Below are 115343 nucleotides of genomic sequence, written 5' to 3'. Positions count from 1 at the left end.
ATGGCACATTTGTTGGATGATGGTACTCTAAAAACTACATTGACTACCACGCTTTACGGATTTACTGTTGAAAATTTAAAGGCAGCACATGAAATGCAAGAGTCAGGTAAAACCATTGGTAAAACCGTTATTTTATTTTAAAGGGTTAGATTTATGACCATTAAGGAAAAATTACAAAGTTTAGGGATTGTAGTTCCCAAAATGGCACCCAAAGGGGTGGGAAATTATGTTTCTTGGACAGTTTCCAATAATATTCTTTATACTTCCGGTCAGTTGCCCTGGAAAAACGGGGAATTCGGCGTTTTGGCGTACACAGGAAGGGTAGGGAGCGATCTAAATATAAAGGAAGGCTATGAATGTGCACGTATTTGCGCCATTAATGCCATTTCCCAATTGATAGATGCCGTTAGGGATCTGGAAAGGGTAAAGAAAATTATTCGTTTGGATTGCCATATACAGGCTGCCGAGGGGTTCAAGGACCATTCGGATGTTTTGGATGGCGCTTCGGATGTAATGAATCAGGTGTTTGGGGAAAGGGGAATCCACACCCGGTCGGCAATCGGTATTTATCAAGCACCATTGAATGTTCCGGTTATAGTCTATCTAATTGCCGAAATAGATTAATTGTAGTTTTGGAATAAGGCGCACTTTTTTTTAAACTATTGGCCGCAATACAATGGGCTAAAACATTATAAATCAACCTTTTTACCTGTTTTTACTGCCTTGTAAATGGCGTCTATAATCTTTAAATCTTTAAGCCCTTCTTCCCCGTCTACAGGGACAATGGGTTGAACCCCTTCAAAAATAAGTTGCGCCATACCGTCCATTTGCAAGGTTTGATGGGTTATATGTGGTTGTGTTAATTCGCCTTTGTGCGTTTTGCCTTCAATTGGGCCATATCCTGTTGATGGCTTCATTTCTACAAAACCTTTCTCCCCGCTTAGGAAAAATCGGTCCAAATGTCGCATGGCATAGGTAGATAGGCATGAAGCTACCGCACCACTTGGAAATCCCATTTGAAATTGTATGGTTTCATCTACTCCTTCCTTAAATTTAACGGGATCGGTCTTGGTTTCTTGGGCCGTTACCCAAATTGGTTCCTCACCGAGCATATAGCGGGCACCGTTAATAGAATAAATACCAATATCCATCATGGCCCCTCCACCTGCAAGTTCTTTGTTTAATCGCCATTGGGTAGGATCGCCTATGACAAATCCGGATAATCCCTGAAAGAACTTAAGTTCCCCGAACTCCCCATTCTTGCGCATCTTTATGACTTCCACTGTTTTAGGCTCAAAATGCATGCGATACCCTACCAATAATTTTACATTTGCCGCTTTACAGGCATCTACCATTTCCTGGCCTTCTTTGGCATTTATGCCCATAGGCTTCTCGCAAATGACATGCTTGCCTGCCTTGGCAACCCTAATGACTTGGTCTTTATGCAGTCCGTTTGGGGTTATGACATACACGGCATCTATGTCCGGATTATTTTTGATTGCATCAAAATTGGAGTAGTTGTAACAATTTTTTTCGGGAATGCCATACTTGGCTCGCCAATCTACCACTTTGGAAGGGGTTCCACTAATGAGTCCAACCAATTTTGCCCTCTTACAGGATTCCATGGCTTTGGCAACTCTTGTGCCATAGCTTCCCAGCCCCATAATGGCAACCCTTAAAACTGGTCCTTCGTAAGGCTCAATGGAGGCAGCAAACAGCTGTGCTGGACTGTATAAAATTGGTAAACTTATTGCTGAAATACTCAATTTTTCCAAAAAATCTCTTCTTGAACCCATAGTAGTCATATTTGTTTGTTCTAAAAATAGTAAAAACGAACTTACCTAGCCAACAGTTGGTTATATGTTTTAATATATTGAATGGGCTAGCTGAATATTACATCAAAAAAAAATAGGTATTGGTATATGTAATGGGTTAGAAAGCATATCCTATAAAAACCCTTATCTTTGGCGGCTTTAAAATAAAGCATGCCAAACCCAATTAAATTATCCCTGGTAAATCCCCAAAGGTTTCCTTTTTTCTATGGTTATGTAGTACTTATTATTGGGAGTATTGGCATCTTGGCAAGTATTCCTGGCCAAACCATTGGCGTATCCGTTTTTACGGACCCGGTCAAGGATGCCCTGGGGTTAACAAGAAATCAGTTTAGTAATGCCTATATGATAGGTACCTTGTTGAGTTCTGCCTTGGTGGCAAGGGCGGGCGTTTGGTTCGATGCTTATGGTGCCCGATATGTGGCATTCTTTGCTACCCTTCTTTTGGGGGCGTCCTTGTTGGTGTTTTCTGTTTCCGTTGAAATTAGTGAAACCATCAAAAGGGCTTTTAATATCCAGTCCTGGTCGGTTCCGTTTCTTTTAATTACCCTGTTGTTTTTTTTGATAAGGTTCAGTGGTCAGGGGGTGTTGACCATGGCCTCAAGGAACATGATCATGATGTGGTTTAAGAAAAACAGGGGTAAAATCAATTCAATAAGCAGTATAACGGTCTCTCTGGGCTTTTCAAGTGCCCCTATACTGTTGAATAGGCTTATAGACGACCATGGATGGGCAATGAGTTGGCAGATCATGGCCCTGAGTCTTTTTATTTTTTGCATTTGTATTTTGCAGTTATATAGAAATAGGCCGGAGGATTTTGATTTGCTGCCGGATGGTGGTGAAAAGAAGGAATTTGACCAGGAAGCTGAGGAAATTGAGACCGACTTTACTCTAAAAGAAGCTAAAAAAACCCGGGCCTTTTGGATGTTCGGATTGGTTCTGGCCTTCAACAGTTTTTATGTTACAGGATTTACATTTCATATTGTATCCATATTTGGTAGTCAGGACTACACGAAGTCCGAAGCCATTGCTGTTTTTTTACCAATGTCCGTAATAGCGATTTTCGTTTCTACTTTATGCAACATTTTAAGTGATTATATTAACCATAAAATATATTTGTTTGTAATGTTGATGGCCGGAGTCTTGGCTTCGTTGGGATTATTAATGCTATCCCAGCCAATTGGGGTTTATTTATTGGTAGGCGGCCTGGGTACTATGGGAGGTTTATTTGCGGTCATTAACGCAGTAACCTGGCCAAGTTTCTTTGGAAGAAAACACTTGGGTTCCATCAGTGGAAAGGTGATGAGCTTTTTGGTCATAGGTAGTGCCATAGCGCCAAGCTTATTCAGTTACTGCTTTACCGGCTTGGGTTCTTACCGTTATATGGGGTATGTTACGCTGGTCTTTTTATTGTTTTTGATCATTGGTTCACTTAAGGTGAAGAATCCGCAATAAAAAAATGTACACCTTAAGTTATGGGAGTACAGTTGGTGCTAGGTTTATGCCGTACAGGCATTTCGCGTTAAAAGCCTATATTCTCCGTTGTTCTTGAACTCGCAAATGGAGGTGCCTACATACTTTTTAAAAGTTTTTGACAGATGGCTAACGTCCGTAAATCCCAATTCCTGGGCAATTTCGGTGAGTGTAAAATCGGAATTCAATAAGCGGATTTCCACTAATTTCAACTTAGCCTTAATGATGTATTCCCGAAGGGGCATATTCACTTGTTTTTTAAAATATTCACTTACATAGGTGGTAGACATCATAAAGACATCTGCCAAGTTTTCTACTTTTAACAGCTCTGTTTTGTCAATATTCTCGTTAATATAGGTGAGCATCTTCGAGATTCTATCATCTGCATTGTGTTGTGGTCCCTCAAAATAGTTGGTTTTTTTGATATTCCTGATCAGTATCTCCAAGATACTGGTCATTAAGCTTGTAATGAGGTTTACGGACTCCTGGCCATAATTCCTGGATTCCTGCAAAATCATGGCAATTAGACTTTCTATATGGCGTTTATCCAAATCGTTCCTAATGATATCTCCTGGTAACTGATTATAGTTGGATAGTATATAGGAAGCTTCCCTGAACCATTCATTTCTATCAATGGACATGCCCTTGGTATTTTTGAAAAAAGAATCCGAGAACTTTAAAAAGACAAATTTGGTTGGTTTTTCTATGGTAAACGAATGGCATTTTAATGGGGGCAGCAAAAATATGCTGCCCTTGCTATAGTTGTATTCGTTGTAGTTTATACACTGTATTCCTTCTCCTTCCCTTATTAAGACCAATTCAAAAAAATTGTTTTTAACTGGTCGTTGTTTCCATTCCGTTAATTCAATTTCTTGTATTTCAAAAGGTTTATAGGTTTGTAATACTTGCATTTTCAACTGTTTTAGGGTCAAAATTAAATAAAATAAGCATAAGGAATCATTTTTAGGCACCATTAACCTTTAAAAGTACATAAATACCCACTTGTTTTACCAAAAATAACAGAATGAGGGCAGGTAACTTTGTCCCATAATTTAATCGGAAACAAAAATTAAAAAAATGAATACACCAAACATTTCAAAAAAGGAGATCATAAACGCCTTTCAATTTAGACATGCAACCAAAGAATTTGATGCTAGCAAGAAAGTATCCGATAGTGATATGGATTTTATTTTGGAAACGGCTCATTTATCCCCTAGCTCTTTCGGTTTTGAACCCTGGCATTTTATTGTAGTACAGGATAAAGAGTTGAGGGAAGCTCTAAAGCCAGTGGCTTGGGGAGCACCTGTAAAGTTGGATACTGCCAGTCACTTTGTATTGGGTTTGAGCATGAAGGCACCCATGACCAAATGGGATTCGGATTACATTATGTCCATGATGAAGGATGTAAAACAATTGCCTGAAGATGTAATAGAAATGTATTCTAAATTTTATAGGGAGTTCCAGGAACGCGATTTTAATTTGGACAATGATAAAAAGTTGTTCGATTGGGCCTCTAAGCAGACCTATATTGCCTTGGGAAATATGATGACCTCAGCGGCATTGATCGGTATAGACAGTTGTCCTATTGAAGGCTTTCATCAGGAAAAGTCGGAGGCATTATTACAAGAAAAATTTGGTGTGGACACCACTAAATATGGGTTGTCGTATATGGCGGCATTTGGTTATAGGAAAAAAGAACCAGAGTTTGCCAAGTCCAGAAGAAATAAGGAGGATATAGTTACTTGGTTCTAGGTGCAAGGAGTTGAATATAAAAATAATAAGTCAGGGAAACCTGATCGTTAAATAAAGCCATTAATATGAAATTCATTATTTCGCTTGTACTGGTAAGTACACTAGTTTTTTTGGGGAGTGCACAAGAAACTCCAAAAACGGATGCTGCTAAATCCACTAACGAAGTAGTAACAGCAGACAATGTAGAATGGGGTTGGTTAAATCCGTCACGGGGCGATAAAAGTCCGGCTGCAGGAAAACTTTGGGGGGACCGGACCAAAAATGGGCCAGCTGGTTTTTTGGTAAAATTTAAAAAGGGATTTTCGTCGCCACCACACATCCATAACATAACATATCGTGGTGTGGTAATAGAAGGTTTGTTGCACAATGATGATGAAAAAGCAAAAGAACAATGGTTACCAGCGGGATCCTTCTGGGTGCAACCAGCAGGCGAAGCACACATTACAGCAGCAACAGGTGAAGCTAATTTGGCTTACATAGAAATTCAAGAAGGTCCGTATTTGGTAAAATCAACAACTGAAGCCTTTGATAATGGTGAGCGTCCTTTAAATGTTGATAAATCGAACTTGGTTTGGTTAAATGCATCTGATATTACCTGGATAAAAGATAATAGTGGTGTGCAAACTGCTTTTTTATGGGGAAGTCATAAGGAGGACGAATTGAATGCTTCGCTCATAAAATTTCCGGCCGGATTTAAAGGTGAAATTATTAATAATAGTCCAAATCTAAGAGCAGTGATCATTCAAGGTAGCATAACACACCAAACTGCTAAAGATGATAAGGTTGATGTTCTAGATGCTGGATCCTATTTTGGTGCTGCGGAAAATTCAACTCATAAAATTTCTTCAGAAATAGAAAGTATTGTTTACGTCAGAACAAATGGAAAATTTGAAGTTGCCTCTAGTACGCCTATAGAATAAGATTGTTCAGCTTAGAGCAAATACTTTGGAGTGTTTCATTATGTCAACAAAAAATGCGGACAATGGTGTATGCTGGCATTTGGCTAAAGCTTGCCCTGTGCTAATTGACTTATTGGAAATTGCTCTTGATTCACTTAAGCAGAAGGGGCATTGGTTGATTTTTTAATATTCAAGCTCTTTCAATTCACACCTTTGCAGTATTAATATTTAGATTCTGAGCATAGGAAGGTAAAGTAGCACCAGCTTTCTACAGGAGTAATTAGCTTTTTAAATAAAGAGGGACTTTGCAGACAAAATAATTTAAGATGAGAGAATTCGAACCCATTAACAATGCATACAATAGTGTATTCAAAGCTGATGAACTGAGCATTGGAATAGTAGTGCCTATAGAGAACTACGACCAGGGGCTTCTGCCTTCCATGGAGCATCACTTGGAGCGTGTAGAGCTTATTGAAGCCTTAGGGTTTAAATCTTTGTGGATCAGGGATGTACCTTTTAACGTACCTTCCTTTGGCGATGCGGGTCAGATGTACGATCCCTTTACCTATTTGGGATTTTTGGCGGCCAAGACTACAAAAATAGCATTGGGTGTTTCCAGTATCGCTTTGCCCTTGCACCATCCGGTGCATGTAGCAAAATCCGCTGCCACCATAGATCAATTATCAGGCGGGAGGTTGCTTTTAGGGGTGGCTTCCGGTGATCGATTTGACGAATATCCCGCCATGGGTATCGATTATGATATTCGCGGTGAGTTATTTCGCGAAGCCTTCCAATACATTCGTAAGTCACAGCAGAGTTTTCCTCAATTGGAAACAAAAAACTTTGGCGAATTAAAAGGGCATATAGATATACTTCCAAAAGCCAAAAGCCATAAAATTCCCATGTTGATGACCGGTTTTAGTCAGCAAACCTTGGAGTGGAATGCAGAACAGGCGGATGGGTGGATGTACTATCCCAGGGATCCCAGACAACAGAAATACAGAATTGAGGAATGGCGGGCATTGGTCTCCGAGTCAAGTGAATTTGACAAACCTTTTATGCAACCTTTATATGTGGATCTTCAGGAAGACGATAATTTTAGGCCACAACCCATTCATTTGGGTTTTAGGACGGGTGTTAATTATTTGAATACCTATTTACATCATTTAAAAACTATTGGCGTAAACCATGTAAGTATCAATTTAAGGTTCAATTCAAATGATATGGAAGGTACCTTGGAGCGACTGGCAGAAAAAGTATTGCCAGAATTTCAATCGAATAAAAAAGAAATAACGTTCTCATGAAAAAAACCATTCTGATCACGGGAAGTACCGACGGCATAGGGAAACTGGCCGCAATACAATTGGCCAAGGAAGGTCACGAAATATATCTACATGGAAGAAATTCCGCAAAACTTCTAAGTGTTATTTCGGAAATCAAAACCATATCTAAAAATGAAAAAATAAAAGGGTTTGTGGCCGATTTTTCAGATCTGGGGGAGGTGTTAAAAATGGCCGAACAAATAAAAAACGAGGTCCCTAAAATTGATATCCTCCTTAATAATGCAGGAATTCTTAAAAGCAAGAACTCCGTTAATGGGGACGGATTGGATATCCGAATTGTAGTTAATTATCTTGCCCCTTATGTATTGACCAATGCCTTACTTCCATCATTAAAAAAATCGAAAACCTCACGTATTATTAATTTAAGTTCTGCTGCGCAAGATACTGTATTGAAGGGAGTTATGACGGGAGAAGTTCGGTTGTCCGCGAATGCAGCCTATGCTCAAAGCAAATTGGCATTGACCATGTGGAGTTTTGACCTAGCCGCCAAAGAACAGGATCTTACTGTAATTGCTGTGAACCCCGGTTCCTTGTTAAACACTAAAATGGCCAACGAAGCCTATGGACAGCATTGGGCCCCAGCTGAAAAAGGGGCAAACCTATTAGTGGACTTGTCCATTTCAGAAATGTATAAAAACGATTCGGGAAAATATTTTAATAACGATATGGGAGAGGATCGAGGAGTATTTGCCCCAGCCCATACCGATGCTTATGACCAAGAAAAGATAAGGCAACTTATAAGGCTTACCAATGAAGTTTTGGGCCATCCACTCTCCTGAACAATTATCCGCTTATTTTAATTTGAGGTCCAATGCCCAGCTATTATCTTCAATATAATTCATCAGTACTGCAAAAAAGACTACATGGAAAAGTTGTGACGGTAATATTGCCCAGTTTTCTATTAAAGTGGTTCCAAAGATCAACATGAGCATGATCAGCGCCCCCAAAAGAATCGCTTGCCTGGTAAATAGGCCTATAAGCAATAGAAGCCCTACACAAAGTTCAAGTACGGGAAGTGCATAACTAAAGGGCACAACAATGATTTCCGGTAACATGGAGCCCTCAAAACTTTTGACCATCCATTTACTAAAACCCGATAGTTTGGGCAAACGTACCAATCCGTGCCCAAACATGCTTAATCCTATCGCCAGGCGCAACATTAAATAACTAATATTGTTCATTACTTTTTTGTAGCAAATATATAAAAATGTGGGAGGGTGTATTTATATAGTTGACTTCCAAAACACAGTTACCCCTATTATAGCTGATATATAAAATTGGTTTTTCTTATCTTTATAAAAGTACGGCAGGATAATTTTTACACAATACGCTGTGATTTCCAATTTATTCAGGGGACCTATTATTGCTAAATATCCTGAAAAGGCAAGAACTTTATAGTCAAGTTCAATTAAACAATTACACTATTGAAGGCTATATCTTAGGTTGATGCGGGTTCTCTTGGTCATTAATGATGTGTGGAATATGATAGGGAAACTATCAGAATCCAGGAACGGTATGAAAATTGCACAGCTACTTGGAAAGGCCTTAAGCCTCGGTAATACTTCACAAATGTATTTCTGGAAGAGCTAATTTGGACAGCTTCAACGTATATAGAGGTATAGCGGTAATATTAAAAGCTAAGGTGGCAATCGCCAATATAATAATGAAGCTGTAGGACAGATTCATAGAATAAAATAGTTAAACCCCCGAAGGAAAAGCATATGAAGGATTTCGAGCCCATTAACAAAGCATACAATAGTGTATTCCGACCCGATGAACTGAGCATTGGAATTTCAATGCCAATAGAGAACTACGATCAAGGCTTAATGCCTACCATGGAGCATCATTTGGAACGTGTGGAATTATTGGAAGAATTGGGCTTCAAGGCCCTTTGGATTCGTGACGTACCCTTTAATGTACCCTCTTTTGGCGATTCGGGCCAGATGTACGATCCCTTTACTTATTTAGGATTTTTGGCAGCTAAAACCAAAAAAATTGCACTGGGTGTTTCCAGTATCGCGCTGCCATTGCATCACCCAGTTCATGTGGTAAAATCCGCTGCCACCATAGATCAATTGTCAGGCGGGAGGTTGCTTTTAGGAGTGGCTTCAGGCGATAGATCCGACGAATATCCCGCAATGGGAATCGAATATGAGAACCGTGGGGAATTGTTTCGGGAGGCCTTTAAATACATTCGTAAGTCACAGCAGAGTTACCCTAAATTGGAAACCAAAAATTATGGCGTTTTAAAAGGAGATATAGATATACTTCCAAAAGCCAAAAACCATAAAATTCCCTTATTGATGACCGGCTTTAGTCAGCAGTCCTTGGAGTGGAATGCCAAAAACGCCAATGGATGGATGTATTACCCCAGAGACCCTAGACAACAAAAATACAGAATTGAGGAGTGGCGGGCATTGGTTGCTGAAACATGTATATTTGACAAGCCTTTTATGCAACCTATGTATGTAGATCTTCAAGAAGACGATGATTTTAGGCCAGAACCCATTCATTTGGGCTTTAGGACGGGTGCTAATTATTTGAACACCTATTTACATCATTTAAAAACTATTGGTGTAAACCATGTTAGTATAAATCTAAGGTTCAATTCCAATGATATGGAACGCACCTTGGAGCGACTGGCAGAAAAAGTATTGCCAGAATTTCAAAAGAATAAAAAGTCGGCAAAAATATAATGGGCAAAGCTACAATTAGGAGAGTATAGTCTAATTATAGATGCAACCACCGCTTTGGCAAGTGCTTTGATTAGGGAATCCGGGAAAAAGGCAGAATCACTAATAAATTAATTTCTGGATATGGGGAAGGCGCCCTTAAGACTCTTTTATAAATAGTACCGCAATGTATCACTTTTCTGGAGATCCATTAATTTACTCACCAAATAATTATCCCTATTTACTTAAAAGAATACGGCATTCGCTGATTTTACTAAATTCATTTACTTCCTATTAACATCTTTGTAAGGTAATAATAGTCCTAAAGTATACAATGATGAGAAAATTAAGCTTATTGTTTTTATTGATGACGCAATTATTTGTGGTGCTTTCCTGCTCCAACGATGCCGCGGTAAGTACGTCGGTAGATGAGGGGGAAGTGGTAATAGAAAGTGGAACCTATGTAGAGACCTATTCCGATACCGATTTTGAAGCCGTGGACTGGACCGATGACACACATAGCAAATCCGCAGATCCAAATTTTGATGAAGTTTTTGAGGATGAAGCTGTAAAACGATTGGATATTGTAATCACCGAAGAGCGTTGGCAGAGTATGCTGGATGATATGACTTCACTTTATGGAGCTTTTGGTGGAAGTGGAGGACCTGGTGGAGGTGGATTGGCAGAGGTAGATGAAGACCCTATTTTTGTCCCTGGTGATGTTATGTACAATGGCAAGGAATGGTATAGGGTAGGTGTGCGTTTTAAAGGCAATTCCAGTTTACAGTCGAGCTGGAGCAGTGGTATCCTAAAATTATCCTTCAAGCTTGATTTTGATGAATTTGAAGATCAATATCCCCAAATAGACAATCAACGATTTTATGGTTTTAAGAAATTGAGTTTGAAAAATAACTACAATGACAAATCCATGTTAAGGGAAAAGGTGGCTACCGATATTTTCAGGGATGCCGGTATAGCAAGTTCACACGCCGCGTTTTATACCGTTTATGTGGATCATGGCGATGGACCACAATATTTTGGAGTGTATACTTTGGTTGAAGAAGTTGATGACACGGTAATAGATACCCAGTTTTCGGATAATGATGGTAATTTATACAAACCTGATGGCACCGGTGCCAGTTTTGCAGAGGGCACATTCACCGAAGATGTATTTGTAAAGAAGACCAATGAGGATGAGGCCGATTTTAGCGATATACAAAGTGTCTTTACGGCTTTGCATGCAACAAACAGAACAACGGATCCCGAAACTTGGCGTGCCAATTTGGAAAGTGTTTTTGACACTGATACCTTTTTGAAATATTTGGCTGTTAATACCGTAATTCAAAATTGGGATACTTATGGCAGAATGACCCATAATTATTATCTGTACAATAATCCGGATACGGAAAAATTATCATGGATACCATGGGATAATAATGAGGCTTTGCAAAATGGTAATAGGGAAGGGTCATTGGCTTTGGATTTTTCAGATCTAAATCATACCCAATGGCCATTAATAGGATATTTGTATGAGGATGCCACCTATAGGGCACAGTATGATGCCTATGTACTGGAAGTGGTAGATAATGCCTTTAATGTGAGTACTATGCAATCCAAATATGCAGTCTATTCGGCATTGGTAGAACCGTATGCCAACCTTGAAGTTTCCGGGTTTTCATTTCTAAGTTCAAGTGCCGATTTTCAGGCTGCCATAAGTCAATTAAATAGTCACGTTAGCGCTCGTGCTACAGCAGTAAATAATTATTTGAACGATTAGTTTTTATGTTGATGAACCGTCAGGTTGATTAATTTTGTTGTTCCCCCGATGAAGATTCGGCTACTTGTAAAGGTAGCCGGATTTTTTTGATATTACGGACATCTATAGGTAGCCGGCTGTACAAACCCAAAATTTTGTAAATTCGTTCTACGCTATATGACAAGGGATATTATAGATATAAACGACTTTATTATTTTGGTAGAAGAAGCCAAAGTAAATGAGGCTACCATAGATTCATGCTCCTTTGAAGAGCCTTTGATCGCGGTTGCTTTTTATGGTTCAGGAAATGTTGATTTAAAGGTAAAATATGGGGACAAACAAAAAGACTTCAATTATACCAAGGGATTGGCACTTTCATTTTATGCGGATGATAAGGTAGAATTTATACATACGGTCTCCTCCTCCAAGCCATTGGAATGCTTGGTAATTGCCACTTCCATAAAAGTACTGGATAAACTTCCCAATCAAGAAGGTGAATTATTCGGAGAAATGTTGGCACAGTTGGTGAACCCTTCGGATCATTATGTGGAAGGACCACATTTTATCATGACTCCGGAAATGCAAGCCATTGTTGATAGTTTATTTAATATTCAATACGAGGGAAAAACCAAAATGATGTTTTTCCGAAGTCAGATAACAGCGCTGCTTTCCCATTTTTTTGGCCAATTGGCCAGCTTAAAAACAGAAAAAATAAACGTCCAGGAACGAGGCCAACTCAATGAGGCCAAAGATATTTTATTGAAGAATATTGATAACCCTCCTTCCCTTAACGAGCTTTCCAGGCAAATAGGGTTAAATACCTTTAAATTAAAAAAAGACTTTAAGGCATATTTTGGCGTTCCCGTGTTCAAATACCTTCAAAACGAACGATTGACCTTGGCCCATAAGTTGATCAGAAATCGGGATGCTTCGGTACAGGAAGCTGCCTGGCATGTAGGCTATGATAGTCTAAGTTCATTTTCCAACGCCTTTGAGAAAAAATTTGGCTATAGACCTAGTCAGATCAAGTAAATTCCTTTTCGAACAAATCTTACTCCATTTGGGACAAGCCGTCCTAAGCGCACTCCAATAATTTTGGCATGTAACTTTAAAAAATAAAAGTCATGAAAATTAAACGCGCACTGCTTATTGGAATAGTCATTTGGATTATTGCCATTCTTTTTTATTCAGTTTCTTATAGTATACCCATCATGGAAAATATGGAGACTCAGGCAAATCTTGTATTGTTTGTTGTGGTGATACCTTTGGTCTGGTTCGGATGTACTTTTTACTACAAAAAGGACCTTCAAACCCACGGATATCTGGTGGGGCAAACCATGTTGTTGACTGCTGTTATATTGGACGCTTTAATCACGGTCCCCTTCTTCGTAATCCCAAAAGGAGGTAGTCATTTTAGCTTTTTTACCTCCTTGGGATTCTGGATCATAGCGGCTGAGTTTTTATTGGTATCCGTGTTGTACTGGTATTCCCGTGTTTACCCAAAAACTAAACTTCTAAAGAATTAAGGCCATGGATATCACACTTGAAACTATATTGATCAGCGTATTGATAATATTGACCGGTCTATCGGCGGGACTATGCTTCACTTGGACCAATGCCATTACCCCCGGAATTGGAAGGTTGGATGACCAGGGTTATTTGATGTCCTTTCAACAAATGAACCGAACCATAATAAATCCCCTGTTCTTTGTGGTGTTCTTTGGTCCTTCCATACTCGGGTTTATCTGTTTGTATTGGTTCAAAGGAAGTCCGGCTACACTTATGTGGCTATTGGCTTCGGCCACGGCTACCTACTTCTTTGGAGTTGTGCTAGTCACCATTTTCGGGAACGTTCCTTTAAATGAGATGCTGGATAAAGTTAATTTGAATACGGCAAGCGGGAACGAATTGGGACAATTGAGGGAAAGCTTCGAACTAAAATGGAATCGTTTGCACCTTATTAGGACCATCACCTCGGTTATTTCCTTTCTCTTACTGCTAATAGGGTTAATACAAGCCACAAAGAACAATATTTAATAGTCTTCATAATTCTTAAAAATAAATTTAAATAACAATAAAAATGGAAAACAAGAATAATATTTTAGTCATCGGCGGTACTGGTAAGACGGGCCGCAAAGTAGTAGATAGATTAATTAAGGCTGGCCATAAGGTGAGGATAGGTTCCAGATCGGCTTCCCCGGCCTTTGATTGGGAACAACCAGAAACCTGGTCGGAGAGCCTACTAGGGATGGACAAAGTCTATATCACCTTTCAACCAGACCTAGCGGTTCCGGGAGCTTTGGAGGCAATAGAGGAATTGATCAGAAAAGCCAAACAATCGGGCGTGAAAAAGATAGTGCTCTTATCTGGAAAAGGAGAGCGCGAAGCTGAACTCTGTGAACAAGTGGTGATTCACTCTGGTCTGGACTATACCATTGTTAGGGCTAGCTGGTTTAATCAAAATTTTAGTGAAAGCTTCTTCTTGGAACCTATTTTGGAGGGCTTTGTAGCCTTGCCACAGGCAGATGTTAAAGTTCCCTACGTAGATACGGATGATATTGCCGATGTGGCCGTAGCCGCCTTGTTGAACGAAAAGCACAATGGACAGATTTACCAACTTACGGGTCCAAGACAACTTACCTTTAAAGAAGTGATCCGGGAAATTGCGGAAGCCACTGGAAGGGAAATTGCATTTACGCCAATAGCCCTTTCGGCCTATACCCAAGTAATGAAGCAACAGGGAGTCCCTGCCGATTTTGTTTGGCTGATAGAGTACTTGTTTACGGAGGTTCTTGGCAACCCGGACAATGCGGAGATTACACATGATATCGAGAAAGTATTGGGAAGAAAGCCAAAGGATTTCTCGGAATATGTAAAGGAAACTACAGATACAGGAATTTGGAATCCACCTTCTTTACAAAATACAGTAAGTGATAACGGGAAAGAATTATTAAAACCTTAAACGTATGCCACATTTTATAATAGATTGTTCGGAAAACATTGTTTCATTAAAATCACCTCAGGAGATTATGCAAAATGTATATGATGCCGCCGAGTCTACCGAACTTTTTGATCCTGGGGATATAAAGGTGAGAATCAATCCATTTAAATATTACAATATTGGGAACTCTAAGAATGATTTTGTTCACATTTTTGCCAATATTATGGAAGGAAGGACGGTAGAACAAAAGGCTATGTTATCAAAAGCAGTGGTAACCAAATTAAAGCAAGTGTTTCCGGAAGTCCCGATTATATCCATAAACATTCGGGATTTTGAAGAGGCAACTTATTTTAATAAATCGATGATTAAAAAAGATGACTAAAAGATGACCAAAGAAGAGAAATTAAAAATATTGGACATTAGTTGGGCGTTGCATAGTCAAGTTGAAAAGAGTTATTTGAATAATCCCGCGAATAAAGGTGATACGGAGTGGTTGGATAAACAGCGTATGCTTTTGGCCGATATGGCGTTGCATTTATTGCAGACATCCATCAAACCAGGTGAAATTAAATTAGAAAGATTTCGGGATAATTTAAATGCTATACTCACTATAGCCGACCAGTTTTTACCTAAGGCTGATCTCAAAAAGGCAACCGAAAAATTGTACGAAAACTTATAAGCACATGAAAAGATCAATAATAACCTTCAGTGTTCTACTTTATGCTATTGTGGTTCCTTTTTTGGAAATCAATGAAACCCATGTTTTCAATCCCAATTGGACTCCCCATGTTAGAATACATGAGGTATGGCAATTAATTACAAATTCTGGTATAGGGGCGCTTTGTCTATGGTTGGTTTGGGTTAAAAAGGAAACCAAGATCAGTGGTATTTTAAGTTTATTGGTAACAGGGGGCTTCTTATTGGCTTATGGCTTAAAGAATGCTTATGGTGGTTCCATGAAATATTTGGATGGAAGTGAAAAAACATTATTGGGAGTTAATATTGGTGTTTTAGGATTTGGGATGGCCTTTATATTGGTTTTGTACATATTAATGGTTGAAAGGTTAAAAGGAACAGTTAATAGAACTAAAAATGAAATTTAGAAAAGCAACAATAGATGATGTTCTAGCAATTGTAGAAATGATTGCAGATGATGAGTTGGGAAAAACTAGGGAGGATTTCAAAATACCCCTCCCTGAGGAGTATTATGAGGCTTTTGAGAATATAACCAACGATAACAACCAGGAACTTATAGTTGTGGAAAATGAAGTGGGCGAGGTGGTAGGCACCTTGCAATTATCCTTTATCCAATACCTCACCTATCGCGGAGGAGTAAGAGCCCAGATTGAAGCGGTAAGAATTAGGAAGGATCATAGGGGAACGGGTATGGGAACCAAAATGTTTGAATGGGCCATAAGTAGGGCAAAAGAAAGAAAGGCCCATGTGTTGCAGTTGACCACGGACAAGAAAAGGCCCAAGGCAATAGCCTTTTATACAAAACTTGGGTTTAAGGACAGCCATGAGGGGATGAAGATGCATTTCAATCATTAGAACTTAACAATTACTGTCGGGGCCAAATAAGCGGTGCATATTTTATTTGTGCTACAAAGTATTATAATACCTTGAAATTAATAAACCGTTCATGGCCAAGAACTCTCTACAGAAATGCAATAACATGCTTTCCGTGGCTATTTCAGAAAGCAAAGGGGTGGTCAAAATCCTTATAACCATTAATCTTTTGGTGCACTAACTAGCAGCGGTCAGTGAAAACAACAAAAACATCCATGGCTTTACAGCCGGTAATACCCGACATTTACTGGTAGTCCTTTTATTTTAATCTGTTAAATTCTAATATTCATAGATAGAAATCCAGTCATTGTCTATTTGCTTTCATAGTTCTATTAGGTACCTATACCTTTGGCTTATGAATACGTTTCAAAGTTTACGTATTAATAACGATCAGAACCTAAAATCTTAAAGATTATGAAAGCATTTATTAGAATATACAGTTTATCAGTTTTACTTGCTATTGCCTTTGTAACACAAGCTTCCGGGCAATCCGTTGGGAACTCAAATTCCAAATCCAATAGGGATACCAAGACAAGCACGGTAAAGAAAACGGTCTACAATAGAGTACCAAGCACAAAGGTTACCTATAAAACTCCAGTGCGAAAAGTAGTCTCAGTGCGTTCAGTACCCGATAGAAAAGTTATTAAGTACAAGGGGCAGGATTATTATTATGCCAACAACAAGTATTATACACAATCCAGGGGGAGGTATATCGTAATTGCCCCTAAAATAGGATTCAGATTAAGTAGCTTGCCCTCAGATTATAAGCGGGTCACTTATAATAATTACAACTATTATAATGCCCAAGGGGTATTTTATGTTCAAATAAATAATGAATATGAAGTGGTAGAGCCCGAAATAGGTACTATAGTGTATGAGCTACCGGACGATTATGAAAAAGTAGCTATAGATGGAATGGAATATTACGAATATGCCAGCATCCTTTACGAGAAAGTACAGATAAATGGCAGCAGGGCTTACGAAGTAGTAGGCTTTATAGAAATGGAATAAAGAAGGTTAGATTGGTTGATTAGTGGGAAGGAGGGTAATTATTTATTTAATTATCCTCCTTTTTTTTTGCGTAGTATAGGGTAGTCTATGTGTAGGGACTTCATTGATCTTCTATCTAATAATTCCAAAGGCAGATACCGCATTTAAAGGGAAAGGGCGTTTTTTCTGTATAGTTTGCTGAATCACCCTGACCTTAACTTTATTAAACACCTACTTCAGATAAAGACCTTTTCAATTTGGACTGAACCTGACATGTTATCACCACAATATTTATTGCTATCTATGAACTAAATCCCATAGTTAAATAATAAGAAAAACATATCTTAGAGCGAATAAAACAATTCTGCTATGAAATTCCTATGTTATTTCTCTTTGATTTTCTGTTTATTTTTTTCCTGTAAAAATGAGTCTTCCAATAAGAATAATGTTGAACCCGATAATAAGACCGTTGTTTTTGACGGAATTACAGATTCCATTAGGCCCGGGGACGATTTCTTTAATCATGTTAATAAAAAATGGTTCGATAAAGCCATAATCGCAGAAGATCAGGTAGGGGTAGGGTCCTATCGGTTTTTAAATATTCCTCAGCAGGAATTGCTAAAAAATATATTACAGGAAGTATCCCAGCAAGAACATCCCAAAGGGAGTATAGAACAAAAGGTAGGCGATTTTTATGCCTCGGGGATAGATACCCTAAGTATTGATGAAAGAGGAATTACACCCATACAACCTATCTTGGATGAAATTGAGGCGATTAGTGATATTTCCGGCATAATGGATTTTGTGGCCACCCAGATCAAGAATGGGGATTATTCCATGGTTGCTCCCTATATTTCCCCAGATCAGAAAAATAGTTCCCTAAATATTATGCATGTTGCCCAGACAGGGTTGGGCATGCCCGATCGCGATTATTATTTTCAGGAAGATGCTTCTGTGAAAAAGGTTCAAGAGGCTTACCAAACATATCTGACCTCGCTGTTCGAGTTGGTAGGGGATAAGGATGCCAAAGCTCAGGCAGCTATTGTATACGAAATTGAAAAACAATTGGCGCAAGTCCATAAAACGCGTATAGAACGAAGGGTCATAAAAGAAAACTATCACAAAATGGCCGTTTCCGAACTTGAGAAAAAACATTCCAACTTGGGTTGGAGGGCACTATTAAAAAATCTAGGAGCGGAGGTCGATTCTTTGGAGGTTTCACAACCCAATTATTATGACACTTTAAACAAGTTGCTGACCAAGGTGCCTTTAGCCCAGTGGAAATGGTACCTGAAAGCACACTCCATGGATTCTTATGCCAATATTTTAAGCAAACCCTTTAGGGATATTGCTTTTGAATATAGTAAAGTTTTAACCGGTCAGGCGCAACAACAACCACGGGCCAAGCAGATGGTACGCCGCGTAGATGAACAAATAGGCTTTGCCTTGGGACAATTATATGTTAAGCGCTATTTTAAGGAAGATGCCAAAAAGCGGGCACTGGATCTTGTTAATAATTTTCAGAAAGTATTGGAGAAACGTATCGAGAATCTGGATTGGATGGGCGACAGCACCAAGTTGAAGGCCAAGGAAAAACTATATGCCATTAACAAAAAAATAGGTTATCCAGATGTATGGAGAACTTACAATGTGGAAATAGATCGGGATAAATTCTTTGAAAACGTGGTGAACCTGCAAAAAGATGAATATCTGTACGAACTTAAGCAACTAAATAAGGCGCCCAATCGGGACGAGTGGCATACTACCCCTTCTACTGTAACGGCTTATTACAATCCTGCGTTGAACGAAATTGTGTTTCCCGCTGGTATATTACAAGCTCCATATTTTGATCTTTATGCGGATGATGCCGTGAATTATGGAGGAATTGGAATGGTGATAGGTCACGAGTTTACACATGCCTTTGATGACCAAGGGGCACAATATGACAAAAACGGAAACGTTGCCAATTGGTGGACAGAGGACGATTATACCCAGTTCAAGGCAAAAACGCAAAAAATTATAGACCAATATTCTGCCTTTACGGTTTTGGATAGTATCCATTTAAAGGGTGCCTTGACGGTTGGGGAAAACACGGCAGATAACGCTGGAATTGCCATTGCCTATGATGCGTTTAAACTAACAGAACAGGGGCAGGATTCTACCAAAATAGGAGGCTATACCCCAGACCAGCGGTTTTTTCTCTCCGTAGCCAATATTTGGCGTGTAAAAATGCGGGAGGAATTCCTGCGCAACTATGTAATGACCGATCCGCATTCGCCCCCTATTTGGCGAGTAAATGGTCCCTTAATGAACTTTACCCCATTTTACAACGCTTTTGATGTTAAACCGGGGGATCGAAATTTCAAACCAGAAGAGGAAAGAATTAAGATATGGTAAGTGCTTAGAATTGAGGTTAATACCAACGCGGTCCGGAGTACGGATATACCATAAATTTAAAGTATGTTGATGTAAGTTTTGTATATTTAATACTCAACAATTTATCCTTCTAAATCAAAAACATCATGAGCACGAAAACTATTAAGGCCGACTCTATAAAGTCGGCCTTAAATTCTTAGAAGCGATATATAATTTTATAAATACGCTTTCAATATTTGGTTTCTGGATTTGTTCTGAAGGATCCGAAGTGCCTTTGCCCGGATTTGTCGTACACGTTCCCGAGTGATGTCGAATAGCTCACCAATTTGGCTGAGGCTCATCGGGTTTCGTTCCCCAATACCATAATTGAGCCGTATAATTTCACTTTCCCTACTGGGAAGTGTTTTTAATACCATTTCAATATCCATTCTAAGGGAGTCTTTCATCATTTGGGTATCTGGACTATTGGATTCCTTCGATTTTATAACATTGTATAAATTGGAAGATTCTCCTTCCTCAAAAGGAGCGTCCATGGACAAATGTTTTCCTGAATTTTTGATGGCCAATTTCACCTGCGCGGGGCTCATATCCAATTCCCTGGCAATCTCTACGGCGCTTGGGGGGCGTTGAAAGGTCTGTTCCAAGGCAGAATATACCTTATTAATTTTACTAATTTCTCCGATTTTGTTCAGGGGCAAACGTACCATACGGGAATGTTCGGACATTGCCTGCAAGATAGATTGCCTGATCCACCATACCGCATAGGAAATAAACTTAAATCCTCTGGTCTCGTCAAAACGTTGGGCCGCTTTGACCAAGCCAATATTTCCTTCGTTGATGAGGTCGGAAAGCCGTAAGCCTTTACCTTGATATTGTTTTGCGGCAGAAACCACAAAACGTAAATTGGCATTTACTAACTTATTGAGTGCAATTTGATCTCCTTCACGAATTCTTTTTGCCAGTTCTGCCTCTTCATCTGGGGTAATCAATTCAATTTTTGATATTTCTTGAAAGTACTTTTCTAATGATCTGGTGTCTCTGTTCGTAATTTGTTTAGTGATCTTAAGTTGCCTCATATATTTGTTTAAATTATTAGTTATGTCTTATAATTTAACAATATTTTACGTAATTCCTAATTATTTTTAATTTATTTTAAATTATTTTCATAAAAATATATAAATCATAAGATTTAATTCAATCTCATTTCGAATGATACTTGCCTTAAGATTTGTTTTTGGTCAATTATAGAAGATCAAAATAAAATCTACAGGAAATAAAGCCACTTTCGCACTATACTAATCCCTATTCACAGAAAGTACAAAAATCACCTTGTGTTATTCATTAGGTTTGTTCCAAATACTAATAATTTGAAGTTCAAAACAATGAAGTTTATTTTAAATAGAATAAGACTATCGCTTGGTGTACTAGCCTTGTTTGTCTTTGTAAAGAGTAACGCTCAACCCCTTCAGGAAAATATCGCAGACCAGATAGAATATAATAGTAATACGGATGCCGAGAACATTTACGTGCAACTCAGTACGGCCGATCAACCCACTATGCTTTCTATGTTGAACCCTGGCTTCTATGTTTATTTTGATATAAAGGGAAAGAAAAAAAAGAAGGTTTCCGTTCAATATCCTTTAGGTATGGAACCTCCACAAAGATCTCAAGGAAGAAATGACAGAGGTGGAGGTGACAGCGGGGAAAAAGAAGACGCTGATCGTAAGGGGCCGGATATTTTGGTCATGTTGGATGCCATGCCCCAAAAAGCTAATTATATCAATAATGATTATGAGGAGGAATTTCATTTAGATCTTAATAAATTGGGTATCTCCATTAGTTACAACTATGATGAAGGAAGCAATTTATTGTACTATAATCTTAAGATGCCCAAACAGAATATAGCTAAAGGCGATATTGATTTCTCAAAATTATCCATTGGTGTGGTAACCCCAAAAGTGGAAAAGGCTACTGAAGATAAAGGTTCAAATATCAGTTTTGGCGGAGGAGGCCAAGGCGGTGGTCCCAGAGGAGGAGGCCAAGGTGGTGGTGGTTCTAGGGGAGGTGGTCAAGGTGGTGGTCAAGGTAGAGATAGACCGCAGCAGGATCAAAGACCTGAAGAAGTGACGATCGACTTTTGGTTTAAGGCAAATATGACTGAATAGTTTTTTTGTTACGAATCCATAGGAATATTCAAATGTGATGGATGAACAAACCCCGCTTTTAAGCGGGGTTTTGGTATTGTAAATATTATACTTTTAAATAGAGACCTACCTATATTATCGCCGCCAGCCTACTGGCTTGATCTATGGCGCGTTTGGCATCCAATTCGGCAGCCACATCTGCCCCACCAACTACATGTACTTTTATACCTTTTGCTTCCAAAGGTTCCAATAATTCCTTAAATGGCAATTGACCTGCACAAATGATAACGTTATCTACTGCCAACACTTTTTGCGCTCCATTTTGAATATAATGCAAGCCTTCATCATCAATTTTGCTGTACTGCACCTGGTTGATAAATTGAACTTTTTTATTTTTTAAGCTAGTTCTATGTATCCAACCGGTGGTTTTTCCAAGGCCGCCACCAAATTTTCCTTTGCTGCGTTTCAACATAAAAATTTCCCTGGGTGAGGGTTGCACTTTGGCCTGCACTCCTTCAATTCCACTGCGGGCCTTCATAGTCTTGTCAATGCCCCATTCCTTTAACCAAGCCTCAATATTTAAAGCGGTGCTTTCACCCTCGTGAGCCAAATATTCGGATACATCAAATCCAATTCCACCCGCACCAATAACCGCTACCCGTTTGCCAACAGGCTTTTTTAATTTTAAAACATCTATATAGCTCAACACTTTGGGGTGATCAATCCCTTCAATTTTTGGAGTTCTTGGTACAATTCCGGTGGCTAAAATAACTTCATCAAAATGCCCATTTATTAAAACTTCGGCGTTTACACGTGTATTTAATTGCACGGTTACCATATGTAATTCCAATTGCTTATTAAAATACCGAATGGTTTCGTAGAATTCTTCCTTTCCTGGGATTTTTTTGGCCATGTTGAATTGTCCGCCAATTTCCTTGTCGGCATCAAATAGGGTCACCTCATGTCCACGTTGTGCTGCAATGGTTGCTGAAGCCAATCCGGCAGGACCGGCACCTACCACAGCTATTTTTTTCTTTTCTTCTGTAGGAAGATAATTAAGTTCGGTTTCATGACATGCTCTCGGATTTACCAAACAACTGGCTACTTTACGGGCAAAAACGTGGTCTAAACAAGCCTGATTACAACCAATGCAGGTGTTTATTTCATCGGCCCTATCATTTTGGGCCTTATTGACCCATTCAGGATCCGCTAAAAATGGCCTAGCCATCGAAATCATATCTGCATGACCTTCTGCCAGCACTTTTTCCGCGGTTTCCGGCATATTTATCCTATTGGAAGTAATCAAAGGAATGGAAAGTTCTTCTTTCATTTTTTTGGTTACCCAGGTAAAGGCAGCGCGCGGTACCGATGTGGCAATGGTGGGAATTCGCGCTTCGTGCCAACCAATCCCTGTATTGATAATCGTAGCACCGGCCTTTTCAATTTCCTTGCCCAAGGCTACTACTTCTTGCCAACTACTTCCTTTTTCCACCAAATCCAACATGGATAAACGATAGATGATGATAAACTCCATTCCCACAGCTTCACGCGTCTGTTTTACTATTTCTATGGGCAAACGCATTCGGTTTTCATAGCTTCCACCATAATCGTCTGTACGCTTGTTTGTTTTTTCTGCAATAAATTGGTTGATTAAATAGCCTTCAGACCCCATAATTTCCACTCCATCATAGCCTGCCTTTTTTGCTAGTTGGGCCGAATTCACAAAATCGCGGATCGTACGTTTTATACCGGACGACTTCAGTTTAAATGGTTTAAAGGGAGTAATGGGCGACTTTATGGCAGAAGGGGCCACTGCAAACGGGTGATAGCCGTAACGCCCGGAGTGTAAAATTTGCATACATATTTTACCGTCCTCCTTATGTACGGCCTCTGTAATCACCTTATGGTGTTTAGAGTGCTTATTGCTGCTCATGCGGGCCGAAAATGGAGCCGTCCAACCTTGTACGTTCGGGGAAATTCCACCGGAAACAATTAGTCCAACACCTCCTTTTGCCCGTTCGGCATAATAGGCTGCTATTTTTTCCAGGCCATTTTTTTGCTCTTCCAAGCCTGTATGCATGGAACCCATTAGAATGCGGTTTTTAAGGGTTGTAAATCCTAAATCCAAAGGTTCGAAAATATGTTTATACTTGGTCATTTTCTTATGATTTTTACTATGCATGCATAATAACTGACAAGGTAAGAATTTTTTGGGTTGAACTCAAATAAAACGGTAGGGTAGAGGTCCCGGGGGCATTTTACCCTTATCGATAGAAACCAACATTTTGTCCAATATCCCCCAAAAATGTTTTTTACGATTAAACCAATTTTGAAAATTTGGGTCAAAGGAGTGAAAGTATACTTTAAAGTTTAACCTTTTAAATTTTTAAACTATGAAAACAAATAGCAAAATATATTTCGTCCTGTCCTTTTTACTTATAGGTGGTATATATGTAGGTACGGCCCAAACCAGGACACGAACTACTACGACAACCAAAACGACCAGAACGGTAACTAAAAAAACACCTAATAGGGTGTCGAGTAAAAGAGTGGTTTACAGAACCCCGACCAGGAAGGTTGTTTCTGTAAGAACAGTACCCAATAGAAAGGTGGTGAAGTACCAAGGACAAAATTACTACTATTCCAATAATAGGTTTTACACCTATTCCAGAGGCCGTTATATTGTAATTGCTCCTAAAATAGGATTTAGAATAAATACCTTGCCAGCGAACTATCGCAGAATTCATTTTAATAACCATATCTACTTTGCGGTAGGCGGCACTTTTTATACCCAGATAGGGAATGAATATGAAGTGGTTGAACCAGAAATTGGGACTATAGTCTATGAACTTCCCGAAGATTATGAAAAAGTAACCATAGACGGACAGACCTATTATGAGTACGGCAATATTCTGTATGAAAAAGTACAGGTAGATGGCACAAGGGCCTATGAAGTTGTTGGTATTATAGATCTGGAATAGTTAGCAGAAATAGCAGTCTTTTAAAAAAGCGTTTATCAAAACATTGGTAAACGCTTTATTGGTTTTGTAAGGGCCGGGGATTATAAAGAGGTATACTGGCCAAATCTATTGAATACATAGAATTTTAGCCTGTATTCCAATAGGTCTTTAATCCCGAAGCCAAAATTACAGGTCCTTAAAAGTATAGTCTCTGGAGGTAATTTTACCGAATAAACATATATAATCAACCGTATACCTATATATTTTATTGGAGTTGCTTTGTTGATCATTTTAAGACTTCACTGACATCTCCATAAAATTTCGTAAGATATTTTATAAATGTTAAAATCCTAATAGGGTAAAATACTATAGGTATTCATCAAGAATAGTGATACTACTTCGTTGACATACATTTATTTTTATCGATTCTACAACTGATATAAATTATGAAAAAATTATTCTTAGGTTTTTGTTTATTAGTGGGGTTGGCTACCAAGGCACAAACGTATGTCGATCAGCCGTTTCTTCAGGATAGTGCTGAAAAGTTTTCTTTGGAAGAAGGGGAGGGGAATGCCGCTTTACTTCAAATTGCCAGTGATCGTAATAAGGTCATTAAAGTGCTTAGCAGCCTGGGCCTGATGCTCCCTCATGAAAAAAGTATCCGTCAAGATGTTCAATACCGGCCTTTGATCGATATGAACATTCTTGCAATGACCGAGTACCAAGGTCAGTTTGTTTATTTAACGGACAAGGCAGTTTTAAGCAACGCATGGGCAGGGAAGTTATACATTAAACATAATCTAAAAGCTCCCATGGCCATGGGCATGGGTCCCGATTTTTTGACTTTAATAGCAGGAGAAGGCGATTTTGTTGTTTTTAAAAACGATCTGGAAGTTTGGAGGTCTTCTATAGACAACCCTAAACCTATATCCGTTCAATATGACTCTAATTCCGGTCAGTTTTTACTATTAACCGCAGATGGTCTCTACCAAATAGATAGTAGTTCAAAGTCTTCCAAAAAGGTGTTCAACGGGACTAATTTAACGGCCTTCACTTTCCATGATGACAGTATTGTTTTGGGGACCTCCAATGGCATACAGATTTTGGATCGCAAAACATTTGTCCCAAATAAACTGGACCAAAAACTGCCTTGGACAGAAATTACCACTGTAAAAAATATTCGTGGAAGCCTATGGTTCGGATCCGCCAAAGGGGCCTTTAAACTACGTGAAGATGGCAAATACGATTATTACGCCTCCAAACGATGGTTGGTAGACGATCAGGTGGTGGATTTGGCTGAAGGTCCAGACGGAATTGTGCTGGTCCTGACTCAAAAAGGGATGAGTAAAATTAACTTCGCACCCATGACACTGGCACAAAAAGCGGAGTATTTTCAAGAAATTCAACGTTTACGTCATATTCGCTACGGTTTTACCACCGATCTGTCTATGAGAACACCCGGCGATCTATCTACGGGCTATTTTCACGATACGGATAATGACGGACTATGGACTTCGATGTACTTGGCAGGGGAGTTGTTCAGGTATGCGGTAACCAAGTCTGAGGATGCCAAGCAAAATGCCTATGAAGCCTTTGAAGCCATGGAAAGATTGACGGCACTTCCCGATTTAAAAGGGTTCCCAGCAAGGTCTTTTGAGAGGGATGGATACGAAGTGGGACTTCACGCCAATGGATTTTCCGAGGAGTGGAGACAGCAATGGGAGAAAGAAAATGGAAGGATATGGCAATTGTCGGATGACGAACTTTGGAGATGGAAGTCCACTACTAGTAGCGATGAATCTTGTGGACATTTTTTCGTGTACGCACTTTTTGCTGAACTTGCTCCGGATAAGGAATGGCGGGATAGGGCCATACATCAAATAAAAATTGAGATGGACCATATTATGGATAACGATTGGTACTTAATGGATTGGAATGGAAAGCCTACCGCTTGGGGTAAATGGAATCCAGAATATGTAAATAGCTTCCCTATCAATGTAGGGGATCGTAGATTAAATTCTACGCTTATTCTGTCTTTCCTACAAACGGCCTATCATTTTACACAGGATAAAAAATATAAGAAGGGAGCCGAAAAGCTAATAAAAAAATATGGCTACGATGAGAATGCCAACAGACCGGCTACGGTGATCGGTTTTGTAGAAGGAGAGGATTTAAGTAATAAATGGAACCATTCCGATGACGAAATGTATTTTCTGACCATTCCCGGATTTGTCAATTATTCCTTTTCGGATGAGCAGAAGGAAGCACATTTTAATGCAGTAAAAAGCCATTGGGAAGTGGAACGCTCTGAAAAAAATCCGCTATGGAATTATCTTTTTGCACTTACTGGAGGAAAAAATATAGATAGTGAGGAATCTGCCTGGTGGTTGCGAGAGTTTCCAATGGACCTGATCGATTGGAAAATTGATAATGACCACCGTAAGGACCTGACGAAAATTGCGCCCAATTTCCGAAGCCAGACCTATACCGAGGTGTTGCCAGGAGACGAGCGCACACTTCATTTGCACAATGGCGCGTATAGGAACAACGGCGGAAGTGATGGTAAACGGGAATATGCCCCCTATATCTATTTGTTGCCCTATTGGGCTGGCAGGTATGTGGATGCCATTAGTGCACCGCAGGCGGAATAAGAAAGGAAATAATAACAAATAAGCCAAGCACAAGGATTTTGTTCCTATGGTGCTTGGCTTAGTATTGTGGTGTTTCCACAGTAGGCTTGTTTCTTAATTGTTATTCAACAACCGGCCATACCTTTCGGATAAACCTCCGTGTTGGTATCATTAAGAAGTCAGTGATTTTTTAGGATAAGTGTATTTTGGGACTGTATGCTGTTTTGTCCTTCATCATTGGAACCATGATCTCTATAGATCGCTGTCATCACTAGAATACCTTTTTCGTTGTCTGTTGCGGTTTCCTTAGTTTTTATGGCCCCTTTAACGCCAGCCAAATAATCGTTATTAGGGTCTGAATTATTTTCCAAAATCCAGAGTACCAATTCCTGGACCTGCCCGGCCAAGAAATCGGGATGGGGAGGCATTTTCTCATCACCCCAAACAGTGCTGCTGCCCGTCATTATTTTACTGGCGAGCAATTCTATGGTCTTCGGGTCCCTATCGTATTTGGCAGCAATACTTTCAAAGGATGGCCCAATTAATTTCCCTTTGGCCTTGTGGCAATTGAAACAAGTTGAACTGCCCATCTGGATCAATGGCTCATAATTGGTGTTGGACCTGCCCTTTAAATAGGGCTTAAGCTCTGAGGAATCCTTCAAATACCTTACTATTAAAAGTACTTCGTTGGGGTTAATTTCATCGTATTCGGAATTTCCGTCTTCAAAATCCATAACCTGTATTTCATAAGGTAATATGGAATTCCATTTAAAAGTATGATTGGGAAGGGGAGCGGTTATTGTAATTTCTGGAGGTCGATTTTCTTGAATTTGAGGATGCGAAAGGCTAAAGAGAAAATAAAAGCAAGCCATCAATAGACTTCCGATGAATAAAATAAGTCGCATTCTGAGCAGGTTTAAAGTTGGTGAATGGTTTCTGCCACGCGGTTGGCCGATCTGGTCGCTGCTTCTGTGCCCCAATTAAGGTTATCCGCATAAGCCCCGGCAAAATGGATACGTCCTTCAGATGCCATAATATGTGGCCAAAACTTATTAAGTTCTCCAATAGGAAAGGCGGTTCTTTCACAGTTTGGCGAATATTTTTGTTTTGTCCAATCCCGTCCCACCGCCAACTCTATGGTATCCCCTTTTCCAGGATAAACTTCACGAAAGGCTGCCAATGCACGTTGGGGAGAAACTCCTCCTGGTCCTGTGCCCAACACAATAACCCTATGGGTATCCACTTCTTCTGCAGATTGCCACACTTCCCATAGATCCGGATGGTCCAAACTCATATTGATATCCTCAAAACCGTCATCCTCCCAAAACTTGGAGCTAGCCTGAAAAACAAACCGCTGATAAGAATCATAGGTGATGTTTTCGTTGATATATTGCTTTTTCTCCGATAGTGCAGGGGTAATGGGTATCTTTTTAAGGGTTGGGGGCGGGATACAATTCACAAAATAATCCCCGCTAATTTCTTTCATTTCTTTTTGCCGTTCATAAGTAACGCTTACTCCTTTTTCGCCGTTGGTTATGGAGGTAATGGGGCAATTAAGCCACACTCTGGAGCCCAATCTTTTGGCAAAGGCATTCGGTAGCATTTGGTTTCCCCCCTTTAATCTATAAACTTCTGTGGGATAGGTGGCCACACCCCGAATTTTCAGGATTGCGGCATACCACAATTCATAAAGCGCAGAAGAGTTATTTCCACCTAAAAAGGCCAATGCTGCAGGGGAAGCTCCTTCCTTTTTGTAAATATCGGACATGGGTACCTTGTCCAATGCATCGTAACCAACTTGAAAAGGTTGGTATTCATCTTTAAAGACATCCAAGTATGGCTTGGTATAAAGTGACTTCAAATCGGACCACGGATGCGTAGATAAATAGGCGATTTCCCTTTTGTTAAATCCAAAATCTTTCAAAACCTCTTGGTCTTGGAGCATTTTTTCGGTGTAGAACTTCCCATTGATCCTTCGTTTTATATTCTTTCTCCTGGGGTAGGGAAGTGCCGTAATGTCGAATTCCTTCAGGTATTCCCAATATCTTTCATAACCAGGTTTTACAATGTGCTCCTGACCAAAATCCCCATAAAGTCCGTCCGACAATTCATCACGTGTGGTGTATACATGCCCGCCGTGTCTACCGGATGCCTCCAGTACAACAACTTCATGTCCCTTTTTCATAAGTTCGTAAGCGCAGCACAAACCACCAATACCTGCACCCCCGACAATTATTTTTTTAGAGGCGGTAGAGGGTTTTGGCCATTCGGACCCTAACTTTTCGCTCACATTATTGGCAGTTAATGAATTAATAGGTAGAACTGTGGCGCCAACTCCTGCTGTAACCACATTTTTCATAAAGGTGCGTCTTTTTATATGGCTCATACAATTAGGGTTCAGATGATTATATTGGTAGTATTGAAGATACGAACTTTTTTTAAGGTTTAAGTATCCGTTTCTTCCCGCAGTCATAAGCGGTAGTCTCCAAGACCGGAACATTGGAAACCATAAGTACGTTAAATATTAAATGCCATTCGCCCCGTACAACAAAAAGAGGATACTATTTCGCTGATAAAAACTATCCATTTACTGAAACTTCGGTATCATTCGCTGATAATCCACATTCCCATTTAAACTTCAGGTATAGGGTGGTATCTAATGTTTAAACACAACTAAATACTAGTTGTGCTTTCTAAAACAATGATAACATCTAAAAACAGTAAGAAATGAGAAGATCAGGATTTAAAATGAGGTTTATACCACTTTGTATTGCGGCACTTGCCCTAACCGCTTGCAGTAGTGATGATACGGAAGCCGTAAATCTCACAGAGGAAACCAGCGACACCGAAACTACAGAAGATGATAGTAGTGGTATTGATTTGGATTCTTATATTTTGGCCGTGGCTCCTGATGATGGGGTGTTTTTAATAGACCACGATGGGGATACCCTCTTCGAATGGGATATGGATGGAGATAATTTGGGAAACGATGCAAAATTATATAGCGATGGCAGTTTGGTGACAACCATAAAGGTCAATAATCCGTCTATTAACTTTGGTGGTTATGGCGGTCAGTTCAGAAAGATCAATGCGGACCAGACTTTAGCGTGGGAGGTAAGCTACTCCAGTTCCACCTATATAGCGCACCATGACGTTAACTACCTATCCAATGGAAATATTATTTTTCCGGTCTGGGAAGAAGTAAGTTCCAGTGAAGCTGCTGATATGGGTTTTTCTGGCAATTTTGATATCTATCCAGATGCCATCATAGAAATGAATCCGCTTACCCAAGAGGTGGTATGGGAATGGCATACCAAAGATCATATTGTACAGGATTATGACAGTAGCAAAGCAAACTACGGCGTAGTGGCGGATAATCCGAATAAAATTGATATCAACTACAACAACGATCAGACCGATGGTGATATCACCCACTTTAACGGCATCACCTTGGATGAAACCAATGATCTAATATACGTTACGGTAAATTTTTATAGTGAAGTCTGGGTCATAGACCACAGTACCACTTCCCAGGAAGCGGCAACAAGCGCGGGTGGTAATTACGGCTTGGGCGGGGATTTGGTCTATCGTTTTGGAAACCCCTTGGCTTATGACAACGTAGGTGAAGTAACCTTGAACAGGGTGCATTTTCCCAATCTTTTTGACGGAAACAAAATGTTGGTATTTGCCAATAATAAGTACGATGGGCAATCTGCGGTTGTGGAGTATGAATTAAACCCTCCTTACTTATTGGTTGCCGGGCAGGATAATGAGCCGTCAATTACTTGGGAATTTACGGATTCCGATTTGTACAGCAACGGCTTGGGTAGCGGTGTTCGTATGAGCAATGGCAATACCCTTATTTCCGAAGGCACAGGGACCCTATGGGAGGTAAGTGCTAGCGGGGAGGTGCTTTGGCAAAACAACGATTATAACAGGCCGTGGCGGGCTTATGCTTTCCCTGTGGATGATCCGGCCATTACGGCATTGGGCCTTTAATTAACAAGAAATAGTTTTTCATTTGGTTGATGTTTGTAAAAGCTCTGGCTGCAAGGTTGGAGCTTTTATTGTATAAGTTCATACCAAAACTTCTCCCAAAGAGATGTTCAATTCCCCTTAGAAAGAAGATTAAAAGTTTATTTGTAAATGGCTTTATGCAGGGGAGCGCGTAGATATATTAAAACCATGATCAATTTATGGATGACCTAAAATCCTTAGGCGAATAACCAACCTTTTGTTTGAACAATCGGCTAAAGTGTTGGGGATATTTAAACCCCAATTCATAGGCAATTTCACTTACAGATTTGCTCGGATCAAAAACTTTTTCCTTAGCTATATTTATGAGTTTTCCTTGTATATATTCTTGGGCCGATTTTCCCGTTTCTTTTTTTACAAGATCTCCGAAGTAGTTAGGTGATAGATTTAATTGTTCTGCGAAATAACCTACCGAAGGTAATCCGTAGGTTTTGGGTTTTTCCGATGAAAAATAGTCAACCAACAGTGTATCAAATTTTTGCAAAGCACTCTGATTTACCACTTCACGGGTCAGAAACTGTCGGTCATAAAATCTAAGGCAATAATCCAAGAACAGTTCTATATTGGCAACAATCAATTTTTTGCTGTGTTTGTCCATATTTTGCTCCAGTTCAAACTGGATTTTGTCCAGCAAACTCAAAATAATTTTTCGTTCTTTGGAAGAAAGGTGTAGAGCTTCATGGCTGGAATAAGTAAAGAAGTTGTACTCAACTACCTTTTTGGCCACGGCGGTACCCAATAGTAAGTCAGGGTGAAAAAGCAGGGCATAGCCCTTGGGAACAAAATTAGGGTCATAACCGCCCAATTCAATCGTTTGGTTGGGGGCCATGAAAACTAGGGTTCCTTCGTCATAGTCATAGGATTTACCACCGTATTTAATCTTACACCCCACGGCATCTTTTAAAAAGATGGCATAGCAACCAAAGTGAAAGGCATCATAAGAGGTATTGGGGTATTCATTTTCATTCACTTTGTCAAAATCTACAATACCTACCAACGGATGCAATACTTCGCAATTGCGCAGCTTAAAATAGTTTGCCACCGTTTTAATTTCTAAAATATTCTTCACTACTTATTGTATTTATTATAAAGTTAACCATTTGATATTCAGGAAATCAAAACCTAAGGTGAAATCTGTAATAATGGTATGAACATCCGTAACTTAGGTACAGCGTTCTGACTTTCTTCAATTAATTTTGATTCGACGGAAATCCATGATTTAGAAAGAAGGATTGAATAATACAATGTAAGAACACTTTAGAGAATATATAATATGAAAAAAATAAGGACGATCAATTTGATTTTGGCATTAGTGGCAATCAACTTTTTAAATGCCCAAGAATCTGTTTTTGCGAAAGGAAACCTCGCACCCAACGTACACCATAAAGGAGATGTATGGCTAAGTCATGTTACCCAAGCCGATGGAACTTTTGGCTATCATGTAGCACAGGCAGTATCTGCCCCGGGGGCATTTCTTAATTGGCATGTACACCCCGATGGGCAACAATTATTGATTACCAACGGCATTGGTTATTATCAAGAAAAAGGAAAAGAGGTGCAGGTAATTCATGCGGGCGACGTAGTAAAATGTCTTCCCAACGTGGAGCATTGGCATGGCGCAACTCCCAATAGTCCTGTTACCTATTTGGCCATAAGTGGAAAAACACCTACCGTATGGACGAACGAGTTAACACAGGCTGAATATGATGCCATAAAAGCGCCAAATTCAGTAAACGAAGAGCTCTTAAAACTGTCAAAGGATAAATGGCAATGGATGGCCGATAAGGACACGGAAAAACTGGGTCAGCTTTTTCATAAAGACGCCCAGTATGTGCATATGGGAGGTTCATGGGGCACGGAACGGGAACTGGACATTATTAAGAGCGGTGGCATATGGTACAAGAAAGCTACGGTACACGAAGCTTCGGTAGAAGTGTTGGGTGATACCGCCGTTTTGCTCAGCAACATTACACTATTGGCCGAAGTAGGTGGTAAGGAGGTGAGCAATCCGTTTGTCGTGACCGAAGTGTATAAAAAAATAGGGGGGAGTTGGAAACTGCTAAACCTGTCTTTTGTAAAACAATTGGTTAGGTAATGGGTGCTGAAGGGCATTAGCAGTTAAAAGCTAATGAAGGCCAATGGATAAACCTTACCGTTGATTTTATTTTTTTCTGGCCAAATTTACAAATGCGTCAACTCTTCATTTTGTAAACAATACAAAATTCTCTACCATTTGTACAAATTATCTTACAAGAATGTATTTTGTAAAGTAACTTAAGAGCGATTTATAAAAAGGGTACTCGAGTTGAAATGCACTTCAATTCATCATAAACCCTTTAGCAGCTCCCTCCAAGTCAAAATTTCATAAAATACAATAAAGTTAATCTACTACAACATGGAAAGAGTAAGTGCCAATGGTAAACTTGTGCCATTAGATGGCTCCGCCGTAACCGATCAGTACACAGGCCACTTCTTAAAAGTGAGCTATACCCAACAGATTTCCGGTCATGCTATTTTTAGTAAGGATCGTGCAGATGTAGAACCCGATGGACGTTTCAGATTATATGTGCCCAAGAAAGAATTACTGGCAAACGATTTGGTAACTATAGAGGTGTATGCCCCAGATGGGGAACTTTTAGGAAGGCAGGGGTATACCCATGGAGCCTTAAAAACTGCAGAAATACCCATTGGTGCAGATGATGATAGTCAGACATTGGATATCAAGGTCAACCCTAAAGAAATTACCTTTAATCAGTCATCCCCTGCCGAACAGGCTTCGAAAAAATTGAGCGGACGGGTCATTGATATTTCGGGGGATTCCAAAACTTCTGGACTACAAGTTTTGGTTATGGTCAGCAATGAAGCTGCCGCCACGTTCGATGTGGCCAAGTTTGAGGCCATCTTTACCGCTACTACAGATGCCAAGGGTTATTTTTATGGACAAGTAATTAACAAAAGTGTTCAACAGGCATTTGGTGTAATTGCGGGCAACGAGGGTCATCCAATTAGTATCCCACTGGAAAACAATAAGCTACCCAAAAATATTATACTAGTTGCAGATTTGTCCAGTTTATCGGATGAAGATGGCTGTGGCTGTGGCGAAAAGGTCCCCGTTCTTCCCGATGGGGATGATTTGGTAAACTCCAATGCTTTTTCTCAGGATATTGGCGGTAAATGCGTGGATTTCACCATTCCCAATAGAACCCTTGAAGAGTTCAGCTTCTTCCATACAGTACGTACTACCGAGCCGGAAATTAGGGGCCTTACTATAAATTCGAAACAATCTAGAAACATCAAAAATGAGTTGCTGGATATCTCCGATCATGCCTTTAAGCTTATTGGTAGACTCAATAACTCATTTACCTCACTCTCAATGGTGCCATATACCATCGAAGAAGATTCTGCGGTTGAAAAACGCCAGGAGTCCAATATCAGTTTTGATGATGGAAGCAGTAAGGAAACAGTCACCGCTTTTCCAAATTATCTATTAAAAATCGACACTGGAATCAAATCGAAGTTCGCCATAAAAACCAACGATCTAATAGCCGCAACTAACAAGTTAAGACCATTTGATATTGTTAAACTGGCTTCTGAACAGCTAAAGAAAAAGAAAAAATTATCCGACTTACATCAAAAACTGGCTGCAGCATATTGTGGGAAAACAGGGGTACAAGCTGCAAAAAGCTATTGTGAGGAACTAGCCGCAAAAGGCAGTCTAGATAGGGAGGAGCTTAGATCTACACTTGGACATGTAGAGCAAATAAAATCGCAATTGAATTTGGCTGCCAATGTGAATAAGCTGTACAGCAGCGCGATTCTTGAGCTCGACAAACTTATTGATGGCAATTCCGTGGATAAAAAATTACTTACCTCGGCCATGAAAAAGGTCGAGGCCCTTATACAGGCCATTGACAGTGCTGATTTGAACGGTCAACTTAAGGAAAACATGTTGGGTTATTTGCGTCGGATAATCGTTGAACTTGCTAGGGCCGAAGACGGATCAAATCTTGGATTTGAACCTTGTCCACCTGCTAGCAAACCTGATACTATGGGGATTTTATGCCTTATTCAAAAGTTCAATGATCTTAAGGAGACCTTAAAAAACAAGTCCATTTTTACCTTGGCAGAGATTTTGGAAATACGTGCGTACTATACCATATTTTTGCACAGTATTTCTACCTTCCTCGATTTATTGGATGAGTTCCATACTTTTTATACCTCCAACTTAAGTTTTGCCACCGAACTTGACGATGACTATTTCTTTGAAAATTATGATGAAATAAAAAGCACCCTTACCACTTTAAGACGACAGATCTATAGTGCCATTAGGAGGGTTGAGGAGTTGGAAAGGGCCTATATACAGAATCATCCCGGTAGGGTAGATTTGACCGTGGAGAATAGTATAGATTGGGATGAGACCCCAACCATTTATGAAAATACAACCATTGCCCATGGCCATATCCTACATTTTAAACAAAAATGGAAGGCTGCGGGTTACTCCCTGGGAGATTTGTTGTACAGTCTTCCCCTGGCCCCCTGTCAAGAAAAGCAGATAGCGATTGTAGATTGGGACAGAACGGAAGTTGGCTCTAGAACTGAGGCGCAAACTGTCTCAGAAGAGCTGGAAGCCCAAATATCAAGGGATAGGGATATTACCGAGATAATGAGCTCATCGTTTGGAGAATCCATTACTGCATCTTCAACAAACAAAACGAAATCAACAAGTGCCGGAATTGGAGGTGGAGTAGGCGGTTTTGTTAGTGGCGTGGTCTTCGGGGTCGCCGGTGGCATTTCACACTCAGGAGCCTCCTCAAAATCGACCGCAAATCAAAATTCATCACGCAACCTTTCTGCCAATACCCTGAACAGTCTTCAGGACAACACTTCCCAGTCGGCATCAAGCCTAAGAAGCCAGCGTAGCACGGTAATTCAGACAGTAGGACAAAACGAATCCGTAAATGTTCAGACAGAGGTAATCAAAAACAACAATCACTGCCATGCCGTGACAGTTGAATATTTTGAAGTATTAAAGCACTATGCCATAGAGCAGGAATTGGTAGATGTACAGGAATGTCTTTTTGTACCTATGCCCTTAGGTCATTTCGATTTCAAAAAAGTCCTTCGGTGGAAAAATACCCTAAGCAGGGCGATATATGGTAGAAAATTGCGACGCGGGTTTGATGCTATTGAGCGTATAGAATCAAATTATGCCGACTCGGATTTGCCCATTGGAAGCTATGCGGACGAAATGATTCATGAATTTACAGGACATTTTACCATCTCGTTTGAGTTGGACCGACCTTTTATAAAAGAAATTGACGAGGCTACCAAGACCGAGGAATACGATCTAAATATTCCTTTCCCATGGTTTTTTGGTAAAATGGTATTTCACCTGGAAAGGGAAGTGCCTTTGACCGAGGCGGAAAAAGATGCCATTTTTGAACAACAATACGCCCCGGATATCGTAAGGGGTTTTATAGACACTATGTTGTTTTATGCCGTAGCAGACAATGGAACGGAGCATGAGCTCCCATTTGATGTTACCCTGCTATCCAACTATAGAAAAGGGGTTCCCTTACGCGTTAGTATTAATACGGCCAGTGTGCCAAGCATTACAAGAAGGCAAATTAAGTATCTGCGGTTCAGGGCCAATACCATTGTGAAACCTACCTCTAAGATTATATTGCGCTCTGCCTATTTACAGTATCGCACCAATCATTTGAGCGAATATATTATTCAGAACAATAGAATAAGTAACGACATCATCAACACTTTGACTATAAATTTGGGCGGAATTAGGGTGGTTACCGATGCAGCGCTTATATTCACCCCCATGAACAGTCGGGAAGAACGGAATCCTAGAAAGGAGGATAGGGACGCAGCAAGGGCCCTTGTTTCCTTTTTAAACGAGTATCTGGAAATGTCACATAAAATTATCTGGTCAAGCATCGATTCAAGTAGGCTTTTTGGACTCCTTGATGGCTATATTGCACCACATAGCGGGGGTAGGAGTGTGGCCAGTGTGGTTGAAAACAGGGTAATGGGCATTGTTGGCAACAATTTGGTGTTAAAAGTAATTCCAGGTGAACGATTGGATCCGGTTTTCAAAAACGTTGAGAATTTATTGGAATATTACCAGCCAACCACCAAACCCGACCCATATCGCATTAGTGTACCCACCAAGGGCGTGTATGCAGAATCTGTGATGGGTCAGTGCAACAGCTGTGAAGAGATAGACGAAACTAGGCACTGGCGCTTTTCCGATGAGCCTTGCGGTACTTCGCCAACGGCCATTGAACCAGTATCTACGGCCAGTAGACGCAGTGATCCGGGCGACTTGCAACCTAAGGACTTTCCAAGTAGCATTATCAATATGCAGAATGCCCCTGCTGCTCCAGATCCTACTGGCTTGGCTGCGGCTTATGGGCTACTTGGCAAGGGTGATGCCTTTAGGGACATGACCGGCCTGGCAGGTACCCAAGCCAATGCTTTGGGTGCTTTACAGACGACTTCTAAAAGTGTAACGGATTTGGCGAGTATATCCAAGGACTTTGCGAATTTGGCAGTTATGGCCAATCAAAAAGAAGATGGGGCCAAACAAATTGAGCAGATTAAAAAGTTAAACAAGGATGGTTTTCTATCTAATGATGAAGCCAAGGAAAAGATCAAAAATGTGCTCGATTCCTATACCAGCGCTGCCAAAAATTTGACAAAGAGCAAGCCAAGTGATGATAAATCTGTAGCGAACAAAATAGCAGAAGTAAATACTTCGCAAGGCTCTGGCGGTGGTCGAAAAGATATTGAATACACAAAGGTCAGCTCAGACGGTGAAACGGAAAGCATAAAAGTAAGCAGCCCTACTATGGATACATCCCAACTTTTGGCTCAGGTTCCTATAGGGGGCAATGCTTTTGATCCCTTTGCACCTGGCAACCAGGTTATTGTCAATAAAGCTTTAAAGCAAAAGGCAATTGAATGGGCCCAAGAGCAAGTAAATAGAATTAACATCGGAAGGGCGACCGCAATACTGGAGGGCAGGAATGAATACCTTCTCTGGGCATCAAATCAGGCCGACCCCGATGCCGGCAGGATTGATGAACGCGAAGCGATACCTGGCTCTGGTCATGCTTTGCAAGCAACTTTATTGGACCAACTTAAGGCCTATATTGTGGCCGCGAGGCCAGAACGTAACGACCGTTTTCATGAGGACCGAGCCTTGGCCTACGCTAACGATACCGAAGCATGGAGCGCCTCTTTTATTTCTTATTTGATGAGTGAAGCCGGATTCGATAGGGACAAAGGATTTTACCTGTGGAATGGTCATTCTCGCTACACTACTCAGGCCCTTATAAATAGGTTGAACAGGGATTACGCTAAACCATTTTGGCTCTTCAGGCCTTCCGAGGTTAGTGTTGATGTGGGTGATATCATTGTAAAATCGAGGGCAGGAACCCAGCTGAATTTTGATGAAGATTTCTTTAGGGTAGCTGCTGGTATGCCACGCCTTAAGTTCGAGAATCGAGAATGGTCATTTGGGGGAAGCGAATTTACTTCACATGCAGATATGGTATTAGAACTTACAACAGACGGTGCAGGCAATAGGTTTGCTATGACGATCGGAGGAAACACCGCACACCTCACAGGAGAGGATGACACAGTTGGCAAGCAGAAGTATCTACTTACAGCAGATGGTAAGGTTAACATGGAAGTGTATGATGACCTACACAGTAGGGTGGTGAATGGCACCGACAATGCTGGGGATGAGCATCACTTAAACTCCGTATGGGCAGTAATAAAGATATTGGATGCTCAATGGTTTGAGGACTGGAAACGTCTTTTTGATCGATATATTGATGGTACAACTCCTGGTAATTTTTCTGAAGATTCATTTCTTGAGGTCTTTGGGCAGCCAAATGCTTCAGGGGATTTGGAAATTCCCCCAGCATTATTAACTTTCTTACAAGCTAACAATCGTGGAAATTTAATATTCCCTGAAAGTAATCAGGCTGACTTTGGAGATGTTGACCGTACTGTTTTGTTTAAGCCAATCTTTCAACCCATTCCAAGTAACCTTGCCTAAGTATTCTAAACAAAATCTGAGGTGATTGTCTTTTAATAACTGTGACAAATAGAAATTTAAACGAAGTTGAATGGCAAGGTGACATATAATGGATGGAAATTCTTTATAGCTAACAGCAATTAATTTATGGGCTTCTGTACAGGATGTGGAATAAAAGGAAGACTAAGACAATGAAAATTACCCGGTGGGTAGATGTAGATTATGTAGGCAAATTAGGGAATAGTGCAATTTCTGTGCTATTCCCTAATTTGCTATATAGTATCGAGCATCTGCCCAGCCTATAGACTTTTAAAAAATATATGTTCTCAATATTACATTGGTAATGTTCCATCCATTTGTACGACCAAACGCAGGATCAACATTTATAGAAAGATTGAATGCAGCAGCAAAACAATAAACTCCGGACATTTAAAACCCTAAATTATCATAAAGCTATTCGCATCGCTTTGCTTCAATTTATAATTCCACTATTCCTTTTCGCACATATCAGTGTAGAAGCTCAGGTAAATGATGGACGGTTACCCATCATTATTGATGCCGATACGGCAAATGAGGTAGATGATCTTTATGCCATCGTACGGGCAATTGTAGAGCCCAAGTTCAATATTCTGGGCCTTACTTCGGCCCAGTTTCATACCTCACCATTGGCAACGGATAGCAGTGTTTATGAAAGCCAAAGAATTAATGAAAGCATACTTCAGTTAATGGGGCAGAAGGCCATTCCGCTTCCTTTGGGGAGTAATGTACCCCTAAGGAACATTGCAGAACCGGCCAGTTCTCCTGCTTCACAGTTTATAGTTGAAATGGCGCATAAAATGCGTGTCGGTCGAAAATTGAATGTAGTTGTTTTAGGGCCTTGTACCAATATTGCCAGTGCAATTTTGGAGGATCCGTCCATTATACCAAAATTGAAAGTACACTATCTTGGTTTTTGGCATAATGTGGAAACCAATATGTATGACAAAAAGGAATTCAATTCAGGAAACGACCCTAAAGCGGTAGAGATTCTGCTAAATACCGAAGGTCTTGATCTTACTATAATGACAGCAACTACCAGCCAGCACCTGGTGTTTACAAAAGCGGAAGTAGATGCCAATTTAAAGAATAGGGGAGGTGTCTCCGATTATCTTATAAACCGATGGGAAACCTATGAACGCTGGTGGACCAAGGACGATCCGGAAAAGAAAAGCTGGATTATGTGGGATGTCTCTATCATAGAAGCACTCGCACATCCCGAATTATCCAAAACCGAAACTTTTATGACGCCTAAAGAAAATACGCAACGCCTAATAAATATCCATACCGAAATGGAGGTAGGAAATATGAAAACAGATTTCTGGCAAAGCTTAAAAAAAATATAAAAATACAGTATGTACCTAGACGCTACTACTTCAATTTTGCATGTTGGGAATTGTTTAAGCAATATTGGTTTTTTTGATCCAAAACACGAACAAATTCTCTCCGTTGAAAAGCCCGGTGAGGGCAACATGAACGTTGTCCTTAGAATCCGTACCAATAAGCGTTCCTTTATTGTAAAGCAATCGCGTCCTTTTGTTCAAAAATATCCGCAGATAATGGGGCCCATTGAGCGTATTGACGTAGAGTATCAATTTTACAAAGCAGTTACAAATAAGGCAATTGAATCCCATATTCCTGAAATTCTAACCTATAATGCAGACCATCATTTATTGATATTGGAAGACTTGGGGGATTGTAAGGATATGTCATACCTATATGATGAAAGAAATATCAAAACTTCCCAGCTACATCGGCTTTTGGATATTGCTTCGCAAATCCATAAATCCAAACCTTTGGAATACCCTAAAAATATGGAGTTGCGCTTACTTAATCACCAACACATATTTGTACTGCCATTTTTGGAAGCAAGTGATTTCTCCCTATATACCATTCAGGACGGACTAGAGGAACTAGCGCTTGGGTATAGAACTGATAAAACATTAAAAAAGGAGATTTCCAAGGTGGGACAACAATATCTGTCCCAGGGCAATGTTCTTTTGCACGGTGATTATTATCCTGGGAGTTGGATGACAAAAGGAGACCACATCTATGTAATTGATCCAGAATTCAGCTTTATGGGATTTGCCGAATTCGACATAGGGGTACTGGCGGCACATAGTATTATGATTACGATGGATATGGCTTGTCTCCGAACAATAAAAGTAGGGTATCCTGGTAGGCTGAACGAACAATTACTGGCCCAAGTGGCCGGCATAGAGATAATGCGCCGATTGATAGGTTTGGCCCAACTGCCTTTAAAAAGATCTCTTCAAGAAAAAAAGTTACTCTTGGAGATGGCCAGGGGTTTGATTTTGAATAAGAGCAGTTAAAAATTGGCCATCTTCATTGATTTTTTTCTTTCTAAAAACTTCTTTCAAAAAATAATAGAGCACTTATTGCCTTGCCAAGGGCAGGAAGGAGGGTAATGTATGTGGAATGGTATTTTAGTTAAAAACGCTGAAAAACTAGAAGAGTTGCAGTAATTTTGTGTTGAACATACTTTATATAATTTCAAAAACTTGCTAGAGAAAAGACGTCAGTTGCCCCAGGAACAATTTATGGATACAGATTATTTCGTTTATTGTTTGGAAGGTGTTCCAGACATAGAAACGGACAAGGTTACCGAAACACAGGAAAACCTGGGGCAATTGGCCATGAAGTATGGGGTAGCCAGCATATATAAAACCTGCGACACCATTGAAGGATTGGAAGATAGCCTAAATGCATTGGTTTTGGACGACCATCATTTTAAGGATTATGAAATCATCTATTTGGTCATTTCCGGTGAGGCCAATAGTATTTGCCTAAATGGCTACTACTATAGTTTGCAGGAAATTGCAGAACTATTTGAAGGAAGGTTAAAAGGCAAGATTTTACATTTTTCAAATGCAAAAGTGCTGGATTTGGACGAAGAGGAAGCACAATATTTTTTGGATATCACAGGAGCAAAAGGTGTTTCTGGCTACGGTAAGGAATTTAATGGAATAAGTAGCGCAAATCTTGATAAGGCATTCTTCAACTTATTTAAAGAAGATGATAATATGCTGGATGTGGTAGAAGAGTTGCACCAAAGACATTACAATGCCTGCAAATTGCTAGATTTTAGATTGTATTATTAGTGAAATTCAATTTTGAGAAGTCAGTAAGAAGCACTGAAAATTGAAAGTTGAACTAATCCCGCTTTTTTCAGCGGGATAGTGCGCGGGTAAAGTTGATACCATCTTATTTGATTTTTTTCTTTCTATAAACTTTCATCTTTAAAGCTAAAGGCACTCTTATTATAGGAGCCAAAGCCTGTCCTGAGCTAAGTCGAAGGGATAGGAGGGAAGTGACACCGAACTTGTCGTGAGCTGCATGAATTCCTTTTGCACAAAAAACTAGTTATGTATAAATGCCCGCCATGACCTTCGGGCAGGTACCCCTATTCGGTACGGGCGGGACTGCCTGTTCATCAGACAGGAGTGGAGAGGGTTCTTTGTGTAATTAATTTTAAGGATTTAATTTTATAGATTTGTTTTAGAAAATCAACACTTTGAACAATCAAAAATCAATAGCAGTTTTACCATTTGTTAATATGAGCAATGATATTGACAACGAATATTTCTGTGACGGAATTACTGAAGAAATTATAAACGCACTAACAAAAATTGACAAACTTAAGGTTATTGCCAGAACCTCATCATTTGCCTTTAAGGGAAAAGATATAGATATCAGAAAAATTGGGGGGCAACTAGGGGTAAGTACGATTCTTGAAGGAAGCATTAAGAAATCCCAGGAAAGGGTTAGAATTACGGCCCAATTAATAGATGTTGAAGACGGTACGCACTATTGGTCTAAAAAATTTGATAGGCAATTAAAGGATATTTTTGATTTAGAAGATGAAATTAGTTTAGCAATAGCCGAAGAAGTTCGAAACAATTTTGGACATTTTGAAATTCAAGAGCATTTAATAGAACAGTCAACAAGCAGCGTAGATGCCTATCAAATGTATTTGAAAGGACGTTCTTTTCAATTGAAATGGACACCAGAGGGCCTTAACCAGGCCATACACTACTATAACCAGGCCATTGCATTGGATAAAAATTACGCCAAGGCCTATTATGCCAATTTACAATGCTATGGGTTATCGGCAATGTGGGGTTATATACCTTATGAAGAAGCTATGGAGTCGGCCATCAACAATTTGCTTATGGCAAAAGAATTGGACTCCTCTTTACCGGAATATCCTTTGTCTTATGTAGGAAAGTTTTTTTGGGAAGAATGGGATTTTAAGAATGCCTACATTCATATTAAGAAAGTCTTGGCCATTAACCCCAATCATATTGACGGCTTAGAAGCTTTAACAGAGTTGTTCATAGCGCTTGGTTTTTTTGACATGGCCTTACCATATGCAAACAAACTTTTAGAGGTAGATCCGCTTTCTGCAAACAATCATTACACATTGGCGCATATTCACTATTTTCAAGGCTTATTTGACAAAGCCCTTGAAAATGTCGATTACGCGTTAACACTTAACCCTGAACTAGAATTAGCGCATCATTTAAAATGCTTTTGTTTAATATGGCTGAACAAAAAACAGCAGTTTCAAGAATTTATAAACAACACCTCATTAATAGAAGAGAAAAATTTATTGTTTAGACTTGTTAACGAAAAGCATAGTGACGTTCCCCGTCAAATTATTGAAAAATGGTCTAGGCTCAGTAAAGATAAAACCATGCTGGTACCTTATGACGTGTTTATTTTGGCCAACTCACATCACACGGCGACGGCCTTTTCTCTCTTAAAGGAAATGATCGACCAAAGACGCGGGCAAATCATTAACTATAGGCAAGAACCATTTTTAAAGCCCCTGCATAAAATAAATGGTTTCACGGAGCTGCACCGGTCAAATTTATCGTTTAATGATATCACATCTACCAAGAAAGATGAAGAGAAAGCAACAGCAAATGTTTTGGATAAAGACCAAATAAAGACACTAAAAGGCAAATTACTTTCCTATTTTAAGGAAGAAGAACCTTTTTTAAATCCTCAATTAAACTTAAATGTCGTTGCTCAGGTTTTGGAGCTGAACAACAATAAAATATCATTTCTGATCAATCAGGCGTTTGATGTTAATTTTAATGACTTTGTTAATTCTTATCGCCTCAAACACTTTAAATTGATAGCACTCGATGCTAATAATTCTCACCTTACCATTCTTGGGTTGGCTTATGATAGTGGTTTTAATTCCAAAACCGTATTCAACACCTATTTTAAAAAAATAGAAGGGGTAACCCCTAGGGCTTGGATGAAAGCCAACTCATTGTAAACCTCGCCTATTTCGTTTCAGATTATAATTTAGAACGATTTGCCCAATAATCCGGTGAATCTTTGCTGCATAATTAATAATCAAAAAACGATCATTTAATCTATAAACACATGAAAAAGTTAGCGTCAATAATCACTTTACTTACATTGTCAGTAGTACATATGTATGGGCAAGAAATATCGAAACAAGCATTTGAGATCAAGGTCATTACAAGTGTAGAATCTATCATTCCAAGCGGGCTGGGACGATCGCGTTTAATTTCGTCCAACGACCAAAGGGATTACAAACAATTTACCTCTAGTAGAACAGAAGAAAACAATAGCAGAAACAAATCGAAAAGAAAGGATATTAGACTTAAAAATTTTGAAGAAACCAAATTATTGAACTTTTATAACCTAGGCGGAATCCGGTTTCAAAATATAGCCGCCAATGATGCCTTAATTTCTTCAAAATTAACCGAAATGCTTTCTGAAGGTTGGGACCTTATGTTCATAACCAGTGCCGTAGAAAGCGATGCGGGGAAAAACGATGACAACGGTATTTTTATTACCCGCTATATTCTTAAAAGAAAGTTCAACTAAACTGGCCTAAAATAGTTACCTAAATGAAGCATACCAACATATTATTGGCGGGCGCCACAGGCTATTTGGGCAATTATTTATTAAATGAACTACTAGATAATAAAAATCAGGTAATCGCTATTGTACGTAATCCTGATAAGTGGCAAAATAGTAATGAAGACTATTTGGAGATAAAACAGGCCGAGGTTACAAAGGCTGAAACATTACGAGACATTTGTAAAGGGATAAACACGGTAATATCCACGGTTGGCATTACAAAACAAAAAGATGGCCTAACCTATATGGATGTAGATTATAGGGCCAATATGAATTTGCTCGAAGAAGCTAAAAAAAGTGGTGTAGCACAATTTGTATACGTTTCTGCCATTAATGGCGACAAATATCGGGATTTAAAGATTTTTGAAGCCAAAGAGAAGTTTGTCGCTGCCTTAAAATCTTCAGGGCTCAACTATACCATAGTGCGGCCAAACGGTTTCTTTTCAGATATGGGCCACTTTTTACAAATGGCCAAATCGGGTCGTGTGTTTTTGTTTGGATCTGGCCATCAAAAATTCAACCCTATTCATGGCGCGGACCTTGCAAGGGCCATTGTAGCTACCTTGGATGATGACAATAAGGAATTGACCATTGGAGGCCCGGATGTTATGAGTCTTAATGAAATTGCCAAACTCGCCCTGACCGCTTTGAACAAGCCCATAAAAATCATTCATTTACCCGATTGGTCAAGAAAACTAACCATTCGGTGTTTAAGATCTTTCACAAGTGTTACAACCTATGGCCCTATGGAGTTTTTTCTGACCCTGATGGCGGAAGACAATATTGCATCAACTTATGGACATGAACATTTAAAAGATTTTTACCTAGAAGAGGCCAAAAACCTATAAGAATTTAGAAAGATCAAAATAGCCTGATTCATTCCGCCAGCGCGCCAGCTTTCTTGATTATTGCTTCAGCCACTGGCTAAACCAATAATCCGGCATAAAAATGGAAGGTCTGAAAGACCTTTTGTTTTTTGAGCGTGATGGTTCGTGGGCTAAGTTGTTGTCATCTTCTTTGATTTTTTTCTTTCTAAAAGCTTTCCTTTCAAAAGGTAGTGACGCCCACGAAGGAGGTTCACGAGGTCCTATATAATTAAATAGAAATGACCCGAGTAAACACCTGCCCGACTTTGCCGTTCAGGCGGGCTTATTATGCGAACCGACGGTAGGAGGGAAGCGACACCGAGGAACGAGGTGCATGAATTCCTATAAATAGAAAATAACTAGCCATGAATAAATGTGTGTGGAATGAAAATTTAATTACGTGACTGTTCAAAATTAATATAAGCCCTTGGTTGATTATTTGAATGTTAAAAACTATTTACAGTAGTATTATTTTAATATTCGTTAATGCTCAAACACCTCTATTTTAAATATTTATAATCATTTAATGGCGTTATTATTTTTATTTGCATATTAATTAAAGTGAAGTATTTTTACTTTATGGAGGATAAGTTGCTGTTGCTAAGACAACATTTTGAAGAAATAGTTTCTTTAACTGATGATGAGTGGAAGTTCGTAAAATCACACTTTGAATATAGAAGCTTGAAAAAGCACCAATTTTTAATCCAAGTGGGGCAACCTGTAGATTTTGAATATTGGATTATCAAAGGCTTGGTAAAAGCGTATTCCATAGACCAAAAAGGCAAAGAACATATTCTTCAATTTGCAATGGAAGACTATTGGGTTAGCGACCATTGTGCTTTTCAACATCAAGAACCAGGGACCATTTTTGTTGATTGCCTTGAAGATTCCGAATTTTTCTGTTTGTCATTAGAGAACAGGGAAAAGATTTGCTTTCAAGTACCTGCTGTCGCCAACTTTTTCAGAATTAAATCCAATCACGGCTATATAAATCTACAGCAAAGAATCCTTTCTTTACTTACAATGACCGCAGAAAGTAGGTATGAATACCTTTTAAATAAACTTCCGAAATTAATACAACGCGTTCCTAAAAAATTAATAGCTTCTTATTTAGGCGTATCCAGAGAGACTTTAAGTCGTTTTAACAGCTAAGAGTGACCTAAGTCACTTTTCAAAATTGATATACATCACAAAAAATCCGTGATGTATGTCCTCGCACACCCCTTGGTTTTCATAGAATTTTGTATCGAACAATTAAATACAATGTACTATGAAAACTACAAGAACACTTTTTCTTCTATTTACAGTAATTGCCATTGGTTTTAGCGCCTATGCACAAGAAGGCAAAAGACCATTAATGGGTAACTCTTACGGTATTATTAATATTGATGAATACGTAACGCTACTCCCTAAAAGTCACAACGGAATCATTAAAGACATTAGACTATTAGACCGCGAACACGCAGGTGTAAGAATCTTTAGGTTGTATGATGAAGTACCTATGCATTACCACGCTAAATCTGATGCCTACCTCTACATTTTAAATGGCAAAGCAGAATTTTATGTAGCTGACAAAGGACCTGTTGTTGCAGGGAAAGGTGACCTATTATTCTGGGGTAAAGGCACAGCACACGGAAACGGAAAAATTTTAGAAGGTCCGTTAGACGTACTCGTTTTTGATGCCATTGCCAGAGACCCTAGCGATGTTATCTGGGTAGATCCTTCAACCCAAAAGAAATTTTTAGGCAACTAATCAAATCACATTCAATTTTTAAAAACAACAATGATGAAAACAATATCGATAATAAAAACAGTCTTGTTCGCATTTCTAATGAATTTTACAATGTTAGCACAAGCACAACTAGAAACAATAGCAACATTTCCCGAAGCAAGACCAGGTAATATTACCGTGTCCAATGACGGAAGAATATTTGTAACAATGAGTGCCTTAAGTGCTTCAAAATATATGGTGAAAGAAATTTTACCTAATGGAGAAGCCATTCCGTTTGGCGATAAAGAATGGATAGTAAAACCACAAAACGGAAGCCTAAAAGGTATCAATTCAACTATTGGTATACAAGCTGATGCTAACGGAATACTTTGGGTGTTGGATATGGGTAATGTAAAGCAAAATCAGGCTCCAAAATTGGTTGGTTTTGATTTGGTTACCGGTTACGTAACAAAAGTTTTTCCTATTCCGAATACCGTTCTTTCACCTAAGCCTTTTTTACAGGATTTTGTGATTGATGTTAAAAACAACACTGCTGTAATTGCAGATATGACCGATGCTTTAAATCCGCCAATTGCTCCAGCTTTTGTTGTGATTAATTTAGAAACGGGTTATATAAGACGAGTTTTAGAAGGGGATGCTTCATTATTGGCTGCTGATGAACCGGTGAAAATTCACGGTAGATTAGTTTCTCACAAAAGAAACGATGGTACTACCATTCAACCAAGATACCCTTTAAACCCTATTTCTATTGATGATGAAAACAACTACATCTACTATGGTGCAATGGGAAACACCAAAATATACCGTATACCTTCTGCTGTATTAGCTAATGATAGTAAGCAAGATAGCGACCTTAATAAGTACATCGAGTTTTATGCCAACAAACCAAAATCTGACGGATTTAAAGTGGGTGCAAACGGTAAAGTCTATGTAACCGATGTTGAAAATTCAGCCATTGTAGAAAGTACGCCTGCTGGAATGAAAATCATTGTGCAATCTAAAAATGACTTGTCTTGGCCCGATGGTGTTGCCATACACGGAAACTACTTGTATATCGTAGCAAATCAGCTTCATAACCTTCCCTTATTAAATGAAGGAAAAGATGCTAGCAAGCCTCCTTATTTGGTATTAAAAATAAAAATTGAAGAGTAAATATCTAAAAAAAATGGGCGATGTATGAGCATTATTAAATGTGACATACATCACTTTAAAATGGTGATATACATCCTCGCACACCCCTTGCTTTAATCGGAAATTTGTATCAGAAATTTAAAAACATATAAAAATGAAAACAATAGTAAATACATTAAAAACAATGGCGTTAGCAGCTGCTCTTTTTACTTCTGTAACTACAAACGCACAACAAGTACCAACATCACCTTATGGTGCAGATGACGAAATTGGTGCGTTAAATCTTCTTAATGAAGAAATAGTTTTAGATGCAGTAAAATTGGTAAAAAAAGGAAAAGTATACCGCTTAGGAATGGTGGTAAACGCACAAACTGCAGCTTTCCGTCACAGATACTTTCATATTGAAACTTTACAACCAGAAACTGCTGCTGCAGGTTCTAACAAATTTACATATGTAGATGACCAGTTAATTGGTTGGACAGGTGTTGGGTCTCAAATAAACGGATTGGCACATTACGGTAGAGACAATGTGCACTACAACGGACACAAAGTAGAAGATTTTTTAACAGTTTCTGGTGTAAAAAAATTAGGTCTAGAAAAATTACCGCCAATAGTTACTAGAGGTATTGTATTGGATATGCGCTCTTATTACAATCAGGATATTGTAAAAGAAGGTACTGTTTTTACAGTTGAAGACATTGAAAAAGTAGCCAAAAAACAAGGTATTGAAATTCGTAAAGGAGATGTAGTGCTGTTTTACACAGGATGGACAAAATTAATGGGTAAAGATGATAAACGCTATTTAGCTGGTGGTCCTGGTATTGGTACTGAAGCTGCCCATTATTTAGGTAAAAAAGGAATTGTGGCAGCAGGTGCAGACAACTGGTCTTTTGAAGCGGTACCACACGAAAACAGTTCACTTTCTTTCCCTGTAAATCAAATGATGGCGACTGAATATGGTGTACAAGTATTGGAAAATATCCTGGTAGATGAGTTGGTAGAAGATAAAACATGGGAATTCCTTTTTGTATTAGGTCATCCTTTATATGAAGGCTCTACGCAAGTACAAATAAACCCTGTTGCCATTAAATAACAATAACAAAAAACAATTAGAAATTATGGAAACATCAACAATACATAGAGATACTACGGTAGCCAAAAAGAAGAGTCTACCAGCTGCATTATGGGCATTGACCATTAGTGCTTTTGCCATTGGAACAACGGAATTTGTAATTGTAGGTCTGCTATCTACCGTTGCAAATGACCTAGGCACATCATTAACATCAGCAGGATTATTAGTTAGTCTGTACGCCATTGGTGTGGCAATTGGCGCACCAATATTAACCGCCTTAACTGGTAAAATTCCAAGAAAACAGTTATTAATGGGCATAATGTTACTATTTATAATTGGTAACGGATTAGCAGCAATTTCACCAAGTTTTGAATTATTGCTGTTGTCGAGAGTCGTAACAGGTTTTGCTCACGGTGTATTCTTCTCCATCGGTTCTACTATCGCAGCTAGTTTAGTTCCAAAAGATAAGCGAGCAACTGCCATTTCTATAATGTTTGCCGGTCTTACTGTGGCAATTGTTACTGGTGTGCCTTTAGGTACTTACATAGGTCAAAATTTTGGATGGAGAGCGACATTTATTGGTGTTGCCCTGTTAGGGTTAATAGGCACAATAGCTAGTTTGGCATTGGTACCTAAAAACATAAAACAATCAGCTCCATTACGACTTATAGACCAATTAAAGGTGATTAAGAATCCGTCTATTTTATTGGTGTTGGCCATTACCGCATTTGGTTACGGTGGTACGTTTGTAACTTTTACTTATTTAACACCGCTATTGGAAGAAGTGACTGGTTTTTCTTCAAATATGACCAGTGTATTTCTTTTAATTTATGGTATCGCCATCGCCATAGGAAATATTATTGGTGGTAAAGTATCTAACAACAAACCAGGAAAAGCATTATTGGTAATGTTTGCGTTACAAGCCATTGTGTTGTTTGTTTTATACTTCACGGCTTCTAGTCAGATTTTTGCAATAATAACCTTGTTTTTTATGGGAATACTTGCATTTTCAAACGTACCAGCATTGCAATTATACGTAGTGAAAATGGCGGAAAAGTACTTACCAGGAACCGAAGATGTAGCATCTGCATTAAACATTGCAGCATTTAACGTCGGTATCGCCATTGGTGCTTATGTTGGCGGAATGGTTGTAGAATCGAGCTTAGGTATTGAAGCCACACCTTGGGTAGGTGGTTTACTAGTCATCATAGGATTCTTGTTGACCTTAGTTTTATTCAAAAAAGAAAAAATATAAATAGTATAACTAATGACTACATTAAAATTTAGAAATAACGACGAAATGCCAATTTTAGGCTTAGGAACGTTCCGTTCTGAACCTAATGAAGTGTACAATGCTGTACTTTCCGCTATTAAAATGGGATACAAACATATAGATTGTGCTGCTGCTTACGGAAACGAAAAAGAAGTAGGTAACGCAATTGCCGAAGCGATACATCAAGGTTTGGTTACACGTAACGATTTATGGGTGACTTCAAAACTTTGGAATGCTTCCCACGGAGCGGAAAATGTGATTCCTGCGCTGCATCAAACTTTAGAAGATTTGCAACTAGATTATCTAGACCTGTATCTTATCCACTGGCCAGTAGTTTTAAAAAAAGGAACCGAAATGCCAGAAAAAGCTTCCGATTTTATTACATTATCAGAAGTACCATTAACAAGTACTTGGAAAGGGATGGAAGCTGCTTTGGAACAAGGACTTGCAAAGCATATTGGCGTAAGCAATTTCAATGAAAATCATCTTAAAGCAATAATGGCGACAGCAGTGCATCAACCAGAGATGAATCAGGTTGAAATGCATCCATTTTTACAGCAGGAAGAATTAAAATCATTTTGTCTACAGAACGATATTCTGCTAACCGCTTACGCGCCTTTAGGTTCGCTTGTAGACGAAAATACTAAGCTACGCTTGTTGGAAAATGACACGATAAAAAACATAGCTAACTCAAGAAATATGTCGCCTGCGCAAGTAGCATTGTCGTATACTATTCAACGAGGCGTTGCGGTAATTCCAAAATCTACTAATGAGTCGCGATTACTTCAGAATTTAGAGACTTTAAACCATACGCTTACTAAAGAAGATATGGCGTTGTTGAAGGATTTAGACAAAGGTCACCGCTTTATAGATGGCAAATTTTGGGAAGTTGAAAACGGACCCTACACTGCAGATAACATCTGGAATGCCTAATCCCATAATTCATCAGGTGTCTTAGCGGATGCCTGATGAATTTAAAAACACACACTATGAACCCATTTGATAAATTATACAAGCCAGGTAAAATGACACTTGGCATAGAGTTTCCTCTAGATAATGATTGGTCAACAGAAGGTAACAGCAAACGTTTAGAAGATAATAGACCTTTTGGCGTGCCCGATATTTCTAACCATTTAGCATTGGCACAACAAATTGACGAAGCAGGCTTCGCCGCTTTATGGATGCGGGATGTTCCGGTGTACGACCCTAACTTTGGTGATGGTGCACAATTGTTTGACACCTTACCATACTTGGGCTATTTATCTGCTGCTACCAAAAACATTTTGTTGGGTACGGCTGCAATAGTATTACCCTTACAACAGCCTATAAAATTAGCGAAAGCTGCTGCTACCATAGAAAACTTAAGCAATGGCAGACTCTTGTTGGGCTTAGGTTTAGGAGATAGACCTGTGGAGTTCCCGATATATAATATCGATTATAAAAAAAGACACGAAATCTTTAGAAGCAATCTTGACATTATCAAAGAAGCTTGGAAAACGAATAGCGATTTAAAATCTAAATACGATTTTTTAACCAGCGATATTGAGGTCTATCCTAAACCGAAAAAAGACATACCTCTTGTAGTCGCTGGTCATTCCGGACAAAGTATTAATTGGATTGCCAAAAACGCGCAAGCTTGGTTTAATTACCCACGACCCGTAGCAGAAACTTTAGAAAACAGAAAATATTGGTGTAATGCTTTGTATGTTGAAGACCAAGCGTCAAAACCTTATATTTCTGCCATACATTTAAACTTAGACCCAAATGATAATGCTACTTTTAAACCACAACGTTTTGGTGGTTCAGTAGGTATTAACCATCTCACCGAATATTTAAAAGAATATGAAAATGTGGGTGTAAACCATATGGCGATAAATCTAAGAAAATCTGAAACACCCGTTAAAGAAGCAATTGCTAAAATTAAAGAAGTTGTCTTACCTGAGTTTTAATATGATTTTGAAAACAGCCTAAGTGAATTTTGGTAAACGCAATAAAAAGTAGCGATCCAGCGGATGATTACTTTTTTCGGCGAGATGAAGCGTTGGCCTTGTAGCTAATAGTTATCCTTAAATAACGTAACGGGTGGAGTAGGGGCTTAAGGATTACGCTGGATCCTAAAATTTGGGGACTGAGCCGTATACCCGCTCGTACCGAAACTAGTACCTGCCCGAAAGGCAAGGCGGGCTTTCGGGCAGGTTGTTTCCAATTCCGATAGCGATCGGAACTGTAAGCCTTGAAATCGCAAATACCGTATTAGTCAATGCCAACGCTACAACTGGCCCCAAAATTTTAGAGATACTTAATCTCTAAAATTTGCGTTCTATTTGACATAATGTTAGAGCACTTAAACTAAAGCTTCAACATCTGGGAGTAAGGTAGTGCTAAAAAGTTGCGGTAAGTTGACAATCCTACCGGGCGTAAGCAGGAATCTCCAGAAAAATTTACAGCCGTATCATCACGCAAAAATTCCAAAGATTCTAAATCATTGGACTTTTGTTGGGCACATGTAAGTTATAAATATTAGCTGTATTTAAGAATAGCTCATAATTCGCGTATTTGAAATTTCATGGGCTTTTGTACGGAATATTGAAACTATGCTGGTGGTTCATATTTGTATTATAGCATAGCTATACCGAGACTAAACAATCTTTCCAGTAAAACGGCTTTTACATACGCGATAAAAATTGATGACCCAGTGGGTGATTAATTTTTTCGGCGGGTTGATGGCGTTGGACAAGTAGACAAAAAGTTTAATGGAAACGAACTCTCCAGTAAAACGGCTTTTACATAATGGCTAACGATATAATACGCTATCGCGTAAGTTATATCTGCAATTATGTAAAATGCAAGCATACGCCGTTTTACCCTATAGACATATTTGTTCTATAATGTTCTGCGTTATGTAACTTGAGCTTTGGTTAAAAGCGAAAGTTGTTACTATAGTTTCTTGAAAAAATTTATTCTAAAATGTTTCTTTTACCATGTTAATGGAACACTTTTTATGCGACGACGTAGGAGGGGAGCGTAATGGGTGTGGAATGGGATTATTAAGTAATTATTTCAAATTGGTTTCGTACTTTTAACAACTATATCAATGCAATTTATGGAGTCAACTAAAAAAATAGATAATTTAAAAAACATTTCATTCCAAGAACTTTCTGAACTAACCAAAACAATATTTAAAAGCTTAGGCTATTTTAACTTACAAACAAAAAACGAACGTTGTATAGTCGGAGATATTAAAACTGGAATTACAACATCTAAACATGGATTTATACTCTATTTAGATGCTTTTACAGGTAGTAATGCTGACATGAATACATTTTGCAACCCAATAAATGTAAACGCAGAAAAATATGATTTCCATACTTGCTATTTGATAAGTACAAAAAATATATCAAGTGGTTTTAGAAGAAAAGTAAAACTCAAATATAACCTTGAATTTATTGATAGAGATGACTTAATAAAGTTAGTTGATGAACACTTGCCAAATTTTTGGAATCATCAAGATTTAGAACTTTTAGAATATGAGAAACATTTCTTGAATAATATAGCTAAAGATGGAGAGTTAAAAAGACTAAAAATTTCTGAAAAGACATATGATAAATTATTGAGCATTTTTATCGAGCCAAGAATTTATCAATTAAAAGAAGATAAAGAGTCTTCAAGTCCTGTTTTGGTGAAATTTGATAGTAAAAAAATCCTAAGTATAAAAAAACCTGCTATCATAGCGGGTGACACAGGAGCTGGTAAGTCTACATTTTTAAGAAAAATTGGCGAAACATGTATAAATGAGACTAGTGGCGTTAATAAAAAGAAAATCCCTGTTTTTATATCAACAGTAGATTTAATTGCAAGCAAGTATAATATTGTCAATGCTATTAATAAATGCCTAAATGGTTTTTATGAAGGAAATTTTATCAAAGCCTTAGAAACAAATGATATATTATTGCTTGTTGATTCTATAGATGAGTTTGACAAAAAAGTTCAAAAAAGTATATTAATTGAATTAGAAAGTTTATTCAATGATTATAAAATAAATTATTTCATTGGAACTCGACATATTGATAATGGTTTTAATGAGCATATTAATCAGGAAATGGCCTATTTTAATATGGAAAAATTTAATGACTATCAGATAAAAAACTTTATTTCTAAATTTTTTCCAAATGGTTCTAGAGCAGATAATTTAATAAATGCATTGAAAGAAAATAGAATTCTAGAAAGATTACCAATAACACCTTTATCAATATCGTTAATTTCAATTCTTTTTGAAGAAAAGAATTTTGAAATACCAGCTACTATTTCTGATATATATGACAATTTCAATCAATTACTTCTAGGTAAAACTAATGTAGAAAGTCGTTTCGAATTTATTGATATTAATTTTAAAGAAAGGATATTATCACATTATGCTCTCCATGTAATGACATCTGAAAATAAAGTACCTCTCACAAAAGATGAGTTTATAGTGTTTTTTAATAAATATTTTGAAAATAAAACACAACCATTAGCTGAAGATAAATTGCAAGAATTCCTTCTATTCCTTATTGAAAACACAGGTATTTTGTTTTTGAAGAATGGTAAATATGTTCAATTTAAGCATGATTCTTTTATGGAATATTATTGTGCGATTGAAATATTTAAGCACCAAAGAGATAAAGAAAGTTACTTAGTTGACAATTTTTTTGACCCGAATTGGCAAAATTCAGCCATTTTTTATGCTGGAAAATCTAGAGATATGCCACAGTTTTTAGAGAAAATTACGGATAAAGTCAAAAACGCCAACAATCTGAATAATTATTTTGGTGGTGTAATGGGTATTGGTTATTTACTTCAAGCCCTTTATCAAACTGATAATGTTTTAAGAAAGGATTCTTTATTAACAGCTCTTAATATCAATATTAAAAGCTACGAACTATTGACTAAAATTGCATCTGATGAGCAAATGGTCTCTTTCAAAAACATGAAATTACCATTCATAGCAATGATTAACATGTTTTATTTTTTCGAAAACTTTAATTCAATTACAATTAAAACGCCACTTCAATTGGCATTTGCAGATATTTATAAAGAATATGAAAAGGACGTTACAAATGTAACAAGTGGTTATAAAGCCTTAAAGCTTGCTGTAACTCTTAATTCAACAAGAATTAATTCAGAAGTAGAATTAGAGAAATTAATTTACAATTCGTCCTTTTTGAACAATCAGTTTTTGTTGCTATTAGCTGATATTGGGGTTTCATTGTTTAAAGGAAATAATTATAATGACTTAAAAAAAGAAATAGGTAAAAATATTGATGGTAAAAATGCAGTATCAAAGCTATTACTTGATACACCTGCGAAAAAATTAAGGTTTACAGGGCTTGACCAAATTCGTTCAAGTAGAAAGGTAAATATTTATACTGAAGGCAAATCTGATGTTGAAATAATTGAACACGCATTTATGAAATTGACACAAAATACTGACCCATATTGGTCAATTAAAGCTTGCGGTAATATTACAGGTGGTGCTACAGAACTGCATGGTATGCTGATGAAATGTGTCCCAATGGTTAAAGATGATGAAATTGTAATCGGTATTTTTGATAATGATGCAAAAGGTATACAAGAATTTCAAGGGTTAAATAAGGGTGTTTATAAATTAATAGATGGTTCTAAAAGAGTTAAAAAGCATATAGCTAAAAATATTTATGCCATTAAATTGCCAATACCTCCATTCAGAGAACAATATTTAATTAAAGACCAAGTATTTAATTATTTTAGTATTGAGCATTATTTTGAAGATGATATTTTATTAAAAGAAGGAATGATTAAAGAAACTGTTATTCCAGATATTTTTGAAATACATGACAAGAAGAAAAAGAAATTTTCTGAAGCAATTAGAAAAATAAATAATCCTGAGGTTTTTAAAAATTTCAAGTTTTTGTTTGAACAGATAGATGTCTTAGCAGAAGTCGATAAAGTTGATTACGAGTACTAAACTCGACCTCATAAGATTTTGGGCAAAACAATAGGTAAGGGTAGCGGTGGCCAGAAGAAAATGCGGGCCGGCGATGGGTGAATTTGTGGCTTAACACAAAGAGCCATTGCCCTGGGCTTTGTGTTAGGGCGTGAAACGCCCCGTGGCAGCGCCACAAGACACAAAGAGAGCAGGGAAGCATATTTTCTTCTTGATTTTTTGTTTCTTTTTTATCAAGAAAAAAGATAGAATTAAAAGGTTAAAGGTTCCATTGCTGAATTTATATTTTACATAATATTAAAAGCACTTAAAGTTAAGCTTGAACCTTAGGATAGTGGTAGCAAGTGCTAAGAATTTTGCTCTTAGAGAAAATTTTAGCTGTTGCGGAAGGCTAACCAACAGTTTGTGAAATTTTTCTTTCCAGAATTTCCAATTAAACCAAAGGTCTCACTAGTGCCGAAAAGCTGCGCTTTTTATGGCGTGGGCCAAGCCGCTGAGAATTGAGTAAAAAATAATGCGCCACATGGCGTATTGATTTTTTTAAACAATAAGCGTTGGCGCGCGGCTATTTTGCATAACGGCAAATTATAGATACAAATGACGCGATAAAAGATATTTTAACGGCGAGTTGATGCGTTGGCAAAGTCGCAGACACCACTTAAAAAAGATTAATGACCCTGTTCATAATTCGATTAAATAATAAAATGCTCAGGGATATTTTACATAATGCAATTATAGCTAACATATATAAACGAACATTCTAGTAAAACGGCTTTTACATAATGGCTGACGATATGATTCGCTGACGCGAAGGTCATATCTGCAATTATGTAAAATGCAAGCATACGCCGTTTTACGCTATAGACATATTTGTTCTATAATTTACATTATGTAAAATAGAAATATAATAGAAGTCCCTACTTCCTACAATACCTCTTTAATTTTGTGAGAGAAGATGCACTAGCCGACGATGTCACCAAAGGCAGCATACATTAGTTATGACTTCTTCCTCCCAATCCGCTGTCTTCTAAAAAATTACTCCCGGCTCAAGCCAATCAGCTTGTTCGGGATTAGCGTCAATTATTAAAGCTTTTCCATCCATCCGTCCAAATCCATCCCCATAATTTTACAACTATTATAAATCCCTAAATTGAATTATATGAAAAGAATAATGTATTTATTCGTGGCAGCAACAGCATTTTTTATCACAAGCTGTAGTGATGATGATAGCACGGAACAACCCCCAGGTGTATTTGACGGGGAAAGTAAAACCTATCAGTTGCAATCCAGTTCGGAGGCTGGTGCCTCCGGAACGGCCACTGTTGTTGAAAACGAAGATGGAACAGCAACCGTAAATATTAAGTTATCGGGTACCTCCTCTGGTAGTTTTCCGGCGCATATCCATGCCAACTCCGCCGCCGAAACCGGTGATATTCTAATAGATTTGAATGCCGTAGACGGTGCTACTGGTGAAAGTACCACTATCATTACGGCCAGAAATGATGGTTCTGCCATTACTTTTGAGCAGCTATTGGAACTGGATGCCTATATCAACGTGCACCAGTCTGCCAGTGATCTTGGTACCCTTGTTGCCCAAGGTGACATTGGTATAAATGAACTTACAGCAGATTCTAGGGAATATGAGCTTGGCAGTGCTGCCGATGCCAGTATTAGCGGAACGGCTACCATCTATAAGCGCGTAAGTGGGGCCTCGCTCCTAGAGATCGACTTGGAAGGGACTCCCGAAGATGGGGAGCATCCTGCACACATCCATCTCAATTCTGCAGCAGAAGGTGGTGATATTGCTATTTCCCTAAATGCCGTTGCAGGTGCCAGCGGAAAAAGCTGGACGCATATTGAGGAAGACGACGCCGGTACCGCTATTACGTATGAAGGTCTGTTGGAATTGGACGGCTACATCAATGTACATAAGTCGGCCACCGAATTGGATGTCTTGGTAGCCCAGGGCGATATAGGAATCAATGTATTAACGGGTGAATCCAAAGAATTTGCATTGCACAGTGTTCTGGTACCTACCATAAGCGGTACGGCTACCATTCACAAACGCCTTAGTGGAGCTTCCCTCCTAGAATTGGAACTTGAAGGAACTCCGGCAGATGGGGAGCATCCTGCCCATATTCATGCCAATACCGCTGCTGAAGGTGGTGATATCGCAATTTCTTTAAATGCGGTAGCTGGAGCTAACGGAAAAAGCTGGACACATATTGAGGCCGACGATGCTGGAACAGCGGTTAGCTACGAGGATCTATTGGAATTTGATGGCTACATCAATGTTCATAAGTCCGTCGCAGAACTGGACCTGTTGGTGGCACAGGGTGATATAGGTCAAAACGAACTTACCGGTAATGAGGTTTCCTACGATCTAGCGGCAGTTAGCAATGCAGCCATTTTTGGTACAGCTACCTTTTCGGAGCGCGTAAACAAAGAGACATTGGTGACTCTGGAATTGGTAGGTACTACTGCAGGTGCAATACATCCGGCACATATTCATACTGGAGCTGTGGCAGATGCCCCTGGAGCGGTAATCGTAACTTTGGGCAATGTTATTGGAGATAATGGAGTAAGCGTTACCAACGTTACCCAGGCAAATGCAGGTGGCGCATTGGATTATGATGCCCTCTTGGCTATTGATGGGTACATAAATGTACATCTGAGCGCTGAAGATTTGGACACCTTAGTAGCCCAAGGAAATGTTGGGGCCAATGTAAATTAAGGTATAATAACCACTAAAAACCAAGGCCTTGGATTGTCATGATCCAAGGCTTTTATATTGTAGTAGTACTACATAAAATACGTGTTATTTTACTGTTAATTAGTGGCTTATGTATTTCGGGGATTATATATTGGATGTATAAGTTCTGTCTTAGGCTTTATTATGGGTGCCCTTATTAAAAACAGTATTAAAAATCAAAAAAAAAAGCTCCGGATATAAATGTCCGGAGCTTTTCTTCCTAATTTTCCAATGGTGTTTTCATTTTTAGGTGAATGCAGTTAGTTGTCTAAACAGTCACAGGAATATATAGGAATCTTTTAATACCTCAACATGTTGCTGTATTCTTCAACTGATTTTTGTATTTCTAGATAGGAACGAATTTGGGCCATTGTTTTTTCAAAGAGTTCAATCTTTAAATCCTTTTCCCTCTTTAAAGCTTTGATCAATTCTGCATTCGTATTTTTCAAGCTTCTAAGAGTTTGTCGGAGGGTTTCAGATTTAATAAACAAGGAGTATGTGTTAGGTTCACATACATAAGAGGTCAATTTTTTTTCCAATTGGCACAAATCATTATTGGTACGCTCCAATTTTAGAATACATCCACTGTTGGAAGGCCTGCTAATTAAATTTCTACTAATTTTTGGGGTTGTTTCCATAGTGTAAGCTTTGTTTTTAGGGTTAACGGATTTTTCTTTGGTACACTCTTATATAATTTGATTTTATTGATTTGAAAATAAAAGATACGACAAAATTCTCATTTTCATGTAGGTAAATCCCTCATTAACATTAGTTTAAAGCAATATTAACACCTTCATAGCATCGACGTACGGGATTATTTCTTCGACCAACGGTCCAATTTCTCTGAAATCCTTGCTTTTTACTGGGCTTCTACTCCATGGCAAAGTGTTTCCTGCCCTTCCACTCCCCTCCTGCCCCAAACCATTAATTTAACATTACCCCAATCACCTATTAAGCTATCATGGACTCTTTCCTAAAAGATTTAATCTAGACTGCGGCAAATTGTACTTCCTAGTTACATGTGAAGTTCAAATATAGATGCGCTGGCCGTACCCTGAGCGGAGCCGAAGGGTTGGACAAGCAAAGAAATCGATGATTCACGAAAACCCATCAAAAACTATAAGAACCACTTAAGTAAATTGAAAATAGGCCGTTCCTTTGTTCAGTCCACACGAACAAAGTTTCGATAAATTATTACCACTTTTCTAATGCCGTTGTATTTTCTCCAGGGAGTCCGTTGCCGGGTCTATCTTTAACTAAAACCAACAGTGAAAAATGAATGATAAAAAAGAAACCCCGATGCAATGCATCGGGGTTTCAATATATGATTATAAAGATTAGGGCAACTACCAGCTAATCTCTTCAGATTCTCCATTAGGATAGGTAACGGTACCCGTTTGGTCACAACTACCGGTTCCAAAGTCCAAGGAAGCGGTCATACCATTCACTTCCAACTGCATAACACCAGAAGTAATAAAGGCACATCCCAAGTTAGCGGACAAAGGTTCGGTCACCGTAAATTCATAGGTAATACCATCTACGGTAATGTCCCAATCTCCAGTACAGGTAACATCCGCTCCTTCAGCATTGATCTGATCAAAATGCCAGCTAAGTACTTTATTACCCTTCCAAATTATCGTGTTCCCATTGTCATCCTCAAAAGTGGCATCGGTAACTACAGTAAAGGTTGGACCGTTGGAATCGGAAAAATCAAAAGCGAAACTCTTGGTACCGTTCAGCAAATAGCCGTTGTAGGTGAAGTCGGTAAACGTAACTTCAAAACTACCTTTGCTACCGTCCGTACTACCATTGTTTCCGGTCAAAACGATGGTTCCACTTACCGTTTTACCTTTAATGATACATTGATTGTAGGCTACAGTAATACTTTCTTCGGTAAATGCAAGCGTTGCACACTCGGTATTGGTCTTGTTTGTTTTTCCTTCCTTGTCGTTGATCAGTAATTCTGAAACCAACTCATCCAGTCCGTCCGAAACTGAATTGACCTGCATTTGGGCCTTAACTTGTTCGGGCGTCAGACCTTCATCATTTAAGCTATTTATAGCATCATTGCTACAAGCAGCGATTAATAAAAATCCAAAGCTTAAAATTAAATAATTAAATGTTTTCATTGTTTATGGGGTTTAAAACATATTTAACGCGGCTAAAATAAGCGCTTATATAATATTATGTTTAGAAAAACGCAAATTTTCGACTTACAGTATGTTTTATTAAGAAATATCGTACAATTAAGTTGATTTTTAAGTGGTTAAGCCTTGGTTTTCAGTTTCTTTTACCTAAAAACCATCGTAATTACTCCCTTTGGATAAAGGCATCAATCCAATAGAAAGCTAAAATTGTTGTAGTCGTCCCGTTGATAGGCCATTTTTTGCGTAGTTGGCGAGATGGCGAAATGTGGTGAAAATGTAGTGGTAATCACGGTCTTTCCATCGGGTAGGAATTCCATAATCCGTAGCCATCCTTCTCCCCCATTGCCGTGCCAACCACCGCCCATGGCCTGCGCATTAAAGGTAATCTGGTTCACCTTTTTTCCGGCAGCGTTCTTATCCACCTTAAAAGCCGTATGTGCCTTAAAATTATCAGGGGATCCAATATGGCCCGAAAAGACCAGTTGTACATTCTTGGAAGGAGCCACTAGCTTTTCCCAAATGGCCTTGCCATAGTTGGCATCCTCTATAGGATAGTTTTCTTTTTCCATATGCTTGTTTTGGGCATTTAAATAGGAATGGGTAAGCATTACCACCGTATGATCTTTATAAATTTCTTTGGAAATCTCACTGTTGGCCCATTGTAAAATAGTATCACGTGGTGCGAATTCCAGATTTAGGAACAAAAACTTTCTTTGTTGGGGAGAGATCAATTCATAAGTGGCATTTTCCACCGAAGGCATGCCGTCTATATTTTTTCCGGCGGCCCTTAAGGCCTTTGCATTCAATATGTTTCTATGTATAGGAAAATACTGGCTGTAATTGGATTTTCGGTTTTCAACACTTTTATATCCAAAGTCGTGGTTACCGGCGGCCAAAATATATGGAACCTTCCCATCCAGGCGTTCAAAGGCGTGCGATACTGCTTTCCACTGGTCCCTACTGGGCATATTTCCGTTTATTTTATCCGAAACCAGAAGTTCGTTCTGCTCCACCAAATCTCCCGTACACAGCACCATTTTTATGTTCAGGGCATCTATATTTTCACTGACCCAAGCCGTCATGGTTTCCAAGATGCCCTGGTTTCTTTCAAACTTCACGTAGGTCTGAGTATCCGGAACCAGAATAATGGACCAGGAATCCGGATTGGACAATTTGGGGGCGGCGAAGGCTTCTTGTGCCCTAAGGCTAGTTGTAAGTATGAAAAGTGGTACAAGAAAAAAGCAAAAACGGTATTTAAGGTTCATTTTGGATGAATATAGGTTGCAATGGATAAATTTAACCTTTTTAGCAAAGACAAAAAAGCAAAAAGCCAAAAGCCAAAAGCCACTGCTTTCTTGTCTCCCAGTCCTTAGTTTGGTTTTTGGGATTTTAAGACCGTGAAAGTTGTTATAGGACTGCAAATATGATTAATTTCGTTCCTTACAAAAATTTTACAGATACCCATGCCCGATTTCCAGAACGAATTAATTCCCTATTTAAAAAAGTACTTTGGTTTTGACCGCTTTAGACAACAACAAGAGGCCATAATCACAGCGGTTTTAAATAAGGAGGATTGTTTGGTGATCATGCCCACCGGGGGCGGAAAATCCATTTGTTTCCAATTACCGGCCCTTTTGTTCAAGGGTACTACCCTCGTAATTTCCCCATTAATTGCTTTGATGAAAGATCAGGTAGACGGACTAAACGCCAATGGTATCCCAGCGGCTTTTTTTAATAGTAGTCAGTCTGCCCAGGAGCAACAGGCCATATTGGATAGCACCCATAAAGGGGAATTAAAATTGCTTTATGTGGCACCGGAAAGCTTGCAGGGCCTATCCCCTATTTTAAATGAGGAGTATATTAGCTGTGTGGCCGTGGACGAGGCCCATTGTATCTCTTCCTGGGGGCACGATTTTAGACCATCATATCAACAATTGGGCTTTTTAAAGGCTTCGCTGCCACAGACACCCATTATTGCCTTAACGGCTACCGCGGATAAGGCTACCCGACAGGATATTTTGGCGCAATTGCAGATTCCCAAGGCCAAACAGTTTTTGGCTTCCTTCGATAGAAAGAATATTTCCTTGGAAGTGCGGGCGGCCCATGACCGAGTGTCCCAAATACTTCAATTTATAGAACAAAGGCCCAATGAATCCGGCATTATTTATTGTCTAAGTCGAAAATCCACCGAAACCTTGGTCGAAAAGATCCGCAATAGCGGTTTCAAGGCAGCCGCCTACCATGCGGGACTGGATTTTGATAGCCGCAACAAGGTGCAGGAGGATTTTATTTTTGACAAGACTCAGATTGTCTGCGCCACCATTGCCTTTGGTATGGGAATAGACAAATCCAACGTGCGCTGGGTGATACATTACAATATGCCCAAAAATATTGAGGGCTATTATCAGGAAATAGGTAGGTCCGGAAGGGACGGACTAGCGGCTCATGCCCTTTTGTTCCATAGTTATGCCGATGTAATCCAATTACAACGATTTGCTTCTGGTGCTACCAATGAGGAAGTACAGCTGGCCAAGTTGGAGCGTATGAAGCAGTTTTCGGAAGCCTCCAGCTGTAGACGAAAGATTTTATTGAGTTATTTTGGGGAGTACCTTCAGGCCGACTGTGGCAATTGCGATGTTTGTAAAAATCCACCGCAGTTTTTTGACGGTACGGTAATCGCACAAAAGATATTATCCACCATAGCCAGATTGAAAGAGTCCGAGGCTACGGGAACCGTTATAGACGTATTGCGCGGCGCCCAAAATGCCAACATTTTGGATAAAAATTATCAGCAAATAAAGACCTACGGCATTGGCAAGGATATTTCATGGAACCACTGGCAGCATTATGCCATACAGCTTATAAACCAAGGCCTCTGTGAGATAGCCTTTCATAAGAACAACGTGCTTCGTTTGACCGATTTGGCCAAGGCCGTATTGTTCAACAACACCAAGGTACAACTGAGTCAGCCCTTGTCCAAGGAAGAGCAAATGGCGGTCCGTAAGGAAAGCAAGTCCAAGCCTGTTAACGAAAATTCCCTGTTTGAAAAACTGCGGCAACTACGGTTTCAAATTTCCTTGGAAGAGAATATTCCAGCATACCTTGTTTTCAATGATGCAACCCTTAAGGAAATGGAATCCAAAAAGCCGGTGACCAGTGAAGCGTTCAAAGAGATCAACGGAGTTGGCCAACGGAAATTGGAGGTCTATGGGGAAATGTTCATCAATGAAATAAAGGCCTTTGTTGAAACCATTCCCCTAAAAAAGAAGAAGAAAAAAAGGAAATCGGACACGGCATTGGAAAGTTATGAACTCTTTAAGGAAGGCAAAACCGTTGAGGAAATTGCGGATATCAGGGGCCTAAAACCCAACACCATTTTGGCCCATTTGGAAAAATTGTACCATGACGGGAAGGATATAGACATCTATCAATTGATATCTAAAGAGGATGTAGTCAAAGTTGCCGAGGCCAAGAAAGAACTCCAAGAGCCAGAGGGACTAAAACCTTATTTTGAGCATTTTAAGGAGGAAGTGGAATACAGCACTATCCGATTGGCACTCAGCATTATTGAAAGGGAGAAGATTTTATAAATTGAGTTGAAAGTTTAAGGTTGAAGGTTAGAAGTTCAAAGTTTCAAGTTTCAAAGTTTCAAGTTTAAAGCTAAAAGTCATTTCGATCGAGCAGAGGCGAGGAGAAATCGCACTGGTAACTCTTCTATGTAGTTAAAAGTTGAATGTTGAAAGTTCTAACGGAGATTGAGCGTAGTCGAAATCGAAGTGGACTAAAGAGTTATAAAGTTGAATGTTATAAAGTTGAATGTTGAAAGTACTGTCTTCATTGGTAGTGACGGGCTGTTTGGTATTTTGTATAGAGAACACTCAATGGGATTGAACGTCCCTTATAACAACAACATAAAAAAAACTCCTTCCCCTCAGTAGACTTTAGGGAAGGAGCTATTATTTGGTTACAAACACCATTAAAAACTAACGGATACCTTACCCCTGACAAAAAACGGCGTACCTGGGGTAAAATGGATTTCTTCCACGGCCTCTGTTTCATTGAACAATCTACTGCTGGTAGCAAATTGGGTCTCGTTCCATTCCGTATCAAATAGGTTGTCCACTATGAGTCCAAAACTCCAATTTTTCCAAGAATAATTTATGTTGAAATCGGTTACAAAATAACCCTCGGCAACAATGGAATTGTCCTCATTGGCAGGCCTATCCTTGATAAAGCGATAGTTCACTCCCCCAGAGAAGTTCTTAAGTCCCTTAAAGGTGAGTCCCCCCGAAGAGGTCAGGTCGGGCGCCAAGGGTATATAATCCTCCCCACTAGGGTCTTCCGCGCTTCGGGCATAGGTGTAATTAACATCGCCATAGGCGTACAACCAGTCCGTTAATTGGTATCTAGCACCAAAGTCCACCCCAAAGCGTTTGGTCTTGCCACTGGGTTCCAGAATGCCCGCATCACCCACATATACAAACTCCTGCTCCAAAAAGAGATGCCATAGGGCCATATTTAATACCAAACGGTTTTTTGGCTTGTAGATGGTACCTATATCGGCTCCGAAGGCCAAGGGCAATATTCTTTCCCCATTATTGGCGGTGACCACCCTGGTATCATTGGAATGAAACCCAATTCCGGTTTTGGCATATAACTGTACGTCCTGGGACACTTGGTAAATAGCATTTAGCTTGGGACTGACCACCAATTTGTTTTCACTCTTTTGGTCATAGGCCGTCGTCAATAGATTTTCATAATCGAATTTTAAATAATCCAGGCGAACACCAGGATTAATGTTCCAATTATTGATTTTGTAATTAATATTGAAGAACCCATAGGCGTTCAATTCATCAATATTGCCCAACGCAAGTTGCTCCAAAGTGGTCTTTCTGTTCATGGTATGGGAAAGCTCTACATCGTTTATGTCGTCATATCTAAACCCTATTCCCGTATTGAACCTGAACTGAGAATTATTTTGGTCCAGGTGTATGGTTCTATCATAACTGGTCTCGCCCCCAATCAGGGTTCTATTTTCTTTTTGCTTTATTTGATCTCCATTAATGGGGTCCTCTAGGAAAAATGTAAAATTGGAATACAGTTCAAAATCATATTTGGACATAAATAACTTGGATTTAAGTCGACTATGCTGATCCAATTGTTTGTCATGGTTCACCAATAGGTTGGTACGGCTGGTATTGCCCCCCTCGGTATCATCAATGGCGCCAAACCTGCCAATGCTTCCATTGTCGACTGCCCGTTGGGGAATTTGTCCAGAAGCGTCCCATTTGCTCTGAAAGTGGGAGGCCGTTAAATTCACTTCGTTGCCGGCATCGTCCTTATGATTGTACCGTCCCATAATGTTAATTCTATTAAAATTCTGGGGAGATTCAAAAACTCCGTCGGAAATCAAATATTCTGAGGCTAAATAGGCATTGTCATCATCGCTTTCCAATAGTTTTAGCATCCCCAAGCCCCTTAGGGTATTGTATTTACCGACCTCCATGCTAACCACATTTTTATCCAATGTTTTTTTGGTGGTGAGGTCTACATAGCCAGCGGTATTAAAATTACCTTTATCGGCATAGTAAGGACCCTTTCCAAAATCTATATTGTCTATGGTTTCCGGAATTATAAAATGCATATCGGCATAACCTTGGCCGTGGGCATGGGATACCATGTTTACCGGTAAGCCATCCACATTTATAGCGATATCCGTTCCATGGTCTATATCAAATCCCCTTAGGAAAATTTGTTCGGCTTTACCGCCACCGGCGTGCTGCCCTATAATGAGACCGGGTACTTTTCTCAGGATTTCCTGGGAAGATTTAACGGGATCGGATTTAACGTCCACATTTACAAAACTGCTCATGGCGTTTATATTGGATACCAGTACCACCTGATCCAAGGATACTGCAGCCTCCTCCAGAACAATCTTTAGGGGGATGTCCAACTGACTTTCGGTTATGAGCAGTTCTTTGTTCTTGAATCCTAGACTGTAGAAATAGATACGGTCATTAATGCTAACATTCGCCAAACTAAAAGCTCCCGAATTATTGCTGTAGGTGTAATTACCGGTATTTTTATTGTACACCCCTACTCCACTTAGTGGGGTGTTGTCTTGGTTGGTTATTGTTCCACTTATGGTATGGCCGTGTAAGGCTCCGGAAAGTAATAGAATCAATAAGCCAAGGGTATTTTTAATCATAGTTTTATTTTTTATTCCGAATAGCGCCCTGCTATTCTTGATATATAATTCGGACATAACTATCCCTATAAAACCAATGGTTATGGATGGAATAGGGTTGAATGCCTTTTCTTTAAAGTATCTCGGGATTGGATAATAACAATCTAGAAGCGAACCAATGTATCCAAAATTGGATGTTGGATTCCTTATAAATTATTACGTTCCAAAAATTAACAAGCGGGTTTTGGAGGAGGTACTATGGGGTAATGAATTCCTTTGGAAGTGTTTTCCTGTATTTTGGAAAAATAGGATTTTGTAAATATAGTTATGCCAGGGGAAGTTTTATGATGGGCGACCACTATATGCTTGTCCAATTCCAATGGTACCTTAATATTATCGTTGTCATTATGGGTCGGGGATGTAGCACTGAGTACCATGCTCATAAAATCTATTATCTCATGAGTATGAGGCTCCGCATCATGTGTGTGGGTATGGCCAAGGTGGGCCATTTCGTTCGGTCCAGTATGATTATGGGCTTCTGTGGAATGGGATAATGCCCTGGTATGCGCCTTATCCGCCTGGGCTAGTTGGTTAATATTGTGGGTATGGGAGGTAATGGAGTGATGCGCTGTTCCTTGATCAAGTGCATGGGAAAAGAAATGCAGTATTTCAGTGAACTCCTGCTGCAAAGGGGCCATTAGATAACAGATGCCCATTAGGACAGCTACACTTCTAAACAACCACGGCTTCAAGCCTTTTTCATTTTTCTGGATCACGAATGCCCTTATTTATACTCTACCTACGGAAAAATTTTGCACTGGGTTTGATTTTTGCGGAAAAATATAAAATAGCAGCCTTATAACAGTTAAAATCTCGTGAAACATTCTTTTGATTCTTTATAGGGAGGTTGGTATTGAGTAATTAGAATTGAGTATGGAGTATGGAGAATTGGGAATTGAAAAGTGGGAATACGAAGGTCCATGAGCCTAGGTGATAGACATTTATAAGTGTAGAAAGTTCTAACTACATAGGAATATTTGGCATGGGTTATTTTATTCGATAATTAATTTATTAAACAATAGTTAATATACTTATTTACAGGTTTTTACAACAAAAAATACCGATCATAAATTGTTTGGAAATCCTTTTAGGTATTGTCAGGGGACGTATTATGACTATAGATATCGAATAAAAAATTTAACAATAAAACAACAATTTAATTCCAATGGCGTTCTTAAAAAAAAGTAATTTTATATAACAAAAAAAGTTAGATATGTCATTTTTATCACCACAGATTGAAGCTTTGGCCAAAAGAAAAAAAGAACAGTCCCTTGTTAAAAAACCGGATTCATGCGGTATTTTTCAGGAATATGGGAAACTGGAAAAGATTCAAAAACCACAGGAAAGTAAATAACCTACTTTTCTTGGCATTGCTAATCTTTTGGAAATAAGCTCCTGTCCAATCCAGGTATAAGTTTTAGCGCATTCTTGTAGTATAACTTTTTTAGCACTTCATCCGGCAAGTCCATGCCGTACATGGCCCAAAAGGCGTGATATTTCTTGTGATATGGGAAATATTCATCATCGGATTCCAGCACCCTAAAATAGGTTGGGAATTCTTCCGGTTTCCAACTATCCTTTCCAAACAGGACGCGGTCCTGATATTTTACAAAAAATTTATGGGCATTTTTCGGTTGTCGGCCCAATTCCGCAATAATAGCTCCAATACCAACATACATATTGGGCATTTCGTCCATTAAACGGGCCAAGGTACCCAAATCATTGGCGTACCATCCCATATGGGCATTTATAAAGTTGGTTTTTGGGTGTTTTTTGAACATTCTGTGTTGCTCCCCTATAATCTGTTCCCATGAAGCCGGATCCGTAGCCGAGCGCTTTCTTCTAGGGTGTGTCTTTAATTCCAGCCATCTTTCGTTATCGGAGTTTACCTCATCCCAGAAGGGTTTGGGATCTGCTGAGTGGATTAGGACCGGCACGCCCAATTCCCCACATTTTTCCCAAATGGCACTTAAACGTTCGTCATCTACGGCCAATCGTTTTCCAGAAGCATCTTTATCCCGCAGCCCTAGACTTTTATATACCTTAAGTCCCTTGGCGCCGTTCTTTATATCGGCTTCCAACTGTGCCACGGCCTTCTCGGACCATCCCGGTTTGCCAACCCCGTCAAAATCTACATTCGCAAAGACCGCAAATCTGTTGGGGTAATGATCCTTTATGTTCTCTAGGGATTGTTTTATTCTTTCCCCTGATCCACCACTTAGGTTGACCATGATTGCCAAGTTGAGTTTATCCATATCTGCAATTAGCAGGGAGAGGTCCTGAGTTGGCATTTGGTACTGATGACCATGAACATCTATAAATGGAAATTTGGCCCTATGTATTTCCTTTCCAGGTACTTTCAGGGTTGAAACGGGATTGTATTCTTCGAAGCTCATGTTTTGTGATATCGCTTCATTGGAAAAGGCTATAACTAAAATACAAAGCGGAACTAAATTCTTTAAAATCATTACATCATTAAATTAGATTCTAAATTTATGTTATATAGTGGACAACCTAAAGTTTGAAGCTAAAAAAATATCCAGCACATTAATTGTTTGACTTTAGCTTTACAACTGTTGTTTTATTAGTGAAACTCAATTTTGAGAAGTCAGTAAGACGCACTTAAAATTGCAAGTTGAACTAATCCCGCCGAAAAAGGCGGGATCTAGGTTCAATACCTCGACCTAGGGTCGATTCCTAATTATTGGGTTCAGGGCCTGCCTTTGTCGGCAGACAGGCTTGCCCTGAGGTTTAATACCTTTTATTTTTTGAATTATGTTTGAATCCCCTTTTTAGCGACCTGGAGGAAGGATCGTTTATAGATGTCATTGCGAGCAAGGCTGCCGCTAGGCAGGTGTAGCGTGGCAATCTGTTTGTTAATAGAGAGATTATCTCTTTGCGGATGCCCACTCTTTAAGAAAGAGATTGCTTCTTCTCCTTAGCTCATCGCAATGACGTATTGGAATTAGTTCCACTCATTCAAGATTTTGGATTTGGAACCACTTTTTGTTGTCGCCAGCCGCCACTGCCTACTCTAAAAGCAAGAGATTGCTTCTTCGCCTTAGCACATCGCAATGACGTTTGGGTTTTTGGATTAAATAACTTTGAACTTTAAACATTGAACATTGAACATTGAATCTTGAAACTGCCAACTGTTCAATTTAGTTACCAGTGACTACTGACTACTGATTACTCTTTTTTACCCGTTCATACTCTTCCAAGGTGTCAATGTCCAGCTCTTTTCCGTCAGCGGATATTCCCATAACATCGTTAAGGTTGGTTTTGATAATTTCCCTAGCCCCGTAATCCGAATTCAATTCCAGTAGGGCATTGAAATGTACTTTTCCAAAAATAGCGGGTACTCCTACCCTATTGTTATATTTGGTAGCTACAATGCTGTGTTTGGAATTGGAAAAATTATCTATCAGCCTATTTAAATATTGCATATCCAACAATGGCTGGTCGGCCAACATCACTAAAATACCATTATAGTCTGCGTCCTGTTCCAAAAGATGCTTTGTGCCGTAGGCAATGGAATTTCCCAAGCCCATCTTCCAGTTGGGGTTAAGGATAGATTCCGTACCCAAAAAGTCGGTTACTTTCTTAATTTCTTGATCATAGGCCCCTAATACCGTCAACACCTTGGTGGCCTTTGATTTTTTTGCATTATTTATGGCATTGCCTAAAAAGGTACTGTCTCCCCACGGCAACAATTGTTTTATGGCCTTCATGCGGGAGGAAGTGCCTGCCGCCATGATCAGAATAGCTATATTCAATTTATTGGGCATTAATCGTGAATCCCGGTTTCTTTATTCTTTAGGAGCATAGGTTCCTTTTTTCTAACAACCGATAAAATTTCGGCTACTATGGATATGGCAATCTCCTGCGGGGTCTCGGCACCAATATTGAGTCCCGCCGGTCCGTGGATTCCGTCCAGGAAGTCGTACGAGATCTCCGGGCTTAGTTCCATGAGTTCTCCAAATAGTTTTTCCCTTCTCCTATAAGGGCCTAAAAGTCCTAAGTATATGGGTTTTGAATCCTTTAAGATCAACAAATACTTTAAGTCTTTGGAATAGCTGTGGTTCATTAGAATAATGGCGGTATGTTGATCTACTTCGCCCAACGGAAAGCTCTCTGGTAAAATCCCCAAAAAGTCATGGGCACCGTCAAAGTCCGAAATATTTTTTTCCTCGGATGGGTCGGCTACAATGGTTACTTCCCAACCGGCCATAGCGGCAAAGCTACATAACTGTACTGTATCATGCTCGGCTCCGATGATGAATAGTTTAAAACAGGGTTTCATGTTTTGCTCAAAGGCTTCATGCTCTTCCTGCGCATGGAATCCGGGCAGGAAGGGTAATTCTTCCTGGCCAAATACAACCGTTGAGCCGTAATCGGCATTGGAGCCCTCTTTTTTTTCAAAAAATGACCGAATTTTAAAATGCTTTCTTGTTGCTAATGTTTTTTCAAAGGTTTCCAAGAATTGCTTGTCCGGTCTAAAGGCTTCCAGTAAAATATACAGAATACCCTCGCATCCAAGACGATATCGACCGTCATAGGTCATTATTTTGGATATTTCATCCGCAAAAACGGACTGTGCCTGCCTTACTACCTCCTTTTCAACACATCCGCCACTTACGGCGCCTATCATATGTCCGTCTTCCAATATCAACATTCTTACCCCTGGTCTTCTGTAAGAGGATCCATCCAATGCCACCACAGTAGCTAGAACACATTTTAAGCCCTTAGAAGTGGCCGACTGATATTCTCTAATAATTTTTTTGAGTTCGTGTGTCATAATTATAGTAAATCTCTGGTAGGGACAAAAGGGACCAACTCCCCTACTTCATACGCATCAATTTTGGGTTCGAGGATTATGAATCCATCCGTGTGCACTAAACTGCACAGGTCACCAGATCCATTCTCCTTTACAAGGGAAGCTGCCAAATGTCCTTGCTTAAACCTTATTTTAACCCTTAACAACATAGTCAGATCCCCCTTTACGGCGACTGCTTCTTCTAAAATTACATCAATTTTAGGTATTTGAATGCCTAAGGAACGTCTCAGCCAATCCTTAAAATAAACATTATAATTTGCAAAGGTGGATACCGGGTTGCCCGGAAAGGAAAAAACCACGGTGTTGGTTTCTCTTTGGATTCCGAACCAAAACGGTTTCCCTGGCCGTTGGAATACCCCATGAAAAATCTTTTCCACTCCCAATTCTTCCAAAACCTGTGGAAGAAAATCGAACTTGCCTTTGGACACCCCACCGCTTAAAAGGACGGCGTTATGCTCCTTTAAAGTATTATCAAGTGCTTTTTTAATACTGGCTTTTTCATCTGGTAGATGGAGCTTGGTCGGTACGATACTTGCTTCAGACAGTGCCGCGTAAAGGGTATGAATATTTGATTTTCGTATTTGGTGGGGCAAAGGAATCTCCTCTACCTCTACCAGTTCGTTGCCCGTGGACACAATGGCCACCTTGGGAAGTGAACGTACCTTAATGGAAGCCATGCCCACAGCTGCCAAAACACCTATTTCCGAAGCCGTAATTGTGCTGTATTTTTTTAAAACTAGATCCCCTTTTTGCTGATCACTTCCGCAAATATGAATATCCTGCCCCCTGCTAGGGCTTTTGGTAAGTGTGGCCGATCCGTTTTCAATAACTAGATGTTCGTACATCACCACAGTATCCGCATTGTCGGGAACTACTGCCCCTGTCATTATTTCCACACAATTGGAAGCGTCCATCAATGGTTGGGGAGGCATGCCGGCAGCCAAAACCCCTTCTATTTTAAAGGTAGTAAGGCCTTTTTCAATGGCGTCGTAATTTATGGCAATGCCGTCCTTGGTGGCCCTATTAAAAGGAGGGAAATTTCTATCGGCTACAATATCTTCGGCAAGGATTCTACCCATAGCCGTTTCCAGTGAAACCTGTTCATGGCCAAAGTCCTGATAAAGGTCCAATACTTTTTTATAAGCGTCTTTAAAGGAAATCATGGAACACAAGTTACAATTAAAAGGAGATTTGTTAAAGGGTTATCTTTTGTATTTCTCTCCAAGTTATGGGTTTAATGTTCCTTTCCTTAAGTAATTTGGCCGTATTGGGGTCGGTGAAGAAATCAAAATCCATTTGCCGCCATTGGGAACCAAAATTGGGATGGTCCACACAGACTTGTTTCATTTCCATATTATCAAAGGCAGTGTGAATCAAAATAACATTGAATCCGGCTTTTAGGTTGTTAATTTGTTGGGTGTACAATTCATCCAATCCTATACTTTCCATGGCTTTAAAATTGCCTAGATGTACTGCATTTACTATGTTGTCCCCTTCCTGTAGGGAGTGGGGATTGCCCACCTCCCTTAGCAGTTGATCGCTTAAAAAAATAGGTAGCTGGTATTCCTTGCCCAATTCCCTGTAAACGGATAGTAGTTCCTTGGTGAGGCCCAAGGTGTACATATGGGAGTCCAGGTGGGTGGGGTTTATTCCATATGCCAATGCCCTATCAATTTGGGCCTTTAGCTCCTTTTTAACCTCTTGGGGTTTGGCAAATTTCTTCACCAATTCCCTTTTGGCATGGAAAAAACCCTCCTTATCTACCAAGCTCGGTACCTCGGAATAGGGCAGTACCGGACCAAATTTATACTGTTTCCATTCAGAGGTCAATGTTAAATGTATTCCACAGTCGTACTGCGGGTGGTGTTTGGCGTAATTTGCCATATCCAAAAACCAAGGACAGGGGACCATTATGCTATAGGAATTTACAATACCTGTTTCCAGGGCTTCTATGGTAGCGGCATTTTCTGAACATGAAAGTCCAGCATCATCGGCATGTACCATTAAAAGAATATCGTTCTTGCTGTACCCCAATCGCTCTAGGTCGTAATACTTAGCCATATCGTTATTTGTTGTAGGTATTCCTAATAGAAAAAAATTGGTTTAATTGTGAAGGGCAAGGAATCTATCCACTCCCCCAACTATATTATAAAGTTCCAGCTCAGGGTTTAATTCCTGCAACATTCTTACGGCCATATCACTTCTTTTTCCTGATTGGCAGAGAAGATAAATGGGACTTTGGGAGTCCAGTTCATCTATACGTCCCTTTAATTCATTTAAGGGAATATTAAGACCTTTCACTTGGGGCAAAGAAAAATTTTCAAATTCCTCTGCCGTCCTAACATCGATTATTTGAATATGCTCTTGACTTTTCAATTTTTTTTCAAATTCCTCTATACTGATGTTGTGGCGGATTTCACAAACCTCTGTCCCATAGGATCTTAGTAGCTTTTTTATGGCTGTATTTTTCGGTTGGAGACTGAAATTAATAGTTTGATAAGAATGGTGTAACCCATTGAACAACAATAATTTACCACTCATCACTTCCCCTATTTCTGCAATTGCTTTTACGGCTTCCAATGCCTGAAGATTTCCTATGATACCTGGAATTATCCCCAATACCCCATTTTCGTTGCAATTCGGAATTTCTTCCTGGCTAGGCATGTTGGGAAATAAACATCTATAGGTAGGACCACCTTGATAATTAAACACACTTAGTTGGCCTTCAAAGCCCTGAATGGCACCCGAAACAAATGGTTTTTTTAGGATTACGCAGGCATCGTTGATCAAATATCGCGTTGGGAAATTATCGGATCCATCTATCACTACATCAAACTCAGAAATGATTTCCAAGGCGTTGTGCTGGGTAAGAAAGGTATCAAATGTCTTAAAGTTCGTGCTCGAATTTTGTAGTTTCAATCGTTCCAGTACCACCTCAATTTTCGGTCTTCCAAGATCTTCTTCCGTATACAATACCTGACGTTGAAGGTTGGTTATTTCAATAATATCCTGCTCAACTATACCAATCGTTCCAACTCCCATGGCATTCAGATATAAAAGTGCGGGAATTCCCAATCCCCCTGCACCAACTACTAAAATACTGGCGTCTTTTAGTTTTTGTTGGGCTTTTGGTCCAAAATCCCTTAAAACGGTCTGTCTTTGATATCTATTGAAGTCCATCTGCAAATAACAATTCTATTTTTACGCCGCCATTAATCGTTCAATTATTGTTCATTGGGGGATAACTTTAGCAATACCTTTTCATAATCTTCCTTAAAGTTGGCGTTCCACAATACTTCTTCGTTCTCGGGAAACACCAATTTAATATCCTCATTGATCAAGAATTTCCGTGGACAGGTACCGGGCCCGTTTTCCAGATAATCCAATGATTTTTTTAATCCTGCGGGTTCCCATATGGCACAAAGGGGCTCTGGCAATCCACTTTCCCTAGTGGCAAAGGCAGTGGCCATTTTGCTTGGATTCCGTAGGTTGATCAATTGTTCAAGGGCATCCTCATCCATTAAAGGCAGATCACAGGCCAAAACCAACCAAGCCACGTTTGGATTAAAATTGTGGGCACTTAATAGTCCGTTGTAGGGACCTTTAAATTTGTTTTGATCAACAATAAGATTGTGATTTGCAGAGAATTCCGAAGCCTGTTCTTCCCGGATGCTCATATAGGTGTTGTCGCACACCCTCTGCAGAAGTTGATATAAATATTCGCGTTGTGCAATGCCATGGTATTCTATCAACCCCTTATCGGTTCCCATTCTGGTACTTTTTCCACCGGTAAGTACTAGACCATATATTTTTGTGGAGCTCATTATTTGTAGATATTTTTTATTTTCCACACCAAGAACACGTTTGTTCCTAGTAGTGGATATGGGGAATTATCCTCCTATGGAGGTCATTGAATTTTCAAAGATTCCATCATATTTTTCCTGTTCCTCAAAACCAGTTTTGGATCGGCTGCCAATAGCCTTAAGGATATGCCCTTTAATTTCAGATTCCACATTGTCCCCTCTCATCACTTCCCTTAAATTCATTCTGGGTTTGCCGTACAGGCAGGTTATTACATCGCCCGTGGCCGATATTCTTAGTCGATTACAACTCCCACAGAAAGTTCTGGTAAAGGAGGGTATAAGCCCAAAAGTGCCCCTGTGTCCTTTAATCTTGTAATTAATGGAGGTCGAAGTTTTAGGCGATTCCAGTTTTGTAATTTCTGGATATTCCGATTGAATGTGGTCCAGTATTTTTTTATAGTCCCAAGTAATGGTGTTAAAGGACTTGGAACCACCATTGAATGGCATTTCTTCCAAAAACCGCACCGAAACCGGGTAATGTTTCATCACTTCGAGAATGGGTATTATATCCTGGGTATTCTGATTTTCGAGAGCTATAAAATTGATACGGACGTTGAATCCTTCCGCTATCAAACGGATTAGATTGTTATATACGGTATCATATTGATTGCGTCTCGTTATCCGTTCAAAAGTATTCTTGTCAATGGCATCCAAACTAACATTGATGTTTTTGATACCCAAGGTTTTTAATTCTTGAATATAGGGTCCTATCAAAGTGGCATTGGTGGTAATGGAAATATCGTTCAAACCTTTTAAAGACGACAGTTTGCGCAATAATACCATTAGATCTTTCCTAACAAATGGTTCTCCACCTGTAATTCTTATTTTGTCTATGCCCTGCCCTACCATGATTTCACTTAGTTTACAGAGTTCCTCTATGGTAAAAAGGGAGTCTTTTTCTGCAAAATTTATCCCTTCCGAAGGCATACAATAGTTGCAGCGCAGATTACAACGATCGGTAACCGCCAGGCGCAGATAATTAATTTTCCTATTGTGATTGTCTATCAGCATTTTTCCTCTTTTTTTTCTCACTATGTAAGCTTTGAATGCTCCTACGTTTGCCCATTCCTTTTAGGCAAGCCCTTGAGGTAATTGATTTATCCCCCGCTTACAGGTGGAATTAGTGCAATTTCATCAAAATTATCGATTATGGTGTCATCATTTGCATAAGAATTATTCACAGCGACGGCCAAAGAGGATAATTTTTTCAGTTCAGGGTACATTTTACCCAAGTATTCCTTAAGCTCCTTAACGGTCTTGGATCTTTTCGATCCAAATTCACTGGAGCTGGGCATGGACAAGGTTGAGCTACCTATAATGTCCTTTGTAACACCAAAAAGTAATATCGTCATTCTTATCCAATTATAGGTTTAGTCGGGACTTGCATCAATTCCGGGAATTTTGAAAAGGGCTGTTGGGTAAATCTATTTCCCGTAGCGGCTTTTAAGGCATTGGCCACTGCTGCTCCTGCCGGTGGCAGTGTTGGCTCTCCCAATCCTGTTGGTGCAAGATCATTTTGTATAAGATGGGATTCCACCACTGGAATCTCCCCCATCCTTATCAGTCTGTATTTGTCGTAATTCTGCGATTGGGGTTGTCCCTCCATAAAGGTTAGATCTCCGTACATGGCATGGCCTACCCCATCTATAACTCCACCTTCTATTTGGTTTATGGCACCCAAAGGGTTTACTACAATTCCACAATCTACCACACAGGTAACTTTTTTTACGACTGGTATTCCATGTTCAACCTCAACATCGGCCACTTCCGCAACATGCGAATTGTGGCAATAATAGGCTGCAAAGCCTTGGAATACCCCCTCCGGTTTTTTGCCCCAACCGGATTTGTCCACGGCCACTTTAATAACATTCTGCATGCGTTCTGGGGAATATTGGATACGCTCATCCGTAGTGCCTTTTACCTTTTCCAATAAATCCATACGTAACTTAATGCGATCCACTTCCATGGTCTCTGCCAGTTCATCAAAGAAACTTTGTTCGGCAAAAGCTAAGAAATTGGTATAAGGTGCTCTCCAAGCCCCAGTGGTAATATTGCTTTGATAGTTGGCCACATCCACCTGATAGTTTTCAATGGCCCCGGCCGGGAAGAAATTAGGTATTAATCCATACATGTTTCCACCTATGGCTGCCTCCTTTAAATGGTAAGCGGTTACCTGGCCATCCTTTATGGCCGCCTTAATTCTGTATTTTATTGCTGGGCGATAGGTGCCCGCAGTCATGTCATCTTCACGGGAAAATACCAATTTCACCGGTTTTTTAATAGCATCGGCAATTTCCGCAACTTCATATACAAAATCCCCGTATAATCGCCTTCCAAAACCTCCACCCATACGTGTCATTTCCAAATGAACATCCTTTACATCCCTGCCCAACATACCGGCCACCGCAGTGGCAGCAAATTCGGGTGTCTGCACAGGTCCAACCAAATGTATCTTTTCATCGGTAATGTTGGCGAAAAAATTCATAGGTTCCATGCAGTTGTGTGGCAGGAAGGGAGATTCATAGGTGCGCTCCAATATTTTATCGGCCTGGGAAAATGCTTTATCAATATCCCCATCCTTTCTAAGGGTCTTGAACTCCTTGCCGTCCAACAGACCTAGTAATTGCTTATCCTGAAATTCCGTACTTTCCATTGAGCTGTCATCTACCCAAGTAGCGGTAATGGCTTCTTTTGCTTTCATGGCTTCCCAGGTTGTTTTGGCGATGACCACTACTTTGTCACTTTTGCCCATAGCCACGGTCCAGTTGCCCACGCCTTCCTTGGCAAGTTCCTTGGCCTTCTCCCCTATTCTGATTATATCCAAAACCCCGGGCATGGCCTTGGCTTTGGCATCATCATAGGAATCCAATATTTTTCCAAAGGCGGGAGGGCGCAAAACACTGGCATAAACCATTCCCTCTACCTTATAGTCCAAACCAAAAAGTGGTTTTCCTGTAATTATTTTATCAATATCCACATTGGGGGCATCGGTCCCGATCACTTTAAAATCCTTGGGCTCCTTAAGTGTTACGTTTTCCGGAACCTCCAAGGCGGCTGCTTCCCTAACTACATCACCATAGCCCAAAGTCTCCCCTTTGGCATTGGTGATTACCCCTTCCGAGGTAGTGCATTCCGAAGGATCTACACCCCATTTGGCAGCAGCGGCATTTACCAACATTTGTCGGGCCGTAGCCCCTGTCTGACGCAAAGGCTCCCATCCCAGTCGGATGGACTGACTCCCTCCGGCAAGCTGTCTGGTATAATTCTCGGTATCCAAAATTCCCTGCTGCACATAAACATTCTTCCATGCTACGTCCAATTCTTCAGCAATCAACATGGGCATGGCTGTTTTAACACCCTGCCCTATTTCTGGATTGGGAGAGAAAATGGTTACCGCGCCATTATCGGCAATTTTAATAAAGGCATTGAAATCATTAAAATTTAACTGGGAAATATCTACAGGAGGTTGCACCTTCGGTTTACAGGCCGTAAAGAGATTAAAGCCTATAAGTAGTCCACCGCTAGCTAAGGATGATGTCCTAATGAAGGCCCGTCTGTTGAATGTTATTGATGATGTCGACATAATTTTTTTAGTTTTTAGTCCTCCATAGTCCGAGGATTTAATTTTTTGAGGTAAGCGAATAAGTAGCCTCTATTCCGGAAAGGAATAGCCTAACCTATTTTGGTAGCGGCAATTTCTACGGCCTTATGAATTCTAGTGTAGGCAGCACATCTACAAATGTTGCCGTGCATAGCCGTTTTAATTTCGTCCGACGTTGGATTTGGATTCTTGTCCAAGAAGGCAGAGGCTGTCATGATTTGACCAGCCTGACAATAACCGCATTGGGGAACATCTACTTCCTTCCAGGCTAACTGAACTGGGTGGTCACCTTTTTCAGAAAGTCCTTCAATTGTGGTAATTTTCTGTCCCGCTAAGGAAGCAATGGGCAAAGAACAACTTCTTACCGCTTTGGCGTCCAAATGAACGGTGCATGCCCCACACTGGGCAATACCACAGCCATACTTAGTTCCTACCAGGTCCAAATGATCACGTAGTACCCATAATAACGGGGTGTCTTCCGCAACATCTACACTTTTGGAAACTCCATTTATATTGATTTCGTATTTTGGCATAGTTGATGTTTTTAAGTTGATAAAAATAATACTCTACAAGTTACCAAATTTACGGAAAGCATATGTCATTTTAACAGTTTGTTAAGGGGTGCTTTTCTACAATAAGAACCATTTATAATATCTTTCAATACATATATTTTAATAAAAATTGGGATTAGGAGTATCCACTAAATCTAAAGGGAACTTTTATCCAAAAAGCATTCTACATTGGGATGCAACCATAAAAAGGAAGCTGGTAGGAAGGTAGTTATTTCCCGGCCCAACAATTTTTTTATGGCTTTTTTCTTGCTAGGTCCGGTTACCAACAGAATAATTTTTTTTGATTTTAGAATGTTGGCCATGCCCAAGGTAAGGCCATAAGTGGGTCTGGTCTGCATTTTATTGGCCATGGGATGCTTTAAGGAAGACTCGCTTAAATTGGCAATATGACAATCAGGAATCAGCGTTTTTGAAGGTTCGTTAAATCCTAAATGCCCATTTTTTCCCAGACCTAGGATACAGATATCTATTGGACCGTGCTCCTGAATTTCGTTTTCCATACGGTAGCATTCCTTTTTTGCATCAGTTGGGCTACTATCGAATGCTAAATAATTACTTCTTGGAATTTGCAAGGGTTCCAAAAGTTTCTCTTCAAGATAATAATCATTGGTACTGGTATAATGTCCATTGGTTCCACCCCATTCATCCAGTTTTATAATTTTTATTTCCTTAAAGATCTTTGGGTCGCTTTTGTTCGATTCCACCAATTTTTCATAAAGCCTAGTGGGCGAATAGCCTGTAGCGGTACAGATCAATTGCTTTGGTTCTGCTTTTAAATTGGACAAAAGGGAATCAAAAGCCATTTGGCTCATGCCCTCATAATCTGCACAGTAGTGTATATTCATAACAAACCCAAGCATTAACTTCCGAAGGGATATGTAAAATACAAAAATTTGGCATTGGTCGGGCAAGTGAGCCCAAGTTTTCATTTTTTTTCCTTTGGTTTTTTAGAGGTACGGCAATATGGGTTTATATATAGGACTGCAGTTTCCTAAATGAACACGACCATGTATTTGTTGGGATAGCCCCAACAAAAAATCATCTTATTTATATTCTGGAACACCTTTTAAATGGGCCGCTTTAAAATGTGAATAAAGTCTTTAACAAATATTAACACCTATTTTGAATTGAATTATAATTTTAAATAGTTTTGAACGTTCTGCTAGGTGAACGTTAAAAATTATGAAAATGAAATTATATATTAAGTTGGCGGCTATCTGTTTCAGTTTAGCCTTATTTGTATCCTGTGGAAATGCGGATGATGATGTGGAATTCGGCGTAAATGGTGGTGGCGACCTGGGTCTTGGTAAACCTGTGGACGACTGTCTAAATTTAGGCGATGGAGAATTGGTATTGTCCATACAAGATCAATATACCACCCTACCGGGAAAGGTATCCATATTTTTTAAGGTGTCCGATACGGACGGAGATCCGGTCCCTGGATTGACGGCAAACCAGTTTACCATTTATGAGCAAGGTAGAAATGACGAATGTTTCAGTACCATTTCTACTACGGAATCTTTTGCCAGGATTTCTCCCAATTCACAAATTTTTAATAACAATACTATTCTGGTATTGGATTTAAGTAACAGTGTTTTGAGCAGTAGTATGGAAGAATTAAAAACGGCTTCCGCAAGTTTCGTGAACAATGTTATGCCGGCGTCCGATACTGAATCCTTTAAGATGGCCATTTATTGGTTTGATGGGGAGGATAAGTTGCATGTGCTCAACGAATTGACCCATGTAAAACAGGAACTTTTAACTTCTATTAATGGAATTAATGCCAATATTAGCAGTGACCCTTCCACCGATTTATACGGTGCGGTGATCAAAGCTACGGACAAGGCAGAAAAGTTATTGGCAGCAAGTACTACCAATGACCGTATTGGCGCTGCTTCGGTGGTTATTTTTACCGATGGCACCGACCAGGCTTCGCGTTATACCCAAACAGCTGCCTTGAAAAAAGTGGACAATGCCAATAAGAACATTGCCTTCTTCAGTATAGGGTTGGGAGCTGAAATTGACACTGATGTTTTGGGGAAAATTGGAAAGACATTTAGTGTGTTTGCCGGGAATAAGGAGCAGTTGGAAACAACATTTAACGATATTTCCTTCAGGGTTTCGGAACAGGCCAATAGTTTTTACCTTTTTGAATACTGTAGTCCAAAACGTGATGGAAGCGGTGAAAACAATCTTGCAATTCAAGTGAAGGAAGGGAATAGACAAGGAGCTGTACAAACTAAATTTAACGCAAAAGGGTTTACGGGAGGTTGTGAATAATCTGGGTTAAACCTCTTTAAATCATATAATTAGAGCATCAAATTAATTTGATGCTCTTTTTTTTTGTTAAAATTTATTCAGGGCGAAACGTCTTTTTCTGCTAAATGACCGTATAACCTTACAGAAAACTATTTGTAAATTTTTAACAATAAAGAAATGAAAAAAGTAACGTTAGTTGGTTTGATGGGAATGGTAGTTTTAGCCTCCTGTGTATCTAAGAAAAAATATGTAGCCCTTGAAGGGGATTTGTCCAATACCAAAAGTATGTTGACAAAAACCCAAGTGGAGAAAGAGGAATTGGAATCCAAAGTCTCTAAAATTGAGGCAAGAGTTGCAGAATACAATGAAAAAATAAATTCTCTTCAGGAAATTAATGATTCCCAATATTCTTCTATTGATGATGTTGCCGTAATGAGCAACAACACCAAGAAAAAAATGAGGGCTACTTTGGCAAAAATAGATCCTAGTGAATTGGCCAAGGCTCAAACCTTGGAAGATTCCATGAACCTTGCTATTTCCTACAATTTGAAGAAATCCATTTCTGATGAGGACGATGATGTTATTGTTGATATCAACAAAACAGTTGTGATGATCAATATTTCAGATAAATTATTATTTAATTCCGGGAGTTACAGGGTAAGTAACAAAGCCAACACTATATTGGCCAAATTGGCCGAGGTTATCAATTCCGAGCCTAGTATGGAAGTTATGGTGGAAGGACATACCGATTCAAGAACCATTAGCACCGAAATGTTCCAGGACAACTGGGATCTTAGTGTGAAAAGAGCAACGTCTATTGTTAGACTTTTACAGAACAAATACAATGTTGATCCTGCTAATTTGATCGCTGCAGGTAGAAGCAGCTATATGCCTTTGGTTGAAAACAATAGCAAGGAGAATATGGCCATTAACAGACGTACTAGAATTGTTATTATTCCAAATTTGGATAAGTTTTTTGCCCTTTTGGATGCTGAATCATTATAGAACACTACCATTAACTATAATTATTGTTTTAGCCAAAAACCCCGATGCATGCATCGGGGTTTTTTTGTTCCGTAGATTTAGGGTATTTCAAATTGGCTTATTCTATTTCCGGGATTCCTTTATATTGAGCACCTTTAATATTTTGTGAAAAACTTCATTGTTTTCATAAACACCTTGAAACTCCTGTGAATGGGGTCCGTATGCAAAAATAGGAACCATGGTGGCAGTATGGTCATCGGTAGTGAAGTCGCCCTCCACCATGCTCATTTCCATGTTTCCCTGTGGCATGGTAAACCCGGATGTTTCATGATCTGCAGTTATGACCACCAAGGTGTTGCCAGTTTTATCCGCGAATTTTATGGCCTCGGATATTGCAACGTCAAAATCTATCCCCTCGGTAATAATGCCGGCCACTTCGTTCTTATGTCCGTATGAGTCTATTTGTGCAGCTTCCACCATTAAAAAAAATGGTTTTTTCTTGGCGTTTAAGAATTCAAGCCCATTTTTAGTGGCTTCGGCCAGTATATTACCCCGGCCTTCCAAAAAACTTGGAACATCATTTTGGGCAATGAACAATCCTATTTTATCCTTTTTGCTTGTTCCAAGTTCTTGAACATCCTTCAAAATTGAAAAATTGTTCCGCTGAAAATCCGCTTTGCTAAAACCGGATTCCCCTCCCCCAACAAAAAGGGAGAGCTTGCTATTCAATAGATCTTTGGCAATACCCTCGGTATCGTCCCGGTCTTTTTGATGGGCGTAGAATGAACTTGGGGTGGCTCCCACAATTTTATCCGTAGTGATACATCCGGTAATAAATTGATGTTGATATAGCAATTCGGTGATATTGGTTAGGGGTTGCCCGTTAGGAGCCATTCCAATGGACCTGTTATAAGTTTTGGTCCCAGTGGCCAAGGCCGTGCCCGCGGCAGCGGAATCTGTGGTAAAATCGTCCGAGGATTGCGTTTTAATAAACCCTATGCTTTTCAACTGAGTCAGGGTAAGGCTACCGCCATTGGCCAATACCGATGAAGAAATTTGGGTAAGTCCATTACCATCACCGATGAGCAATATTACATTTTTTACAGACTTTTCAGTTTGGTCGGACTTGTAGGTAGGTTTGTAAACATTGGATTTGGCCTTGTTGTAAAACACCCTATTTTCCAATGTTTCCAAATATACCGATGCCTTGTCCGGCATGTCCGTATTAATGTAGTCCACACCTAAATCATGCAAGGCCTTCCAAGCGGTCTTGGAGTCTGGAGTAGCCCAAAAACGGAACGGCTTGTTGTAAGAGTGCGCCTTGTCTATGGTAGACTTTACCTTTTGCAAGTCCTCTACAGTTAATCTTCCTTTTCCGTTCCATCTGGAAAACTTATAAAAAGGTAGGCTTATCAACGCTACTTTTTCCCAAGCATCCGCCTTTGGGATATCGTCCAAACTCTGATAGTCGAACATTATAAACTTTGGATAATTCTTGTATTCTTCCGGCTTAGGTCTATTTCCGGATATGACCATGCTAATATTGGGATTATTGATAATGTTGGGATACTTTTCCAATACAGCCACTATCTTCGCCAGGGTTGTGTAGGCTTCCGATTTTATATCTATCAACAGCTGCAACTCCTGGTGTTTGCCAAGCTGTAGTTCCATGACATTGTTCATTGGGCCCAAATACAAGCTTTCTATGGTGTGGCTCGGTATAATATCTACCTCGTCATGCGTAGCATATAAAGTGTCGTTTTTAAGAAATACATCTACCTCAATAGAGTTGGCACCATGTGCATATGCCTCCCAAAATGGTGCAGTTTGCAAATAATCATTATGGGAATGTATTTTAAATGAATTTGTTTTCTGTCCCAATACGATTTGAAGGGACAGTAAAAACATAAATAAAAAAAAGCGATTGGAAGTAAGCATTGAAATTGATTTTTAGGACTATCGATATTAAAATTTACGGGTCAAAAAATTTCACAACATATTGAATTGCCAGTGAAATAAAATGGACTTGACCAATTTAAACAAAACAAAATAATTATAACTGTAGAAATTGTTAGATAAGGTTAAGTTAACCAAGATATAATCCGTCCCCAATATAGCCCTTTACAAAAGAAACTTGAACAGACCTTTAGAGAATTTAAATCACATTAATTAAGACTAAAAGTAGGGTTTTTGGCGAGATAATTGTTTTAATAATAACAACCCTTATTAACCTATGTTCATAATGAATGCTAACGACTAAATTTTGTAACACTTAAAAAAGAATATCATGGTTGTAATAAACGACATCTTTAAGTACAGCGCCATCAGCGAACTGTCCAATGGGTTTAAGGGCTTGGCCATAACTATTTTCACCTGTATTGTAAGCATCCTATTTACGATGCTTTACTGGATACTTGTCTATGGGGATAGTATGCGGATATCTTATGGATATTAGTACTAACGTAATATTAGTGCATTCTTAAAATTCCCTTCCCCGGATTTTAGGTCGATCAGAAATCCATTGACAACGGCATACCTAGGTTTGCCCTGTTGTTCCAGTATAAAATTCGGAATAACGCCTACCCTCATTTTAAATTCCGGAACTTTATAATCCTTTCCTATTATATTTAGCGGGTAGGATACATAATTTTCACCTTTGGGAATGTTCTCCACCCTCACGTAGGTGAAGCCCGATCGTAGTAGATCCAAAGCCTTCAATTGGGATACCTCTTTTATAGAGGCTAGGATTTTTGGATATACCTTTCCTCCTACCATAGTGTATCCCTTTCCTTCCAAGGTTTCATATCCATAATAGGTGGATAGGTCTCCCTGGTCTACTACCCTGCTACTGTTATAATAGGTTTTGTGCGATGGATTATCAACCTCCAATTGGTGTATCCCCACATCCAAAGTATAATTTTTCCCCAACAAGTTGTATGTAAGGTTATTGAGTTTTAGATCGAATAGTTTTCGATCATTTTCGGGGATTTTGTCGTATTCCGAAATGGGAATGTTTTTATAATTGCCATTGGCGATACTATAGATGGCGGATAGAATTGAAACATAGTTCAATTTTCTAATTTCCTGTTTTTCCGGATCACTTTTATAACCTCCAGATTCTATTAAAATGGCACTTGTGCCCCACTTTTGAATGTTGTCCCCAAAGGCCCTGGGCTCAAAATCGTCATTATAGCGCCCTACCTGTCCCGGGGCATATTTTTGAATAATTTGATTCATATAGACGATAACCTTCATGGCATTTCCCCGAACCTCATTGATATCCTTCTCATAATTAAAAGCAGGCGCTAAATAGGAAATGGTAGCGGGCTTATCTGTCCTTTCCGCGTTGTAATAAGTGCTCTGGTCGTGAAGATTAAAACCGAAATCCGCATCCAAACTGTCCCTTACCCTTTTTAAGGTCCTTCCCTCGGGCGACTGCAAGGAAAGTGCATCCCTATTGATATCTATTCCCAATGTATTTCTCCTTTGATATACCTCTGCCCCATCTGGATTGAGCATTGGCAAGAAGTGCAACTTTAAATTCTTTAAAATGTTTTCCTTTTCGTTTTTGAAATCGCCACTGGTTAAAAAATTGAAAATATCAAATATAGCTTGGGTAGCCGTGGGCTCGTCCCCGTGCATTTGTGACCATAGAAAAACATCGGTAGTTCCCGTTCCTATACTTATTAGGGAAAGACTGCGCCCTTCTATGGATTTTCCAACAACATTTACCTTAAATTCTGGGTTGGCGGATAATTTGTTGATAAGTGGCTGAATATTATTGTGTTTTATTCTTCTTTTGTCCAAAGAAGGTTCCTTGTATTTTTCATAGGTCGTATACAAGTTGGAAGTAAAATCCTTTTCCTGCCCAAAGCCCGAAAATACAATTAGTAAACAAATGATAAGGGCGAATTTATATGATGTCATATTATTATTTTGCAATTGGTGTAGGTTTAAAATTAAGTTTTTTGGTAGCTCTTTTTACTCTTTTTAAAAATTTTTCTCCTGGATCGGTCTTTACGGTCCTGTACCCTTCATCCTTCTCCAACCACAGTTCATGATCTTCAAATAGGGTATATTCATAGTGACCTATTACGTAATCTATATCGTATTTGGATTTTAAATATTTCACCAACCATTTGTTGGATCTTAATTGTGCCCTGGTGAGTTTGGTATCCCCAGTTCCCCCAACATTTTCAATACCAATGGCGCAATGGTTTAGACCAATCACATGTCTGGCCATAGTGGTTTCCGGCATAAGCCTGTAAATTGTACCGTCTTGATCTACAAGGAATTGGGAGGATACATTTAAACCACTGGCGGAGCTTATCTCTGGCCTCCAATCCGGTAAGGTAGGGAGCTCAAAGGCCTGGTACGATTTTTCCAGAGTGGGGATTACGGTCCAGTGCAATACAACCATCTTGGGCGTTATAAGCGGTTCTTCTTGGATAAGACCATAGTGATCCGACATATATTCCAATGTGAGATCCTTTCGCTCTTCGTTAAAAATTATGGGTTTGTCTATTATTTCACGGTTAATGGCACATGAAAAGGTCATAAAAAGGGAACACAAAAGAACTATTTTTTTCATTATTGGCAGTCATATAAACTTAGGGAATAAAGATACAATATCATTTCATTTCCGTGGAATCCCTTTTTACCCTGTAGTGGATGGTAATTTTTTTTCGCCCCCATTGCAAAGCTTTTTCCTTATCCTCTCCCATATAGATGTCGATCCTATTTTTCCATTTGGAATGCATTTTATCCTTTACCAAATAAATACTGGTATCCCCTTTTATTTTTACCTGGGTATTGTAATCCAAACCCAAGGGAATCAAGTCTTTGGAAACGGCAATTATTTTCATTCCCGGTTTTATGGAATCGCCCCAGGCGGTAATTCCCGGATGGATCTTAGAGGTTTGTGAAGGAAAGGAATTATATGCCGTGGCCGTTACCCTAAGTTTTTTCCAGATATAACCATCATCCACAACTTTTTCCTTGCAGGAAGCCATGGAAACAAGCACGGCTGTCAACACTAACCATAATGTTAGTCTCCGACTCCTAAAATACAATGTATCCACAATATTATTCACGCTGATTTTTTGGATTAAAGCTCCCCTTTAAATAGAGGGATTGGTAATATGTAATTTACCAATTACTAGACTTTGTTTTTATCGCTATACCATCTTTTTAACCATTTGGAAATTCCCTCCAAGCCGGGATAAATGATTCTTTCGGTAATGTTTGCCTGATCTAACTTATCCCTTATTTCCCACTTTAAACCTGATGGGATAATTACTTTTTTTAAATATTTGGGATGCTTTTTAAGCCATTCCAATGGACTGGAATCCGGATCTAGCATAAATGAAAAAAGTGCAAATTGGTTTATGATACGGTCATCAAGGGAGGGTGGCTCAAAAAATATCATGGTATTGGTGTTCCTACTTGAAAAATCATATAGTTCCTCTATGGAATTACCTATCGTTTGTTTTAGTTCCATGGAGCTAAAATAGAAAATATCTTTGCTTAAAATGGGCGTTTTGAGTTCCTCCGGCAGGTGTTCCCTTAGGGCTACATAGTTTACCATCCAGATGGCTCCATCCATATTATAAGTGCCCATATCCTCTGTTAAAAAATGTAGTGCAACATTTGGGGAGTGGGTCCAATCAATTAGTCTTGTAGGAAGTCCGTGGTGCTGTCCCAAGGAGATCCAGTTCCAAAGGTTGTTGTAATCATCGATCAAGGTGTTAATGGGCGAGTATTTCCTGAAGTTTCTGATCATAGTGGCTTCTACCTTAGACGGAATTCGCCCCAATCTTTGAAGGCTTGTCTCTAATCCAAATTGGGCATTATAGACCCCCCTATAAGCATATGGAGATCGAAATCTATCGATCTTATCGTCTTTTTCATTGAACAAATATGCTTGTAGTTCCAGCCAACTCTTAGGTTCAAATAATTCGAAATCTGCCATTTATCTGAATAATTTAAGTGCGGATCCAACTTGGATCCAAATTATACTACATAATCCATAAACCCTTTAAATGATGAGCCCTGGGCTTGTTTAGGCCAATGCACTTTTATTCCGAAATAAACAAAAACGCCAACCATTTTTTTATACGCTATGATAACTCAGTCTATTGGGAGATAGCTAGTATTAAAGATAACAAAAAGTGTTTGCTTGTAATTATAAAACCTTGGCAATGTAGAATTTTTGGGCGGCACTTCAACACGGCCTTTTTTTGCAAAAAGTATTTGGAATGTGGGCCAATCCTTGTATTTAGGAATGTTTTGTCAGCTATTATTCGATTGATTTATATTCTTTTCAAGGAGTAGTCCCCTATTTTTTAAGGTCGGTAAATTTTCAAAATATCATATAATGTCCCTTTCACCACATAAATGACCTATTTCCCAACATTAATTTCATAACAGCGCACAAGCATTATACTTTAGCAGTGTAATAAATACGAAGTAATAATTTTTTCATTTTCATATAGTGTTCTCGTAAAAGAGCTTTGTCCCAAAGGATAAGGCTCTTTTTAGTTTTAGGCCTTTTGGGATTGCTAAAAGATAAGGAGCAATTGTTTTATTATAGCATTGGTACATTAAATCACTCCCCTACTTCAACTATCTGTGCATTGGCCATAAACAATTCCTGCATCCGCTCCATGCGATGATCGAACTTGGTGGAAAAAATGGCATACTGACACCTGTCCAAGCTCTCAGGGATTCTGATGACATCGGAAAAAGGGCTGGGTTTGGACAAGAACTCCGAATCGTCTACAATAAATAACTTTAGTTTCCCTAAATTAATACCGTTGAGGTAAAAGATTTTGCTCAATCTTTTTGGGGTGGCAATAACAATATCCACTCCCTCAAAAATTTCATTTCTCTGCGCTTCAATATTGTGTTCCTCATATACTGGGTATATGCGCAGATCCATTCTTCTTGTAAAGCGTTCAAATTCACTTTGTAGGGCCAATGCGGCTTCTTTGTCCTTAACGAAGATCAAAGCTCTTGGAGCCTCTTCAAAAGCAGCACAGTTTAATTTTTGAAGTGTACTAATTATTATGGAGGTAGTTTTACCGGCACCGTCGGGGGCTATTCCAAAAACATTGCCTCCTCCTTTAATCTTTGAGAGGATTGCTTTTTGAAAAGGAAGAGGTTCTTTAATTCCCTGCTGCTCCAACGCCACTTTTAACTGTTCCTGTATTTTTTTGAATGCCATATATTAGTATTAACTACTTCAATTTTTTATTCTTTTATTTTGTTAGATAACAAGTTTCCCTTGCCAAACCACAACTTTTGACCACTTCACAACAATAGTTTCTATATCAAGGTTATCTATACTACTTTGGCTATGTAATAAAGAAATAAAAGATTTTTCATTTTCATATAGTGTTCTCGTAAAAGAGCTTTGTCCTAAAAGACAAGGCTCTTTTTAGTTTCTAGGGTTTTGGAAAATATAAAAGGTTAAGGGATCCAGTTGTTCTTACCAAAATTTGGTTTTCGTTTTTCCAAAAAGGCATTCCTTCCCTCTTTTGCTTCCTCCGTCATATAGGCCAATCTTGTTGCCTCCCCTGCAAATACCTGCTGCCCAACCATACCGTCGTCGGTAAGGTTCATGGCAAATTTTAGCATCTTAATGGAGGTTGGCGATTTTTCAAGTATTTCCTGGGCCCAATCATAAGCCGTATCTTCCAATTCCTCATGGGGGATAACCGCATTTACCATACCCATTTCCAAAGCATCCTGTGCCGAATAATTTCTACCTAGGAAAAATATTTCCCTGGCCTTTTTTTGTCCCACCATCTTTGCCAGGTAGGCCGATCCGTATCCTCCGTCAAAACTGGTTACGTCCGCATCTGTTTGTTTAAAGATGGCGTGCTCCTTACTTGCCAAAGTTAGATCGCAGACCACATGTAAACTATGGCCACCTCCAACAGCCCATCCTGGAACTACGGCAATGACCACTTTGGGCATAAACCTTATAAGCCGTTGTACTTCCAAAATATTTAGGCGGTGCATGCCGTCTTCCCCAACATAACCCTTATTGCCCCTAGCTTTTTGATCCCCTCCACTGCAAAAGGAATATACCCCATCTTTGGTGGACGGACCTTCGGCGGAAAGTAATACAACCCCAATGCTGGTATCCTCCTGGGCATCATAGAATGCCTGATATAGTTCACTTGTAGTTTTTGGCCTAAAAGCATTCCTAACATTTGGCCTATTAAAGGCTATTCGGGCAACGCCGCCACATTTTTTATAAGTGATATCCTCAAATTCCTTAACTACTTTCCAATCAATTTTTTTCTGCATTTCAAAAATGGTTTAACAGTTATCAAAGATAATACTCTTTATTTGGTAAACTTCCACCAATGTTTTTTCCCAATTATGGGTGGTTATTTTTTTCCTCGATCCATTTGGACATAAATTTGGTACTGGCCATTGTATGGTGCAACAGCATATTGCCAATAAAGTTGCCAGCTCTATGCAATTCTGGATTCTTGGCAAGCAACTCTATTCTGTCCTTTAATCTTTGTTGTAATACAGCTTTGTTGTAAATACTGTTAATAATGGCAATTCCATTCTCTCTGGCATTGGACCACTGCTCTTTATTCTGGTATAGGAAAACGGCCGCCTTTGCAAAAGTCTCCGCATTATTGGCTATAATTCCGTTCCACGGCATGTTTTCGCAGATGCCTTCTGCCCCAATTTTCGTCGTAATACTGGGAGTACCGTTCAACATGCCACTTAGTAATTTGCCTTTAATTCCCGCTCCAAAGTTTAGGGGCGCCAGATTAAGTCTGGCTTTGGATATCACCTCATCCGCATCATGGGCATGTCCCATAATGTAAAACCCTTGTTTTGGGCTGTTCAATTGTTTAATGCTTTCGGGCATATAAGCTCCGTAAACAAATAAGTTGGCAAGGGGCAATTCCTTGCGGATCAGGGGCCAAATGACTTTTTTAAGGGTCAGCACTGCGTCTATATTGGGTGCATGTTTCCCATTGCCGATACAGACAAAATCCTTTTTTTGTTCAAATTGGAGCCTATTGTTCCGTTGTTTCCCATCAATTGCATCATACATCATAGGTAAGTGCAATAGTAAGCTTTTGTCTATTTTAACGGTCTTGGTCAGAAGCTCCATTTCATGTAAGGAAATGATCAAACTTAGATCACATCTATAAATACTAGCCACTTCCCTTTTTGTCTGGTCTTGGTCCAACCAAAATTGCTCGGTAAAGGGAATGGATTTTTTATAGGCAAGATGTCTGGAGATTCTAAGCGAGTGTAAATCTTCGGTATCCAAAATCCGTAGGGCATTTGGGGCATTTTTGGCAACACGCCATCCAAATTGTTCCTCTATCATAAAACGGTCAAAAAGAACGATATCCGGATTTAAATCCTTTAAAAAAGTGTCAAAACTGGAATGGTTTAATTGAATAGTTTTCTTGTGTACCCCAAGGCTGCCAAGATTATAGGAGTATTCACTTTCTGCCGCAGTACAAGCAAAAGTTATCTGGTAATCCTGCTCTATAAAGAAATGAATCAATTGCAGCATTCTTCCCCCAGCTGCCGTTGTATTTGGCTCTGGCCACACATAGCCAATGATCAATAATTTTTTGTCCATTTCTGGGAGTATGTGTTCTAAAGGCGCTTGGCGAATTTCTGGGAAATTTTGGAACGAAGTTTCCGCTCATAATCTTCCTCCAACCATTCCTTGTAGTTCTTGGTATTGTTCATGATGCAATAGGAATATTGGCGCACCCTATAGGCGATCTCTTCCTTTAATTTCTTGGCCAGGATACGGGCGTCAAATACATCCTCACTATTTTCAACGCATATAGTGGCATGCTGTTCTATACTGTTCTCCAGTACGGTTTTGGATTTAAGTCCCTGGGCAAAAACTTTTTTGTATTCCGCTTTGATGTCAAATTCGATATTTTTGGACTTACTGAATAGCGCTTTCAGGTCGGCTGGCATCTCGTACACAAAGTCCCGCTCTATTTCTTCATCATTTTTTATGCTTTCCAAAAAGAAATCCGGGAAATGGAATATTTCCTGCCAATCTATGGGAGCACTCCAAAGACCGAATCGGGCCACATTGTTCCCAAGGTCCACCACGGTAAATTCATTCTTATTTGGCAATATCCTGGAACCCCTACCTATCATTTGAAAATAAAGGGTCAAGGATTTGGTGGCCCTGTTCAAAATAATGGTCTCTACAGTGGGTTCATCAAATCCAGTGGTCAATATACTGACCGAGGTGAGTATGGCATCAGGGGTTTTTGAAAACCATTTTAAAATTTCCTTACGCTCGGAAGCACTATTCTTATTGTCCAAATGCCGAATGTTGTACCCTGCCTTTTTAAAGGTGTCCAACACATATAAGGAGGTATTGATCCCGTTGTTGAAAATAAGGGTTTTGGTTCCTTTTGCTATCTCTTCATAGGCATTTACCAATTTGGTAAGCATGTTCTGGTTGCCATAAAGCTCGTCCGATGATTTTACCGTATAGTCGCCACTAATGCCCAACTTCAAACTTTTAAGGCTTACGTCGTAATTGTACATATTGGCCTTGGCCAAAAAATTCTTTTCAATGAGCGATGATATGGATTCTCCCACGATCAATTTTTGATAGTGGTCCTTCATAGGGAGTTTTATATTGGAGCTTAAAGGCGTTGCGGTAACCCCAAGGATGATGGACTTTTTAAAATATTTGAATAATTTTCTAAAGGAATTGTAATGCGCTTCATCAATAATGACAAGTCCAATGTCATTGATCTTCACCTTGTCATCCTGAAGTCTATTGTTAAGGGTTTCTACCATGGCCACAAAGCACATGTATTGGTCTTGGTCCTGTAACTCCTTTACCTCGCTGTTGATAATTTTATTTTTAACCCCAAATCCCTTTAACATTTTGGAGGTTTGGCTGCTCAATTCAATTCTATGGGTAAGAACTACTACCTTTTTATTGGTTTTATGAATATATCTTTTCGCAATTTCCGAGAAAACAACCGTTTTACCTCCGCCCGTGGGCAATTGGTATAAAAGGTTCATATCGTCCGGGGATTCCTCCAAACACTTAAAAATGGTGTTCAAGTCTTCCTCTTGATAATCATAAAGGGTTTTTTCTGTACTTTCTTTAGGTAGCTCCAAACGGGAAATGAAATTTTTTAAAATTAAGAAAAATCAAACCTTACAAAATTAAGAGTTTTTTGTGCCGGTTTCAAATTAATAAGGTAAAAACATGAAATTGGAATTATTCTTTTTATACTTTTAAATTCGTGAACCCCATAGACCGTGGGAGGGCAAATGGGTTTAAACAGTTGAAAAAGGTGCTAATTTGTGGTCAGTCGATGATGTCCAAGGACTTTGAGAATCCCTCCCTGTTAGGCCAATGATGATCCTGTGTAAATATATAACAGGCAACAATTCTATCCTTAAAATCGCTTAATAAGGCATTTACGGAAACAAATTGGACCAGTTCGTTAAAGGAGTTGCCCATACTTTTATAGAAAGCCTCCGGGACATTTTTCTCCAGCGAAAAAGATTGTGCCACCTCCAAATTGTACAACATTAGATCTGCCGTTAAGTGGGGGTCTACCCCCAATTTCACAAAGTGCTTTATATATTTTTGGGCAACGGACCTTCTGGCCTTGGGCCTTTTTCTTTTTATGGGAAAGTATTCATTGGAGATCTTTATTTTTGCCTCCTGCAACAGCTTATCTTCCTTAGGGTTAAAAACAAAATCGTAATATTCCTTTACTACCGGAAATCTGTGATATAGATCAATCAATTGCTCTTCCAGTTCCTTTTTTTTTAATTCCGACAAATATTTTACCAATGCCCTTTTACTCATTCTCCCAATTAATTCGATTTGAACTTAAGAACTGCAATTTCATATATAAAAATCAAAAAATAGCACAAGAAGGTAAATTAGCATTTTAATAATTGGATTGGACAAGGAATATCATAAACTTCTCATAAATTATGTATAAGTAATGCGGCTTCCCTTGGAAAAGACATAAAAAAAAGGTATAATGAGAGATTAACACTTCAAAATCCAAATAAAAAATATATGAGGCAACTAAAGATTATCAAGCAGGTTACGAATAGGGAATCAAAATCACTAGACAAATATCTGCAGGATATCAGTAAAATAGAGTTGATCACCGCTAATGAGGAGGTTGAATTGGCTCAAAAGATCAGGGACGGGGATCAAATTGCCTTGGAAAAACTTACGACTGCAAATTTAAGATTTGTGGTTTCTGTTGCCAAACAATATCAAAATCAAGGCTTAAAGCTCCCTGATTTAATCAATGAGGGGAATGTAGGTTTGGTTAAAGCGGCCAAACGTTTTGATGAAACAAGAGGTTTTAAATTTATATCGTACGCCGTTTGGTGGATCCGTCAGGCTATTCTTCAGGCGTTGGCCGAACAATCCAGGGTTGTGCGACTACCACTGAACAAGATTGGATCCATTAATAAAATTAAAAAGACATTTTCCTATTTGGAGCAGGCCCATCAAAGGCCACCATCACCAGAGGAGATAGCCAAAGAATTGGAAATGTCCGTTAGTGAGGTAAAGCAATCCTTAAAAAATTCAGGTAGACACGTATCTATGGATGCCCCTTTGAAAGAAGGGGAAAACTCCAATCTATACGATGTTCTTCGTTCAGGGGAATCCCCAAGACCAGATAGGGTACTTTTACAGCAGTCCTTAAATACGGAGATCAATAGAGCATTGGACACGCTTTCCCAAAGGGAGGCCGATGTTGTTAAATTGTATTATGGTATTGGAGATCAGCAATCCATGACCTTGGCGGAGATAGGACTCACATTTGATCTTACCAGGGAACGGGTTAGACAGATAAGGGAAAAAGCTATTAGAAAGCTCCGTCACAACTCCAGAAGTAAATTGCTCAAAACTTATTTGGGATAAATTGTCCAAAACAAAGAGGCCGAATAAAATAGCATTTATTCGGCCTCTTTGTTTCTAAGGTTATGGGTTTAAGAATAACTTAATTTACTAATATTGAAATCGATTAGGATTTCATTTAAATCTTCAATGAAGTTTAAATAAGCAGCGTTGTCTGGATTTTGTTTTGCCATCTTAATAGGGGTTTTTTAGATTTTGAATTCTGGGTGGGACTACATATAGTCCAACTCAGCCAATTCGTTTAAACTCAAAATTTCATTTAAATCTTGTAGGAATGCTAGGTATTCCTCTCCGTAGGTGTCGTATAACATAGTAAGACTTGGTTTAGGTTATTATTGTTTGGGTCAATAATTATATAGTAAACATATTTATTATCTCTTTTCCCAACAATAAAATGTTGTGTATAAGTGTTTTTTAGTTGTAAAAGTTACAGTTCATAAAGTTTAATCTTTTTATTGGCAAATTATCCAATTACTCTAGTCAAGGGTGCCGGGGCTTTCACTATGGACTAAAACCATTTATTTCTTAAAAATTTTATTGGTTAGGTCCTTTAACTGGTCTAGGAATTTTATTTCTTCCAATTCCTCCAGATTATTATCCCCTTTATGGTAACTACTGTTGTAGAACGTAATATTCTCTGAGGTCGTAATATCAAAATCGATGTTGAACAGGTCGTTGTGACCTAAGGTGTCCTCCCCGTCATCTATAGATGTAGCAGAGAGATCCAATGATAATGCCTTTTCGTTTTCTTGAGTTTCCCTGTTGGATAATGTCGTGGAAACAAAGCCGGATTTTGCTGTTTCAAAGGTAAATAAAGGGTCTAAATGCAGTTTTGAGGGACCTTTTATTTCCTTTTTTTGATTCTGGCTCTGAGTGGTAGGGTTTTCCATATTGCTTGGGGGGTTGTTCTGCCTTTTGGATTCGAGATGTAAAGAAACCAATTTGGCCTTTTCCCTTATGGCCTTATCGGAATGGTTGTGTAGGGTTTCCAAGAAATATAGATCACTTAGATCCCCTATTTGTTGCATCTCCTGTAGCAATAACAGTTGCGATTCCCTGTCCAAAGAGTTCATTAAATGGTTAAATACATAATGTTCCCCGAAATCTACAAGATTGTTGTTATCCTCCTCCTCATCAATATTCATGGGGTACTCTGAGAGGAACCTGAAAATTATTTCTTTAATAAGATTGCTTATGGATTCGTTTTCTTCTTCATCCAACATTTCATTTAATAGGGGTACTTCTCGTATATCCCCCATTTCTGCTATGGAATGTAGTAGCTTCACCTTTTTAAATTCCCAATCTGTATAGAATTTGGCCGCGGGAAGGTCCATTTCTCCTAGATCCAATATATTATCCTCCTGGTCTTTGGCAAGCATTGTGTTTTGTTCCTCTACATGCGACTTCAATATATCACTGATCTGTTTTTTTAATTGTGGGTCCAAAACCACCTCATATTCCACTTCAAGGTCATTAATGTTAGTGATAGGTTCCATTTTCTCTTCTTCGATTTCCATTATCCAAGGCAAGAAATCTATGTTTAAAAAAGAAGTGTCCTTGTTATGTGTTTTGCTAGTAGGGAGAATTATACTTTCGCCATAAAGCTCCTCGTATATTGCCTCATAGGGGTTTCTTTCAAAACTTTCCTTACCGAGGCATTCCGTTAAGAATTCCAAATCGTTGCTAAACATTAGTACTTCCTGTACTTCCATACTACTACCGTCCTTTATGTCCTCATTATTTATTACCAAGGGAACGAAGCTAATATCTAGCTCCTCCCCTATTGGCAAAACGGTTTTGGTATCCAATTTATCGGTATTGCTATTCAATGGTTGATTCATTTTAGGTTCTTCAATTATTGATTCTTTATCTGGTAAAATGGCAACATTGCCAATTGTATCATTGTGTGGTGTACTATTTCCGTCGGTAAAGATGTCCATATTTTCCAAGTTTTCGAAAGCAGCTATCTGTAGGCCAAATTCTTTGGAAAGCCTATGGATTATATGTTTTGCCCCATCATCTAGATCGTGGTTCATCTCAATTAAAATTTTGGATATGAAGCGTTTATTGCCCGAGTGCCTTAGAAACTTCCATATTTCCACTTTAAGGTCTATGAGTTCTCTTTCCTCCATTTTTAGCCTTCCTTGCTCGTATAGTAAAAGCTCACAGATTATTCCCCTTAGATGTTTCCTTTTTTCTTCCCTATGGTTCCTCCACTTTAGCAGTGCGCCGTTTTTTAAAAAGAATAGGATGGTCAAATATCCTATGGATAAAAGCAAGAACAAGGCCGTTAAATCCCATATCAAGTTGGTATGTATTTGAGGAATATTCACTTATTCTTACTTTGTATTTAATTAGATGTTTATTTTCCCTTTCCTTTTAGTAACATCAGTTCCCTATCAATGGCTTTTTCTACCATGGGGTATGCCAATAGTAATTGATCATATAACCGTCCTATTTCCGGTAAGTTCCTATGGGTCTTACAGCCTATCGTAATTTTATCTACAAGGGAATAAAGATGATCCGCCCTCATCATGGAAAGTCCCGATTTAACCTTGTGGGCAGCAAACCCCAAGCGATTAAAGTTGCCTTCGGGGATATAGACATTGGCCCTGCCGATGAAATCCAGCATATTTTGTTTAAATAAGCCGATCAGCTCTTCCAACAGGTCTATTTCACCCATGCACTCTTCCAGTATATCTGTTAAGTTAACTTCCCACACTTCCTTTTTTTCTGAATAAGGGGTAAGATCTTCTTTAGCTTCAATTAGTGGTTTGGACCATATATTTTTTTTGTATTTATACAAAGTGGTAAGTAATTCATTGGGGCTATACGGTTTTAGGATATAGTCATCTATTCCCAATGCGTTACATTTCATTTTATCATTAATGGTAAAATCGCCTGTCAGGGCTATAATAGGTATGCCCTTGACGTGATTATTATTGGATTCCCGAATTATTTGGGTAATTTGAAATCCATTCATTACCGGCATTCTAAGGTCCATTAATACTAGATCTACCCTATGTTTTAACAAATAATCCATTCCAGCAAGGCCATTATCTGTTACATGCACGGTGCATCCCCAATTTTTTAAGCGCTGTTCAATTATTTTTTGAATAAACATATTGTCTTCAAAAACTAGGATATGGAGGCCTTCAATAATATTTTCCGTTGTGGTTATATTGTTGGAATCGAACCCGTAGCCAGATGATTTGTTCTGTCTGCCCTTTTTATAAGGGATGGTGAACTTATAAGTGCAACCATCATCCAAGGTGGCCATGGTTGCTATAGATCCATTTAAAATCTCCAATATTCCCTTTACCATAGCATAGCCAATTCCTAAACCGTTCACATCGGAATCCATTTTCCTATTTGATTCATGTTGCTTTAGGTCGTGTTTTAATGTTCCGGTACGGAAATCCCTTATTTCAAAATCGAGCACATAGTAATTTCTTTGCTGCCTTCGTAGTTTAATTTTTAGAAGGACACTTCCTTCATCAATAAGTTTTATAGAATTGCCCAGGAGGGTAAGCAGAATTTGGGACAACTTGGATGGATCCCCCAAAAGTATTTCGGGTATTTCCGTATCCAAATCTACCTCTAGGGTTACATTTTTCTTGGTTATTAGCATATTGCAGAGATACATGGTATCCCTAATAATGCTGTGAAAGTTAAATTCTATATTTTCAAACTTTTCCTTTCCCGAAGTAAGCTTGGTATATTCCAAAAGCTCATTGATAATGTTTAACAGGTCGTTGGAAGTGGTGGTTATTGAATTAAGTTGCACTAGTTGTGCCTCGGTTATGTTGCCTTCTTTTAGAAGATCCACAGAGGCTATAATTTTGTTGATAGGGGTCCTAATTTCATCCCCTACCTTTGCGAGTAACCTACCTTCTTCCCGATTTGGTCTGTTCTTTGTTGGATTTGCCAATTCTTTATTCCCGATGGCCGATTCAAAATCCTTGTTGATTGCATCGGAATTGGAAACTTTAGGTTTTGGCCCCAATACCTTTTCCTCCAGACGATATTTAAAGGTCATAAAGGATTTTTTTAATAAGGAAGCTTCCTCCGAGGTTAATTCCTCAAAAGAGAAATGATTGAGTTGACCTTCAAGATTTGTCAAATGGGATAGTAGGTTGTTGGATTTCAATTTGTAATAGTTTGGGTTCTGAAAGTCTAAAACTCACCTTTTAAAGTGCGGTTTACAATTAAATGTTATCTATGCTTCATTTTATGTTGTCAAATGCCGTTATTTGTATGTATCAAACCCTATAAGTATGAAGCATTTTATCGGATTTATATGTCTTTTGTCGATTATGGCCTGCAAGGAAAAACAAGAAAAATTGGCGGAGTCGGTCGAAGAAAAAGCGGCACGAATACACAAGGAGGTTATTACTATCGACACCCATGTAGATATTAATGTGGCCAATTTTACCGATACTATAAATTATACCCAAAAATTGGACAATCAGGTAAATCTCCCAAAACTTAAAAGTGGGGACTTGGATGTTCCGTGGTTAATAGTCTATACCGGTCAGGGCGAATTAACCGAAGAAGGGTATGCGAAAGCCAAGGAGAATGCCATGGCAAAGTTTAATGCCATTCACAGATTGTGCGAGGAAATAGCCCCGGAAGAGATAGATCTGGCATATACCTCCAAGGATGTCCAACGAATTGCAGGTTCTGGTAAAAAAGTGGCCATGATAGGGGTTGAAAATGCCTATCCAATAGGAGAAGACATTTCGGAATTTGAAAATTATTACAATTTAGGGGCTAGATATATTTCCCTTTCCCACAACGGGCATAGTCAGTTTTGTGACTCCAATACAGGTGAGGCCGATGGAGTGTGGTTGCACAACGGATTGAGCGATCTTGGTAAAATGGCCGTAAAGGAAATGAATAGGTTAGGGATAATGATTGATGTATCCCATGTATCCAAAGAATCCATGAAGCAAATGATAGCCTTTTCCAAAGCTCCAATTATTGCTTCCCATTCCTCTGCTCGGGCGTTGTGCGACCATAGCCGGAATTTGGATGACGAACAATTGTTGCTTATGAAGGAAAATGGTGGCGTGGTGCAAACGGTAGCCTTTAGCTCTTATCTGAATACCAAAAAACATGAGGCCCATGCAGCCTTCTTGAAAGGCTTCTATGAAGAGGTTGCCGATTCTTTGGGGATAGATTGGTATTCCTTTGATGAGCTTGCCGATCTTTCAGAAGCAAAGAAAAATACCTTTAAAGAGAATTATTCCAAAGTAGTGTCTTTGGCCAAGGCTAAGATTGGCAAGAGGGCAGATCGGCCACAGGCCGTGGATGTGGCCGACTTTGTTGATCACATAGATTATATGGTAGATTTAATTGGGATAGATCACGTAGGTATCAGCTCCGACTTTGATGGCGGAGGAGGCATTGAAGGATGGACAGATGCATCCGAAACCCCTAACGTTACCCTGGAGCTGGTTAAAAGAGGTTATTCCGAAGAGGAAATTGCCCAACTTTGGGGAGGCAATTTACTACGGGTATTGGATAAGGTACAGGAAGTGGCGAAAACGTACGCCGATAATTAAACTTCCGAAGCCAGACGGTCCCTTACAAATTCAATTTTGGTTTTTCCATGTGGTTTGGGTTTTCCATCCGCACCTAGATTTACCATTATAATATTGTCCACGGTAACTATAGTTTCCCTGGTCATTTTGTTCCGAACCTCACAGTTAAGGGTCAGGGAGGTCTTTCCGAATTTTACCACATCTATACCTATTTCAACAATGTCACCTTTTAATGCAGTGCTCATGAAGTTTATTTCGGACATATATTTGGTAACTACCCTTTTGTTTTCCAATTGTATAATGCTATATAGTGCGGCTTCCTCATCTATCCAGGCAAGTAACTTGCCTCCAAATAGGGTGCCATTGGCATTTAAATCTTCTGGTTTCACCCATTTTCTTGTATGAAATCTCATAGTATCTAAAATTTTACTGCAAAATTAGCAAAGAAATTTGCCCTATAACATACTTCTGGGAGAAATGTAGACCGATTTAGGTAAATCTAAATTACACCATAATTTTTTGTTCAATTTGGGAATTAATGGGGGCAATAATCATTAGATTCCTATAATTAATGCGCATTAAATATGTAAGATTATTCCTATAACGCCATAGAGTCCATTTTATAGGATTAAACTTTAAACTTTTTGCTGCTCTAACAATAAAAAGGCATTGTTTCTGGTATAAAATAACAATGTTCATAACCTCGTTAAAAACTAAATAAGATTGCCTAATTAGGGTTTATCCTAATTCCTACCTTTATAAAAACACCAATGATATGAGCGATAGGTCCCATAGTCTTTTGGAAATTCGTCCTATAATCCCTTCAGCCAAAGTAACGGAAATTATGAGCAGTGATGAGAGGTTTCAAAACCAAACCTTACGTCCTGTAATTAAAATGCAAAACTCCTTGTTACTTCTGGTCTTCCAGAATTACATCACTAAACATAAAAATAGTTTTTATGAACTAGGGATGAACAAACGTCTGATTTTTATAGAAAATGCGATCCAAAAGGACATTAAGTTTAGAAATTCTCTTAAAGGCATTATCATAGGCCAATTTACTACGGAGGAGTATGAATTATATATACTTAATTCATCCTCTTTAAATAAACGCATGATGCAAATGGTCATTGAGCGTATTAAGGATCAGGTACAATTTTTTGAGAAAGCTTCGCTTCAGGCAGTATAGCACTCTTAATCCAAAAGCGATTCCCCATTAAGATTGGTGGTGAGTATGTCGCTCATAAGATTAAAATAAGGTCGTATTTCTTGAAAAGCAAGGTCTACATTCGTTAGGAAATTTGGAGACATCACTTCTTTGTCTGAAAAATTCTTGATAAAAATGAATTGTTTTCTTTTGATCAAATCAATGTTGGGGTGATCTTTATCGAATCCTGAGGGAGCAGTTTTTAATTCGTCGCCCTGCATGTCGCCCCATACCTCCTTGAAGCTTTTCTTGTCCATGATGGCGCGTATTTCAGATGCATCGGTTTCAAATTCCTTCCTAATTCTGAAGAGGTCCTCTTTGTTGGGTTCCCAAAATCCTGCAGCAATAAAGGTTTCTTTTGGTTTTAACCGCAAATAGTACCCGCCTCGCAACCGTTGTCCTGCCCTGGAAAAAGATCCGGCAAAATGGGTCTTATAGGGGGTTTTGTCTTTTGAGAAACGCACATCCCTATAGATGCGAAACATTTTTAATTTTTCAATATCATCATGGGCTTTCAATTTATTCATTAAGGCGGAATAAAAACTCTTTACCTCTGTTTCCAGCTCCTTGAATTCAGTTTTGTGCTCAGCGAACCATTCCCTAGAGTTATTTTTTTTTAGGTTTTCCAAAAATTGAAATACATCTTTCGTAATTAGCTGCTGTTGTATACGACTCATAACACATTATCTTTGTGCTAAAGTTAACCAATTTAGCACAAGCTGATTTTGAAATAATGGTTAATTTTGAATGTATAATCAAAAGTGCAAATGGATAAAGCATCTATAATAAAGAATATTAAGGAACACAAAAATCAGCCCAACCTGAGGTTTGAACTCAAGGAAAGGACTGAATCGTTTACCAATCGTTTGTTTTATACCCTGTTCGATATAGATACTCCGGTTGATGAAAACCTGGATATATTGGAAAAGGAATTTGATGCCTTGGTTAATTTGGCCTGTTGGCAGGTGGACAAACCCTGCCAAAGGGTTTGGGCAAATTTTGTGGTGCGCCTGCCGCAAATTCTTGAAAAATTGAATTTGGATGCCGAGGCCATTGTTAATTGCGATCCTGCCTCCTTATCCATTGAAGAGGTGTATATGGCCTACCCAGGTTTTTATGCCATTGCTATTTACAGGCTTGCCCATGAACTTTATATAGATGGTTTCCCCCTAGTTCCGAGATTGATGACGGAATATGCGCATAGACAGACGGGTGTGGACATTAATCCGGGCGCTCAGATAGGAAATTCCTTTTTTATAGATCATGCCACTGGCGTGGTTATTGGTGAAACGGCGATAATTAAAAATAACGTAAAAATCTATCAAGGGGTAACTTTGGGAGCTTTGTATGTTGCCAAAAAACTGCAAAAAACAAAGCGTCACCCTACCATTGAAAACAATGTTACCATATACGCCAATGCCACTATCCTAGGAGGGGATACAGTAATTGGGGAAAATTCCATAATTGGAGGAAATGCTTGGATTACAGAATCTGTGCCCGCCAATTCCACTGTTTATCATTCTCCAATTATTAAAATAAAAACTTTACCGCATGTCTCATAGTATTTTGGATATTATAGGGAACACTCCCTTGGTAATATCAAAAGCAATCAACACCAATCCCAAGGTTAAACTATTTTTTAAGTTGGAGGGAAATAATCCCGGAGGAAGCGTAAAGGATCGAGCCGCCCTTAATATGTTAAAAGGAGGTTTGGAAAGGGGCGATTTTGATGTAAACTCCAAATTGATAGAGGCTACCAGTGGAAATACCGGTATAGCCCTGGCCATGATAGCCGGAATTTATGGATTGGATATAGAATTGGTAATGCCCGAAAATTCTACCAAGGAAAGAGTGCAGACCATGAGGGCCTATGGCGCCAAGGTAACCCTTACTCCTGCTGATGTGGGAATTGAAGGCGCAAGGGACTATGCCGAACTAAAGGTGAAAGAGGAAGGTTATACTATGATCAACCAGTTTTCCAATGATGATAACTGGAAGGCACATTATATAAGTACCGGTCCGGAAATATGGAGGGATACCCAAGGAGAGATCACCCATTTTGTGTCGTCTATGGGAACCACAGGAACTATCATGGGGACATCCACCTTTTTGAAGGAAAAGAATTCCAATATTCAAATTGTTGGGGTGCAACCCGCCGATGAGGCTAAAATTCCCGGTATTCGCAAATGGCCTGTAGAATATCTCCCAAAAATTTTTAATCCCAAGAAAGTGGACTCCGTTATGGAGGTTACCGAGCAGGAAGCTAGGGATATGGCCAAGCGATTGGCAAAGGAGGAAGGTATTTTTGCTGGAATGAGCAGTGGTGGCGCTGCTGCTGCCGCAGTGAAATTGGCCCAAAGTTTGGACGAGGGCATCATAGTTTCCATTGTATGCGACCGTGGCGACCGCTATCTTTCTTCGGATCTGTTCGATTAATGGTGAACCGTATGGCACAGATTTATAGCCATCCCTTCTTTTTAAAATAGAATAGGAGGCCAATGAATATGGCTATCATAAGCCCCCAAACATAGAAGTATCCATTGTGATACTGCAGTTCCGGGATATACTGGAAATTCATTCCATAGACCCCAACAATAAAGGTAAGGGGTATGAAAATAGTGGCCATTATAGTCAGTACTTTCATTACCTCATTCATTTTATTGCTAATGTTACTCATATACATTTCCATGAGGCTCATGGACATTTCCCGTAATATGTTAAGGCTATCATTAATTTCCGTGCAATGATCCATGGTGTCTCTGAGAAAAATCTTGGTGTCATCGCTAATTAAGACATGTTCCGAATCTATTAGTTTATTTATTAACTCTTTAACTGGATAGATAAACCTTCTAATTTTGAGTATTTCCTTTTTTAGTTCTTGTATAGCGTGTGCCGTTTCGGGCCTAGGGTTATCGTATACTTCCTCTTCCAAAAGGTCTATTTTGTGGTTGACATTCTCCAATACCACAAAATAATTGTCAATAATGGCGTCCAGCAATGTAAAAAATAAATAATCGGCCTTTTTAGTTCTTATTCGTCCAGTTTTGGTCCTGGCCCTTTCTCTAACGCTCTTAAAAACGTCATCTGGCATTTCCTGTAATACAAGAACCATATTTTCCATTAAAACGATGGCCACATGTTCTGCCACCAAGACATTGTTCTCATCCAAATAGAGCATTTTGAAGGTTCCAAAAATATAGTTGTCGTATTCGTCTATTTTTGGGCGTTGATGTGTATTTACGGCATCTTCTGTGGATAATGGGTTAAGTGCGAAGGCGTTTCCCAAATTTTCAATAAACTTCTCATCGCTTATACCTATAATATTTATCCACGAGATGGATGGAGTTTTAATATGGTCGATAATTTTATTGAAATTGGACGGGGCATAGACATCAATTGTAGATTCGTGGATGTCCTGCTGATTGTATTCCATGATATTAACAACACTCTTGGCCCCTTCCCTACTTCCTAAATAGGTAACTGTCCCCGGAGACTTACCGGTCTTAATGTGTCTTGTGGAGGCTTTTTTGTGAGTAGTTTTTTTTTTGGACATAGGTTGGAATCTTATTTTAAGATACTAGTTGCTATTTGTTCTAACCACTAATTTATGAAATCCAGTCTTCGAAATACCGACTTGTGATGATTTTAAAAAAATAATTGGACAATTACCCTGCAGTTTATTTTTAAGCAGCTATTTAAACTTTAGGTTGTTAAGCAATAAACCTGAACCCGGTGCAACATATGTCAATACGGTATTGTTTTCCTTTTTCAAGGACTCCTTTATGTCCGTTGCCGTAAGTTCGCCCTTCCCCAGTTGAATCAATGCTCCCATGATCATCCTGATCTGATATCTCATAAATCCTTCCCCAGTAATATGGAGGGCATAACTCACTTCCGGAAAAAAATTGGCCGTTAGTAATTCGTTTCTTTTTATTTCACATGATTCTATGGTCCTAAGCACTTTAGTATTGGGCTGAAGTCGGGCCGTATAGGATGAAAAATCATGGGTTCCTATAAAAAACTGGGCACAATCGGTCATGAGATCCACGTTGAGTTGCCCTATGATATTTGCCAAAAAAGGTGCGCAAAAGGGGTGATTTTTTTGTCCAAAGGAGAAAAGATATACATATTCCTTTAACTTGCTTTCTTGGATGATATTGAAGTTTTCATTGACCTGGTCAATACTGATAATCCGAATATCCGGCGGTAGGTTTACGTTAAAATCAGACATAAATTCCTGAAGGTCGTCTAGAGGTTCCTTATCCAAGAATAGTTCGAAGGCCGTGTTCAATGCGGATACCTTGGCATCTGTACGTCCAGCTCCCAGGATCTTGAATTTGGAATTGGGCAAAACAAATTTTAAGGTCTTTGTCAGCATTCCCTCTACCGTTTTTTGGTTAGGTTGCTTTTGCCAGCCACTATACCGAAAGCCCAAAAATTGAACATGGATTAAATAGTAAAAACGGGGTATTTGCATTTGGTTTATATATTGCTAGGTTTTACCCGAACATTCCCCCAGCGCAACTAGCATGGGGAAGGTCGGATTAATGTTCGTTCCTAGAACTAATTTTAAAATCGTAAAGTTATAAGTTCATCGTGCTTTTTTGTACTTCGTCCGACCCCGCTTTTTTCTATCTTAAATTTCTATATATTCAACGAAATTTTTCAATGGAGTAGGAATTTAATTGTAATTATGCTAAAAATTGTCCTATAATCTTAAACCGTAATTATGGAAAATTCCGTTAAACGAACCACTCCCCTTATTAATATTGTCCTTACCGTCATTTCACTGGTATCCTTAATAATACTTGGTTTTTATAGCATGTACGGGAATACCTTCATTTTTAATAAACTGGGGAGCTATGTTTTTCCTTTATTGACAATGATCCATTTTGTTTATTTATATGTACTATGGTTTAAGATTACGGAAAGGGAATACCCTGATATGATCATGAAAAATATTGAGTATGTCATGTACGGTATCTTATTGGCCTATGGCTATAATATTTACGAAACTATTTTAATACTTTGGTCCCAAAATGAATTTCAGGACCATGTTATTCCAAGTTCCTTCCTTCCTATGGGCATATTGATTACTTCATTACAAACCCTATTGGTCCTACTTACCGTTTGGTCTTTTGTTATGAGAAAACGGATGGTGGGCAAATATGATTTTGATTACCTGAATAACCATATTGATGCTTGGGAGTAAAATTTTATGTTCTACAACCCCCTAATGAAACTGCCGTATACATCCTTTATTTGGTAGCCTACGGTATATCGCTGTTTACTTAATTTTTTATGGGCAACAAGCCCCCATAATAGCAATTCTTTTAGAAAGTAGGTGTCTTCCTTGTTAATGTTGGGTTGGTGTTTTGTAACCAATTGTTGAAGTGGGATAATACTATCCAGCTTTTCCTTGTATTCCTCATCGGTAGCGTCATCCAACAAATCAAAGCCTTCCCCATCAAAAAACCAACTTATCAGTTCGTCATAAGGACCTTCGGCATCCTTGCGTTCCAATTTATCTATCTTCGGAAAATAATTTAGGAAGAGCGATTTTACGGCATCTTCGATCAATATTTCTGCAACACTGCCAGAACCTTCCTGTTCCCCTTCATATACCAATTCAATTTTACCGATAATGGAGGGAATCACCCCCATAAAATCGCTCAGTCTTATCATGGTAGTTTCTTGGCCATTCTTCAGTAGTCTTCGTTCTGCAGTACTCATTAAATTTTCGAAGGAAGTTATGCTCATTCTGGCGCTAATACCACTTTTGGCATCTACATATTCACTTTCCCTGGCTTCCCTGCTTATTTGTTCCAAAAGATCCTTGGCCAAATCCGGGACATAAATAACGTCGGTTTGGCGTTTATCCAATTTGGATTCCTGTTCCGTAATTTTACGGGCGGTTTCAATGTCCTCGGGATAGTGCGTTAAAATTTGGGACCCTATCCTATCTTTTAATGGGGTTACTATACTACCTCTATTGGTGTAATCTTCCGGATTTGCGGTAAATACAAACTGTAGGTCCAATGGCAAACGAAGCTTAAACCCCCTTATTTGAATGTCGCCCTCCTGTAAGATATTAAAAAGGGAGACCTGTATCCTCGCCTGTAAATCCGGCAATTCATTGATAACAAAAATACAACGGTTGGCACGTGGGATCATTCCAAAATGTATAACCCTGTCATCTGCATAGGACAACTTTAGGTTGGCGGCCTTTATAGGGTCGACATCTCCAATTAAATCGGCCACGGTTACATCTGGAGTAGCCAATTTTTCATAAAATCGATCACTTCTGTGCAGCCAGGCAATAGGTGTTAAGTCGCCGTGTTCCTTAATGGTTTCTATGGCAAACCGTGAGATTGGACTTAAGGGATCATCATTTATCTCCGAACCGGCGACTATTGGAATATATTCGTCCAATAAATTTACCATTAACCTGGCCAAACGAGTTTTGGCTTGACCCCTAAGCCCCAATAGATTAATATTGTGCCGGGACAATATTGCTCTTTCCAATTCTGGCACTACGGAATTTTCATAGCCCCAAACCCCGGGAAATGTAATTTCGTCCGATTTTATTTTGTCTATAAGATTTGCCCTTAACTCATCCTTTATTTTTTTTGTTTTGTATCCAGCCTTTTTAAGTTCTCCTAGGTTGGTAATTTCCTTATGATTCAATTTCATCTGTAAATATTTATATTTTGGTCTCCCTGTACCTAGCGGTCATTAGGGTTCGTTGCTTAATAGCTTTTGCTAATTTTTGTTTTACCTCAATTATCCCTTTAATCTTTTTCTCCTATTTTGTTCGTAGTCCTCAAAAATCATTTCACCGAGTCCTTTTAAGCCGGTAAAGAAGGCCTTTCCCTTATTGGCTTCCGTAAAATGCCGTACGAACTGTGTTAAATAAGGATCCTTGGCAATCATAAAGGTGGTTATGGGAATATGGAGCTTTCTGGCCTGTCTGGCCATGTTGTAGCATTTCTCTACGATATAATCATCCAAGCCCACACTATTTTTATAATAGGTGCCATCAGCCAATCGAATACAGCTGGGTTTACCATCGGTTATCATAAAAATCTGTTTGTTCGTATTTCGCTTTCTACGGAGCATGTCCATTGCCAATTGCAATCCGGCAACGGTATTGGTATGATAGGGCCCTACTTTTAGATAAGGCAGATCCTTTATTGGAATGGGCCAGGCATCGTTGCCAAAAACCAAAATCTCCAATGTGTCCTTTGGATAACGGGTGGTAATAAGTTCTGCCAAGGCCATAGCTACCTTTTTGGCTGGAGTAATGCGGTCCTCGCCATACAGTATCATACTATGGCTAATGTCGATCATTAATACGGTACTCATTTGAGCTTTGAATTGGGTATCCTCTACCACTAAATCTTCTTCACTTAAATGAAAATTACCGATACCATGGTTTATCTGGGCATTTTTTAAACTCTCCGTCATGGAAATGCGCTCTAAACTGTCGCCAAATCTATATTCCCTGAATTCTCCCATATGTTCGTCCCCCCTACCCGATAGGCCGGTTTTATGATTGCCCGAACCACTGCGTTTGATCTTACCAAAAATTTGATTCAAGGCTGCTTGCCTAATGATCCGTTCCATTTTGGCCGTTATGGACAAATCTGTCTTTTGCCCTCCGGTACCATCGCCATCACCTTCTTTTGGTTCCTCCCTCAGAAATCCTTTAGCTTTAAGATCTTCTATAAAATCATCAATGGTGTAATTCTCATCGGTAAGTTCATATTCCTTATCCAGCTCCCTTAACCAATCCAAAGCCTCATCCACATCTCCCGAAGTATGTGTAATCAGTTCCTTGAAAATATCAAATAGCTTTTCGAAAGGAGTTTGTTCGGGGGCTTCATAGTTGGAAAAACGAAACCCTTTTCTTTTATTAATAGCCATACTATAAAATTACTTAATTTGGTCTAGACCATTTCCTTTTTAAAGAAAACTTAACGGTTTACCCATAATTGTACCGCTTGGATCATAAAAATATTTCATATTACAGGGCCTTCTTTAATACTCCCTCCCTTTGGACAGGAGAATTGGATGGTTTGAAGCAATTTGTCCTTCCTGAAATATATTTTGAAAATTTGGAAATGGGGTTAATACCCTCCAATGTACGGCTAGGGCATAAGATAGAACACATTTTTTTAAAGCTGATCCAGCACTCAAGGCAATATAAGGTTATAGCGCATAACATTCCCATAAGGAAGGAAAAAGTAAGTTTAGGGGAAATAGATTTCATATTGCAAGATGTTGATAGTAAGCAATTTATACATATTGAATTAACTTATAAGTTCTATGTAGTACCTGAGGAGGCAGAAAATTTAGAGTATGATTTAATAGGGCCAAACCAACGCGATTCCTTTAAATCCAAGAAAGAAAGGATTATAAATCATCAGATTCCACTTTTGAAGACACCGGAAGCCACATCAGTGTTGCATAACCTAAATATAAACCCTGAGGAAATAGTGCATAGGGTATGTTTTAAATCCCAATTATTTACACCCTTCATGGTGAATAATTTGGATGTGGTCCCTTTTAACCCCAATAGTATTAGTGGCAGGTGGGTTCCTTTCCACAAATTTAAATCCCCTGAGTTTTTTGAATACCGGTATTATTTACCATCCAAACCAGAATGGCTTCTAGATCCGCATAATGAGGTTAATTGGCTGCGGTATAATGAAATATTGGATGTGGTTAAAGTACAATTGGAAAAGAGGAATTCTCCCTTATTATGGATGAAATCATCTGACTTTAATATTGTAAAACTTTTCGTTCTATGGTGGTAAATACATTTAAACTTTGGTAAAAATAAGGTAGGCCATTACCTATGTAAAAATAATAGAAATAAGATGGGCCGGCAATATTGGGTTTAAAGTATCGTTTTCTTTATTCAGATCTTAAAACCCCGAACCTATGAAAAAAGTTTGCTTGTTGTTTTTTTCTTTGTTTATTTTTTCCGCTGCCGAGGCAAAGGATGATTGTGAATTAATTTATTCTACTGCTTCCTATGCCCTTAATCATGCCAAAAGCGCATTGAAGGCGAACAACTATGATCATCAGAAATATTATTCGGGTAAGGCCTTGGAGTCTTACGAAAAACTTTTGAAGCTATTGGAAGGTAGTCAGTGTGAAGGCCTGTCCGAGAAAGTTCAGGATATTATAGCGGATGCCTTAAAAGCTGCGGACCCTGCAGATTGGGATAGAGGACGTTATTACAGCAAAAAAGTATTCACAAGTACCCAGGATCTTATAAGCCATATGGATAGTAGGACGGAAGTTGCTGGAGTAGACAGTACCGACTAGCTCTTTGGGTAAACTACCCCTCCCCTTATAAAGTAAAAGTCATTGATTACTTGGACAACAAAACACTAAGTTGAACCGGTAAACAATGACTTTCTATTTTTTATTCAGTAAGGCCTTTAAGCAACTATATCCAAAGGTGCAGTGGTTTTCCAATTGCCCCTAGTGAAATCAGGAAACTCTTGAGGTGCACCATTTTGGGCCACGGATACTTCGCTCAAAGTTCCTACTGCACTCCAATAGCAGCCCTCGTAAACATTCTGATCCAAAGGCAGACCATTGCGAAGGCACTCTATGATTCGGTACCTCATTATAAAGTCCATTCCACCATGTCCGCCCATTTTGGTAGCCAATTCTCCCAAGCGAACATACAATGGATGTTCGTATTTTTCAAAAATCTTCTGCAACTGCTCGCCTTCTGCCCATTCGTGGTGGCTATCCGGTCCGCCTTCTACCCCGCCTTCCAAAGCAATTCTGGTAGGGAAGCCTGCCAAGGTACCTTTTGTTCCTTGAATAAGATTGTGCCTGGTATAGGGTCTGGGGCTCGTTTCGTCCCACTGTACCATAATAGTCCTACCCATATTGGTTTTAACAATGGATGTATTTATATCCCCTCCTTTGAAGTCCAACTTATTCCATTTGTGGTCCGCCGGAAAATTCTTGGCAGCGTATAGATTTCTTCCCTTGCCTGGAGAAGAGAAGGAGTTTATAAATTTAAAATTATCTTCCCCCCTAGCCAAATTCATATATTGGGCCACAGGTCCCAATCCGTGTGTTGGGTAAAGATTGCCATCGCGATTTGCATAATGATAGGTTCGCCAGGATCCGGTACCTCGTTCCACCTCATTCATTTGAGACCTTAATTCGTGGATATAGGACGCTTCCCCATGCAGTAACTCCCCTATAACACCTTTACGGCACATATTTAAATAGAGTAGCTCCTCCCTGCCGTAATTGACGTTTTCCATCATCATACAGTGCTTTTGCGTTTTTTCCGAGGTATCCACTATATCCCACATCTCTTGAATGGTTAGGGCAAGCGGAACTTCCACAAAAACATGGGCCCCACTTTTCATAGCTTCAATGGCCATAGGCGCATGTAATTTCCATGGGGTACATACAAAAACGGCATCCGGTTTTTCCTTTTTCAGCATATTTTTCCAGTCGTTCTCCCCATCGGTGTACAATTTTATCTTCTTGTGCCTGGTGCCACCGCCGTTCTCCTTACATACCTTTTCCGATTTTTCGGCAAGATCCTGGTACAAATCACTGATGGCCACAACCTCTGTCCCTTCAATGGCCGCAATCTGATGTGCATGCCCAGACCCACGGGCACCAACTCCTATAAAAGCGCATTTCACGGTTTCCAATTTAGGAGCGGAAAAATCCCCCATATACTTGGCACCAAACAAAGGTGCCGGAATATTATGCGGGTTGTTGCCAGTGATTGAATTGGACCATGCCGGGGTCATTGCCAAACCCATGCCAGCAATTGATGTTTTTCTCAGAAAATCTCTCCTATTTGATTTCATAGCCTATACTCTTGTTAATGTTATTGATTAATCGTTGGAATTTTGAAGATAAGTTAATTTTTTTTACCAAAAAAAACCAATTTGAAAAT

The 115343-nt window shown here is 39.2% G+C and carries 97 protein-coding genes (1 of these 97 cut by a window edge); 53 read left to right on the top strand and 44 right to left on the bottom strand.

Annotated features, from left to right (window positions below):
- Positions 1–141, top strand: the 3' portion of a protein-coding gene (locus BUA60_RS09230) for a zinc-binding alcohol dehydrogenase family protein (protein ID WP_072861448.1). It extends 873 nt beyond the left edge of the window; the window shows 141 of its 1014 coding nt (coding positions 874–1014); its start codon lies beyond the left edge, outside the window; it ends in the stop codon at positions 139–141.
- A gap of 12 nt (positions 142–153) precedes the next feature.
- Positions 154–624, top strand: coding sequence for a RidA family protein (locus tag BUA60_RS09225; RefSeq protein WP_072861447.1), 471 nt, complete (start codon positions 154–156; stop codon positions 622–624).
- A 65-nt stretch (positions 625–689) separates the two neighbouring features.
- Here BUA60_RS09225 and BUA60_RS09220 read toward each other — a convergent pair whose 3' ends face one another.
- A complete protein-coding gene (locus tag BUA60_RS09220; protein WP_072861446.1) occupies positions 690–1796 on the bottom strand; it encodes a Gfo/Idh/MocA family protein in 1107 nt (368 codons plus the stop codon).
- A gap of 189 nt (positions 1797–1985) precedes the next feature.
- On the opposite strand from BUA60_RS09220, the gene BUA60_RS09215 reads away from it, so the two are divergent.
- Positions 1986–3287, top strand: a complete 1302-nt coding sequence (locus tag BUA60_RS09215; RefSeq protein WP_072861445.1) for an MFS transporter — start codon at positions 1986–1988, stop codon at positions 3285–3287.
- Between the two features lie 44 nt (positions 3288–3331).
- Here the strand turns inward: BUA60_RS09215 and BUA60_RS09210 are convergent, their stop codons facing one another.
- Positions 3332–4216, bottom strand: coding sequence for an AraC family transcriptional regulator (locus BUA60_RS09210; RefSeq protein ID WP_072861635.1), 885 nt, complete (start codon positions 4214–4216; stop codon positions 3332–3334).
- A 166-nt stretch (positions 4217–4382) separates the two neighbouring features.
- On the opposite strand from BUA60_RS09210, the gene BUA60_RS09205 reads away from it, so the two are divergent.
- The 4 genes from BUA60_RS09205 to BUA60_RS09190 all read left to right on the top strand — a co-directional run bounded on the left by BUA60_RS09205 (position 4383) and on the right by BUA60_RS09190 (position 8078).
- Complete coding sequence (locus BUA60_RS09205) at positions 4383–5057, top strand: NAD(P)H-dependent oxidoreductase (RefSeq protein WP_072861444.1); 675 nt, start codon at positions 4383–4385, stop codon at positions 5055–5057.
- Between the two features lie 65 nt (positions 5058–5122).
- A complete protein-coding gene (locus BUA60_RS09200) occupies positions 5123–5977 on the top strand; it encodes a DUF4437 domain-containing protein (RefSeq protein ID WP_072861443.1) in 855 nt (284 codons plus the stop codon).
- Positions 5978–6282: 305 nt separating this feature from the next.
- A complete protein-coding gene (locus BUA60_RS09195; RefSeq protein WP_072861442.1) occupies positions 6283–7260 on the top strand; it encodes an LLM class oxidoreductase in 978 nt (325 codons plus the stop codon).
- On the top strand, positions 7257–8078 hold the full coding sequence (locus BUA60_RS09190) for an SDR family NAD(P)-dependent oxidoreductase (protein ID WP_072861441.1): 822 nt from the start codon (positions 7257–7259) through the stop codon (positions 8076–8078). Before BUA60_RS09195 ends, BUA60_RS09190 begins: the two co-directional genes overlap by 4 nt.
- 12 nt (positions 8079–8090) lie before the next feature.
- Here the strand turns inward: BUA60_RS09190 and BUA60_RS09185 are convergent, their stop codons facing one another.
- On the bottom strand, positions 8091–8480 hold the full coding sequence (locus BUA60_RS09185; protein ID WP_072861440.1) for a DoxX family membrane protein: 390 nt from the start codon (positions 8478–8480) through the stop codon (positions 8091–8093).
- A 540-nt stretch (positions 8481–9020) separates the two neighbouring features.
- Between BUA60_RS09185 and BUA60_RS09180 the strand changes: the two genes are divergently transcribed.
- From BUA60_RS09180 to BUA60_RS09125, 12 genes are all read left to right on the top strand, one after another.
- Positions 9021–9995: an LLM class oxidoreductase gene (locus BUA60_RS09180; protein ID WP_072861439.1), complete on the top strand. Its 975-nt coding sequence runs from the start codon at positions 9021–9023 to the stop codon at positions 9993–9995.
- A gap of 310 nt (positions 9996–10305) precedes the next feature.
- Positions 10306–11748: a CotH kinase family protein gene (locus BUA60_RS09175; protein WP_072861438.1), complete on the top strand. Its 1443-nt coding sequence runs from the start codon at positions 10306–10308 to the stop codon at positions 11746–11748.
- 156 nt (positions 11749–11904) lie between these two features.
- Positions 11905–12759, top strand: a complete 855-nt coding sequence (locus BUA60_RS09170; RefSeq protein ID WP_072861437.1) for a helix-turn-helix domain-containing protein — start codon at positions 11905–11907, stop codon at positions 12757–12759.
- Positions 12760–12851: 92 nt separating this feature from the next.
- Entirely contained in the window at positions 12852–13253 is a 402-nt protein-coding gene (locus BUA60_RS09165) for a DUF5367 family protein (RefSeq protein WP_072861436.1), read from the top strand.
- Positions 13254–13257: 4 nt separating this feature from the next.
- Entirely contained in the window at positions 13258–13764 is a 507-nt protein-coding gene (locus tag BUA60_RS09160) for an anthrone oxygenase family protein (protein WP_072861435.1), read from the top strand.
- Between the two features lie 43 nt (positions 13765–13807).
- Positions 13808–14689: an NmrA family NAD(P)-binding protein gene (locus tag BUA60_RS09155; RefSeq protein WP_072861434.1), complete on the top strand. Its 882-nt coding sequence runs from the start codon at positions 13808–13810 to the stop codon at positions 14687–14689.
- Positions 14690–14693: 4 nt separating this feature from the next.
- The gene (locus BUA60_RS09150) at positions 14694–15050 is read left to right on the top strand and encodes a 5-carboxymethyl-2-hydroxymuconate Delta-isomerase (RefSeq protein WP_072861433.1); all 357 of its coding nucleotides are present in this window, start codon (positions 14694–14696) and stop codon (positions 15048–15050) included.
- Positions 15051–15053: 3 nt separating this feature from the next.
- Positions 15054–15347, top strand: a complete 294-nt coding sequence (locus BUA60_RS09145) for a hypothetical protein (RefSeq protein ID WP_072861432.1) — start codon at positions 15054–15056, stop codon at positions 15345–15347.
- Between the two features lie 4 nt (positions 15348–15351).
- Positions 15352–15771: a hypothetical protein gene (locus BUA60_RS09140; RefSeq protein WP_072861431.1), complete on the top strand. Its 420-nt coding sequence runs from the start codon at positions 15352–15354 to the stop codon at positions 15769–15771.
- Complete coding sequence (locus tag BUA60_RS09135) at positions 15761–16219, top strand: GNAT family N-acetyltransferase (RefSeq protein ID WP_072861430.1); 459 nt, start codon at positions 15761–15763, stop codon at positions 16217–16219. Before BUA60_RS09140 ends, BUA60_RS09135 begins: the two co-directional genes overlap by 11 nt.
- A gap of 432 nt (positions 16220–16651) precedes the next feature.
- Positions 16652–17248, top strand: coding sequence for a DUF6515 family protein (locus tag BUA60_RS09130; protein WP_072861429.1), 597 nt, complete (start codon positions 16652–16654; stop codon positions 17246–17248).
- A 348-nt stretch (positions 17249–17596) separates the two neighbouring features.
- Positions 17597–19624 (top strand): M13 family metallopeptidase, encoded by a 2028-nt coding sequence (locus BUA60_RS09125; protein WP_072861428.1) that lies wholly within the window; start codon positions 17597–17599, stop codon positions 19622–19624.
- A 194-nt stretch (positions 19625–19818) separates the two neighbouring features.
- On the opposite strand, the gene BUA60_RS09120 is transcribed toward BUA60_RS09125, so the two are convergent.
- A complete protein-coding gene (locus BUA60_RS09120) occupies positions 19819–20679 on the bottom strand; it encodes a sigma-70 family RNA polymerase sigma factor (RefSeq protein WP_072861427.1) in 861 nt (286 codons plus the stop codon).
- A gap of 306 nt (positions 20680–20985) precedes the next feature.
- On the opposite strand from BUA60_RS09120, the gene BUA60_RS23020 reads away from it, so the two are divergent.
- Positions 20986–21768 carry a hypothetical protein gene (locus tag BUA60_RS23020; protein WP_072861426.1) on the top strand — a complete coding sequence of 261 codons (783 nt, stop codon included), beginning with the start codon at positions 20986–20988 and terminating at the stop codon, positions 21766–21768.
- Between the two features lie 109 nt (positions 21769–21877).
- Here BUA60_RS23020 and BUA60_RS09110 read toward each other — a convergent pair whose 3' ends face one another.
- Complete coding sequence (locus BUA60_RS09110) at positions 21878–23905, bottom strand: NADPH-dependent 2,4-dienoyl-CoA reductase (RefSeq protein ID WP_072861425.1); 2028 nt, start codon at positions 23903–23905, stop codon at positions 21878–21880.
- 235 nt (positions 23906–24140) lie between these two features.
- Here BUA60_RS09110 and BUA60_RS09105 point away from each other — a divergent pair, with 235 nt between their 5' ends.
- Both BUA60_RS09105 and BUA60_RS09095 read left to right on the top strand, forming a co-directional pair.
- Positions 24141–24728, top strand: coding sequence for a DUF6515 family protein (locus tag BUA60_RS09105; protein ID WP_072861424.1), 588 nt, complete (start codon positions 24141–24143; stop codon positions 24726–24728).
- Positions 24729–25153: 425 nt separating this feature from the next.
- Positions 25154–27358: a hypothetical protein gene (locus tag BUA60_RS09095; protein ID WP_072861422.1), complete on the top strand. Its 2205-nt coding sequence runs from the start codon at positions 25154–25156 to the stop codon at positions 27356–27358.
- Between the two features lie 158 nt (positions 27359–27516).
- On the opposite strand, the gene BUA60_RS09090 is transcribed toward BUA60_RS09095, so the two are convergent.
- Together BUA60_RS09090 and BUA60_RS09085 are read right to left on the bottom strand one after the other, a co-directional pair.
- The gene (locus BUA60_RS09090; protein ID WP_143153155.1) at positions 27517–28242 is read right to left on the bottom strand and encodes a c-type cytochrome; all 726 of its coding nucleotides are present in this window, start codon (positions 28240–28242) and stop codon (positions 27517–27519) included.
- A gap of 11 nt (positions 28243–28253) precedes the next feature.
- Positions 28254–29723, bottom strand: coding sequence for a flavin monoamine oxidase family protein (locus BUA60_RS09085; protein ID WP_072861420.1), 1470 nt, complete (start codon positions 29721–29723; stop codon positions 28254–28256).
- Positions 29724–30064: 341 nt separating this feature from the next.
- On the opposite strand from BUA60_RS09085, the gene BUA60_RS09080 reads away from it, so the two are divergent.
- Positions 30065–31336, top strand: coding sequence for an aryl-sulfate sulfotransferase (locus BUA60_RS09080; RefSeq protein ID WP_084532546.1), 1272 nt, complete (start codon positions 30065–30067; stop codon positions 31334–31336).
- A 190-nt stretch (positions 31337–31526) separates the two neighbouring features.
- Here the strand turns inward: BUA60_RS09080 and BUA60_RS09075 are convergent, their stop codons facing one another.
- Entirely contained in the window at positions 31527–32441 is a 915-nt protein-coding gene (locus tag BUA60_RS09075; protein ID WP_072861418.1) for a helix-turn-helix domain-containing protein, read from the bottom strand.
- A 204-nt stretch (positions 32442–32645) separates the two neighbouring features.
- On the opposite strand from BUA60_RS09075, the gene BUA60_RS09070 reads away from it, so the two are divergent.
- The 17 genes from BUA60_RS09070 (at position 32646) to BUA60_RS08990 (ending at position 60165) form a co-directional block, all read left to right on the top strand.
- Complete coding sequence (locus tag BUA60_RS09070; protein WP_072861417.1) at positions 32646–33467, top strand: DUF4440 domain-containing protein; 822 nt, start codon at positions 32646–32648, stop codon at positions 33465–33467.
- A 300-nt stretch (positions 33468–33767) separates the two neighbouring features.
- Positions 33768–39452 (top strand): DUF2272 domain-containing protein, encoded by a 5685-nt coding sequence (locus BUA60_RS09065; protein ID WP_072861416.1) that lies wholly within the window; start codon positions 33768–33770, stop codon positions 39450–39452.
- A 377-nt stretch (positions 39453–39829) separates the two neighbouring features.
- Positions 39830–40813, top strand: a complete 984-nt coding sequence (locus tag BUA60_RS09060; RefSeq protein WP_072861415.1) for a nucleoside hydrolase — start codon at positions 39830–39832, stop codon at positions 40811–40813.
- 9 nt (positions 40814–40822) lie between these two features.
- A complete protein-coding gene (locus BUA60_RS09055) occupies positions 40823–41800 on the top strand; it encodes a phosphotransferase (protein WP_072861414.1) in 978 nt (325 codons plus the stop codon).
- Between the two features lie 189 nt (positions 41801–41989).
- A complete protein-coding gene (locus tag BUA60_RS09050) occupies positions 41990–42589 on the top strand; it encodes a DUF6642 family protein (RefSeq protein ID WP_072861413.1) in 600 nt (199 codons plus the stop codon).
- Between the two features lie 455 nt (positions 42590–43044).
- A complete protein-coding gene (locus tag BUA60_RS09045) occupies positions 43045–44778 on the top strand; it encodes a helix-turn-helix domain-containing protein (protein WP_072861412.1) in 1734 nt (577 codons plus the stop codon).
- 161 nt (positions 44779–44939) lie between these two features.
- Positions 44940–45359 carry a hypothetical protein gene (locus BUA60_RS09040; protein ID WP_143153163.1) on the top strand — a complete coding sequence of 140 codons (420 nt, stop codon included), beginning with the start codon at positions 44940–44942 and terminating at the stop codon, positions 45357–45359.
- Between the two features lie 23 nt (positions 45360–45382).
- On the top strand, positions 45383–46243 hold the full coding sequence (locus tag BUA60_RS09035; RefSeq protein ID WP_072861410.1) for an SDR family oxidoreductase: 861 nt from the start codon (positions 45383–45385) through the stop codon (positions 46241–46243).
- Between the two features lie 597 nt (positions 46244–46840).
- A complete protein-coding gene (locus BUA60_RS09030; protein WP_072861409.1) occupies positions 46841–47413 on the top strand; it encodes a Crp/Fnr family transcriptional regulator in 573 nt (190 codons plus the stop codon).
- Positions 47414–47531: 118 nt separating this feature from the next.
- Positions 47532–48014 (top strand): cupin domain-containing protein, encoded by a 483-nt coding sequence (locus BUA60_RS09025; protein WP_084532545.1) that lies wholly within the window; start codon positions 47532–47534, stop codon positions 48012–48014.
- 30 nt (positions 48015–48044) lie between these two features.
- Positions 48045–49145, top strand: coding sequence for an L-dopachrome tautomerase-related protein (locus tag BUA60_RS09020; protein ID WP_084532544.1), 1101 nt, complete (start codon positions 48045–48047; stop codon positions 49143–49145).
- A gap of 133 nt (positions 49146–49278) precedes the next feature.
- Complete coding sequence (locus BUA60_RS09015; RefSeq protein ID WP_072861407.1) at positions 49279–50217, top strand: cyclase family protein; 939 nt, start codon at positions 49279–49281, stop codon at positions 50215–50217.
- Positions 50204–51451, top strand: coding sequence for an MFS transporter (locus BUA60_RS09010; RefSeq protein ID WP_449371708.1), 1248 nt, complete (start codon positions 50204–50206; stop codon positions 51449–51451). Before BUA60_RS09015 ends, BUA60_RS09010 begins: the two co-directional genes overlap by 14 nt.
- 12 nt (positions 51452–51463) lie before the next feature.
- Complete coding sequence (locus BUA60_RS09005) at positions 51464–52402, top strand: aldo/keto reductase (protein ID WP_072861406.1); 939 nt, start codon at positions 51464–51466, stop codon at positions 52400–52402.
- Between the two features lie 56 nt (positions 52403–52458).
- Entirely contained in the window at positions 52459–53418 is a 960-nt protein-coding gene (locus tag BUA60_RS09000) for a TIGR03571 family LLM class oxidoreductase (protein WP_072861405.1), read from the top strand.
- 1154 nt (positions 53419–54572) lie between these two features.
- Positions 54573–57452, top strand: coding sequence for an NACHT domain-containing protein (locus BUA60_RS08995; RefSeq protein WP_143153154.1), 2880 nt, complete (start codon positions 54573–54575; stop codon positions 57450–57452).
- Positions 57453–58590: 1138 nt separating this feature from the next.
- Positions 58591–60165 (top strand): CHRD domain-containing protein, encoded by a 1575-nt coding sequence (locus BUA60_RS08990; RefSeq protein WP_072861403.1) that lies wholly within the window; start codon positions 58591–58593, stop codon positions 60163–60165.
- A 317-nt stretch (positions 60166–60482) separates the two neighbouring features.
- Here BUA60_RS08990 and BUA60_RS08985 read toward each other — a convergent pair whose 3' ends face one another.
- The 3 genes from BUA60_RS08985 to BUA60_RS08975 form a co-directional block, all read right to left on the bottom strand.
- On the bottom strand, positions 60483–60821 hold the full coding sequence (locus tag BUA60_RS08985) for a hypothetical protein (RefSeq protein ID WP_072861402.1): 339 nt from the start codon (positions 60819–60821) through the stop codon (positions 60483–60485).
- Between the two features lie 708 nt (positions 60822–61529).
- Positions 61530–62312 carry a hypothetical protein gene (locus tag BUA60_RS08980; RefSeq protein ID WP_072861401.1) on the bottom strand — a complete coding sequence of 261 codons (783 nt, stop codon included), beginning with the start codon at positions 62310–62312 and terminating at the stop codon, positions 61530–61532.
- Positions 62313–62515: 203 nt separating this feature from the next.
- Complete coding sequence (locus BUA60_RS08975; protein WP_072861632.1) at positions 62516–63595, bottom strand: metallophosphoesterase; 1080 nt, start codon at positions 63593–63595, stop codon at positions 62516–62518.
- 198 nt (positions 63596–63793) lie between these two features.
- Here BUA60_RS08975 and recQ point away from each other — a divergent pair, with 198 nt between their 5' ends.
- On the top strand, positions 63794–65920 hold the full coding sequence (gene recQ / locus BUA60_RS08970; protein ID WP_072861400.1) for a DNA helicase RecQ: 2127 nt from the start codon (positions 63794–63796) through the stop codon (positions 65918–65920).
- Between the two features lie 386 nt (positions 65921–66306).
- On the opposite strand, the gene BUA60_RS08965 is transcribed toward recQ, so the two are convergent.
- On the bottom strand, positions 66307–68538 hold the full coding sequence (locus BUA60_RS08965; protein ID WP_072861631.1) for a TonB-dependent receptor: 2232 nt from the start codon (positions 68536–68538) through the stop codon (positions 66307–66309).
- A gap of 209 nt (positions 68539–68747) precedes the next feature.
- A complete protein-coding gene (locus BUA60_RS08960) occupies positions 68748–69293 on the bottom strand; it encodes a hypothetical protein (RefSeq protein ID WP_143153153.1) in 546 nt (181 codons plus the stop codon).
- A gap of 497 nt (positions 69294–69790) precedes the next feature.
- Here BUA60_RS08960 and BUA60_RS23015 point away from each other — a divergent pair, with 497 nt between their 5' ends.
- Positions 69791–69931, top strand: coding sequence for a hypothetical protein (locus BUA60_RS23015; RefSeq protein ID WP_176225611.1), 141 nt, complete (start codon positions 69791–69793; stop codon positions 69929–69931).
- Positions 69932–69950: 19 nt separating this feature from the next.
- On the opposite strand, the gene BUA60_RS08955 is transcribed toward BUA60_RS23015, so the two are convergent.
- The 12 genes from BUA60_RS08955 to BUA60_RS08900 all read right to left on the bottom strand — a co-directional run bounded on the left by BUA60_RS08955 (position 69951) and on the right by BUA60_RS08900 (position 82295).
- Positions 69951–70973 carry an amidohydrolase family protein gene (locus BUA60_RS08955; protein ID WP_245802516.1) on the bottom strand — a complete coding sequence of 341 codons (1023 nt, stop codon included), beginning with the start codon at positions 70971–70973 and terminating at the stop codon, positions 69951–69953.
- Positions 70974–71759: 786 nt separating this feature from the next.
- The gene (locus BUA60_RS08950; RefSeq protein WP_084532542.1) at positions 71760–72365 is read right to left on the bottom strand and encodes a nucleotidyltransferase family protein; all 606 of its coding nucleotides are present in this window, start codon (positions 72363–72365) and stop codon (positions 71760–71762) included.
- On the bottom strand, positions 72365–73375 hold the full coding sequence (locus BUA60_RS08945) for an XdhC family protein (protein WP_072861396.1): 1011 nt from the start codon (positions 73373–73375) through the stop codon (positions 72365–72367). Before BUA60_RS08945 ends, BUA60_RS08950 begins: the two co-directional genes overlap by 1 nt.
- A 2-nt stretch (positions 73376–73377) precedes the next feature.
- Positions 73378–74577 carry a molybdopterin molybdotransferase MoeA gene (locus BUA60_RS08940; RefSeq protein ID WP_072861395.1) on the bottom strand — a complete coding sequence of 400 codons (1200 nt, stop codon included), beginning with the start codon at positions 74575–74577 and terminating at the stop codon, positions 73378–73380.
- 31 nt (positions 74578–74608) lie between these two features.
- On the bottom strand, positions 74609–75475 hold the full coding sequence (locus tag BUA60_RS08935) for a polysaccharide deacetylase family protein (RefSeq protein ID WP_072861394.1): 867 nt from the start codon (positions 75473–75475) through the stop codon (positions 74609–74611).
- A 42-nt stretch (positions 75476–75517) separates the two neighbouring features.
- Positions 75518–76594, bottom strand: coding sequence for a HesA/MoeB/ThiF family protein (locus tag BUA60_RS08930; RefSeq protein ID WP_072861393.1), 1077 nt, complete (start codon positions 76592–76594; stop codon positions 75518–75520).
- Between the two features lie 44 nt (positions 76595–76638).
- Positions 76639–77238, bottom strand: coding sequence for an NTP transferase domain-containing protein (locus BUA60_RS08925; RefSeq protein WP_072861392.1), 600 nt, complete (start codon positions 77236–77238; stop codon positions 76639–76641).
- Between the two features lie 66 nt (positions 77239–77304).
- Positions 77305–78288 (bottom strand): GTP 3',8-cyclase MoaA, encoded by a 984-nt coding sequence (moaA, locus tag BUA60_RS08920; RefSeq protein ID WP_072861391.1) that lies wholly within the window; start codon positions 78286–78288, stop codon positions 77305–77307.
- 86 nt (positions 78289–78374) lie between these two features.
- Positions 78375–78629 (bottom strand): MoaD/ThiS family protein, encoded by a 255-nt coding sequence (locus tag BUA60_RS08915; protein WP_072861390.1) that lies wholly within the window; start codon positions 78627–78629, stop codon positions 78375–78377.
- A gap of 2 nt (positions 78630–78631) precedes the next feature.
- Positions 78632–80860, bottom strand: coding sequence for a xanthine dehydrogenase family protein molybdopterin-binding subunit (locus tag BUA60_RS08910; RefSeq protein ID WP_072861389.1), 2229 nt, complete (start codon positions 80858–80860; stop codon positions 78632–78634).
- A gap of 89 nt (positions 80861–80949) precedes the next feature.
- Positions 80950–81411 (bottom strand): (2Fe-2S)-binding protein, encoded by a 462-nt coding sequence (locus BUA60_RS08905; RefSeq protein WP_072861388.1) that lies wholly within the window; start codon positions 81409–81411, stop codon positions 80950–80952.
- Positions 81412–81584: 173 nt separating this feature from the next.
- Entirely contained in the window at positions 81585–82295 is a 711-nt protein-coding gene (locus tag BUA60_RS08900; RefSeq protein WP_072861630.1) for a 6-phosphogluconolactonase, read from the bottom strand.
- Between the two features lie 343 nt (positions 82296–82638).
- Between BUA60_RS08900 and BUA60_RS08895 the strand changes: the two genes are divergently transcribed.
- Together BUA60_RS08895 and BUA60_RS08890 are read left to right on the top strand one after the other, a co-directional pair.
- The gene (locus BUA60_RS08895; protein ID WP_072861629.1) at positions 82639–83730 is read left to right on the top strand and encodes a vWA domain-containing protein; all 1092 of its coding nucleotides are present in this window, start codon (positions 82639–82641) and stop codon (positions 83728–83730) included.
- 156 nt (positions 83731–83886) lie between these two features.
- Positions 83887–84714, top strand: a complete 828-nt coding sequence (locus BUA60_RS08890; RefSeq protein ID WP_072861387.1) for an OmpA/MotB family protein — start codon at positions 83887–83889, stop codon at positions 84712–84714.
- Positions 84715–84816: 102 nt separating this feature from the next.
- Here the strand turns inward: BUA60_RS08890 and BUA60_RS08885 are convergent, their stop codons facing one another.
- Positions 84817–86631, bottom strand: a complete 1815-nt coding sequence (locus BUA60_RS08885; protein WP_245802515.1) for an alkaline phosphatase — start codon at positions 86629–86631, stop codon at positions 84817–84819.
- Between the two features lie 349 nt (positions 86632–86980).
- Here BUA60_RS08885 and BUA60_RS23010 point away from each other — a divergent pair, with 349 nt between their 5' ends.
- On the top strand, positions 86981–87148 hold the full coding sequence (locus BUA60_RS23010; protein WP_178346982.1) for a hypothetical protein: 168 nt from the start codon (positions 86981–86983) through the stop codon (positions 87146–87148).
- Positions 87149–87150: 2 nt separating this feature from the next.
- On the opposite strand, the gene BUA60_RS08880 is transcribed toward BUA60_RS23010, so the two are convergent.
- The 9 genes from BUA60_RS08880 to BUA60_RS08835 form a co-directional block, all read right to left on the bottom strand.
- The gene (locus tag BUA60_RS08880) at positions 87151–88620 is read right to left on the bottom strand and encodes a M14 family metallopeptidase (protein ID WP_072861386.1); all 1470 of its coding nucleotides are present in this window, start codon (positions 88618–88620) and stop codon (positions 87151–87153) included.
- 4 nt (positions 88621–88624) lie between these two features.
- Positions 88625–89284, bottom strand: coding sequence for a peptidoglycan recognition protein family protein (locus BUA60_RS08875; protein ID WP_072861385.1), 660 nt, complete (start codon positions 89282–89284; stop codon positions 88625–88627).
- A gap of 40 nt (positions 89285–89324) precedes the next feature.
- Entirely contained in the window at positions 89325–89729 is a 405-nt protein-coding gene (locus tag BUA60_RS08870; protein WP_317043189.1) for a 3D domain-containing protein, read from the bottom strand.
- A gap of 122 nt (positions 89730–89851) precedes the next feature.
- Entirely contained in the window at positions 89852–90664 is an 813-nt protein-coding gene (locus BUA60_RS08865) for an FRG domain-containing protein (protein WP_072861383.1), read from the bottom strand.
- Positions 90665–91300: 636 nt separating this feature from the next.
- Positions 91301–91918 (bottom strand): DEAD/DEAH box helicase, encoded by a 618-nt coding sequence (locus BUA60_RS08855; protein WP_072861381.1) that lies wholly within the window; start codon positions 91916–91918, stop codon positions 91301–91303.
- Positions 91919–92163: 245 nt separating this feature from the next.
- On the bottom strand, positions 92164–93009 hold the full coding sequence (locus BUA60_RS08850; RefSeq protein WP_245802514.1) for a 1,4-dihydroxy-2-naphthoyl-CoA synthase: 846 nt from the start codon (positions 93007–93009) through the stop codon (positions 92164–92166).
- 73 nt (positions 93010–93082) lie between these two features.
- Positions 93083–94324: a glycosyltransferase gene (locus tag BUA60_RS08845; RefSeq protein WP_072861380.1), complete on the bottom strand. Its 1242-nt coding sequence runs from the start codon at positions 94322–94324 to the stop codon at positions 93083–93085.
- 17 nt (positions 94325–94341) lie between these two features.
- Positions 94342–95853 carry a DEAD/DEAH box helicase gene (locus tag BUA60_RS08840; RefSeq protein WP_072861379.1) on the bottom strand — a complete coding sequence of 504 codons (1512 nt, stop codon included), beginning with the start codon at positions 95851–95853 and terminating at the stop codon, positions 94342–94344.
- 193 nt (positions 95854–96046) lie between these two features.
- Positions 96047–96556, bottom strand: coding sequence for a DUF6155 family protein (locus BUA60_RS08835; protein ID WP_072861378.1), 510 nt, complete (start codon positions 96554–96556; stop codon positions 96047–96049).
- A 219-nt stretch (positions 96557–96775) separates the two neighbouring features.
- Here BUA60_RS08835 and BUA60_RS08830 point away from each other — a divergent pair, with 219 nt between their 5' ends.
- On the top strand, positions 96776–97639 hold the full coding sequence (locus BUA60_RS08830; protein WP_072861377.1) for a sigma-70 family RNA polymerase sigma factor: 864 nt from the start codon (positions 96776–96778) through the stop codon (positions 97637–97639).
- Between the two features lie 515 nt (positions 97640–98154).
- On the opposite strand, the gene BUA60_RS08825 is transcribed toward BUA60_RS08830, so the two are convergent.
- The gene (locus tag BUA60_RS08825; protein WP_072861376.1) at positions 98155–99969 is read right to left on the bottom strand and encodes a hypothetical protein; all 1815 of its coding nucleotides are present in this window, start codon (positions 99967–99969) and stop codon (positions 98155–98157) included.
- Positions 99970–99998: 29 nt separating this feature from the next.
- Positions 99999–101786 carry a response regulator gene (locus BUA60_RS08820; RefSeq protein ID WP_072861375.1) on the bottom strand — a complete coding sequence of 596 codons (1788 nt, stop codon included), beginning with the start codon at positions 101784–101786 and terminating at the stop codon, positions 99999–100001.
- A 127-nt stretch (positions 101787–101913) separates the two neighbouring features.
- Here BUA60_RS08820 and BUA60_RS08815 point away from each other — a divergent pair, with 127 nt between their 5' ends.
- Positions 101914–103203 carry a dipeptidase gene (locus BUA60_RS08815; RefSeq protein ID WP_072861374.1) on the top strand — a complete coding sequence of 430 codons (1290 nt, stop codon included), beginning with the start codon at positions 101914–101916 and terminating at the stop codon, positions 103201–103203.
- Here BUA60_RS08815 and BUA60_RS08810 read toward each other — a convergent pair.
- Positions 103200–103595, bottom strand: coding sequence for an acyl-CoA thioesterase (locus BUA60_RS08810; protein ID WP_072861373.1), 396 nt, complete (start codon positions 103593–103595; stop codon positions 103200–103202). The two genes, BUA60_RS08815 and BUA60_RS08810, sit on opposite strands and share 4 nt — an antisense overlap.
- Before the next feature lie 362 nt (positions 103596–103957).
- Between BUA60_RS08810 and BUA60_RS08800 the strand changes: the two genes are divergently transcribed.
- Entirely contained in the window at positions 103958–104371 is a 414-nt protein-coding gene (locus BUA60_RS08800; protein WP_072861371.1) for a glyoxalase, read from the top strand.
- A gap of 5 nt (positions 104372–104376) precedes the next feature.
- Here BUA60_RS08800 and BUA60_RS08795 read toward each other — a convergent pair whose 3' ends face one another.
- Positions 104377–105066, bottom strand: coding sequence for a DUF2461 domain-containing protein (locus tag BUA60_RS08795; protein ID WP_072861370.1), 690 nt, complete (start codon positions 105064–105066; stop codon positions 104377–104379).
- Between the two features lie 90 nt (positions 105067–105156).
- Here BUA60_RS08795 and epsC point away from each other — a divergent pair, with 90 nt between their 5' ends.
- Both epsC and cysM read left to right on the top strand, forming a co-directional pair.
- A complete protein-coding gene (gene epsC, locus BUA60_RS08790) occupies positions 105157–105951 on the top strand; it encodes a serine O-acetyltransferase EpsC (protein WP_072861369.1) in 795 nt (264 codons plus the stop codon).
- The gene (gene cysM / locus BUA60_RS08785) at positions 105941–106825 is read left to right on the top strand and encodes a cysteine synthase CysM (protein WP_072861368.1); all 885 of its coding nucleotides are present in this window, start codon (positions 105941–105943) and stop codon (positions 106823–106825) included. Before epsC ends, cysM begins: the two co-directional genes overlap by 11 nt.
- A 22-nt stretch (positions 106826–106847) precedes the next feature.
- Here the strand turns inward: cysM and corA are convergent, their stop codons facing one another.
- Positions 106848–107942 (bottom strand): magnesium/cobalt transporter CorA, encoded by a 1095-nt coding sequence (gene corA, locus BUA60_RS08780; RefSeq protein WP_072861367.1) that lies wholly within the window; start codon positions 107940–107942, stop codon positions 106848–106850.
- A gap of 138 nt (positions 107943–108080) precedes the next feature.
- Positions 108081–108866: a tRNA pseudouridine(38-40) synthase TruA gene (gene truA, locus BUA60_RS08775; RefSeq protein WP_072861366.1), complete on the bottom strand. Its 786-nt coding sequence runs from the start codon at positions 108864–108866 to the stop codon at positions 108081–108083.
- A 252-nt stretch (positions 108867–109118) separates the two neighbouring features.
- On the opposite strand from truA, the gene BUA60_RS08770 reads away from it, so the two are divergent.
- A complete protein-coding gene (locus BUA60_RS08770; RefSeq protein WP_072861365.1) occupies positions 109119–109601 on the top strand; it encodes a hypothetical protein in 483 nt (160 codons plus the stop codon).
- Positions 109602–109612: 11 nt separating this feature from the next.
- Here the strand turns inward: BUA60_RS08770 and BUA60_RS08765 are convergent, their stop codons facing one another.
- On the bottom strand, positions 109613–111082 hold the full coding sequence (locus tag BUA60_RS08765; RefSeq protein WP_072861364.1) for a magnesium chelatase: 1470 nt from the start codon (positions 111080–111082) through the stop codon (positions 109613–109615).
- Positions 111083–111172: 90 nt separating this feature from the next.
- A complete protein-coding gene (locus BUA60_RS08760) occupies positions 111173–112315 on the bottom strand; it encodes a vWA domain-containing protein (protein WP_072861363.1) in 1143 nt (380 codons plus the stop codon).
- Positions 112316–112392: 77 nt separating this feature from the next.
- Here BUA60_RS08760 and BUA60_RS08755 point away from each other — a divergent pair, with 77 nt between their 5' ends.
- The gene (locus BUA60_RS08755) at positions 112393–113208 is read left to right on the top strand and encodes a DUF1853 family protein (RefSeq protein WP_143153152.1); all 816 of its coding nucleotides are present in this window, start codon (positions 112393–112395) and stop codon (positions 113206–113208) included.
- Positions 113209–113335: 127 nt separating this feature from the next.
- Positions 113336–113725, top strand: a complete 390-nt coding sequence (locus BUA60_RS08750) for a hypothetical protein (RefSeq protein ID WP_072861361.1) — start codon at positions 113336–113338, stop codon at positions 113723–113725.
- Between the two features lie 116 nt (positions 113726–113841).
- Here BUA60_RS08750 and BUA60_RS08745 read toward each other — a convergent pair whose 3' ends face one another.
- Complete coding sequence (locus tag BUA60_RS08745; protein WP_072861360.1) at positions 113842–115254, bottom strand: Gfo/Idh/MocA family protein; 1413 nt, start codon at positions 115252–115254, stop codon at positions 113842–113844.
- Between the last annotated feature and the right edge of the window lie 89 nt (positions 115255–115343).

It is taken from the genome of Arenibacter palladensis (assembly GCF_900129275.1).
In the GTDB taxonomy this organism is placed as follows: domain Bacteria; phylum Bacteroidota; class Bacteroidia; order Flavobacteriales; family Flavobacteriaceae; genus Arenibacter; species Arenibacter palladensis.
The sequence above is the reverse complement of the archived record's forward strand: the minus strand, read 5'-3'. Positions and strand labels throughout refer to the sequence as shown.

Bases quoted from the DNA above. Each gene is read 5' to 3' on its own strand.
- BUA60_RS09225 (WP_072861447.1), top strand. From the start codon at position 154: ATGACCATTAAGGAAAAATTACAAAGTTTAGGGATTGTAGTTCCCAAA.
- BUA60_RS09220 (WP_072861446.1), bottom strand. From the start codon at position 1,796: ATGGGTTCAAGAAGAGATTTTTTGGAAAAATTGAGTATTTCAGCAATA.
- BUA60_RS09215 (WP_072861445.1), top strand. From the start codon at position 1,986: ATGCCAAACCCAATTAAATTATCCCTGGTAAATCCCCAAAGGTTTCCT.
- BUA60_RS09210 (WP_072861635.1), bottom strand. From the start codon at position 4,216: ATGCAAGTATTACAAACCTATAAACCTTTTGAAATACAAGAAATTGAA.
- BUA60_RS09205 (WP_072861444.1), top strand. From the start codon at position 4,383: ATGAATACACCAAACATTTCAAAAAAGGAGATCATAAACGCCTTTCAA.
- BUA60_RS09200 (WP_072861443.1), top strand. From the start codon at position 5,123: ATGAAATTCATTATTTCGCTTGTACTGGTAAGTACACTAGTTTTTTTG.
- BUA60_RS09195 (WP_072861442.1), top strand. From the start codon at position 6,283: ATGAGAGAATTCGAACCCATTAACAATGCATACAATAGTGTATTCAAA.
- BUA60_RS09190 (WP_072861441.1), top strand. From the start codon at position 7,257: ATGAAAAAAACCATTCTGATCACGGGAAGTACCGACGGCATAGGGAAA.
- BUA60_RS09185 (WP_072861440.1), bottom strand. From the start codon at position 8,480: ATGAACAATATTAGTTATTTAATGTTGCGCCTGGCGATAGGATTAAGC.
- BUA60_RS09180 (WP_072861439.1), top strand. From the start codon at position 9,021: ATGAAGGATTTCGAGCCCATTAACAAAGCATACAATAGTGTATTCCGA.
- BUA60_RS09175 (WP_072861438.1), top strand. From the start codon at position 10,306: ATGATGAGAAAATTAAGCTTATTGTTTTTATTGATGACGCAATTATTT.
- BUA60_RS09170 (WP_072861437.1), top strand. From the start codon at position 11,905: ATGACAAGGGATATTATAGATATAAACGACTTTATTATTTTGGTAGAA.
- BUA60_RS09165 (WP_072861436.1), top strand. From the start codon at position 12,852: ATGAAAATTAAACGCGCACTGCTTATTGGAATAGTCATTTGGATTATT.
- BUA60_RS09160 (WP_072861435.1), top strand. From the start codon at position 13,258: ATGGATATCACACTTGAAACTATATTGATCAGCGTATTGATAATATTG.
- BUA60_RS09155 (WP_072861434.1), top strand. From the start codon at position 13,808: ATGGAAAACAAGAATAATATTTTAGTCATCGGCGGTACTGGTAAGACG.
- BUA60_RS09150 (WP_072861433.1), top strand. From the start codon at position 14,694: ATGCCACATTTTATAATAGATTGTTCGGAAAACATTGTTTCATTAAAA.
- BUA60_RS09145 (WP_072861432.1), top strand. From the start codon at position 15,054: ATGACCAAAGAAGAGAAATTAAAAATATTGGACATTAGTTGGGCGTTG.
- BUA60_RS09140 (WP_072861431.1), top strand. From the start codon at position 15,352: ATGAAAAGATCAATAATAACCTTCAGTGTTCTACTTTATGCTATTGTG.
- BUA60_RS09135 (WP_072861430.1), top strand. From the start codon at position 15,761: ATGAAATTTAGAAAAGCAACAATAGATGATGTTCTAGCAATTGTAGAA.
- BUA60_RS09130 (WP_072861429.1), top strand. From the start codon at position 16,652: ATGAAAGCATTTATTAGAATATACAGTTTATCAGTTTTACTTGCTATT.
- BUA60_RS09125 (WP_072861428.1), top strand. From the start codon at position 17,597: ATGAAATTCCTATGTTATTTCTCTTTGATTTTCTGTTTATTTTTTTCC.
- BUA60_RS09120 (WP_072861427.1), bottom strand. From the start codon at position 20,679: ATGAGGCAACTTAAGATCACTAAACAAATTACGAACAGAGACACCAGA.
- BUA60_RS23020 (WP_072861426.1), top strand. From the start codon at position 20,986: ATGAAGTTTATTTTAAATAGAATAAGACTATCGCTTGGTGTACTAGCC.
- BUA60_RS09110 (WP_072861425.1), bottom strand. From the start codon at position 23,905: ATGACCAAGTATAAACATATTTTCGAACCTTTGGATTTAGGATTTACA.
- BUA60_RS09105 (WP_072861424.1), top strand. From the start codon at position 24,141: ATGAAAACAAATAGCAAAATATATTTCGTCCTGTCCTTTTTACTTATA.
- BUA60_RS09095 (WP_072861422.1), top strand. From the start codon at position 25,154: ATGAAAAAATTATTCTTAGGTTTTTGTTTATTAGTGGGGTTGGCTACC.
- BUA60_RS09090 (WP_143153155.1), bottom strand. From the start codon at position 28,242: ATGCGACTTATTTTATTCATCGGAAGTCTATTGATGGCTTGCTTTTAT.
- BUA60_RS09085 (WP_072861420.1), bottom strand. From the start codon at position 29,723: ATGAGCCATATAAAAAGACGCACCTTTATGAAAAATGTGGTTACAGCA.
- BUA60_RS09080 (WP_084532546.1), top strand. From the start codon at position 30,065: ATGAGAAGATCAGGATTTAAAATGAGGTTTATACCACTTTGTATTGCG.
- BUA60_RS09070 (WP_072861417.1), top strand. From the start codon at position 32,646: ATGAAAAAAATAAGGACGATCAATTTGATTTTGGCATTAGTGGCAATC.
- BUA60_RS09065 (WP_072861416.1), top strand. From the start codon at position 33,768: ATGGAAAGAGTAAGTGCCAATGGTAAACTTGTGCCATTAGATGGCTCC.
- BUA60_RS09060 (WP_072861415.1), top strand. From the start codon at position 39,830: ATGCAGCAGCAAAACAATAAACTCCGGACATTTAAAACCCTAAATTAT.
- BUA60_RS09055 (WP_072861414.1), top strand. From the start codon at position 40,823: ATGTACCTAGACGCTACTACTTCAATTTTGCATGTTGGGAATTGTTTA.
- BUA60_RS09045 (WP_072861412.1), top strand. From the start codon at position 43,045: ATGAGCAATGATATTGACAACGAATATTTCTGTGACGGAATTACTGAA.
- BUA60_RS09040 (WP_143153163.1), top strand. From the start codon at position 44,940: ATGTATGGGCAAGAAATATCGAAACAAGCATTTGAGATCAAGGTCATT.
- BUA60_RS09035 (WP_072861410.1), top strand. From the start codon at position 45,383: ATGAAGCATACCAACATATTATTGGCGGGCGCCACAGGCTATTTGGGC.
- BUA60_RS09030 (WP_072861409.1), top strand. From the start codon at position 46,841: ATGGAGGATAAGTTGCTGTTGCTAAGACAACATTTTGAAGAAATAGTT.
- BUA60_RS09025 (WP_084532545.1), top strand. From the start codon at position 47,532: ATGAAAACTACAAGAACACTTTTTCTTCTATTTACAGTAATTGCCATT.
- BUA60_RS09020 (WP_084532544.1), top strand. From the start codon at position 48,045: ATGATGAAAACAATATCGATAATAAAAACAGTCTTGTTCGCATTTCTA.
- BUA60_RS09015 (WP_072861407.1), top strand. From the start codon at position 49,279: ATGAAAACAATAGTAAATACATTAAAAACAATGGCGTTAGCAGCTGCT.
- BUA60_RS09005 (WP_072861406.1), top strand. From the start codon at position 51,464: ATGACTACATTAAAATTTAGAAATAACGACGAAATGCCAATTTTAGGC.
- BUA60_RS09000 (WP_072861405.1), top strand. From the start codon at position 52,459: ATGAACCCATTTGATAAATTATACAAGCCAGGTAAAATGACACTTGGC.
- BUA60_RS08995 (WP_143153154.1), top strand. From the start codon at position 54,573: ATGGAGTCAACTAAAAAAATAGATAATTTAAAAAACATTTCATTCCAA.
- BUA60_RS08990 (WP_072861403.1), top strand. From the start codon at position 58,591: ATGAAAAGAATAATGTATTTATTCGTGGCAGCAACAGCATTTTTTATC.
- BUA60_RS08985 (WP_072861402.1), bottom strand. From the start codon at position 60,821: ATGGAAACAACCCCAAAAATTAGTAGAAATTTAATTAGCAGGCCTTCC.
- BUA60_RS08980 (WP_072861401.1), bottom strand. From the start codon at position 62,312: ATGAAAACATTTAATTATTTAATTTTAAGCTTTGGATTTTTATTAATC.
- BUA60_RS08975 (WP_072861632.1), bottom strand. From the start codon at position 63,595: ATGAACCTTAAATACCGTTTTTGCTTTTTTCTTGTACCACTTTTCATA.
- recQ (WP_072861400.1), top strand. From the start codon at position 63,794: ATGCCCGATTTCCAGAACGAATTAATTCCCTATTTAAAAAAGTACTTT.
- BUA60_RS08965 (WP_072861631.1), bottom strand. From the start codon at position 68,538: ATGATTAAAAATACCCTTGGCTTATTGATTCTATTACTTTCCGGAGCC.
- BUA60_RS23015 (WP_176225611.1), top strand. From the start codon at position 69,791: ATGTCATTTTTATCACCACAGATTGAAGCTTTGGCCAAAAGAAAAAAA.
- BUA60_RS08955 (WP_245802516.1), bottom strand. From the start codon at position 70,973: ATGAGCTTCGAAGAATACAATCCCGTTTCAACCCTGAAAGTACCTGGA.
- BUA60_RS08950 (WP_084532542.1), bottom strand. From the start codon at position 72,365: ATGCCCAATAAATTGAATATAGCTATTCTGATCATGGCGGCAGGCACT.
- BUA60_RS08945 (WP_072861396.1), bottom strand. From the start codon at position 73,375: ATGACACACGAACTCAAAAAAATTATTAGAGAATATCAGTCGGCCACT.
- BUA60_RS08940 (WP_072861395.1), bottom strand. From the start codon at position 74,577: ATGATTTCCTTTAAAGACGCTTATAAAAAAGTATTGGACCTTTATCAG.
- BUA60_RS08935 (WP_072861394.1), bottom strand. From the start codon at position 75,475: ATGGCTAAGTATTACGACCTAGAGCGATTGGGGTACAGCAAGAACGAT.
- BUA60_RS08930 (WP_072861393.1), bottom strand. From the start codon at position 76,594: ATGGACTTCAATAGATATCAAAGACAGACCGTTTTAAGGGATTTTGGA.
- BUA60_RS08925 (WP_072861392.1), bottom strand. From the start codon at position 77,238: ATGAGCTCCACAAAAATATATGGTCTAGTACTTACCGGTGGAAAAAGT.
- moaA (WP_072861391.1), bottom strand. From the start codon at position 78,288: ATGCTGATAGACAATCACAATAGGAAAATTAATTATCTGCGCCTGGCG.
- BUA60_RS08915 (WP_072861390.1), bottom strand. From the start codon at position 78,629: ATGACGATATTACTTTTTGGTGTTACAAAGGACATTATAGGTAGCTCA.
- BUA60_RS08910 (WP_072861389.1), bottom strand. From the start codon at position 80,860: ATGTCGACATCATCAATAACATTCAACAGACGGGCCTTCATTAGGACA.
- BUA60_RS08905 (WP_072861388.1), bottom strand. From the start codon at position 81,411: ATGCCAAAATACGAAATCAATATAAATGGAGTTTCCAAAAGTGTAGAT.
- BUA60_RS08900 (WP_072861630.1), bottom strand. From the start codon at position 82,295: ATGAATATACACTACTGTGCAGATTATGAGGGCATGAGCCAAATGGCT.
- BUA60_RS08895 (WP_072861629.1), top strand. From the start codon at position 82,639: ATGAAATTATATATTAAGTTGGCGGCTATCTGTTTCAGTTTAGCCTTA.
- BUA60_RS08890 (WP_072861387.1), top strand. From the start codon at position 83,887: ATGAAAAAAGTAACGTTAGTTGGTTTGATGGGAATGGTAGTTTTAGCC.
- BUA60_RS08885 (WP_245802515.1), bottom strand. From the start codon at position 86,631: ATGCTTACTTCCAATCGCTTTTTTTTATTTATGTTTTTACTGTCCCTT.
- BUA60_RS23010 (WP_178346982.1), top strand. From the start codon at position 86,981: ATGGTTGTAATAAACGACATCTTTAAGTACAGCGCCATCAGCGAACTG.
- BUA60_RS08880 (WP_072861386.1), bottom strand. From the start codon at position 88,620: ATGACATCATATAAATTCGCCCTTATCATTTGTTTACTAATTGTATTT.
- BUA60_RS08875 (WP_072861385.1), bottom strand. From the start codon at position 89,284: ATGAAAAAAATAGTTCTTTTGTGTTCCCTTTTTATGACCTTTTCATGT.
- BUA60_RS08865 (WP_072861383.1), bottom strand. From the start codon at position 90,664: ATGGCAGATTTCGAATTATTTGAACCTAAGAGTTGGCTGGAACTACAA.
- BUA60_RS08855 (WP_072861381.1), bottom strand. From the start codon at position 91,918: ATGGCATTCAAAAAAATACAGGAACAGTTAAAAGTGGCGTTGGAGCAG.
- BUA60_RS08850 (WP_245802514.1), bottom strand. From the start codon at position 93,009: ATGCAGAAAAAAATTGATTGGAAAGTAGTTAAGGAATTTGAGGATATC.
- BUA60_RS08845 (WP_072861380.1), bottom strand. From the start codon at position 94,324: ATGGACAAAAAATTATTGATCATTGGCTATGTGTGGCCAGAGCCAAAT.
- BUA60_RS08835 (WP_072861378.1), bottom strand. From the start codon at position 96,556: ATGAGTAAAAGGGCATTGGTAAAATATTTGTCGGAATTAAAAAAAAAG.
- BUA60_RS08830 (WP_072861377.1), top strand. From the start codon at position 96,776: ATGAGGCAACTAAAGATTATCAAGCAGGTTACGAATAGGGAATCAAAA.
- BUA60_RS08815 (WP_072861374.1), top strand. From the start codon at position 101,914: ATGAAGCATTTTATCGGATTTATATGTCTTTTGTCGATTATGGCCTGC.
- BUA60_RS08810 (WP_072861373.1), bottom strand. From the start codon at position 103,595: ATGAGATTTCATACAAGAAAATGGGTGAAACCAGAAGATTTAAATGCC.
- BUA60_RS08800 (WP_072861371.1), top strand. From the start codon at position 103,958: ATGAGCGATAGGTCCCATAGTCTTTTGGAAATTCGTCCTATAATCCCT.
- BUA60_RS08795 (WP_072861370.1), bottom strand. From the start codon at position 105,066: ATGAGTCGTATACAACAGCAGCTAATTACGAAAGATGTATTTCAATTT.
- epsC (WP_072861369.1), top strand. From the start codon at position 105,157: ATGGATAAAGCATCTATAATAAAGAATATTAAGGAACACAAAAATCAG.
- cysM (WP_072861368.1), top strand. From the start codon at position 105,941: ATGTCTCATAGTATTTTGGATATTATAGGGAACACTCCCTTGGTAATA.
- corA (WP_072861367.1), bottom strand. From the start codon at position 107,942: ATGTCCAAAAAAAAAACTACTCACAAAAAAGCCTCCACAAGACACATT.
- truA (WP_072861366.1), bottom strand. From the start codon at position 108,866: ATGCAAATACCCCGTTTTTACTATTTAATCCATGTTCAATTTTTGGGC.
- BUA60_RS08770 (WP_072861365.1), top strand. From the start codon at position 109,119: ATGGAAAATTCCGTTAAACGAACCACTCCCCTTATTAATATTGTCCTT.
- BUA60_RS08765 (WP_072861364.1), bottom strand. From the start codon at position 111,082: ATGAAATTGAATCATAAGGAAATTACCAACCTAGGAGAACTTAAAAAG.
- BUA60_RS08760 (WP_072861363.1), bottom strand. From the start codon at position 112,315: ATGGCTATTAATAAAAGAAAAGGGTTTCGTTTTTCCAACTATGAAGCC.
- BUA60_RS08750 (WP_072861361.1), top strand. From the start codon at position 113,336: ATGAAAAAAGTTTGCTTGTTGTTTTTTTCTTTGTTTATTTTTTCCGCT.
- BUA60_RS08745 (WP_072861360.1), bottom strand. From the start codon at position 115,254: ATGAAATCAAATAGGAGAGATTTTCTGAGAAAAACATCAATTGCTGGC.